We start from the raw sequence: 113,933 nt of genomic DNA, 5'->3' as shown, positions 1-113,933 counted from the left end.
CACGCGCGGCGCGCGCGGCTGAAACGCCGCGATCAGGTACGGCAGCAGATAGCTGGCGGGCGTCGTGCTTGCGCCGATTCGCAGCGTGCCGGCATCGAGCCCGCGCACCGCATCGCGAAACGCGCGTGCCTGCGCGAACGTGTCGCGCTGCGCCTTCGCGTACTGCGCAAGCTGCTCGCCGACCGGCGTCAGGCGGATGCCACGGCCGTCGCGCTGGTACAGCGGCTCGCCGAACTCGTCCTGCAGCAGGCGCAGTTGGCCCGACACGGCCGGCTGCGACAGATGCAGCGCCACGGCGGCGTGGCTGATGTTCAGATGTTCGGCGACAGCCGCGAACGTTATCAGTTGATCCGGGGTCATGAGAATGAATTATCGGCTTTCCGGATAGTTTACGTCACAAATCACTATTTTTCATATCGATATAACCAAATTAGGATTAGGGCATCGCAACATGCATCTACACGGTGCCGCCATGCCCACTGCTCCGACTCCCCCTGTCAGCCACGCCGCGCCGTCGATGCGCGGCCAGATGAACGGCGTGCTGTTCGTCGCGCTGTTCGCCGCCGCCGTCACCAGCCTGTCGCAACTGCCGGCGATCGCCGGGCTCGGCCTGTCGCCGCTGATCGTCGGCATCGTCGCGGGCGCGCTGTACGGCAACGCGCTGCGCGACGGCATGCCCGCCAGCTGGGCGGCCGGCGTCAACTTTTCCGCACGCAAGCTGCTGCGCATCGCGGTCGCGTTCTTCGGCTTGCGCGTGAGCCTGCAGGAAATCGCGCAGGTCGGCCTGCCGGGCCTGACGGTGTCGGTGCTGGTCGTCGTCAGCACGCTCGTGATCGGCACCTGGGTCGGCATGAAGGTCATGAAGCTCGATCGCGACGCGGCGCTGCTCACCGCCGCCGGCAGCGCGATCTGCGGCGCGGCCGCCGTGCTCGCATTCGAGTCGACGCTGCAGTCGAAGCCGCACCAGAGCGCGATGGCCGTGGGCAGCGTCGTGCTGTTCGGCACGCTGTCGATGTTCCTGTACCCGCTCGCGTATCACGCCGGTCTGCTCAACCTCGACCCGGCCGGCCTCGGCCTGTTCTTCGGCGGCACGATCCATGAAGTCGCGCAGGTGGTCGGCGCGGCGAGCGACATCAGCCCGGAAGTCACCCGCGTCGCGACGATCGTCAAGATGACCCGCGTGATGCTGCTCGTGCCGGTGCTGCTCACACTCGGCTGGTGGCTCGCCCGCTCCGCACGCTCGGCGCACGCCAGCGCCGACGGCGCGCAAGGCAAGCGCAAGGTGGCCGTGCCCTGGTTCGCGCTCGGCTTCCTCGGCTTCGTGATCGTCAACTCGTTGAACGTGCTGCCCGCCGATGTCACCCACACGCTGAACGTGCTCGACACCTTCGCGCTGACGATGGCGATGACCGCGCTCGGCATCGAGACCCGCGTGTCGCAGATCCGCGAAGCCGGCCCGCGCGCACTGATCACCGGCCTGATCCTGTACGTATGGTTGATCGCCGGCGGTTACGGGATCACCTGGGCCGTGCAGCACTGGCTTGGCTGAGCCGCACATCCACGCCGCGACACGCGCCGCGCCCGACGGGAAGGTCCCGCGGGCGCGGCGCAGTGCTATGCTTCGCGTCGTTTTCCTTCGTCCTCTTTATTACCCACTTTCAGCCGTGCTCTCGTTCCTGCTGAAGCTGCGCACTCGCGCCCAGACGCTGTTCCGCCTGTCGGACGCCCATACGATGCTGATCTGGTCGGCCGTCGTCGGCGTCGGCGGCGCCTTCGCCACCATGGCGTTCCGCGAAGGCATCGACCTGATGCAGCGCCTGATCTCGGGGCACAGCGGCAGCTTCGTGCAGATGGCGAAAAGCCTGCCGTGGTACGTGCGCTTCTGGATGCCGGCCGTGGGCGGCTTCCTCGCCGGCGGGGTGCTGCTGTTGGCGACGCGCGGCGATAAAAAATCCGGCAAGACCGACTACATGGAAGCCGTCGCGCTCGGCGACGGCATCGTGCCGGTACGGCAAAGCCTGTGGCGCAGCGTGTCGTCGCTGCTGACGATCGGCAGCGGCGGCTCGATCGGCCGCGAAGGCCCGATGGTGCAGCTCGCGGCGCTCGCCGCGTCGCTGGTCGGCCGCTTCGTGCACTTCGACCCGCCGCGCCTGCGCCTGCTCGTCGCGTGCGGCGCGGCGGCCGGGATCACGTCCGCGTACAACGCGCCGATCGCCGGCGCGTTCTTCGTGTCGGAAATCGTGCTCGGCACGATCGCGATGGAAAGCTTCGGGCCGATGGTCGTCGCGTCCGTGGTCGCCAACATCGTGATGCGGGAATTCGCCGGCTACCGGCCGCCGTACGAGATGCCGGTGTTCCCGGCCGTCACCGGCCCCGAGGTGCTGCTGTTCGTCGTGCTCGGCGCGCTGTGCGGCGTGCTCGCGCCGCAGTTCCTGCATCTGCTCGACGCGTCGAAGAACCAGTTCAAGCGGCTGCCCGTGCCGCTGCCGGTGCGGCTCGCGCTCGGCGGCCTCGTCGTCGGCGTGATCTCGGTGTGGATTCCGGATGTGTGGGGCAACGGCTACAGCGTCGTGAACCACATCCTGCATGCACCATGGACCTGGCAGGCGCTCGTCGCGGTGCTGGTGTTCAAGGTGATCGCGACCGCCGCGACGGCCGGCTCGGGCGCGGTCGGCGGCGTGTTCACGCCGACGCTGTTCGTCGGCGCCGTGTTCGGCTCGCTGTTCGGGCTCGCGATGAACATGCTGTGGCCCGGCCACACGTCCGCGTACTTCGCGTATGCGATGGTCGGGATGGGCGCGTTCATGGCCGGCGCCACGCAGGCGCCGCTGATGGCAATCCTGATGATCTTCGAGATGACGCTCAGCTACCAGGTCGTGCTGCCGCTGCTGGTGTCGTGCGTGTTCGCGTATTTCGTCGCGCGCGCGACCGGCACGACGTCGATGTACGAGATCACGCTGCGTCACCACCAGGACGCGCAGGAACGGCTGCGGCTGCGCACCACGCAGATGCGCGAGCTGATCCAGCCCGCCGAGACCGTCGTGCCGCTCACCGCGAGCGTCGCCGACATGACGCGCGTGTTTCTCGAGTATCCGGTGAAGTACCTGTACGTGACCGACGACACCGGGCGCTTCCGCGGCGCAGTCGCGCTGAAGGACATCACGTCCGACTTGCTCGACAAGCGCGACACGACCGACAAGACGGCCGCGCACTACACGCATACGCCGTTTCCGCTGCTCACGCCCGACATGCCACTCGCGACCGCACTCGAACGCTTCATGGCGTTCCAGGGCGAACGGCTGCCGGTGATCGAAAGCGAAGCCGAGCCGACGCTCGCGGGCGTCGTCTACAAGACGTCGCTGCTCGACGCGTACCGGCGGATGACGGGCGAGCGCTGACGCGCATGCGGTGCGCCGCCCGGTGCGCGGTGTCGCGTGCGCCGCCGCATCGCCTCGCTGGCCGCCGCGCGCCGGTCCCGACCGTTCAGTCCGGCGCGCGCCCGAGCACGACCCGTGCGAAGAACCCCGCGAGCACCGCTTCGGCCGCGTTGGCCGACACGTGCTGCGGATCGGCCGTGTAGTACGACTGCACGCCGTCACACAGGCACATCAGCCCGAACGCAAGCGTCTCGGCCGGCAGCAGCAGCGGCGTGCCCGCGCGCTCGGCGAAGCGCTGGATGAATTCGGCCATCTGCAGCCGCTTGCCGTGCAGGAACTGGTTGAAGCGCACGCGAAACTTCGCGTCGCGCGCCGCCTGCAGCTTCGCCTCGCCCCACAGCAGCGAATATTCGTCGTCGCGAAACAGCGTCCGGTAGTACGCGAGCGCCATCGACTCCATCTGCTCGCGCGGCCCGCCTTCCTCGAAGATCGCCTCGAAATCGGCCCGCACCGAATCATGGTCGCGCTCGAGCAAGTCGAGCAGCAGGTCCGACTTGCTGTGGAAATTCGAGTAGAACGCGCCGCGCGTGTAGCCCGCCGCGGCCGCGATGTCCTCGACGCTCGCCGCGACATAGCCTTTCTTCAGAAAAATCCTGTGCGCGGCATTCAGCAGACGTTCGCGCGTCTGGTCCCTGCTCTGCTCGCGAGTTAAGCGCTGTGGTTTCATGGCGCGCAGTCTAGCACCAACCTGCTTTCAGATTCATCTTTGCATTCAGATACAGGTGTGTATTAGAATTCGCCACAGTTTCCGAACGACCTCGTTCGACTGTCCGTGCGCGCCCGGCGGGCGCCACTCGAGGCAAGCGCCCGCCGCGCTTGCCGGCTTCGTTCCGCTCTCACCTCATCTGGGGGTTTCGTGAATCGCTCCGGTTCCCGCGCCGCGCTGCTGATCGGCGCAGCGCTCGTCCTCGCCGCCTGTCACCCGAAGGAAGCCGCGCCGCCCGCGCCGCGCCCGGTCGTCGCGCTGCCCGCGCACGCCGACGGCGCCGCGGCCGCCGCCACGCTGCCCGGCGAGATCCAGCCACGCTATGCGACGCCACTGTCGTTCCGCATCGCGGGCAAGATCGTCGAGCGCAAGGTGCGGCTCGGCGATACGGTCAAGGCCGGCCAGGTCGTCGCGCTGCTCGATCCGTCCGACGTCGAGAAGAACGCCGCGAGCGCGCAGGCGCAGCTCGATGCGGCGTCGCACAGCCTCGCGTTCGCGAAGCAGCAGCTCGACCGCGATCGCGCGCAGGCGCGCGAGAACCTGATCGCGACCGCGCAGCTCGAACAGACCGAAAACAGCTACACCTCGGCGCTCGCGCAGCGCGACCAGGCTCAGCAGCAGCTCGCGCTCGCGAAGAACCAGCTCCGCTATGCGACGCTCGTCGCCGATCACGCGGGCACCATCACCGCCGAACAGGCCGACACGGGCCAGAACGTGTCGGCCGGCCAGGCCGTCTACCAGCTCGCGTGGTCCGGCGACGTCGACGTCGTCAGCGACGTGCCCGAGGCCGCGCTCGCGTCGCTCGCGCCCGGTCACGCGGCGAGCGTCACGCTGCCGTCGCTGCCGGGCCGCGCGTTCGCGGCGAAGGTGCGCGAAATCGCGCCGGCCGCCGATCCGCAAAGCCGCACCTATCGCGTGAAGCTCACGCTCGCCGCACCCGACCCGGCCGTCCGCCTCGGCATGACCGCGAACGTCGCGTTCGACGGCATGGCGTCCGCGGGCAACGCGCCGAGCATCACGCTGCCCGCGACCGCACTGTTCCACGACGGCCCGCATCCGGCCGTATGGGTCGTGCGCACAAAGGACGACACGCTTGAGCTGCGCCGCGTCGACGTCGCGCGCTTCAACGAGCGCACCGTCACCGTGGCGCACGGGCTGCAGCCCGGCGAGCGCGTCGTGCTGCAGGGCGTGCATACGGTCAGCGCGGGCGAGAAGGTACGCGCGGTCGCGCCGCTGCATCCGGAGGACGTCGCGTCATGAGCGCTCCCCGCGAAGAAGGCCGGTTCAACCTGTCGGCATGGGCGCTGCGCCACCAGGCACTGGTCGTCTACCTGATCGCGCTCGCGACACTCGCGGGCATCCTCGCGTACACGCGGCTCGCACAATCCGAAGACCCGCCGTTCACGTTCCGCGTGATGGTGATCCGCACCTTCTGGCCCGGCGCGAGCGCGCGGCAGGTGCAGGAGCAGGTGACCGACCGGATCGGCCGCAAGCTGCAGGAAACGCCCGCGATCGACTTCCTGCGCAGCTATTCGCGCCCCGGCGAATCGCTGATCTTCTTCACGATGAAGGATTCGGCGCCCGTGAAGGACGTGCCCGAGACCTGGTACCAGATCCGCAAGAAGGTCGGCGACATCGGCTATACGCTGCCGCCCGGCGTGCAGGGCCCGTTCTTCAACGACGAGTTCGGCGACGTCTACACCAACATCTGGACGCTCGAAGGCGACGGCTTCACGCCTGCGCAGCTCCACGACTATGCGGACCAGTTGCGCACCGTGCTGCTGCGCGTGCCGGGCGTCGGCAAGGTCGACTACTTCGGCGACCCTGACCAGCGGATCTTCATCGAGGTGAACAACGCGCAGCTCACGCGCCTCGGCATCTCGCCGCAGCAGCTCGGGCAGGCGATCAACGCGCAGAACGACATCTCGTCGGCCGGCGTGCTGACGACCGCCGACGATCGCGTGTTCGTGCGGCCGAGCGGCCAGTTCGACAATGTCGCCGCGATCGCCGACACGCTGATCCGCATCAACGGCCGCACGTTCCGGCTCGGCGATCTCGCCACCGTGAAGCGCGGCTACGACGATCCGACCGTCACGCAGATGCGGACGGCCGGTCCTGGCGCGAGCGGCCATGCCGTGTTGGGCATCGGGGTGACGATGCAGCCGGGCGGCGACGTGATCCGCCTCGGCAAGGCACTCGATGCCGAATCGAAGCAGCTGCAGGCGCAATTGCCGGCCGGCCTCAAGCTGACTCTGGTGTCGAGCATGCCGCATGCGGTGTCGCATTCCGTCGACGATTTCCTCGAAGCCGTCGCCGAAGCCGTCGCGATCGTGCTGGTCGTGAGCCTCGTGTCGCTCGGCCTGCGCACCGGGATGGTCGTCGTGATCTCGATTCCGGTCGTGCTCGCCGTCACCGCCCTCTTCATGTACCTGTTCGACATCGGGCTGCACAAGGTGTCGCTCGGCACGCTGGTGCTCGCGCTCGGGCTGCTCGTCGACGACGCGATCATCGCGGTCGAGATGATGGCCGTGAAGCTCGAGCAGGGCTACAGCCGCGCACGCGCCGCCGCGTTCGCGTACACGAGCACCGCCTTTCCGATGCTGACGGGCACGCTCGTCACGGTGTCGGGCTTCCTGCCGATCGCGCTCGCGAAATCGAGCACCGGCGAGTACACGCGCTCGATCTTCGAGGTGTCGGCGATCGCGCTGATCGCGTCGTGGTTCGCGGCCGTCGTGCTGATCCCGCTGCTCGGCTATCACCTGCTGCCCGAGCGCAAGAAGCACGCGCACGAAGCGCACCTGCCGGACGATCACGAGCACGACATCTACGACACGCGTTTCTACCAGCGGCTGCGCGGCTGGATCGACTGGTGCATCGAGCGGCGCTTCGTCGTGCTGCTGATCACCGGCGCGCTGTTCGTCGTCGCGCTGATGGGCTTCTCGCTCGTGCCGCAGCAGTTCTTCCCGAGCTCCGATCGCCCCGAGCTGCTGGTCGACCTGCGGCTGCCCGAAGGCGCATCGTTCGCGGCGACGCTGCGCGAGACCGAACGCCTCGAGAAGGTGCTCGACAAGCGGCCCGAGATCGACCATTCGGTGAACTTCGTCGGCAGCGGCGCACCGCGCTTCTACCTGCCGCTCGACCAGCAGCTGCAATTGCCGAACTTCGCGCAGTTCGTCGTCACCGCGAAATCGGTCAAGGATCGCGAGAAGCTCGCGACCTGGCTCGAAACCACGCTGCGCGACACGTTCCCGGCCGTGCGCTGGCGCCTGTCGCGGCTCGAGAACGGGCCGCCCGTCGGCTACCCCGTGCAGTTCCGCGTGAGCGGCGACGATATCGCGACGGTGCGCTCGATCGCCGAGAAAGTCGCGGCGACGATGCGCGGCGACGCCCGCGCCGTGAACGTGCAGTTCGACTGGGACGAGCCGGCGGAGCGCTCGGTGCGCTTCGAACTCGACCAGAAGAAGGCGCGCGAGCTGAACGTCACGTCGCAGGACGTATCGAGCTTCCTCGCGATGACGCTGTCCGGCACGACCGTCACGCAGTATCGCGAACGCGACAAGCTGATCGCGGTCGACCTGCGCGCGCCGCGTCCCGATCGCGTCGACCCCGCGAAGCTCACGGGCCTCGCGATGCCCACCGCGAACGGCCCCGTGCCGCTCGGCTCGCTCGGCCGCTTCACGCCGACGCTCGAATACGGCGTCGTGTGGGAGCGCGATCGCCAGCCGACCATCACCGTGCAGTCCGACGTGCGCGCCGGCGCACAGGGCATCGACGTCACGCATGCGATCGACGGCAAGCTGAATGCGTTGCGCGCGCAACTGCCGGTCGGCTATCAGATCAACATCGGCGGGTCGGTCGAGGAGAGCGCGAAGGCGCAGACGTCGATCAACGCGCAGATGCCGCTGATGGCGATCGCCGTGTTCACGCTGCTGATGATCCAGCTGCAGAGCTTCTCGCGCGTGCTGATGGTCGTGCTGACCGCGCCGCTCGGGCTGATCGGCGTGGTCGGCACGCTGCTGCTGTTCGGCCAGCCGTTTGGCTTCGTCGCGATGCTCGGCGTGATCGCGATGTTCGGGATCATCATGCGCAACTCGGTGATTCTGGTCGACCAGATCGAGCAGGACATCGCGGCCGGCCACGGACGCTTCGACGCGATCGTCGGCGCGACCGTACGGCGCTTCCGCCCGATCACGCTGACGGCCGCGGCCGCCGTGCTCGCACTGATCCCGCTCTTGCGCTCGAACTTCTTCGGGCCGATGGCGACCGCGCTGATGGGCGGGATCACGAGCGCGACCGTGCTGACGCTGTTCTACCTGCCCGCGCTGTACGCCGCGTGGTTCCGCGTGAAGCGCGACGAACGCGACCCGCGCGACGGCCCGCCGCACGGCGGCACGCCTGCCGCACCGTCGGGAGCCTGATCATGGAACTGTCGATGAACCTGAAAACGAAGGCCGCGCGGGCGCTCGCGGCCGCGAGCCTCGCCGGCCCGCTCGCCGGCTGCGCGTGGTTCGCACCGAGCGGCGAGCCGCCCGCGATGCCGTCGCCCGCGCATTACGGCGCCGCGCCGCAAGTGCAGCAGACCGTCGCCGCGCAAGGCGTCGCGCAGCAATTCGAAGTCGGCGCGCAACCCGTGCCGGACTGGTGGACGCAGTACCGCTCCGATGCGCTGAACGCGCTCGTCGACGAAGGGCTGCGCAACAGCCCGACGCTCAGTGCGGCGTCGCATTCGCTGGATGCCGCGCGCGAACAGCTGCGCGGGCAGATCGGCAGCTCGATGCTGCCGTCGATCGACGCGGGCGGCCAGGCCACGCGCCAGCGTGCGCTCGGCGTGCCGATCCCCGCGCTCGGCGCGCCGACGCTGCTGTACGACACGTTCGTCGGGCAACTGCAGGCGAGCTATACGGTCGACCTGTTCGGCGTGTCGCGTTTCGCGAACCGCGCACTCGCGAAGCGCGTCGACGTCAGCGCGTTCCAGCTCGAATCGGCGCGCCGCGCGCTCGCCGCGAACATCGTCACCGCGTCGATTACGGTCTCGGTGCTCAACGCGCAGATCGCCACGACCGAACGGCTCGTCGCGCTCGCGAACGACCAGGCGCACGATGCGCAACGCCGCTACGCACTCGGCTCGGCGTCGCACAGCGACGCGCTGACCGCGCAGCAGAGCGCCGACACGTTCGCAGCAAGCCTGCCCGCGCTGCGCCAGCAGCGCGACTCGGCGCGCCATGCGCTGGCGGTGCTGGTCGGCCGCACGCCCGACCGGCCGCCCGCCGATCTCACGCTCGCCGACCTGCACCTGCCCGCGCAGGTGCCCGTGGTCGTGCCGTCGGACCTGCTGCAAAGCCGCCCCGACATCCAGGCCGCCGATGCGGGGCTGAAAGCGGCGGCGGCCGAAGTGGGCGTCGCGACCGCGCAGCTGTTCCCGCAACTGTCGCTGTCGGCGGCGATGGGTAAAGGCGGCTTCAGCTGGCCAACGATGCTGTCGGGCGCCGGCTCGATCTGGAACGTCGGCGCGTCGCTGAGCCAGCCGCTGTTCCACGGCGGCGCGCTGCTCGCGCAGCGGCGCGCGGCGAAGGCAACCTACGCGGCCGCAGTCGACCAGTACAAGCAGACCGTGCTGAGCGCGTTCCAGAACGTCGCCGATTCGCTTGCCGCGCTCGAGCACGATGCCCAGGCACTCGATGCGTCGTCCCGCGCCGCGCTGTCCGCGCGCGGCGCGTATGACGACGCGGCCGCCCGTGTGCGGCTCGGTGCATTGCCGCCGTCCGCCGCGCGCGCAAGCGAATTGCAATACCGCAACGCACGGCTCGACGAGATTCGCGCGACCGGCGCGCGCTTCGCGGATACCGCGCGGCTCTATCAGGCGATGGGTACGCCGCCGGCCGACGCGACCGGCAAGGCCGGGAAAGCCGGCACGGCCGGCAACGCGGATCAAGACGCCCCCGGCGCCCAGGCACGAGCGGCCACACCCGACGCGCCGCCGTCACCGCAATAACGCGCCCCTTCCTTCAGGTGCTCGGCGCGCGGAGCCCCCCGCGCGCCGATCTGCAATCTTCCGCTTGACCCTCACGTAGCGTAACGTTCGAGACTCCAGTGTGCGCACCGAACGGAGGACACCATGCGGCTGAAAGTGGGAGAACTGGCGAAACGCAGCGGACTGACCGTCCGCACGCTTCATCACTATCACGCGATCGGCCTCTTGACGCCTTCGGCGCGTGCCGACAACGGCTACCGGCTGTACGACCGCGACGACGTCGCCCGGCTCCACCAGATCCAGGCCCTGCGTCGCTTCGGACTGTCGCTCGCCGAAATCGGCGACTACCTGAACCAGCCCGGCACCCCGCTCGTCGAGCTCGTCGCGAAACAGATCGCGTCGCTCGACCACCAGCTCGCGCAAGCTGCGCAGCTGCGCGAGCGGCTCGTGCACCTGCACGCGCAGCTCGCCGCGGGCACCGAGCCGGAACTGGCCGATTGGCTCACCACACTGGAGTTGATGACCGTGTACGACAAATACTTTTCCGAGGAAGAACTCGCGCGCCTGCCGATGTACCAGAAGAGCCAGGCGGGCGACGCCGAATGGATCGCACTCGTCGACGACGTTCGCGCGCTGCACGACGCGGGCGTACCCGCCGAGGACGAACGCACCCGCGCGCTCGCCAGCCGCTGGATGACGCTGCTCGTGCGCGACACGAACAACGACCCGCGGCTGCTGGCGAAGCTGAACCTGATGCACGAACACGAACCGGCGATGCAGTCGAAGATCGGCATTTCGACCGCGCTGCGCGACTATGTGCTACGCGCGTCGTCGGAAACCAAGATGCGGATCTTCGAGAAGTATCTCGCGCCGGACGAGATTCGCTTCATGCGGGCGCACTACGGCGACCGTGCGATGGCATGGCCGCAACTGATGGGCGACGTGCGCGACGCGATCGATGCGGGCGTCGAACCTGCTTCGCCGGAAGGCCGCGCGCTCGCGCAGCGCTGGCTCGACCTGTTCTGCAGCTATGCCGGCCACGATCCGGCCACGCATGCGAAATTCCGCCACGCGATGATGAACGAGCCGGCGCTGACGCAGGATTCGTGGGTCGACGACACGCTGCTCGGCTTCGTGCGGGAGGCGATGGCGCAGCTTGCGCCAGCACGCTGATTCGCCGACGCCGCGCCCGGCGCGCGGGCCGCTTGCGTGCCGTACGCGTGCGTCGCCCGACCGAGGGTCGCCCATGCACCCACGACACGGCTATTCGTAGTTGTGCAGGCTGACTGCGCGCCAGTGCTTCGTCATGTAACGCAGGAACACGGGCCGAGCCTTCAGGTCCGCATTCGGCACGGGCGGCGCACCGCCGTCCATGACCTTGCCGTTGACAGTGACCCGCTCCTCGCCGCGCAGCACGTACTTCGCCCCCTGGTCGATCAGGAAGTACTTGACCTGGTCCGCACTGACGTCGCCGCGGCAGCCGATCTTGTACGCGAACAGGAACTGCTTGCGGCCGTTGCCGAGCAGGTCGGTCATTTCGATCGACGCCGGCACGACGTCGAGGATCACGTCGACTGGACATTCCTTCACGTAGTCGCGCACCGTCCAGTCGGGCTTGCCGTCGAGCGTCGCGGACACCTTGAGCTGAACGTCGTCGCCGGATTCGGTCCGGGCCAGCGTCACCGCATGCGCGCCGAGCGCATCGGCCCATGCGTAGTCGGCAGCCTGTGCCGGACCGGACAACGCAGCGGCAGCAACAGCGGCAACGAGAAGCAGCCTACGCAAAGGGAAGCGGATCTTCATCGACGATGGGCCTGGAATCGAACGCGCCATGATCGATAAAGCGGCCTGGCGATGCCAGCCACCTTCGCTCACCGGTCGCGCACCCCGAGCCCGAGGGCCTTCATCCGCCGGTACAGTGTGCGCTCGCTCATCCCGACGTGCTCGGCCAGCGCCTTGCGCGTGCCGTCGAACGTGCCCGCGATCCGCACGAGCTCCGCGTCCGACATGCCGCGCGCGTCCGCCGCGCGCGCCTGCGGCACCGCCGATGCCGCGACCAGCTCGGCCGGCAGATGCTCGACGCGAATCGTCCCGTCGTCCGCGAACAGGCACGCGCGTTCGAGCACGTTGCGCAGCTCGCGGATGTTACCGGGCCACGCATACGCATCGAGACACGCACGTGCGCGCTCGGTCAGCACGAACGGCCGCGCGAGCGCGTCGCCCGCGCCGGCACGTGCATTCGCGATTCGCCACAGGATCGATTCGGCCAGCAGCGCGACGTCGCCGCGCCGCTCGCGCAGCGCGGGCAGCGGAATCGGGAACGCGTTGATCCGGTAGTACAGATCCTGGCGGAACCGGCCGTCGTCGATCATCTCGCGCAGCGGTTTGTGGGTCGCCGCGACGAGCCGGAAATCCGCGCGCAGCGCCTCGACGCCGCCGACGCGCCGGAACGTCCCCGACTCGATCAGCCGCAGCAGCTTCACCTGCATCGGCAGCGGCACGTCACCGATCTCGTCGAGAAACAGTGTGCCGCCCTGCGCGGTCTCGACGAGGCCCGGCTTGCGCTGGTTCGCGCCGGTAAACGCGCCCTTCTCGTAGCCGAACAGCTCGCTCTCGAACAGCGTCTCGGCAATGCCCGAACAATCGACGACCACGAACGGCCCCATCGCGCGCTCGCTCGCCTCGTGCAACGCCCGCGCGAACAGTTCCTTGCCGGTGCCCGACTCGCCGAGCAACAGCACGGGCAGCATCGACGGCGCGACCCGCTGCAGCGCGCCGAGCGCCGCATTGAACGCGTCGGCGCCGCCAACGAGCCCTTCCGCGCTCGGTTGCGCGGACGCACTGCGTACCGTCGTCAGCCGCTCGACGTACGCGATCACGTTGCCGGACGCATCGAAGATCGGCCGCAGTTCGACGTCGACGTGCTCGGGGCCGCGCGGCGTATGGTGGATATGCAGCACGCGGTTCAGGCTGCGTGATTCGCGCGCCTGCTTCATCGGGCAATGCTCGCCCGCCTGGTCGCACGGCACGTCGTAGTGATGCGAGACCTGGAAGCAGTGCCGGCCCACGTGCTCGATGCCCGCCACGCCGAACTGGCGCCGATACGCATCGTTCGCCGCGAGGATGCGGTAGTCGGGATCGACGACGATCATCGGCTGCGGATCCTGTTCGAGATACGCGACGAGCGCGCGCACGTCGGGCATGACGTCGCGCGGCGACGCGGGAACGATCGGAATGGTGTCGTGCGGATTCATGCGGGGGCTCGATGACGGATGGCCGGACGAACTGCCAGGCTGACTGCCAATTCTGCCACGACACTGCCAAACATGGCAGTCCGGGGTGGCGACAACCGGTCGGCCGGACCCGCAGCGCACCGCGATCTCACCCAAAACCCGAACCGAATCAAGTACCTGCCAGATCGACTGGCGCTGTCGCACCGGCTGGCACGCTTCTTGATCGTCAGAACCCCGATTGCAGATGCAGAACCCGATCGAGGACATTCCCGTGAGCCATGCCCCCACGCTGTCGGTCGAAGGCTTTTTCGACCCGGCGACCCACACCGTCAGCTATCTGTTGCTCGATACCGCGAGCCGCGCGTGCGCGTTGATCGACAGCGTGCTCGACTACGACCCGAAATCCGGCCGCACGCACACCGCCAGCGCCGACCGGCTGATCGCGCGCGTCGCCGAACTCGGCGCGACCGTGCACTGGCTGCTGGAAACGCACGTGCACGCCGACCACCTGTCGGCCGCGCCGTACCTGAAGGCGCGCGTCGGTGGCCAGATCGCGATCGGCGCGCACGTGCGCCGCGTGCAGCACGTGTTCGGCACGCTGTTCAATGCCGGGCCCGGCTTCGCGGAGGACGGCAGCCAGTTCGATCGCCTCCTCGACGACGGCGACACGCTCGCGCTCGGCGCGCTGACGATCCGCGCGCTGCACACGCCGGGCCACACGCCCGCGTGCCTGACCTACTGCGTCGACGACGCGACGCAGCGGGCGGCGTTCGTCGGCGACACGCTGTTCATGCCTGACTACGGCACCGCCCGCTGCGACTTCCCCGGCGGCGACGCGCGCACGCTGTACCGCTCGATCGCGCGCGTGCTGGGCCTGCCGCCCGACACGCGCCTGTATCTGTGCCACGACTACCAGCCGGGCGGCCGCGACGTGCAGTTCGTGACGACCGTTGCCGAGCAGCGCCGCGCGAACGTACACGTGATGGACGGCGTGACCGAGGACGATTTCGTCGACATGCGCACCGCGCGCGACGCGACGCTCGACATGCCCGTGCTGATGCTGCCGTCCGTGCAGGTCAACATGCGCGCCGGCCACCTGCCCGAGCCCGAAAACAATGGCGTGCGCTACCTGAAGATCCCGCTCGACGCGATCTGAGCCGCCGCCCCGACCGGAGAACCCCCGACATGACCATCCGCACGCTGACCGACACGCTGTCGGTCTCGCCCCAGATCGCCGCGACCGACCTGCCCGCGCTGCACGCGGCGGGCATCCGCACGATCGTCTGCAACCGCCCGGACGGCGAAGGCCCCGACCAGCCGACCGTCGCCGAAATTCGCGCCGCCGCCGCGCCGCTCGGCATCGCCGTGCATTACCTGCCGGTCGATACCGGCAAGGTCACCGACGACCAGGCCGCCCAGTTCGGCGCGCTCGTCGCGTCGCTCGCCGGCCCGGTGCTCGCGTACTGCCGCAGCGGCACGCGGTCGGCGACGCTGTGGGCGTTGTCGCAAGCGGGCCGGCGCGCGCCGGCCGACCTCGTCGCGACGGCCGCCGCGGCTGGCTACGACCTCGGCGCGCTGGCGTCGCGCCTCGCGCAAGACGGCCGACAGGCCGCGCCGGCCGTCGACGCGCAGCACGACATCGTGATCGTCGGCGCGGGCGCGGCCGGCGTCGCGGTCGCGTCAAGCCTCCTCGCGCGCGACGCGTCGCTCGATATCGCGGTGATCGATCCGGCCGACACGCATTACTACCAGCCCGGCTGGACGATGGTCGGCGCGGGCGTGTTCCAGCCCGGCACGACCGCGCGCCGGATGGCCGACCTGCTGCCGCGCGGCGTGAAATGGATCCAGGCGGCCGTCGCCGGCTTCGAGCCCGACGCGCACGCGGTCGTGCTCGACGGCTGCCGGCGCATCGGCTACCGCAAGCTCGTCGTGTGCCCGGGGTTGAAGCTCGACTGGCACGCGATCGACGGCCTCGCCGAAACGCTCGGCCGCAACGGCGTCACGTCGAACTATCGCTACGATCTCGCACCGTACACGTGGGAGCTGGTGCAGGCGTTCCGCGGCGGCAATGCGCTGTTCACGCAGCCGCCGATGCCGATCAAGTGCGCTGGCGCGCCGCAAAAGGCGATGTACCTGTCGTGCGATCACTGGCGGCGCGCGGGCCGCCTCGGCGCCGCGAACGTCGAGTTCCTGAATGCGGGCGGCGCGCTGTTCGGTGTCGCCGACTACGTGCCCGCGCTGATGGAATACGTGAAAAGCTATGACATCGCGCTGTCGTTCGGCCACAACCTCGTCGCGATCGACGGGCCGGCGCGACGCGCGACGTTCCGGCGCGCGCTGCCCGACGGCGGCGCGGAAACCGTCGAGCGTCCGTTCGACATGATCCACGTCGTGCCGCCGCAGAAGGCGCCCGAGTTCGTACGCGCGAGCCCGCTCGCCGACGCGGCCGGCTGGATCGACGTCGATCCGGCGACGCTGCGGCACAAGCAGTTCGCGGACATCTTCGCGCTCGGCGACGTCACCAACACAACCAACGCGAAAACTGCCGCGGCTGCGCGCAAACAGGCGCCCGTCGTCGCGCACAACGTGCTCGTGTCGCTCGGCCGCGCGCACGGCGACGCCGCATACGACGGCTACGGTTCATGCCCGCTCACCGTCGAGCGCGGCAAGATCGTGCTCGCCGAATTCCTGTACGGCGGCAAGGTTGCGCCGACCTTTCCCGCGTGGCTGATCGACGGCAAGCGTCCGTCGCGGCTCGCGTGGCTGCTCAAGGAGCGCGTGCTGCCGCCGCTCTACTGGAAGGCCATGCTCAAGGGTCGCGAATGGCTCGCGAAGCCCGCGATCGCACGTTGACCGGAACCGGATGACACCATGCTGATTTCCCTCGTACTGGGCGGCTTCGTCGGCGCCGTGCTCGGCCTCACCGGCGCGGGCGGCGGGATTCTCGCGGTGCCCGCGCTCGTGGTCGGGATGGGCTGGCCGATGCAGCAGGCCACCCCCGTCGCGCTCGTCGCGGTGGCGGGCAGCGCCGCGCTCGGCGCACTCGAAGGCTTTCGTCGCGGGCTCGTGCGCTATCGCGCGGCGCTGCTGATGGCGGTGGCCGGCGTGCCGCTCACGACGCTCGGCGTGAAGCTCGCGCACGTGCTGCCGCAACGCGTGCTGCTGGCGCTGTTCGCGCTGACGATGCTGGTCGTCGCGAGCCGCCTGCTGCGGCAGGCGCTGCGCAGCGCGCCCGGCGATACCGACACGTCGCCGCTGTGCGTCGGCCGCATCAATCCCGATACGGGCCGGCTCGTGTGGTCCTGGCCGGTCGGGCTCGCGCTCGCGTCGACCGGCGCGGTGACGGGGCTGATGACGGGGCTGCTCGGTGTCGGCGGCGGCTTCGTGATCGTGCCGATGCTGCGCAAGTTCACCAACGTGTCGATGCACGGCGTGGTCGCGACGTCGCTGATGGTGATCGCGCTGGTCGGCACCGGCGGCGTGGTCGCGACGCTCGTGTCGGGCACGCGCGCACCGCTCGACATGATGCTGTGGTTCACGGTCGCGACCGCAATCGGGATGGCGGCGGGCCGCAGCGCGTCCCGGCACCTGTCCGCGCGGCACGTGCAGGCCGGCTTCGCGGCCGTGCTCGTCTGCGTGGCGCTCGGGTTGCTCGCGAAGGCGGCGTTCGGCGCGTAAGCCACGCGGCGCAGCGCAACGCAATCCACCAGACAAAACGCCCGGTCCGACTCGTCGTCGGCACCGGGCGTTGTTCATTGCGTTGGCAACCTGTGCGTCAGGACGTCGGGCCCTCAAGTCGCGAACGCGGCCATCCGCTTGCGCTCCTGACGCAGCATCACGAAGTTCGCGATCACGACGCCGGCCGTCACCGCGACGATGAACAGCGTCGCCAGCGCGTTCATCTCGGGGTTCAGGCCGAGACGTACGCGCGAGAACACCACGAGCGGCAGCGTCGTCGAGCCGGGGCCCGACAGGAACGCCGACAGCACGAGGTCGTCGATCGACAGCGTGAACGCCAGCAGCCAGCCCGCGATCAGCGCCTGCGAGATCAGCGGCAGCGTGATCGTGAAGAACACCTTCAGCGGTGTCGCACCCAGATCGAGCGCGGCTTCCTCGAGCGACGGGTTCAGTTCGCGCACGCGCGACTGCACGATGATCGCGACGTACGAGATGCACAGCATCACGTGGCCGAGCCAGATCGTGAACACGCCGCGCTCGGCCGGCCAGCCGATCCACTTCGCGAGTTCGATGAACAGCAGCAGCAGCGAGATCCCCTGGATCACCTCCGGAATCACCAGCGGCGCGTTGATCATCCCGCTGAACAGCGCGAAGCCGCGAAAGCGGCCCATCCGTGCGAGCACGAAGCCGGCCCACGTGCCGATGAACACCGACGCGAACGCGGTCAGCACGCCGATCTTCAGCGACAGCCACGCGGCCGTCAGCAGTTCGTCGTCCTCCACGAGCGCCGAGTACCAGCGGAACGAGAAGCCCGACCACACGGTGACGAGCTTCGACTCGTTGAACGAATAGACGATCAGGCTGATGATCGGGATGTACAGGAACGCGAAGCCGGCAAACAGCGCCGCGAACTGCAGGTAACGATTCGGCTTCATCGACGGCGGCCCTCCTGCTCCTTCGCCTGGAAGTGCTGGAACATCGCCATCGGCACGAGCAGCAGCAGCACCATCGCGCAGGTCACGGCCGACGCCATCGGCCAGTCTGCGTTGTTGAAGAACTCATTCCACATCACGCGGCCGATCATCAGCGTGTTCGCGCCGCCGAGCAGTTCCGGAATCACGTACTCGCCGACCGCCGGGATGAACACCAGCAGGCAGCCCGCGATGATGCCGTTCTTCGACAGCGGCAGCGTGATCTGCACGAATGCCCGCCACGGCTTCGCGCCGAGGTCGTACGCGGCTTCGAGCAGGCGCAGGTCCATCTTGACGAGGTGCGCGTACAGCGGCATCACGAGGAACGGCAGGTACGAATACACCATCCCGATGTAGACCGCGTAGTTCGTGCGGTACAGCTCGATCGGCGTGTGAGTCAGCCCGATCCACATCAGGAAGTTGTTCAAGAGCCCGTTGTTCTTCAGGATCCCGATCCACGCGTAGACGCGGATCAGGAACGACGTCCAGAACGGCAGCATCACGCCCATCATCAGCAGGTTGCGGGTCGCCGGGTTCGAACGCGCGATGTAATACGCCATCGGATAGCCGATCAGCAAGCACAGCAGCGTCGTGATCGCGGCGACCATCACCGAATTCACGTAGGTCGCGAAATACAGGCTGTCGGTGAGCAGGAACGCGTAGTGCGACAGGTTCAGCGCGATGTGCACCACGCCGTCCGCGTACGACGCGAGCTCCGTGTACGGCGGGATGCCGAGCTGCAGCTCCGCGAAGCTGATCTTCACGACCAGCACGAACGGCACGAGGAAGAACAGCACGAGCCACGTGTACGGCCCCGCGACGACCGCCGAGCCGCCGGTCAGGTTGAAGCGCCGCACGGGCCACGCGAGCAGGGACTTGAGCGTGCTCATGACGTCAGCACCACGCCTGCGGTCGCGCTCCAGCGCACGTAGATCTCGTCGCCGAGCGCCGGCGTGTCGAGCTCGGTGATCGCGAGGCTCGACACGTTCGCGATCACCGTCTTGCCCGCGTCGAGCTTCACGTGATACAGCGAATAGCCGCCCATGTAAGCGACGTTGCTGATCCTGCCGTGCGCCCAGTTGAACGCGCCTTCGGGCGGCTTGCGCGTGAGCGCGATCCGCTCGGGGCGCACCGACACCGTGACCGGCATCCCGAGCGGCCCCGTGATCCCGTGGCTCACGTACAGCCGGCTCGGCAACTCCGGCGATTCGATGTACACGTAGTCGGGTTCGTCCTCGACGGTGACGCCGTCGAACAGGTTGGTCGAGCCGATGAACTCGGCCGAGAAGCGGCTGTTCGGATATTCGTAGACTTCGTTCGGCGAGCCGATCTGCACGATCTGCCCTTCGCTCATCACGGCGAGCCGGTTCGCCATCGTCATCGCCTCTTCCTGGTCGTGCGTGACCATGATGCAGGTGACGCCGACCTTGTTCAGGATGTTGACGAGCTCGATCTGCGTGCGCTGGCGGATCTGCTTGTCGAGCGCCGACATCGGCTCGTCGAGCAGCAGCACCTTCGGGCGCTTGACCAGCGAACGGGCGAGCGCGACGCGCTGCTGCTGGCCGCCGGACAGCTGATGCGGCTTGCGCTTCGCGTACTTGCTCATCTGCACGAGTTCGAGCGCCGCGGCCACGCGCTCCTTCAGCTCGGCCTTCGGCGTGCCTTCCTGCTTCAGGCCGTATGCGACGTTCGATTCGACGGACATGTGCGGGAACAGCGCATACGACTGGAACATCATGTTCACGGGCCGCTTGTACGGCGGCATCTGTGCGAGGTCCTCGCCGTCGATCAGGATCTTGCCCGACGTGACCGTCTCGAGACCGGCAAGCATCCGCAGCAGCGTCGACTTGCCGGAGCCCGAACTGCCGAGCAGCGCGAACAGCTCGCCCTGGCGCACCGTCAGGTTCACGCTGCGCACCACTTCCGTCTCGCCGAATTTCTTGACGACGTCGATGATCTGGACAAAATTCTCGGCGCGCGCATCGGCGCCGGACGAAGGAACGAAGGACGGTGCGCCCGCGACCGGCGCACCCGACTGGCTATTCATGATGTGCTGCTTCTCTCCTGCGTTTGACGAACAAAGCCCCCGGGGGTACCAGGGGCTTCATGACTGCTGGGCAATGCCGGCTCGCGTCAGCGGCCCGATTTCAGCTCGGTCCACAGACGCGTCTGCAGACGCTGGATCTCAGGCGGCAGCGGCTTGAGCAGGAACAGCGTCTTCACGACGTCGGCCGGCGGGTAGACGGCCGGGTCGTTCGCGACGTCCGGCCGCACGTACTTGCGGGCCTCGGCGTTCGCGCTCGGGTAGTACACGGCGTTCGTGATCGCCGCGTGCACCTTCGGATCCTCGATGTAGTTGATCCACTGCAGCGCCGCGTCCTTGTTCTTCGCGTCCTTCGGGATCGCCATCACGTCGAACCACACCGGCGCGCCGCCCTTCGGAATGTAGTACTCGACCTTGTACGGCTTCTTCGCTTCGATCGCGCGATGCTTCGCGATCACGACGTCGCCCGACCAGCCGAACGCGAAGCAGATGTCGCCGCCGACCAGGTCGTTGATGTAGCCCGACGAGTTGAACTGCGTGATGTACGGGCGGATCTTCTTCAGCACGTCCATCGCGGCCTTGTAGTCGGCCGGGTTCGTGCTCATCGGATCCTTGCCGATGTAGTGCAGCGCCGCCGCGAACATCTGGTCCGGCGCGTCGAGCACCGACACGCCGCAGGTCTTCAGCTTCGAGAGGTTTTCCGGCTTGAACAGGATGTCCCAGTTGTCGAGCGGGACCTTGCCGAGCGCCTGTTGCGCCTTCGTCAGGTTGTACGCGAGGCCGGTCGTGCCGTACGCCCAGGGCACCGAGAACTTGTTGCCCGGGTCCGCACCGGCGACGAGCGCCATCAGTTGCGGATCGAGGTACTTGAGGTTCGGCAGCTTCGACTTGTCGAGCGGCGTGAAGATGCCGGCCGCGATCTGCTTGCCCGCGTAGTTGCTGGTCGGCACGACGATGTCGTAACCCGAGCTGCCCGTCAGCAGCTTCGCCTGCAGCGTATCGTCGCTGTCGTAGTTGTCGTAGCGGACCTTGACGCCCGCCTGCTTCTCGAAGTTCGGGATCGTGTCCTTCGCAATGTAGTCCGACCAGTTATAGACATTGAGCTGCGTATCCTTCGCTGCTGCCGCCGATGCACCCACGCACAGCGCGAGCGCTGCGAACCGGCCCACTACCTTTGCTTTCATCCCGTTCTCCCTCCGGCCGGACCGTGTGTCCGGCTGCCGTCTGCCTCGTCATGGCGGCACATTCTGGCGCGCCGCCCCTCGAAAACCCCGAAAACTACCATCATTCGCGCTGCGTCACAAAAAAATCATGGCGGTGTCGCGCAAACGGAACAGATTCCCGCGACAAGCCGCGCGGGCGGCCCGTGCGGCGGGGCGTTCCGGGGGAATTCTATCGGGTAATCGGCGGCTGTCCATCAGGAAAAGAAAGCGGCGCCGAAACCGTCCGAACGGGTGGCCATTGCCCCGCCGACATCGCGGCCGGGCCGCGTCACCCCGATGCATTAAAATGACGCCCTGACGATTCAAAGCGCAAACCTTTCCGATGGCCTCCAATCTCCACGACCTGCCCGACAGCCCCTGCATCGGCGTATGCTCGACCCTCTTCGACGAAGTCTGCAAGGGTTGCGGCCGCACGGCCGCCGAAGTGTCGAACTGGGTGTTCCTGAGCGACGACGAAAAACGCACGGTGTGGGAGCGCATCACGCGCGAAGGCACTGCGATGCGCTTTCAGTACGACAAGCTGTAAAGCCGCCGCACAAAAAAAGAGCGGCATGCCGACTGCCATGCCGCCAACCCCAACTCTGTTCTTTTCCGAGGGCGTCTAGAACTTCATCCCGACGCCCACGCCGACGATCAGCGGATCGATGTGCAGCGTGCCGATGCCCTTGTCGCCGAGCGTCGCATCGGTACTCATCCAGATCTTCTTCACGTCGACGTTCATGAACACCTTCTTCGTGAGCTGCACGTCGACGCCGAACTGCAGCGCCGGGCCGAAGCTGCTCTTGTTGATCGACACACCCTGGCCGCCGACGTTGAGCCCGTTGTTGTAGAAGTACGTGTAGTTCAGGCCCGCGCCGACGTACGGACGCACCTTGCCGGCATGGTTGAAGTGGTACTGCAGCAGCAGCGTCGGCGGCAGCACGCCCACGCCGCCGAGATTGCCGAGGCTCGACGTCATCTGGTGCCGCGACGTGGCGAGGATCAGCTCCACGCCCAGGTAGTCGCGGATCATGTAGGTGAAGTCGAGCTCCGGCACGATCGCGTTGTTCACGCCGGTATTGATCGCGCCGAGCGTGTCGCTCGCGCGCTCGTTCGGCTGGATGCTGATCGCGCGCAGGCGGACCAGTACGTCACCCTGGTTGATGCCGTCGCCCGGCGACGCCGCATGCGACAGCGAAGGCATCGCGACGAGGCTCGCCGCGACCGCGGCAGCGGTGACACAGGTTCGAATCGTTTTATGCATGGTACGGACCCTTGAAGAATGTATTCCATTCTGCCTATAGGGTCTTTCCGGCGTCTTGATATCCGTCAAGCCAGCGTAAACATCGGACGGTTTGCCGCAGGCTCCATCGCACGGCCCGTCAGCAGCAGGTCGAGCAGGTCGCGCACGCTGCGGATCGCATTGCCGAACGGCAGCGCTTCGCGGCCGCGGAAGAACAGCCCGTTCGCGACGTCGCCGCGCAGCGCGGCCGCGAGCCGCGTGTCGATGCAGAAATGGCCGAACTTCTCGATGCCGTCGCGCAGCCCGCAGACGCTCAGGCATTCGAGCGCGGTCGGGCAGCGCTGCTTGAACGCGCCGAGCTTGGTGCGGATGCGCGTTTCGTTGCGCAGGTAGCGATCGAGCCACGGCGTCTTCACCGCGCGCGCGGGCAGCCCCGTCACGCTGACGAATTCGACGATGTCGTCCGGCGCTGCGTCGACCAGCACGCGCTTGAAGTTCGGATGCGCGTCGCCTTCTTCCGTGACCGCGAACGGTGTCCCGACCTGCACGCCGTTCGCGCCGGCCGCGAGCGCCGCGCGCACCGTATCGTGACTGTTGATCCCGCCCGCGACGATCAGCGGAATCGCCTCGCGCGCGAGGCCGAGCGACGCCATCACCTGCGCGGTCTCGTCGAGCACGCGCGCGAAGTCGAAGCGCGCGTCGTGCATGTCGTCGATCTGCGTGACGCCGAGGTGCCCGCCCGCATGCGCCGGATGCTCGATCACGAGCGCATCGGGCAACCGCCCCTTCTTCATCCACTTCTTCAGCACCAGCGCGATCCCTCGGCTGTCCGACAGGATCGGGATCAGCGCGATGTCGCGGCCTTGCGTGAGGTCCGGCAGATCGAGCGGCAAACCGGCGCCCATCACGATCGCGTCCGCGCCCGCGTCGCACGCGACGCGCACGTAGTCCGCATGCGCGCTGACCGCCTTCATCACGTTGACCGCGATCATCCCGCGCCCTGCGCTGTAGGTCTTCGCGAGACGGATCTCGCGGGCCAGCGCGTCGAGGTTCGCGGCCTCGAGCGTCGCGCGGTCGGGTTGCGCGCGACAGCGTGCGAGCAGGTCCGCATGATGGTGGCGCAGGTCGATGCTCGCGATCGTGCCGAGCGCGCCTTCGCGCGCGACGCTGCCCGCGAGGCGGTGCGCGGAAATGCCGACGCCCATGCCGCCCTGCACCACGGGCAGCAAGGTGCGGCCGCGAATCGTGAGCGGCGGGAAGGAAGTGCGTACGGTCATCTGGAACCTCGTCGAAACATCGGAAATCGGAAATCGGAAACGCGATGATCGACGATCCACCGGCACGCACCTTGACGGCCGTCAATAAAAAAACGGCACGCGAGCGTGCCGTTGCGGGTCCTGCCGGGGGATGCACTCAGGCCGGATTCGACGGCTTGAGCTGCATCGACTTGTACTCGAGATACTCCTCGAGCCCGTACACGCCGTTCTCGCGGCCGTGGCCCGACTGCTTGTAGCCGCCGAACGGTGCGGCGCCGTTCCACGTGCCGCCGTTGATGTCGACCTGGCCCGTGCGGATGCGGCGCGCCACGCGCATCGCGCGTTCGTCGCTGCCCGCCCAGACCGCGCCGCCGAGCCCGTACGGCGAATCGTTCGCGATGCGCACGGCCTCGTCTTCGTCGCGATACGTGATGATCGACAGCACCGGCCCGAAGATTTCCTCCTGCGCGATCGCCGATTTCGGATCGACGCGACCGAACACGGTCGGCTTCACGAAGAAACCCTTCGCGAGCCCTTCCGGCAGGCCCGTGCCGCCCGTCACGAGCTCCGCGCCATCGTCGATGCCGCGCTGGATGTACGCCTGCACGCGCTGCTGCTGCACGGCCGATGCGAGTGCGCCCAGGCGCGTCGCCTCCTCGCGCGGATCGCCCGCGACGTACGCTTCGGCGGCCGCCTTCGCAATCTCGCGCGCCTCGTCGTAGCGTGCCTCCGGCACCAGCATCCGCGTGTGCGCCGAACAGGTCTGGCCCGCGTTCAGGTAGCACGCGTTGACCGTGCCCTTCACCGCCGCCGCGAAATCGGCATCGTCGAGGATCACCGACGCCGACTTGCCGCCCAGTTCGAGCGCGACGCGCTTGACGCCCGCGGCCGCGAGTTCGGCCACCCGCTTGCCGGCGCGCGTCGAGCCCGTAAACGACACCATGTCGACGTCCGGATCGGTGGCCAGCACCTCGCCGACGACCGGGCCGTAGCCGCACACGAGGTTGAACACGCCCGGCGGCAGGCCCGCTTCGTGGATCGCCTCGGCGAGCATGAACGCGTTGAGCGGTGCGACCTCGGACGGCTTCAGGACGACCGTGCAGCCGGCCGCGAGTGCCGGCGCGACCTTCAGCGTGACCTGGTTGAGCGGATAGTTCCACGGCGTGATCGCAGCGACGACGCCGACCGGCTCGCGCACCACCAGCGAGTTGCCGACCGTCGCCTCGAATTCGAACGATTCGGCGAGCTTCGCGTATGCCTTCCAGTTGTAGATCGGGCCGCCAACCTGGATCGCGCGTGACAGCTTGATCGGCATCCCGACCTCGCCGGTGATCGACTGCGCGAGTTCCTCGCTGCGCGCCTGCAGGCGCTCGACGATCTTGCGCAGGTAACCCGCGCGCGTCGCTGCCGGCGTCGCGGCCCAGGCGTCGAACGCGGCGCGCGCCGCGCGGATCGCGTCCTGCGCGTCGGACGCCACGCCCTCCGGAATCCGGCCGATCACGGCCTCGGTACCCGAGTCGATCACGTCGATCGTGCCCGTTCCGGCCGGTTTGCGCCATGCGCCGTCGATGTAGAACTGGTCGTAGATTTTCATCGCTTCCTGTCTCCCGGAAAACGGTCATTCTAACGAGTGTGGCGCGGCACCGCGATGCTGTCGAACGAGGCCGCACACTCCGCCGGACGGGCTGCGCAATCGCCCGCGCAACGGTGGCCGGCCGCCCGTTTTCCCCGGCTGCGGCATCCGCGCCACGCCGGCGCACCACGTGGCCCGCATCGTGCTATGTTTTTAGTATCGGCGCCGGCCGCTGCAGGCCGCGCCACCCGGAATCGATGCTTTCGTGAGCGCTGCCATGACCGACGCATCCCATATCCTCGGCTCGCAAGATCGCCTGGAGCTGCTGTGCTGGCTCACCTGCGGCAATCTTGGCGCGTTTTACCTCAACGAGTCCTGGCCGGACGCGTCATTCCAGGTGCAGGCCGCCCACCGCTGGCTCGACCGCCATCACCGGCAGTCCGACTGGCTCGCAATCGCGAAGCTGGCCGCGCTCGCGCAGGACATCGCGAAGCGGCACGCCGGCTTTGTCGACGCGTCCTGGGCGCGCGACGCGGTCGAGGAAATCGTCGATACCGACGACCTCGACTACCGGGCAAAACTCGTCCAATGGGTGTACGAAGACTGCTGCAAGGCGCTCGCCGACAAGCGGCTGGCCGACTGACCGCGCTCGCATGCACGCGCGCCGGTGCGCGCCGTCACGCTATCGGCAGCCGCTGCGTCGACTTCAACTGCCGCAGCGACAGGTTCGAGCGGATGCTCAGCACGCCCGGCAGTTTGCGCAGCACCCTTTCGACGAAGTGACTGTAGTCGTCGAGATCGGCTGCCACCACCTGCAGCAGAAAATCCGCTTCGCCGGTCGTGTTGTCGCACGCAAGCACGTTGGGGCTTGCCTGGATCAGGCGCTCGAACTCGGCCGTCACCTCCTCGCTGTGCTGCGTGCAAACAATCTGCACGAACGCCATCACGCCGAACCCGAGCTTTCTGCGGTCGAGCCGCGCGTGATAGCCCGCGATCAACCCCGCTTCCTCCAGCCGTCTGAGCCGACGCCAGCAGGACGTCTCGCTCAGCGAGAATGCTTCGGCGAGTCGAGCATTCGACACGCGCCCGTCCTGCTGGAGCATGTCGAGCATGCCGCGATCGATCCTGTCCAGTTGTTCCATGAAAGCTCCTTGCGGCAACCGCGCGATGGTCGCAAGGCTATCGCAAAAATACCCGTCTCTCAATCGTAAAACGAAAGATAAATCCACTCCTTTCGCGCTACATTGAAAGAGTCATTCGATTCAGGAGGAAATGGTGAAAGCAGTCGTCTATGAAGCATTCGGCGCCGCGCCGCGGTTGATGAACGTCGACGATCCGACACCGGCACCCGACGGCGTCGTGATCGAAGTCAAGGCAACCGGCGTGTGCCGCAGCGACTGGCACGGCTGGATGGGGCACGACCCGGACATCGTGCTGCCGCATGTGCCGGGCCACGAACTCGCAGGCGTCGTGGTCGCGGCAGGTGCGGCGGTCACGCGCTGGAAGGCCGGCGACCGCGTCACGGTGCCGTTCGTCGCCGGTTGCGGCCGCTGCCCGGAGTGCCACTCGGGCAACCAGCAGGTATGCGAGCAACAGTTTCAGCCCGGCTTCACGCACTGGGGTTCGTTCGCCCAATACGTCGGCATCCATCACGCGGACCTGAATCTCGTGCGACTGCCCGATGCGCTCGATTTCCCGACCGCGGCGAGCCTCGGATGCCGCTTCGTGACGTCGTTTCGCGCGGTCGTCGACCAGGGGCGCACGTCGGCCGGCCAGTGGGTCGCCGTGCACGGCTGCGGAGGCGTGGGTTTGTCGGCGATCATGATCGCGAATGCAATCGGTGCGAACGTCGTCGCGATCGACATTTCGGACTCGGCGCTCGCGCTTGCGCGATCGGTCGGTGCGGCGGCGACCGTCAATGCGTCACAAGTCGCTGACGTCGTCGATGCGGTGAAGGAGATCACACGCGGCGGCGCACACGTATCGCTCGATGCGCTTGGCCATCCGACCACCTGCTTCAACTCGATCAGCAATCTGCGCCGCCGCGGCAAGCATGTGCAGGTCGGGCTGATGCTCGGCGAGCATGCGACACCGGCCGTGCCGATGAGCAAAGTCATCGCGCACGAGCTGGAGATTCTCGGCAGCCACGGGATGCAGGCGCATCGTTACGACGCGATGCTCGATATGGTGCATGCCGGCACGCTCGCGCCGAGCCGGTTGATCGGCAAGGAAATCAGTCTCGGCCAGTCGATCGACGCACTGATGAACATGAACCGGTTCGAAGGCGCCGGCGTGACGGTCGTGACGGACTTTTCGGGCTGACGCGGACGGACGTTGCCGCCAGCGACGGCGGCAGCCTGCTTCTGCCGCCGCCGCACTTGGCCTTTTCTGCCGTTCGCGCACGCATTGATTCGACGCGCGCGAACGGTACGCGACGTCGGCTTACAACAGCGACTTCCCTTGCGCCAGCACCTTGTCGCAGATCTGCTTCGTGACCTGCTGCTTCAGGCCGCCGCCGCTCAGATCGAGCTTGCTGCCGTTGCCGGCGTCGAGGATCCCGCTTGCACCGCTCGTATAGCCGCTGTCGGACGACGCGTTGCCGCCGAGCTTGCCCAGCAGCGCGTCCTTCACCGACGACGCGCCGCCGGACGCACCGCCGAGATAGTTGTTCTGGATGCAGAACTGCAGCAGGCCCGCGACGTTGCCGGTGCTGCCCGGCAGCAGCGACGTACCGCCGCCGCCCGTCAGCGCGCCGCCGAGACCGCCCAGGTTGCCCAGCGCGCTGCCCGCGCTGCTGCCCGAATCGCCGCCGCCAACCTGCTTCAGCACATCGCCAAGTTGCGCATGGGCCACCGAAAACGGCGCGAGCAATCCGATCAGCGCGCCGGCAACGGTCGCGCGGTATAGACGTGCGTTCATGTGAAGCCTCCCAGTCGTGAGTGCATGAGTACATGCGATTCGCATCCAAGCATACTCAACCGACCTTGGCATGACAGCCTCCGGGCGCGCGCGAATCGTCAGACATCGTGATATTGCCGGCGATTTGACAATGCTTGACGGGGATGCACTGCGTACCGTCGCGGCACACGAACGCCTTACAATCCTGTTCCGATGGCGTCGGCCGGCCATTCCTCCCTGCACAAGGACGATCACGTGGCGCGCACCTACCGAATCCTGTTGACGACCGCCGTGTCGGCCATGCTGATGCTGTGCGCCGATGCGGCTCGCCCTGCAACTCCGTCAGCGGCGAGGTCCGCGGGCGAATGTCCGTCGCCGTCGTTCGCGCGCTACCCGGCGCGCGTCGGTCGCGCGCCACGTGTGCCGGCCACGGCGCCGCGCTTGAACAGCAAGGAGGCCCGCCTCTATCGCACCGTCATTCGCGACGAATTCACGCAGCCGGCCAATTTTGCCGGTCACTATCGCGTCGCGATCTGGGGGTGCGGCACGGACTGCCGCAATTTCGCGATCGTCGACAAGTACAGCGGCGCGACCTACACGATGCCACGCGTGCGGGCCATCTCGGGCGTGATGGGCAACGACGACGAGCGCGTCGATTTCCGCGCCGCCAGTTCACTGCTGATCGTCTCGGGCTGCTTCAACGACGACTGCGACGACAACAACGCGAAAGCGGCCCGGTTCTTCTATGAATGGACCGGCACACGGTTGCGTCCGGTCGGCCAATGCGCGCTGCGCATCGAGCCGATCCAGTAACGGCGAGCGCCCCCGGTCCGGATACGAAAAAGCCCGCCAGGCATCCACCTGGCGGGCTTCCGGTACATCGACATCAGGTCGGGGGGCATGAACGCCCGGGCAATTACTCCTGCCCCTGGCTCGTGAGGAAGTCCTCGTAATTCCCGCCGAAGTCGAACAGCGTGCCGTCCGTGCGCACTTCGATGATACGGTTCGCCAGCCCGCTCACGAACTCGCGGTCGTGGGATACGAAGATCAGCGTGCCTTCGAACTGCTCGAGCGCGATCTGCAGCGACTCGATCGACTCCATGTCCATGTGGTTGGTCGGCTCGTCCATCAGCAGCACGTTGTGGCGGCCGAGCATCAGCTTGCCCCAGATCATGCGGCCCTTCTCGCCGCCCGACAGCACCTTCACCGACTTCTTGATGTCGTCCGACGAGAACAGCAGGCGGCCCAGCGTGCCGCGCACCATCGTTTCATCATCGCCATCCTTGCGGTACTGGTCGATCCAGTCCATCAGCGTGATGTCGTTCGGGAACTCCTCGTACGTGTCCTGCGGCATGTAGCCGACATTCGCGTTCTCGGACCACTTCACCGTGCCGTGCTCGAGCTCGAGCGCGCCGAGCAGCGAACGCAGCAGCGTCGTCTTGCCCGCGCCGTTCTCGCCGATGATCGCGATCCGCTCGCCCGGCTGCACCGACAGGTTGAAGTTCTGGAAGATCGTGCGCTCGTACTTCTTCGTGATGTCTTCCGCGACCACCGCGACGTTGTGCAGCTTCTTCTCGAACTCGAAGCGGATGAACGGGTTCTGGCGCGACGACGGCTTGAATTCCTCGATCTTGATCTTGTCGATCTGCTTCGCGCGGCTCGTCGCCTGGCGGGCCTTCGACTTGTTCGCCGAGAAGCGGCGCACGAAGTCCTGCAGCTCGGCCACGCGTTCCTTCGCACGCGTATTCGCCGCGGCCTGGCGCTCGCGCGCCTGTGCCGATGCGAGCATGTAGTCGTCGTAGTTGCCCGGCCAGACCTTCAGCGTGCCGAAGTCCATGTCGGCCATGTGCGTGCACACCGAGTTCAGGAAGTGACGATCGTGCGAGATGATGATCATCGTCGAGTTGTACTCGTTGAGCGTTTGCTCGAGCCAACGGATCGAGTTGATGTCGAGGTTGTTGGTCGGTTCGTCGAGCAGCAGCACGTCCGGCTTCGAGAACAGCGCCTGTGCGAGCAGCACGCGCAGCTTCCAGCCCGGCGCGACGTCGGCCATCGTGCCGGTGTGGAACTTCTCCTCGATGCCGATGCCGAGCAGCAGCGCGCCCGCGCGCGCTTCGGCGTCGTAGCCGCCGTATTCGGCGAACTTGCCCTCGAGCTCGGCCGCGTGCATGTAGTCGTCGTCGGTGGCTTCCGGGTTCGCGTAGATCGCGTCGCGCTCGGTCATCGCGGCCCACATTTCGGTGTGGCCCATCATCACGACGTCGAGCACGCGCACGTCTTCATACGCGAACTGGTCCTGGCGCAGCTTGCCGAGACGCACGTTCGGCTCCAGCGCGACGTTGCCGGCGCTCGACTCGAGGTCGCCGCCGAGGATCTTCATGAAGGTCGATTTGCCACAGCCGTTCGCGCCGATCAGACCATAGCGGTTGCCCTCGCCGAATTTGACCGAGATATTCTCGAACAAGGGCTTCGGCCCGAATTGCATCGTGATGTTGGCAGTAGAAAGCACGGCAGGTCCCGTAAGAGAGAAATCGACGGAAAACCGTGTATTTTAGCAGGTGTCGGAGAAACTGCCGACCGCACTGTTCCGGCCCCGTCAACCGGGCCGCTGCGCGCGGCGCCGGCGCCCGCATCCGCGGCAATCTCACTTGCCGGCCTTCTCCGCCCCCTTCTGTGCCGCCGTGGCCTTCATTTGCCCGAACAGCTCCGAACACGGCACGTCCCGGTTGTTGCTCGGCGCAATCAGCGGGATCAGCGCCGCGAACGGGTTGATCAGCCCGAGCCCGACCATCGCGCCGGCACGCAGCGCGAGCGCACCGGCGTCGACGCCGACCTTCGGGTTCTTGAACGTGCCCTTCGCATACAGCGGCGAGCGCAGCGAGAAGACCCGGAAGCCCTTCGTGTGCGGATGGATCTTCAGGTCGAGCGACTCGTCGCGCAGGTTGATCGGGCCGTCGACGTTGATCAGCGCGTCGTCCGTATCGAGAGCGAACACCTTCGGATCGAGCATGCCGTCGGTCGCGACGAAATCGATCGCCGCGCAATTGATGTCCACGTCGCGGGTGCCGAACAGCTTCTCGTACACGACGTTCGCGACGTTCAGGCCCGCCGCCTCCATCAGCAGGAGGCTGATGCGGCCGTTCGTGATGAGCGCCTTCACTTCGCCGGTCGACGTCGCCGCGAGCGCGGCCGGCGAATTGCCGGTCGCCGACAGCGACGCGTCACCGTTGATCTCGCCGAGCGCAGTCTGCATCACCTTCTGCGTCGGGAACAGCTGCTTGAGCTTCAGGTGCCGCGCGGTCAGCGTGAAGCGGCCCTTCAGCGGCGTGCGGCTGCCGTCGAGATGCGCGTTCGTCGCGAGCGTGCCGCCCGCGACGCCGAACTGCAGCGGCTCGAGCGTCAGCACGCCGTCCTGCAGCAGGATGTGGGTGTACAGGTCGGTGATCGGCAGGTTCGCGCTCTTGATCAGCTTGCGGCCGGTGAACTTGACGTCCGCGTCGATCGCGCTCCAGCGCTCGGTGCGGAACGTCTCGACCGGCAGCACGCGGTCCGGCGGCTGGCGCGTCGTATCGCCGCGCTTGGCCTTGCTCCGGGCCGTGTCCGCGCCGATCACCGGCGCGAGGTCGGAGAACTGCAGCAGGTTCGACACGAGTTCGCCGGACAGCTTCGGGCGCGGCTCGCGCTGCGCCCAGGTGAGCGTGCCACCGAGATCGCTGCCGCCGACGCGGCCATTGAAGTTCTCGTAGCGGAACGTGCTCGCATGCGGCTTGAAGTTGCCGATCAGCCGCCCTTCGGTCGCATACGGCGGCGTATCGGGCAACGTGATGCCGGTGAGCTGGTAGAGATGCGACATCGACGTGCCCTGCAGCCACAGCCGCAGGTCGAGCGCCGCGAGATGCATCAGATCGGTCAGCGTGCCGACGAGCGCGAGCCGCGTATCGCCGGCCTTCACGTCAGCTTGCAGCGGGAACGGCTGCGTCGCCTTCTCGATCGCCAGCGCGCCGCCCACCTTGCCGGTGCCGCTGATCGGCACGTTCTTGTAGCGGCCGTCGACTTTCAGCCCGAACGCATAGGTCGGGCCGGACGGCTTCGCGGGCACCGCGGTGCCGCTTGCGCCGGCCGCCGGTGCGGCCGCCGATGCAGAGGAAACCGAAGCAACCGCGGAAGCGGAAGCCGCACCCGACGCAGCCACCGACGTCGACGCAGCGCTCGCCCCCTGCGCCTCCGATGCACCGGACGCGGCCTGCGCGCTCGCCGTCGCGCTCAATTGCGCGGCCCCGCGCTTGCCGACGCGCTGTGCAGACGCCGCGCGCGATGTCTGTTCCTGCTCCTTCAGCACGTCGCCCAGCGGAATCGGCTGCCCGAGCGTATCGATCGCGACCGTCAGATCGGCCTTCGTGATCGCATCGCGATACGTGACGGTGCCCTTCGCGAAACCGAAGCTGTCGAGCCGCACCTTCCACGGCGACGGCTGCGATGATTGCTTGAACTGGAAGGTCCACGTATTGCGGCCGTCGTCGAGCCGCTCGAGGTCGACCGCGGGATTGACGACGTCGATCGACGGAATGACGATCTCGTGCGCGAGGAGCGGCAGGATCGCGAGATCGAAGTGCGCGGCGTCGAGCGTGACGAACTTGGGCGCCTTCGCCCAGTCGGGATTGCCGATCTCGAGCTGCGTGGCAGAGAAGCTCGGCCAGGGCACCCATGCGCGCCAGCCGGTCTCGTTATCGGGGCGACGCCAGCCGACCTTGAGATCGCCGTTGATCGCGAACGGGCGGCCGAGTGCGGCACTCACCTGTTCGTTGACCCACGGTTTCGCGCGGTTCCAGTCGAACGTGAAGAGTAAGACGCCGGCTGCCGCGATGATGATTGCGACGATACCGACGATCCATACAGCCGATTTGCCGATGGCTCGGGTTAGCGTCATGGCGGTTCCGTTGTTGTTATGCAGCGTTGCCGCGCCATGCCGGGCCGCTTGCGTGAACGAACGGCACACGACAACCGCGGCTTTTCAATAGGTATTATGACGCACGCTACAGCAACGCTTCGGCGCCATTAACGCTTTTTTTCATTTGTGACATGACAGCCCCCACCGGCCTCATCGATGCGCAGCACATCACGCGCCGCGACACCAGCAGCGGCAAGACGCTGCTCGCCCCGACCGACTTCGGCCTCGCCGCGGGATCGCGAATTGCTATCACGGGACCGTCGGGTTCCGGCAAGAGCGTGTTGCTGCGCGCGCTCGCGCTGCTCGATCCGCTCGACGGCGGCCACATCCTGTGGCGCGGCAAGCGGATCAGGCGCGGCGCGATTCCGCGCTACCGGCGCAGCGTCGCATACGTGCGCCAGCGGCCCGCGCAGATGGACGGTACCGTCGAAGCGCAATTGCGCTATCCGTATTCGCTCGCGATCTATCGCGACGTGACGTTCGACCGCGCCCGCGCCGAAGCGCTCGCCGCGCGTGCCGGGCGCGGCGCCGATTTTCTCGACAAGCGCGCGAGCGAACTGTCGGGCGGCGAAGCGCAGATCGCCGCGCTGCTGCGCGTGCTGCAACTCGATCCCGACGTGCTGCTGCTCGACGAGCCGACGTCGGCGCTCGACCCCGACTCGACCCGCGCGATCGAAGCGCTCGTCGGTGCATGGTTCGACGCGGCGCCCGATGCGCGGGCGTACATGTGGATCTCGCACGATCCGGCGCAGGCCGCACGGATCAGTACCACGCGGCTCGTCATGCAGGCCGGCGTGCTGCACACCGCGAACCCGATGGAGGCTGCGCAATGAGCCCCGCACTGCAGGACCTGAGTCTGGTCGACGTCGGCATCGCCGCCGCGCTCGTCGCGGTCAATGGCGCGATCTCGGCAGCGCTGTCGCTCGGACTCGGGCGCAAGCTCGCGCTCGCGGCCGTGCGCACCGTCGTGCAGTTGCTCGCGATCGGCTACGTGCTCGGCTGGGTGTTCGGCCATCCGCACTGGACCGTCGTGTTGCCGCTCACCGCGCTGATGACGCTGATCGCCGGTTTCGCCGGCGCCGGACGCGGCAAACATGCGTACCGCGGGCAGCGCATCGACAGCATCGCGTCGATCTGGTTCAGCAGCTGGTTCGTCGCGGCCATCGGGCTGTTCGTCGTGATCCGCATTCATCCGTGGTACGCGCCGCAATATGCGATCCCGATCCTCGGGATGATTCTCGGCAATACGCTCACGGGCGTGTCGCTCGGCGTCGAACGGATGATGGAGGAACTGACCGCACGGCGCGACCGCGTCGAGACCGCGCTCGCGCTCGGCGCGACGCGCTGGGAAGCTGCGCAGGATGCCGCGCGCCAGGCCGTGCGCGCCGGCATGCTGCCGACGCTCAACCAGATGGCCGTGGTCGGCGTCGTGAGCCTGCCGGGGATGATGACGGGCCAGGTGCTGGCCGGCCAGTCGCCGCTGCAGGCCGTGCGCTACCAGATCGTGATCATGTTCCTGATCGCCGCGGCGTCCGCGCTCGGCACCGTCGGTGCGGTGCTGATGACGTATCGCCGGCTGTTCTCGCCCGATCACCGCTTTCTCGCATCGCGGCTCGAAGAACGCGCGCATTGACGCATGCCGCTTGCGTGCGGCGTGCGGCGTGCGGTCAGCGGGCAGCGCGGCGCCTGGCGAGTGCCTGCCGCAATGCGGCCGTGACGTCGGCGTCGGGCGCCAGCCCGTCGACCGACGCGACGAGCCGCACCGTGCGCGGCGTCGTCACATAGGCCTGCGCACCGACGTACCCGCCGCTGCCGGCCGAGCGCGTCGTGACGACCAGCGCCTGCGGCGCCCGCGCGCCGAGATCGACCGTCAACGCGTCGGTCACGGTGCCGTCACGTGCATGCAGTACACCCGTCACGTAGTCGTCGGTATCGAAGCCGGACGCGGCATGCACGGTCGAATACACGCGCACCGCATAGCTGCCGGTCGAGCACGGTTCCAGCGCGCCGCTCGATACGACGACGATCTGCTGCCGCGACGCCAGCGGGACCTTCTTCACGAAGCTGCAATCGTCGGCCGCGTGCGCGTGGGCGGCGACCAACGCAGCGGCGCACAGCAGCACGCGCATGCGATGTTTCATCGGAATGTCGTTCAAGGATGATCGAGGATGCCGCGGAGGATAGCGTGACATCCGCATGACGTCACGCGAGCGGCCGCGCGCCGGGCGAACGGCCAGGACACCGGCACACGCGCTGCGTGCTGAAAACAACGGAGCGGCACGAAGCCGCGCGCCACGAAACCGTCACGCGCGGCCATGCCCGGAGCGCCCGGACATGCCCAGGGATTGGTTGCGCACGCACCGGACGCATCGCCGGCCCGCGCGCCCCGCTCAGTGCTTGATCGACACCGTCACCTTCGTGCCGTCGCTCATCGTGACCGACTTCGAGCCGCCATTGGTCGAAATCGACACCCACTTGACCTGGCTCACCGACACGACGTCCGGGCACTGCAGCGACTTGCCGCCGGCGCTCACGTTGCGCACGCCTTTCGGCGCGGCCGCCTGGAAGCTCATCTGCACGTTCGCGATCCCCTTCGCGTCGACCGACGGCGCGAGCCGGACCTGGGTCTGGCGCACCATCGCGCCGTTCGCGTCGCGCGGCAGGTTGTCGGCGTTCGGGCAACCGTCCGGCATCGCGACCGCGCCGCTCGGCGGCACCGACTTCCAGTTGAAGTCGTCCGTTTCGCCCGAACGGATCTTGCGGGTCTCCTGCGCATTACCGAAGGTCTTCGAGTCGACCTTGACGGTGTATTCGAGCTGCCCTGTCCCGCCGCCCTTCAGGCTGCCCTTGACCGGCGGCGCCGCGAATACGCTCGCGCTGACGCACGCCGCCGCGAGCACGACCGACCACGATGCGGCGACTGACAAGCTGCGTTGGCTCATGCTGACCTCCTTGTAATGCGGCGGCACGCGCGTGCCGCGCGGTTTTCGATGCATGATGCGTTGCCAGTCTACCGCCAAGCGGGATGCAATGCGCCGCAAACGCATCGGGTGTTACCCCGCTTGCGTTCGCGACGCGGCATCCCGTACGCGCGCCGCCGGCTCTCAAGAAAACGCCGGGCCGCCCCAGGTTTTCCGCCCCGCAGGAAGTCCCCTTGCGGGATTGCCCCTCGGGGGCCTGGCGCGAAGCGAGAGGTTTGGGGGCACTCAGAAGCCGCTCAGCACCAGCTTGCCGATCGCACGCCCGGCCTCGAGCAACTGGTGCGCATGCCGCACGTTCGCGGCGTTGATCGCGCCGAGCTGCTCACCGAGCGTCGTGCGCAGCGTGCCGCCGTCGACCAGCCGGGCGACCTCGCTCAGGATCTTGTGCTGCTCGATCATGTCCGGTGTCTCGAACATCGCGCGCGTGAACATGAATTCCCAGTGAAACGCGGCGCTCTTCGCCTTCAGCCGCTCGACCGGAATCGGCTTCTCGTTCTCGACTATCGTGCAAATCCCGCCCTGCGGCCGGATTACCTCCGCCGCAGCGGGGAAATGACGATCCGTGTCGTTGAAGATCAGCACGTAGTCGACGTTCGGATGGTCGATTGCGCGCAGCTGCGCGGGCAGGTCGCCGAAATGGTCGACCACCTCGTCCGCGCCGAGCGAGCGCACCCAGTCGGACGACGCCGGCCGCGACGCGGTCGCGATCACGCGCAGCTTGCCGAGCGTCTTCGCGAGCTGGATCGCGATCGAGCCCACCCCGCCCGCGCCCCCGATGATCAGGACCGACTTGCCCGCGTCCGCGCCCTGCGGCGACACGCGCAGCCGGTCGAACAGCGCCTCCCAGGCGGTCAGCGCAGTCAGCGGCAACGCGGCCGACGCGGCGAAACCGAGCGTGCGCGGCTTGAGTGCGGCGATCCGCTCGTCGACCGCGTGGAATTCGCTGTTCGCGCCGGGCCGCGTGATGCTGCCCGCGTAGAACACCTCGTCGCCGGGCCGGAACAGCGTCACCTCGGCGCCGACCGCGACGACCGTGCCGGCCGCGTCCCAGCCGAGCACACGCGCGGTCGCCTCGACCTGCGGCTTCGGCGCGCGCACCTTGGTGTCGACCGGGTTCACGGAGATCGCCTCGACCTTCACGAGCAGGTCGCGCGGGCCCGGCACCGGTTGCGGCAGTTCCACGTCGAGCAGCGCCTGCGGGTCGTCGATCGGCAGGTAGCGGGTCAGTCCAACGGCTTTCATCACGAAACTCCATTCAGGGAAATCGGGCGGGCCACGACGCAGCCCCATGAACGCCATCGTAGGTCGCCCGATCCTTCGAGAAAACCGCTATATTTCCTGAAACATTTTCAGGAATTTCAGAAGAATGGTGTCCGATTCGATCCCGGCTCCCGACAAGCCGCTCGACCTGCTCGACGTCGGCCTGTTCGTGCGCGCCGCGCTGCTCGCGAACGTGACCGCGGCCGGGCGCGAGTTCGGCTTGTCGGCCGCGGTCGCGAGCGCGCGCATCGCGCAACTGGAACGCCAGCTCGGCGCGCGGTTGCTGCACCGCACCACGCGCCGCATCAGCCTCACGCAGGACGGCGAAGTCTTCATGGCTCGCGCCGAGGCACTGCTGTCGGCCGCCGAGGCCGCCCGCGCATCGGTCGGCCACGGCCGCAGCGAGCCGTACGGGCGGCTGAAGGTGTCGATGTCGTCGTCGTTCGGCCGCCAGCACGTCGCGCCCGTGATTCCCGCGTTCCTGCGCCGCTACCCATCCGTATCGCTCGACCTGCGGCTGTCCGACGAGATCGTCGACCTCGTCGACGACGGCTACGACGTCGCGATCCGCCTCGGCGCGCTCAAGGATTCGACGCTGGTCGCGCGCAAGCTCGCCGCGAACCGGCGCGTGCTGTGCTGTTCGCCCGCGTACCTCGCCGAACGCGGCACGCCGCGCCATCCGGCCGACCTCGCGCAGCACGAATGCGTGATCCTCGGCGACCAGCGCGACTGGTCGTTCGTCACGCCGCAAGGCCCGCTCACCGTGCGGGTCGGCGGCCGGCTCGTCGCGAGCAACGGCGAGGCGATCCGCGAAGCGCTCGTCGACGGCTTCGGTATCGCGATCAAGTCGACCTGGGACGTCGGCCCGCTGCTCGCGAGCGGCGCGCTCGTCACCGTGCTCGACGACTACCCGTTCGCGGACGACGTCGCGATCTGGGCCGTCTATCCGAGCCGCGCGCATGTGCCGCTGAAGACGCTCGCATTCATCGCGTTCCTGGCCGAGCACTTCGGCGATCCGCCTTACTGGGATCGCGCGGACGGGCAATAGCCGCCGGCGACCGCCCACCTGCCCACCTGCCCGGCAGCGATCCGGTCGTGATCGGATACCAACCAGCTACAATGACGCGTTCGCGACGCAGTGGCCCGAAGCCGGACGGGGCCCGCGTTCGCAGGCGGCCGCCCGCCGGCCGTGCACGCGTTTCATTCGCCTCCAATCATCCCGTCATGACCCAGAACCTCGTCATCCAGAGTCTCGCGCCGTTGTCGGACGCGCATCACAAACCGCTGCTCGCGCTGTCGCGCGGCACCCGCATCGTGCAGACGGACGATCACGCACTGCGCATCGAAAACGCGAACCCGGCGCAGCGTCTCGATATCGACGCGTACTGCGGCACGCACGCGCTCGACTTCGCGTTCGTCGACGCCGGGCGCACGCTCGGCGATTTCGGGCTCGTCGTGATGGACATGGACTCGACGCTGATCACGATTGAATGCATCGACGAGATCGCCGATTTCTGCGGACTGAAGACGCAGGTCGCCGAGATCACCGAAGCGTCGATGCGCGGCGAGATCCGCGACTTCAACGAAAGCCTCACGCGCCGCGTCGCACTGCTCGCGGGGCTCGACGCGCAGGCGCTCGAGCGCGTGTACGAGGAACGTCTGCAACTGTCGCCGGGGGCGGAGACGATGCTCGCCGGCGTGAAGGCCGCGGGGCTGAAGACGCTGCTCGTGTCGGGCGGCTTCACGTTCTTCACCGAGCGCCTGAAGGCGCGCCTCGGCCTCGACCATGCGCACGCGAACACGCTCGAGATCGTCGACGGCAAGCTGACCGGGAAGGTGCTCGGCGAAATCGTCAACGCGGACGTGAAGGCGCGCATGCTGCGCGATACCTGCGCATCGCTCGGCATCGAGCCGAGCCGCGCGATCGCGATGGGCGACGGGTCGAATGACCTGAAGATGATGGCCGAAGCCGGGTTGTCGGTGGCGTTCCACGCGAAGCCCGTCGTGCGCGATGCCGCCACCGTCGCGTTCGACCACGTCGGCCTCGACGGGCTGCTGCGGCTGTTCTGATCCGCGCAAGCCGCCAATGAAAAACGCCGGCGCGATGTTGCATCGCGCCGGCGTTTTGTTTTTCCGCGGGACGTTGTCGGCCTGCGATCAGCCGAGTGCGGCCTGCATCGCGCGCTCGAGGTCCGCGCGCAGGTCGGCTTCGTCCTCGAGGCCGACATAGAAACGCACCAGCGTGCCGCGCTGCGACCAGTCCGGACGCATCGACGCGACGTCGTAAGGCATCGCGAGGCTGCACGCGCCGCCCCAGCTCCAGCCGATCGCGAACAGTTCGAGCGATTCGACGAAGCGGTCGATCTGCTCGGCGCTGTAGCGCGCGTCGAACACCACCGAGAACAGCCCGCCCGCGCCCGTGAAGTCGCGCATGAACGACGCGTGGCCCGGGCAGTCGGCGAGCTGCGGATGCAGGACCGATGCAATCTCCGGCCGCGCCTTCAGCCATTGCGCGAGCGCGAGCGCGCTCTTGCTGTGCGCATCGAAGCGCACCTGCATGCTCGGCAGGCTGCGCAGCACGAGCGAGCAGTCGTCGACCGACACGCCGATCCCGCAGCGCATCCGCGCGAGCTTCAGTTGTGCGTGCAGTTCCGCGTTCGCGGTGATCGTCGCCCCCATCAGCACGTCGCTGCCGCCCGACTGGTACTTGGTCAGCGCCTGCACCGAGATGTCGACGCCATGCTCGAACGGCTTGAACGCGAGCCCGGCCGAATAGGTGTTGTCGATCGCGGTGACGATGCCGCGCGCCTTCGCGGCCGTGGTAAGCGCCTGCACGTCGGGCACTTCCATCGTCACCGAGCCCGGCGCCTCGATCCAGATCAGCCGCGTGTTCGGCTGGATCAGGTCGGCGATGCCGGCACCGATGAGCGGATCGTAGAAGCGCGCGGTGATGCCGAAATCCTTCGCGAGCCAGTTGCCGAAATCGGCGTTCGGTCCGTAGACGTTGTGCGGGATCAGCACGTCATCGCCCGCTTTCACGATGCCGAAGTACACGTTCATGATCGCCGCGAGGCCCGACGGCTGCAGCAGCGCGTGCGTGCCGCCCTCGATGTCGGCGAGCCGCTGCGCGAGCGCGAGCGACGTCGGCGTCGCATGCAGCCCGTAGCGCCACTGGTTATCGTTGTGCCAGACGAGCTCGCGCATCGTCGCGAGATCGGGGAACACGACCGTCGACGCGCGCGCGACCGGCGGCACGAACGAACGGAAGCCTTCCGGAATGACGTCGTCGGGTTGAACGATGCGGGTTTGGAGTGCGCGCTTCGGAGTGGATGCAGTCATGGCAGGAGGCCGGGAAAAAGGCCATTCGGTTGCGGAATATATCGCTAGATTAGCCAAAATCGGCGCGCTTGGCCCGGTACAATGCGCGCCGCACGCACCGAGCCAGCGCGCACTCAGTCGTCGGTACGCAGGTTGACGACCCCGCCGACCGTCTCGATTTCCTGCACGCGGCCGTTGCGTACCTGCAGCGCCGCGCGCTTGCCCTGTGACGGATGCAGCACGACGGGTTGCGGATCCGATTCGTCCGAGTTCATCCGGTCGGCCTTCAGGTCTCCGGCTGAATCGAAACGGCCGATCCACACGCCCGTGATGTTCGTGCCGTCGTTCGATTCCTCGATTTCGAGCGTGTCGCCGTCGCGATCGCCGGCGAGCAGGACCACTTCGCCCGTATCGGCGAACTGGTATTCGCCGTGCACGCCCGCTTCGTCCGTCTTCGGGCCGAGATGCACGACGATCGGCCGGTCGCCGAGCGTGCCTTCGTAGCGCGGCAGGCGGGCGAACTCCGGATTCGGCCGCAGTGGCCGTGCGGGTGCCGCTTCATCCTGCTGCGCACCCGACGCGGCGGCCTGCGCCGCGACCACGCCCGGCATCGCGAGGGCCGCCGCCAGCGCGCCGGCTAGCACCAGCGCCCGTTGCCATTCCGAATATCGACCCACCTTGTGTTGCTCCTTGCTTCAGATTCGCTCGTAAATCGCGGCGCAGCCCTGCTCGCCGCCGATGCACATCGTCACGCGTGCATCGCGACCGCCGATGCGCTGCAGCACGTCCAGCGCATCGACGATGAACCGGTCGCGACGCCGCGGAATCGACTGTTCGGTGTCGTGGCCGGTGTGCGTGCGCGTCGTCAGCCCTGCATCAGGCGTTCCACCGCATCGCGGTGCGGAATCGGCGCGACCGCGCCGTAGCCCGTCGTCGACAGCGCTGCCGCCGCATTTGCGTAACGCGCGGCCGCGAACGGATCGTCGCCCGCGACGATCCGCGCGACGAACGCACCGCCGAAGCAGTCGCCCGCGCCCGTCGCGTCGACGGCCTGGACCGTGAAGCCCGGTACGACGCGCCGTTCGTTCGGGGTCGCAACGTACGCGCCTTCCTTGCCGAGCTTCAGCGCGACGACCTGCGGCCCGTGCTCGAGCATCGCATCGACGATCGCGTCGCGATCGTTCGCGCCCGTGAGCGCCGTGACGTCGTCCCAGCTCGGCAGGCAGATGTCCGTCTGCCGCAGCGCCTCGCGCATCACCGCGCGGGCGCGCGGCAGCGGCCACAGCTTCAGGCGCAGGTTCGTGTCGAAGCTGACCTGCGCACCATGGCTGCGCGCATGGTCGATCGCCGCGAACGCGGCGTCGCACGCGGCCGTGCTGATCGCGAGGCTGATGCCCGACAGGTGCACGGCCTTCGCCGCGGCCAGCGCATCGAGCGGCAGGTCGGCCACCGCATAGCGGCTCGCCGCGGAGCCCGCGCGCAGATAGTCGAACTGGTGGCCATCAGCGCCGTGCGTGACGAAATACACGCCGGTCGGCGCCGTGCGGTCGATCCGCACATACGTCGTGTCGACGCGCTCCGCCGCCCACATGTCCGCCAGCAAGCGGCCGAACGGATCGTCGCCGATCGCCGACACGAAGCCCGTCGACGCACCCTGGCGCGCCGCGGCGATGCAGAAGTTCGACGTGTCGCCGCCAAAGCCCTGCAGGAATTCCGGACGGCCCGGCTGCGACTGGTTGAACTCGATCATCGCCTCGCCGAGCGCGAGGATCTGCGGAAACGCTGCGGTCATCGCTTACACCTCACCCCACAGGTCGTGGCCGTCCGCGCCCGTGATCTTCACCGACACGAAATCGCCCACCTTGTAGCGCTTCGACGCCTTCGTCGCCGGCTCGACATAGACGACGCCGTCGATCTCCGGCGCATCCGCCGCCGTGCGGCCGATGCCGCCTTCGTTGCTGACTTCGTCGATCAGCACCTTGAGGGTCTTGCCGACCTTGCGCTGGATGCGCCGGGCCGACACTTCCTCGGCGACTTCCATGAAGCGCGCACGGCGTTCTTCGCGAACCTCGTCCGGCAGCGCGCCGTCCAGTTCGTTCGCGGTCGCGCCTTCGACCGGCGAATAGGCGAAGCAGCCGACGCGATCGAGTTCCGCTTCGCGGATGAAGTCGAGCAGCGTTTCGAACTGCTCTTCCGTCTCGCCGGGGAAGCCGGCGATGAACGTGCTGCGGATCGTCAGGTCCGGGCAGATCTCGCGCCACTTCTGCACGCGCTCGAGCACCTTCTCGGCGTTGGCCGGGCGCTTCATGCGCTTGAGCACTTCCGGATGCGCGTGCTGGAACGGCACGTCGAGATACGGCAGCACGTGGCCCTTGAACGGGCCTTCGGCCATCAGCGGAATCACTTCGTCGACGCTCGGATACGGATACACGTAATGCAGGCGCACCCATGCGCCGTACTGCGCGGCGAGTTCGCCGAGCGCGGCGACCAGGTCGGTCATGCGCGTCTTGATCGGCTTGCCGTTCCAGAAGCCCGTGCGGTACTTCACGTCGACGCCGTATGCGCTCGTGTCCTGCGAGATCACGAGCAGTTCCTTCACGCCCGACTTGAACAGGTTCTCCGCCTCGAGCATCACTTCGGCGACCGGACGCGACACGAGATCGCCACGCATCGACGGGATGATGCAGAACGTGCAGCGATGGTTGCAGCCTTCGGAGATCTTCAGGTACGCGTAGTGGCGCGGCGTGAGCTTGATGCCGGCGGCCGGCACGAGGTCGACGAACGGGTCGTGCGGCTTCGGCAGGTGCGAATGCACGGCCTGCATCACTTCGCCCACCGCGTGCGGGCCGGTGACGGCGAGCACCTTCGGGTGGACTTCCTCGATCAGGTTCGAGCCGCTGGCGCTCGACTTCGCGCCCAGGCAGCCGGTGACGATCACCTTGCCGTTTTCGGTCAGCGCTTCGCCGATCGCGTCGAGGCTTTCCTGCACCGCTTCGTCGATGAAGCCGCAGGTGTTGACGACGACGAGGTCGGCGCCGTCGTAGGTGCCGGAGATTTCATAACCTTCGGCGCGCAGCTGGGTGATGATTTGTTCGGAATCGACGAGCGCTTTCGGGCACCCGAGCGAAACGAAGCCTACTTTGGGGGACTGGGACATCTGGAATGTGGGGGCGTGGCGGCAAAAGCGTGAGTTTACAGCTATTTATGGGTCAGCGAGGCAAAACCGGCGGTTGGGATGCCGCGAATCGCGGACCCGGTGCGCCGCTCGCACGGGCAGATCGCGTCGACAGTCGGACCCGATTCGACCCTTTCAGCACGACGCGACGAAATGACCGCCCCGATCAGCCCCCTCACCGCGCATGAATCGGTCAGGAGCCACGCTGCCGCTATGCGAAAATCGCAGCATCCGCCATCTTCAATGACCCAACGGGGCTTTCATGACCACCCACATCACGATCGAATTCACCGAGCACGCCGCAGAAGCCATCGGGGAGCAAACCAGCACCAGCTTTTCCTATGACCAGGGTGCCCACGTGCCGCAGCCGGGCGACTTCGTCGAACTCGAGTATTCGCGGCAGACGTTTCTCGTGATCGGCCGCGTGTTTTCGCTGAAGGCCAACTACTGCGCGGTGAAGCTCGTGCTCGACCTGCCTCCGGCGGACGACCATCAGGATTTCGATCCGGCACTTTGAACCAGGCGGGCGAGCCGTGCCGGCTTCGCGGCTACGTGCCGTCACGGCCCGGCGCAGCGGCGACCGCCCGCACCGGCACGAACGCGCGCCGTCAGGCGCGACACACCCTGGTGTTGATTCGCTGACTGTCCGGGATTCGATCGACCGGACCACGGTCATGCCCGCCCCGCGCAGGGGCACCGGCATTCGGTGCCGACGATCATGATCGACCGTCGGCGATATCGTGCGGCAGTCGGCCACCGGCCATCGTCGTGCCCGAGCACACGATCGGCCGCATCGCACCGCGCACGTCGCGGCGCCGACCGTCCGACGGCTCGCGCCGCCGCGGCCGGCCTGCCGCGAAAACCTTACTTCTTTTCCGGCTCCGGCGCGCCCGGTTGCTTGAACGGGAACGTGCTGAACATCGACTTCGCCTGGTTCTGCATCTGCTCCTGCATCTGCACGAACATGTTCTTCGACTGCTCGATGTAGCTCGTCATCATCCCTTGCATCATCGGCGCCTGCATGTTCATGAACTGCGACCAGACTTCCGGATTCATCGCGTTGCCTTCGTAGAGGTTCTTCCCCTGATCCGCGAGCTTGTTCTGGATATCGATGAACGCCTGGATGTTCTTTTCCAGGTACGTGCCCATCATCCCCTGCATCGCATGACCGTAGAAACGGATGATTTGCGACAGCATCGACGACGAGAACATCGGCACACCGCCGCTCTCCTCCTCGAGGATGATCTGCAGCAGGATGCTGCGCGTCAGGTCTTCGTTGGATTTCGCATCGACGACCTTGAAGTCCTCCTGTTCCAGCACGAGTTGCTTGACGTCGGTCAGCGTGATGTACGTGCTCGTCTCGGTATCGTAGAGCCGGCGGTTCGGGTACTTCTTGATGAGCCGCTCGGCCGTTTTCTTTGTAGTAGTCATGTAACGCCTTTCGGTGCAGCGTAGCGCAAGTGACAAATCCCCGCCGCCCGGTTCCGGGAGGCGGGGGCCTTCGGAAACGCCAGGCTGCGCGGCCACCCGGCCCGCGCAGCCCGCACGTTCAGCCCATGTGCAGGCCGCCGTTCAGCGAGAAGTCGGCGCCCGTCGCGAAGCCGGAGTCGTTCGACGCGAGCCACGCGACGATCGAACCGATTTCCTCCGGCCCGCCAAGGCGACGCACCGGAATCGTCGCGACGATCTTCTCGAGCACGTCCGGACGGATCGCCTTTACCATGTCGGTGCCGATGTAGCCGGGCGACACGGTGTTGACCGTCACGCCCTTCGTCGCGACTTCCTGTGCGAGCGACATCGTGAAACCGTGGATGCCGGCCTTCGCGGTCGAGTAGTTGGTCTGGCCGAATTGCCCCTTCTGGCCGTTCACCGACGAAATGTTGATGATCCGGCCCCAGCCGCGCTCGACCATCCCGTCGATCACCTGCTTCGTCACGTTGAACAGGCTCGTCAGGTTGGTGTCGATCACGGCCGTCCAGTCTTCGTGCGTCATCTTGCGGAACACGACGTCGCGCGTGATGCCCGCGTTGTTGACCAGCACGTCGATTTCGCCGACTTCGGCCTTGACCTTGTCGAACGCTTCCTTGGTCGAGTCCCAGTCGCCGACGTTGCCTTCCGACGCGATGAAATCGTACCCGAGCGCCTTCTGGTCCTCGAGCCATTTCACACGGCGCGGCGAGTTCGGGCCGCAACCCGCGACCACCTTGAAGCCGTCTTTCAACAGACGCTGGCAAATGCTGGTGCCGATGCCGCCCATCCCGCCCGTTACGTACGCAATTCGCTGAGACATGTATCTCACTCCATTTTTTGGTTTCGAGAGCTGCCGGAGGCCCCTCTGGCTTCACGTGGCGCCGGCCGAAGCCGCAATCGGCCGGCGCCCGGATTTGTTTGGCCGGTTACGGCCGGCCGGTCACGGACGCTCGACCGCGAGTGCCACGCCCATCCCGCCGCCGATGCACAGCGACGCCAGCCCGCGCTTCGCGTCGCGCTTGACCATCTCGTGCAGCAGCGTCACCAGGATCCGGCAGCCCGACGCGCCGATCGGGTGACCGATCGCGATCGCGCCGCCGTTCACGTTCACCTTCGACGTGTCCCAGCCCATCTGCTTGTGCACCGCCAGCGCCTGCGCCGCGAATGCCTCGTTGATTTCCATCAGGTCCAGGTCGCCCGGCGTCCAGCCCGCACGCTCCAGGCAACGGCGCGACGCCGGCACCGGGCCCATGCCCATCACGCTCGGATCCACGCCCGCGTTCGCGTACGCCTTGATCCGCGCCAGCGGCGTCAGGCCGAGTGCCGCCGCCTTCTGCGCCGACATCACCAGCACCGCCGCCGCGCCGTCGTTCAGCCCCGACGCATTCGCCGCCGTCACCGAACCGTCCTTCGAGAACGCCGGCTTCAGCCCGGCCAGCGATTCCGCCGTCACGCCGTGACGCACGAACTCGTCGGTCGCGAACTGCAGCGGCTCACCCTTGCGTTGCGGGATCGACACCGGAACGATCTCGTCGTTGAAGCGGCCGGCCTTCTGCGCGGCTTCCGCCTTGTTCTGCGACAGCGCCGCGAACGCGTCCTGCTCTTCGCGCGTGATCCCGTATTCCTTCGCGACGTTCTCCGCCGTGACGCCCATGTGGTACTGGTTGTACACGTCCCACAGGCCGTCGACGATCATCGTGTCGACCAGCTTCGCGTCGCCCATCCGGAACCCGTCGCGCGAGCCCGGCAGCACGTGCGGCGATGCGCTCATGTTCTCCTGGCCGCCCGCGATCACGATGTCCGCGTCGCCCGCGACAATCGCATTCGCCGCCAGCATCACGGCCTTCAGGCCCGAGCCGCACACCTTGTTGATCGTCATCCCCGGCACTGCCGTCGGCAGCCCGGCCTTGATCAGCGACTGGCGCGCCGGGTTCTGCCCGGAACCGGCCGTCAGCACCTGGCCCATGATCACTTCGCTGACCTGCTCGGGCTTCACGCCCGCACGCTCCAGCACTGCGCGGATCACCGTCGCGCCCAGCTCCGGTGCCGCAACCTTCGCGAGCGAGCCGCCGAATTTGCCGACCGCGGTCCGCGCGGCCGATACGATCACTACGTCCGTCATTTCCCTTTCCTCCAGGCCCGCACGACACGGCGCATCGCTACCGGCCCTGTTAAAAAAAACTGCGGTGCACCGGACAGCGTGCGCCGCTGTCCGGTTTTCGTCAATCGCGCTGCAACACGTAGCGGCCCGGCGCCGGCTCGATCACCGGGAACTGCGCGGAGCCGGGCTTGGCGGGCGGTTCCACCTTGCGGCCGCCGTACTGGTCGAGCCATTCGACCCAGGTCGTCCACCAGCTGCCCGGCTGCTCGGTCGCGCCGGCAAACCAGTCGTCCGCGGATTCGGGCAGGTCGCCGTCGTTGATCCAGTAGCTGCGCTTCTTCTTCGCCGGCGGATTGATCACGCCCGCGATGTGACCCGACGCGCCGAGCACGAACTTCAGCGGGCCCGTCAGGATCGACGTCGACTCATAGGCCGTCTGCCACGGCACGATGTGATCCTCGCGCGAACCGTAGATGAAGGTCGGCACGTCGATGCGCGACAGGTCGACGGATTCGCCGCACACGGTCAGCGCGCCCGGCACGCGGAGCTTGTTCTCGAGATAGGTATTGCGCAGGTACCACGCGTACATCGGGCCCGGCAGGCTCGTCGAGTCACTGTTCCAGTACAGCAGGTCGAACGCCGCGGGCGTACGGCCCTTCAGGTAGTTGTCGACGACGTAGTTCCACACGAGGTCGTTCGGCCGCAGGAACGAGAACGTGTTCGCGAACTCGACGCCGCGCATCAACCCCGGCGGCGTGCCGTTCTTGCCGCCGATGGTCTGCTCGCGCATCTGCACGTGCGCCTCGTCGACGAACACGTCGAGGATGCCGGTGTCGGTGAAATCGAGCATCGCGGTCAGCAGCGTCATCGACGCGACCGGATGTTCGCCGCGCGCGGCGAGCACCGCCAGCGCAGTCGCGAGCATCGTGCCGCCGACGCAGAAGCCGAGCGCATTGATCTGCTCGCGGCCGCTGACCTGCTGCACGGCGTCGATCGCCGCGAGCAGCCCTTCGTTCATGTAGTCGTCCCACGTCTTGTGCGCGACCGACGCATCGGCGTTGCGCCACGACACGAGGAACACCTGATGGCCGTTCGACAGCGCATGCGCGACGAGCGAGTTCTCGGGCTGCAGGTCGAGGATGTAGAACTTGTTGATGCACGGCGGCACGATCAGCAGCGGCCGCTCGAACACCTTGTCCGTCTTCGGCGTGTACTGGATCAGCTGGATCAGGTCGTTCTCGTAGACGACCGAGCCTTCGGTGCACCCGAGGTTCTTGCCGACCACGAATTGCGATTCATCGGTCTGCGAAATCTTGCCGCGCTGCAGGTCGCCGAGCAGGTTCATCATCCCCTGCCGCAGGCTTTCGCCCTGCGTTTCAAGGATCGACTTCTGCGCATCGGGGTTGAGCGCGAGGAAGTTGCTCGGCGCGGCGGCGGCCGTCCATTGCTGGACCGAGAAACGGATGCGCTCGCGCGTCTTCGGATCAGTCTCGAGCGCGTCGGCCAGTTCCTGCAGGTAGCGCGCGTTGAGCAGGTACCACGCAGCCGCGAACGCATGCGCAGGCGACGCCTTCCAGGCGTCCGCGCTGAAGCGGCGGTCCTTCAGTTCCGGCGACTCGAGCTTCGCGGCGGCGGCCTGCTGCATCAGCGTCACACAGTCGCGCGCATAGTCGGCCTGCAGTTTCTGGAGCCGCTCGGGCGGGATCGCGGCAACCGGCAACTTCAGCCCCGCGAACGGCGATGCCAGGCCGCCCAGCCCCCCCAGGTCGGGCATCGACGGCATCTGGAACGGAAACGACTTCGGGAACTGGAATGCGGCGAACGGGTTGGCCGTGGTCGCTGCCGTCGCGGCGCGGGCCGGATCAGCGAAACCGCGCCATGCGTTCAGCCACGCCTCGAACATCTGCTGCATCGGCTGTGCGGCCGGATCGAATCCGGTGCTGCCCGCGAAAGTGCCCGCCTGAGCGGACGTCGACGAATTTTTCGATGCTGTCATTACCTGCCTTACCGGTGATTCGTGAGCGTCAATCGTGAAATCCTGCTCGCGCGCGGCGTGCCGGTTGCGAGCCGGGCCGTCATGCTCTGGAGAGGCGTCTCCAGATTCTGCCGCAGTGCGGTATTTTTATCATTATCGTTTTCCCCATGTAAAGCGCCGCGTCAAACCGCTGAACATTTCTGCACGGAGATAATCCGCGCACCACAAGCGGGACAAGGCTTCCGGAGACACATAAAACATTTTGTTCGACTTGACTTCGCGATTATTCATTCGGTTGCCGATGCAACACCGCATTGCCGCGCCAATATCGAGATAACCCGATTTTGCGGTGCAACAAACCTTGCGCATGCACGCATGGTCAGTCGGCCAGCCAGATCGCCGCGGCCATGCGGCCGGTCACACGGTCGCGCCGGTACGAATAGAAGCGCGCGTGTTCGGCGACCGTGCACGCAGTCCCGCCGCTCACGTGGGCAACGCCGGCGCGGGCGAGGCGCAGGCGCGCAAGCGCAGGGAGATCGGCGAGAAACTTGCCGGGCACGCCATCGATCGCGACGAACGCTTGCTGCGTCTCATCATGCTCCGACTGCGGAGCCGTGTCGAGAAACGCGGCGCGCACGTCCGCGCCGACCTCGAACGCCTGCGGGCCGATCGCGGGCCCGAGATACGCATGGAGCTCATCCGTCGCGCCGCCGGCGAGCGCCGCGACGCGCGCTGCGGTCTGCTCGACGACACCGGCCGCGAGCCCGCGCCAGCCCGCATGCGCGGCGCCCACCGCGCGACCCTGTGCGTCGCACAGCAGCACCGGCAGGCAATCCGCGACCATCACGACACAGACCGCGCCCGCGCGGTCCGTCACGCTCGCGTCGGCCTGCACGGGCGCCGCGGCACCGGGCGCGGCCTCGATCACCTCGTCCGCGCGCACGACCTGCGCGCCGTGAACCTGGTCGAGCCACGCCGCGCGCGACTGGCCCGCGAGCGCGAGCAGGCGCGCGCGATTCGCGGCGACATGGGCCGGATCGTCACCGGTATGCAAGCCGAGATTCATGCCGCCCGGCAACGCGGCACCGTCCTGCCAGCGCCCGTACGGACCCTCGCTCACGCCGCCGTCACGCGTCGTGATCAGCGCCCGCACGCGCGGCGACACCCGCCAGTCGGGCCGTACGCAGTCCTGCCAGGTCATCGGCGCCAGGTTCGTCATCGGCACTCACTCCTCCTCATCGTCCATATACGGCTCATCGTCGTGATACTCGCCGCCAAAATCGTCATCGTCGTAGACACCGTCGTCGTCGAATTCCTCGTCGCCCTGCCCGAAGCCCAGCGCCGCAACCAGTGCGTTCATGTCGTCCGGCAGCGGGCAGCGCCACTGCATCGCCTTGCCCGTGACCGGATGCACGAGACCGAGCCGCCATGCGTGCAGCGCCTGCCGTGCAAACCCGTCCGGCAGCGGCGTGACCGAGCGCTTGCCGCGCGCGCGCCCGTAGACAGGATCGCCGAGCAGCGGGTGCCCGGCATGCGAGCAATGCACGCGGATCTGATGCGTGCGGCCGGTTTCGAGGTCGCACTGGATCGCCGAAACTGGCTGACGTTGCCACACGCATGTGTCAACCGTGCGGAAATGCGTGCGCGCGGGCTTGCCCGACGCGCCGGTGACGACGGCCATGCGCGTGCGCTCGCGCGGATCGCGGCCGATCGGCGCGTCGATCGTGCCTTCCTCGGGCATCGTGCCCCACACGAGCGCGAAATAGCGGCGCTTCACCGTGCGGGCCTGCAACTGGCGCACGAGATCCGTCTGCGCGGCCAAAGTGCGCGCGACCACCATCAGGCCGGACGTTTCCTTGTCGAGCCGGTGAACGATCCCGGCGCGCGGCAGGCCGGCCGCCGCGTCGCCGTAGCGATGCAGCAGCCCGTTGAGGATCGTGCCGCTCCAGTTGCCGGCGGCCGGGTGAACGACGAGGCCGGCCGGCTTGTTGATGACGACGAGCGCGTCGTCCTCGTAGATCACGTCGAGCGGCACGGGCTCCGGCGTAAACGCCAGCTGCTCCGGCAGCAGGTCGGGCACGAGCTCGATCCTGGCGCCGAGCGGCACCGGCTGGCGGATCTTCGCGGGCGCGCCGTCGACCAGCACGCGCTGCGCCTCGATCCAGCTCTGCAGGCGGCTGCGGGAGAATTCGGGGAACAGTTGGGCGAGCGCCTTGTCGAGGCGTTCACCCGCGAGCGACAGCGGCACTTCAACGATACGCGGCGCGTCATCGCCCGGCGCGGACGGCACGACAGGCGGCTGCAGCGCGTCTGCGGCCAGATCGTCGTCGAGGGAATCCCCCGACGCAGCGTCGGCGGGCCGATCGCTTGGGCTATAATCTTCGCGATTTGACTTGCCCCGCGGGGCATTCTGCGAACTTGAACGGGTCATTTAGACTGGGTCACCGAGACTTGAAGCTAGGACATGCGAGCATGATGAATTCGACCAAACGTACGGCCAGAACCGTCGCCGCCCGAGCTGCGGCGGTAGCGGCCGCGGCCCTCATCGCCGGCTGCCACGGCTTGCCGCAGAAGCAGGACGAGACGGCTACCTGGTCGAACAACAAATTATACTCAGAGGCCCAGGACGCACTGTCCGGCGGCGACTGGGGCAAGTGCGCGAAATATTTCGAATCGCTGCAAGGCCGCGATCCGTTCGGCCATTTCGCACAACAGGCGCAGATCAACGTCGCGTACTGCAACTGGAAGGACAACGAAGCGGCAGCCGCCGACCAGGCCGTCGACCGCTTCATCCAGCTGCACCCGGATCACCCGGATATCCCGTATGCGTACTACCTGAAGGGGATGATCCACTTCAACGACGATCTCGGCCTGTTCGGCCGCTTCTCCGGCCAGGACATGAGCGAGCGCGATCCGCAGGCCCTGCGCGAATCGTACGATGCGTTCAAGGTCGTCGTCGACCGCTATCCGAAGAGCAAGTACGCACCCGACGCCGCGGCCCGGATGCGCTACATCGTCAACGCGCTCGCATCGCACGAAGTGCACGCGGCCGACTACTACTATCGGCGCGGCGCCTATGTCGCGGCAATCAACCGCGCGCAGCTCGCGATCAAGGACTACAAGGGCGCGCCGGCGATCGAGGATGCGCTGCACATCATGATCCTGTCGTACGGCAAGCTGAATCAGCCGCAGCTCGCGGAAGACACGCAGCGCGTGCTCGCGGGGACGTTCCCGGACAGCCCGTACATCACCGGCCACTCGCGCCCCGGCGCGAAGAAGTCGTGGTGGCAGTTCTGAGCGACACTCGCCGCACCAACAAAAACCCGGCCATCGAGCCGGGTTTTTTGTTGGCGCCGCCCGCAGCAGGCGGCGGTGCGGTCACGCGCGCTTGTCCGCGCGCTGTTCGTCGAAGAAGTCCTGCACGACAGCGATCTCGCGGGTACGCTTGAACGGCGGCAGGCTCTGCCAGATCCGGCGACCGTAAGGCTTGTCGACGAGCCGCGTGTCGCAGATCATCAGCACGCCGCGATCCGTCTCCGCGCGAATCAGGCGGCCCGCGCCCTGCTTCAGCGTGATCACGGCCTGCGGCAGCTGGTGAACCGCGAACGGGCTCAAGCCCTTCTTGGTCAGCGCATCGAGCCGCGCGGCCAGCACCGGATCGTCGGGCGGCGCGAACGGCAGCTTGTCGATCACGACCAGCGACAACGCGTCGCCGCGCACGTCGACGCCTTCCCAGAAGCTCTGGCTGCCGACCAGGATCGCATTGCCGTAGGAACGGAAGCGATCGAGCAACTCGGTGCGGCTTGCGTCGCCCTGCACCAGCAGCGGCGTATTCCAGCCGCGTGACTCGATCACGTCGCGCAGCTTCGATGCGATCCGGTCGACCGCGCGCAGCGTCGTGCACAGCATGAACACGCCGCCGCCCGACGCCTCGATCGCCGGCAACGCCGCGTCGAACACGGCGTCGGTAAATGCCGGCGACGACGGCTGCGGCAGATTGCGCGGCACGTACAGCAGCCCCTGCGTCTGGTAGTCGAACGGGCTCGCGAGCGTCATCGAGCGCCGCGAGCTGAGGCCCATCTGGGCCGCGTAGTGCGTGAAGTCGCCGCGCACCGACAGCGTCGCCGACGTGAAGACCCACGCGCGCGGCACGCCGGCACGCTGCTTCGCGAAAATCGGCGCGACCGACAGCGGCGTCTCGTGCAGCTGGACGGTATGCGCGAACACTTCGACCCAGCGCACCTTCTCGTTCGGGTCGCCGTCGGCAGCCGCCTTGTCGCCGGCCGCCGCGGCATCGGCCTTCGCCGCCGCTTCGGCGGCGCCGGGCGCGACCCAGCCCGCCAGCAGGTCCTGCAGCTCGCGGGCGCGCCGCAGGCACGCGCCGAGCGACTCCGCCCGCTCGGCCTGGCTCGCGAGCGCCGATGCGAGCGCGTCGAGCGCCACCTCGAGCGCGTCGAGCGCGCCGAACATCGGGTGATCGTCGCCGAGCTGCGCGAGCGACATGCGCACGATCTGGTCGTTCGCGAACGCCAGGCGCAGGTCGCGCGCCGCGCGTTCGAGATCGCCGCCGAGCTTGACCCATTCGACCGCGTCGCGCGCATGGCTCAGGCCCTCGGCCACCGTGTCGCGCGCGAGCTCGAGGATCTGCGTGGTCGACAGCGTCTCGCCGAAAAACAGCGTGGCCGTCTCGGGCAGCTGATGCGCTTCGTCGAAGATCACCGTGTTCGCGTTCGGCAGCAGTTCGGCCATCCCCGTGTCGCGCAGCATGATGTCCGCGAAGAACAGGTGATGGTTGACGACGACGATGTCGGCCTGCTGCGCCTCGCGCCGCGCCTGCATCACGAAGCACTCCTTGTAATGCGGGCACTCCTGGCCGAGGCAGTTGTCGCGCGTCGACGTGACCATCGACCACACGGGCGCCGTCTCCGGCACGCTCGCGAGCTCGGCCTTGTCGCCGCTCTTCGTGACCTTCGCGAAACGAACGATTTCCTGCAGATAGGCGGTGTCCTGTCGCGACGGCAGGCGGCCGTTGTCGGCCGTGCGCTGCAGGTAGTAATGGCACAGGTAGTTCGAGCGGCCCTTGAGCATCGCGACCGTCACCGGCACCGCGAGCGCGTTGCGCACCGTCGGGATGTCGCGCTGGAACAGCTGGTCCTGCAGGTGCTTCGTGCCGGTCGACACGATCACCTTGCCGCCCCACAGCATCGCGGGCACCAGATACGCATAGGTCTTGCCGGTACCGGTGCCGGCCTCGACGATCAGCGTGTTGTCGCCGGTGTCGCCGTCGGTGTCGGCCGCCGCGCCGTCGGCGGCGGATTCGGCCGCCTTGTCGCCTTCGCCGAGGCGGCGCGCCGGCCGCTTGCGGGTCTCGAAGATCTCCGGCTCGGGCATCCGGCGCGCGGACGCCTCCATCGCGGACGCGACCGCACGCGCCATCTCGATCTGCGACAGACGGGGGTGATAGCCGTCGAGCGCGCGCGCAAGCAGTCCGCCTTCGCCGAAGATCGTGTCGAGTTCGTCGACACGCTTGCGGCTCAGCTCGAAGGTGCCTTCGGGCGCACGAACGCGCCCGGCGGACGACGCGTCACGCCGGGCATCGGGGTTGGCTTCAAGCGGTGAATTCAAGGCAAGCGTTCCTGTGTCCAGCGCCCGGGCGGCGCCGGCGCTTGCCAGGCCGCGCTCAGGCGCGCTTATCCGGTTCCAGCTGCGATTGCAGCAAAATGATTTTGTCCTTGGCCGCCAGCTTTTCCTTCTTCAGCCGGTGCAGCGTGATGTCGTCGATGTCGGAGTGTCCTTCCTTCAGCTCGATTTCCCGAGCGAGCTGCTGGTGCTGCTCCTGCAATGCAGCCAAACGGTTGTGCAATTCCTGCTGCTGTTCCGTGGGACGGTTTTGCATATGCGCCTCCTCATCGAAGCAGCGTGCCGGCTGGCGTGCCGGCACGCACGAGACTGACTCCGGATCAATCCAACACGTTACTGCCCCTGCTGTTGCTGCTGCTTGGCCTTCTCGGTCGCTTCCTGCTGACGCCGCTCGACATCGGCCTTGTGCTGTGCGGCTTCCTTCTGCTTCTGCTCGTAGCGCGCGGCGTTGTCCGACCGCTCCTGCGCCTTCTGCGCGCCCTGCTGGTGCGCCTGGTCGAGCTTGCGCTGGAAATCCGACTGCTTCTGGTCGTATGCCTGCTTGCTCGCGGCCCGCTGCGGCCCTTCCGCGCCGCGCTGTGCCCGCTTCAGTGCATTCTGCTCCTGCTTGTCGCGGAACGCAGCCGCATTCGCCGCGTCGCTCGCCGCGCGCTGCGGTGCTTCCGCCGCATTCTGCGCCTGCTTCAGCGCCTGCTGCTGGTCACGCTGCTGCGCCCGCACCGCGCGCTGTTCGTCGTCGAGCGCGAGCTGCTCCTGACTGATGCTCGCCCGCTCCTCGCGCATCAGGTCACGCGCCTTGCCGAGACAGTGATTGACGAAGAACTTGCTGTAGCAATCGTGCTCCGCCACGGCATAACGATAATCGTTTTCCGCGGAACGTTGATTGAGCACTTTTTGACGGGCGTCAAAATCCTGCGTGACGGTGGCTGCGACGGGCACGGCTGCGGCGGCATCCGGCGCGGTTGCGCCCGAGACCTGTGCGTACGCGACGGTAGACCCGACGGACAAAGCCGCGGCGAGCGCTGCGCCGAGCGCGACGAGAGAAATGCGGGAAGTTGGCAACGTCGTAGGAAAGCTGCGGGACATGTATCAAATTCTATCACCCCCGGCTGGGCGCTCTGCCATTTATGGCAAAATGCCCCGCTTCACTCACCCGCGGCATCTGGTCCGGCGGGCCCGTCTCGCAGCCCGCCGCGCGCGGCTGCCGGCCCGCGCCGCGATTTCAGCAGGCACATCATCCACGACATGACGGAAACCGTAGCACTCAAGATCGTACAGCGCATCGCCACCGAACTGTCCGTCCAGCCGCGCCAGGTCGCGGCGGCCGTGCAACTCCTCGACGAAGGCTCGACCGTTCCGTTCATTGCCCGGTACCGCAAGGAAGTGACCGGCAACCTGGACGACACGCAGCTGCGCCAGCTCGAGGAACGCCTCCTGTATCTGCGCGAGCTCGAGGATCGCCGTGCGACGATCCTGTCGAGCATCGACGAACAGGGCAAGCTGACCGACGAACTGCGCACCGCGATCGAGGCGGCCGACAGCAAGCAGGTGCTCGAAGACCTTTATCTGCCGTACAAGCCGAAACGCCGCACGCGCGCGCAGATCGCCCGCGAAGCCGGCCTCGAGCCGCTCGCGCAGGCATTGCTCGCGAATCCGCTGCTCGACCCGCAGACGGAAGCCGCCGCCTACGTCGATGCCGACAAGGGCGTCGCCGACGTGAAGGCCGCGCTCGACGGCGCGCGCGACATCCTGTCCGAACAATTCGGCGAAACGGCCGAACTGCTCGGCAAGCTGCGCGACTATCTGCACAGCCAGGGTGTCGTGTCGTCGGCCGTCGTCGAAGGCAAGGAAAACGAGGAAGGCGAGAAGTTCCGCGACTACTACGACTACGCGGAAACGATCCGGACCGTGCCGTCGCACCGCGCGCTCGCGCTGTTCCGCGGCCGCAATGCCGGCGTGCTGACCGTCAAGCTCGGCCTCGGCGAGGAACTCGACGCACAGGTCCCGCATCCCGGCGAAGCGATGATCGCGCGCCATTTCGGGATCGCGAACCAGAGCCGCCCGGCCGACAAATGGCTGTCCGACGTGTGCCGCTGGTGCTGGCGCGTGAAGGTGCAGCCGCACATCGAGAACGAACTGCTCACGCAACTGCGTGAAACGGCCGAAGCCGAGGCGATCCGCGTGTTCGCCCGCAACCTGAAGGACCTGCTGCTGGCGGCGCCGGCCGGCCCGAAGGCCGTGATCGGCCTCGACCCCGGCCTGCGCACGGGCGTGAAGGTCGCCGTCGTCGACCGCACCGGCAAGGTGCTGGCCACCGACACGATCTACCCGCACGAGCCGCGGCGCGACTGGGACGGCTCGCTCGCGAAGCTCGCGCGCATCGCCGCGCAGACGCAGGCCGAGTTGATCAGCATCGGCAACGGCACCGCATCGCGCGAGACCGACAAGCTCGCGAGCGAACTGATCTCGAAGCACCCCGAACTGCGGCTGCAGAAGATCGTCGTGTCGGAAGCCGGCGCGTCCGTCTACTCGGCGTCCGAGCTGGCCGCGAAGGAATTCCCGGAGCTCGACGTGTCGCTGCGCGGCGCGGTGTCGATCGCCCGCCGCCTGCAGGACCCGCTCGCCGAGCTCGTGAAGATCGAGCCGAAAGCGATCGGCGTCGGCCAGTACCAGCACGACGTGAACCAGCGCGAACTCGCCCGCTCGCTCGACGCGGTGGTCGAGGATTGCGTGAACGCGGTCGGCGTCGATGCGAACACCGCGTCGGTCGCGCTGCTCGCGCGCGTGTCGGGTCTGAACGCAACGCTCGCACGCAACATCGTCGACTACCGCGACGCGAACGGGCCGTTTCCGTCGCGCGACCACCTGCGCAAGGTCCCGCGCCTCGGCGACAAGACCTTCGAGCAGGCGGCCGGCTTCCTGCGCATCAACGGCGGCGAGAATCCGCTCGACCGCTCGTCGGTGCACCCGGAAGCCTATCCGGTCGTCGAACGGATCCTCGCGAAGATCAGCAAGCGGATCGACGACGTGCTCGGCAGCCGCGACGCGCTGTCCGGCCTGTCGCCGACGGAATTTGTTGACGAACGTTTCGGCCTGCCGACCGTGCGCGACATCCTGTCCGAACTCGAGAAGCCGGGCCGCGATCCGCGCCCCGAATTCAAGACCGCAACGTTCCGCGACGGTGTGGAGAAGGTGTCCGATCTGATGCCGGGGATGCTGCTCGAAGGGGTCGTGACGAACGTCGCCGCGTTCGGCGCGTTCGTGGATATCGGCGTGCACCAGGACGGCCTCGTCCACGTGTCGGCGATGTCGACGAAGTTCATCAAAGACCCGCACGAGGTCGTAAAGGCCGGACAGGTCGTGAAGGTCAAGGTGCTCGACGTCGATGTGAAGCGCCAGCGCATTGCGCTGACGATGCGCCTCGACGACGAAGCGGCAACGCCCGGCCTGGCGCCACGCGGCGGCCAGGATCGCGGCAATGCCGGCCGCGGCGCGGCCCGCCCGCAGCGTTCGCGTGAGCCGGAACCGGCCGGCGCGATGGCCGCGGCGTTCGCGAAGCTGAAGCGCTGAGCACGCCAAGGCTGTCGACGCACGAAAAAAAGCCCGCCGAAAGGCGGGCTTTTTCATTGCTTCGGCGCGCGCGCCGCCGGATCGGCATGGGCCGCCTCCGCGGCCCGCGCGGGCCGGTCAGATCTCGATCTTGGTACCGAGTTCGACGACGCGGTTCGCCGGGATCGAGAAGAAGTCGGTCGGCTTCGCCGCGTTCTGGTGCATCCACGCGAACACGCGTTCGCGCCAGATCGACATGCCGGGCAGATGCGTCGGCACGACCGTTTCGCGGGCGAGGAAGAACGACGTGTCCATCAGTTCGAACGTCATGTCGTGCGTGCGGCCGAATTCCTCGAGCACGGCCTTCACGTCGGGCGTCTCGTTGAAGCCGTACTCGGCCTTCACGATGTACAGGCCGCCGCCCGCATCGCGCGAACTCAGGCGCTTGTCGTCGCGCACATAAGGAATGTCGCGCGTGACGAACGTCAGGAAAATGGTCCGCTCGTGCAGCACCTTGTTGTGCTTCAGGTTGTGCAGCAGGCTGACGGGCACCAGCGTGTCGTTGCCGGTCAGGTAGATCGCAGTGCCCGACACGCGGTGCGGCGGATGCGCGAGCAGCCCCTGCAGGAACGGCTCGAGCGGGATACCATCGGCGGCCGTACGCTCCTTGACGATGTGGCGGCCCTTGTACCAGGTCATCAGCAGGAAGAACAGCAGCGCGCCGATGCCGAGCGGCAGCCAGCCGCCCTGCGCGACCTTCAGCAGGTTCGCGCCGAAAAAGCCCAGGTCGACCGCAAGGAACACCGCGATGATCGCGCCGACGAGCAGCCGGTTCCAGTTCCACACCTTCACCATCACGACGGCCGCGAGCACGGTCGTGATCACCATCGTGGCCGTCACCGCGATGCCGTACGCGGCCGCGAGGTTGTCGGAGCTCTTGAAGCCGATCACGATGCAGAGGATCACGAACAGCAGCAGCCAGTTCACGACCGGCACGTAGATCTGGCCGATCGCCAGCTCGGACGTATGCAGCACCTTCATGCGCGGCACGTAGCCGAGCTGGATCGCCTGCGACGTCAGCGAATACGCGCCCGAAATCACGGCCTGCGAAGCGATCACGGTGGCGACCGTCGACAGCACGACGAGCGGCAGCAGCCCCCAGTCCGGGGCGAGCAGGAAGAACGGGTTTTCGATCGCCTTCGGATTCTGGATCAGCAGCGCACCCTGGCCGAAGTAGTTCAGCACGAGCGACGGCATCACGAGCCCGTACGCGGCGATGCGGATCGGCTTCGCGCCGAAGTGGCCCATGTCCGCGTAGAGCGCTTCCGCACCGGTCAGCACCAGCACGACCGAGCCCAGCACGACGTAGGCCTGCAGCAGGTGGTCCGCCATGAACGACGCCGCGTAGTACGGATTGACCGCCGCGATGATGCCGGGCACGCGCAGGATGTGATACACGCCGAGCGCCGCGATCACGATGAACCACAGCACCATGATCGGCCCGAACAGCTTGCCGACCAGTGCCGTGCCATGGCGCTGGATCCAGAACAGCGCGATCAGGATGACGATCGTGATCGGCAGCACGAGATGGGACAGATGCGGTGTCGCGATCTCCAGTCCTTCGACCGCCGACATCACGGAGATCGCCGGCGTGATCACAGCATCGCCGTAGAACATGCACGCGCCGAAGATCCCGAGCGCCATCAGCGCGCCCGCGACGCGGGTTTTCGAGTCGAGCGGCCGCAGCGACAGTGCCATCAGCGCGAGCACGCCGCCCTCGCCGTTGTTGTCGGCCCGCATCACGAACAGCAGGTATTTGATGCCGACCACGAGGATGATCGCCCAGAACAGCAACGAGATCACCCCGAGAATCGAGCCTTCGGTCAGCGGGATGCCGTGTGCGGGGCTGAACGCCTCCTTCAGCGAATACAGCGGGCTCGTGCCGATGTCGCCGAACACGACGCCGATGGCCGCTATCGCAAGCGCCTGCATCGAGTGTTGGTGCGTCGAATGCGCATGGGCTGCGTCGGTCGCCTGGATCGTGTCGTTCATATGAAGCGTAATAATCGGGTCCGGTTCGGACAAAACGAGCGCTATTCTACTCGCGCCCCCCTGAAATACCGCCCTGTCTTGTTGCCCTTAAACCACGTGATCCACGCCGCGCATGCAATCCTGCGCAAGCTGTGGCAGGGCTGCCATCATAGCCGGGGCCGCGCCGTCTGCCTACCGCGCACGCCGATCGACGCGCGCGCCGGACCGGCGCCCGAATAAAAAACGGCGCCGCAAGCGGCGCCGTACAAGGCTTTCCTTCGATTGGCCGGACGCTTACGCGCCCGAACCGTCGCGCTGCGCGCGACCACGCTTGATCCACGCCTCGAGGTTGTGCGGACGAACCGTGTCCCACTCCTCGAACGGCTGATGAATCCACGGATTCGTCGGCAGATACTGCGTGTGATAGTCGGGCTTGACCTTCGAGCAACCCTTGTACCAGAGCACGGCCGAACGCACAGCCGTGACCGACGGATAGCGCTCCTTCAGGTGCTCCTGCACGCGCGCGAGCGTGACGCCCGAATCGACGAGATCGTCGACCAGCAGCACGTTGCCCGCGAGATTGCCGCGCGTCATCGTGATGTACTGCGCAATGTCGAGGTCGCCCTGCTCGGTGCCGGCCGCTTCGCGATACGAACTCGTCGCGAGGATCGCGAGCGGCACGTCGTAGATGCGCGACAGCTGGTCGCCGACGCGCAGGCCGCCGCGCGCGAGGCACAGGATCTGGTCGAACTTCCAGCCCGATTCATGCACCTGGAGCGCGAGCAGCTCGATCAGACGATGGTATTCGTCCCAGCCTACCCACAGGTTCTTGTCGTCGTTGCGCGGATCGGTCATCAAATCTGCCGCCGTCATCGTGATTTGCTGCGTCATGCTGAAAATTACACCTTGAACGGATGGCGGAGCAGGATCGTTTCATCGCGATCCGGACCCGTCGAAACCATGTCGACCGGCACGCCGGCCACTTCCTGGACACGGGTCAGGTATGCCTGCGCATTCGCCGGCAGTGCGTCCCACGTCTTGATGCCGACGGTGCTTTCCTTCCAGCCGGCGAACGTTTCGTACACGGGCTCGCAACGCGCCACGTCGGCAGCACCGCGCGGCAGGATGTCCGCGTCATTGCCGTCGATCTTGTAGCCGACGCACAGCTTGACTTCGTCGAGGCCGTCCAGCACGTCGAGCTTCGTCATGCACAGGCCCGACACGCCGTTGATCTGGATCGAACGACGCAGCGCCGCTGCGTCGAGCCAGCCGGTGCGGCGCGGACGGCCGGTGACCGAGCCGAACTCCTTGCCGACGTTCGCCAGCGTGACGCCGACCTGGTCCTGGCGCTGCGGGTTGTCCGCATCGTACAGCTCGCTCGGGAAGGGGCCCGAGCCGACGCGCGTGCAGTACGCCTTCGTGATGCCGAGGATGTAGTTCAGCTTCTGCGGACCGACGCCCGCGCCAGCCGATGCCGCACCGGCGACGCAATTGCTCGACGTGACGAACGGATAGGTGCCGTGGTCGATGTCGAGCAGCGTGCCTTGCGCGCCTTCGAACAGCAGGTTCTGACCGGCGTTGTTCGCGTCGTACAGGCGGCGCGACACGTCGGCCACCATCGGCTTCAGGCGATCGGCATAGCCGAGCATCGTGTCGAGCGTAGCCTGGAAATCGACGGCTGCGCCACCCAGGTACTGGGTCAGCACGAAGTTGTGGAAATCGAGATTTTCGCGCAGGCGGTCGGCGAAGGTCTTCGCGTCGAACAGGTCCTGCACGCGCAGCGCGCGGCGGCCGACCTTGTCTTCGTACGCGGGGCCGATGCCGCGGCCGGTCGTACCGATCTTGCCCGCGCCCTTGCGCGCTTCGCGCGCCTGGTCGATCGCGATGTGGTACGGCAGGATCAGCGTCGTGGCTTCGGAGATGAACAGGCGATCGCGCACGTTCACGCCGGCCTCTTCCAGCTCGCCGATTTCCTTGAACAGTGCCTCGGGGGACAGGACGACGCCGTTGCCGATGTAGCAGGCGACGCCTTCACGCATGATGCCCGACGGAATGAGGCGCAAGATGGTTTTCTTGCCGCCGATGATGAGGGTGTGGCCGGCGTTGTGACCGCCCTGGAAACGCACGACGCCCTGAGCGTGGTCCGTCAGCCAGTCGACGATCTTGCCCTTGCCTTCATCACCCCATTGCGTTCCCACGACGACGACATTGCGCCCGGGAGTCACGTTCACTGCGCTGGCAGACATGTTGATTCGTTAGCTGGTTAAAAACGTATTCTACCTATGTTCGCGGGCGATTCCGACTTTTTCCGTTTCGCTTCAACGATATGCACGCCGAACGACGGCCCGCGAACGCCTCTTTAACGGGGTTCGACCACCCATGCGCCGTCACGCTCGACGAGCGAACGGTCGCAGGCGAACTCGTCGAGTACGTGGTCGTGCCCCGGCAGTGCCTGGATCACCACTTCGCCCGCATCGCGCAGCGCCGCGACGGCCGCGCTCAGCGCGTCGTCCTGCGCCCACGGCGCGAGAATCGCGGTGCCGCGCGCCTCGACCGGCGAAATCCGCGCGAGCTCGCGCAGGTCGAGCGAGAAGCCCGTCGCCGGGCGGGCGCGACCGTAGGCCTGGCCCACGTGGTCGTAACGGCCGCCGCGCGCGATCGCGTTCGGCACGCCGTCGATGTACGCGGTAAACATCGCGCCGCTGTGGTACGCGTAGCCGCGCAGGTCGGCGAGATCGATCGCCACTTCGACACCCTTCGCCTGGGCCGCGAGCTGCGCGAGATCGTCGAGCGCACGCGTGATCTCGGGCAGCACCGGCAGTCGCGCGCGCGCTTCGTCGAGCACGCTCGCGTCGCCGTACAGATGCGGCAGCGCACGCAGCGCCGCGCGCGTGTCGGCGCCGAGGTCGTCGGTGAGTTCGGTCAAGAGCGGCACGTCCTTGCCCGACAGCGCGTCGTACAGCGCCTCGCCGCGCTCGGCCGCCTGCGCGTCGCGCGCGAGCAGCGCCGCGAGCACGCCCGCGTGGCACAGGTCCAGACGAATCCGCGACAACCCCGCGAGGTGCAGCGCGTCGACCATCAGCTGCTGGATCTCGAGATCGGCTTCCAGCCCGGCATGCCCGTAGATTTCGGCGCCGATCTGAATCTGTTCGCGCGTCGCGTGCAGGCCGCGCGGACGCGTATGCATCACATTGCCCGCATAGCAGAGGCGCGTCACGCCCTGGCGGTTCAGCAGGTGTGCGTCGATGCGTGCGACCTGCGGCGTGATGTCCGCACGCAGGCCGAGCGTGCGGCCCGACAGCTGGTCGACCAGCTTGAAGGTGCGCAGGCGCAAGTCGGTGCCGCCGCTCGTCAGCAGCGACTCGAGGTATTCGAGCAGCGGCGGCATCACCATTTCATAGCCGTACGAACGGAAGCGGTCGAGCAGCCTGCGACGCAGCTCCTCGATCTTGCGCGCTTCCGACGGCAGTACGTCGGCGATATTCTCGGGAAGTAACCAGGTCGACATCGGTACGGTCCTACGACGGGAAACAGGGCGCGCACGCGCGCCGCGAGATGAATCGGAAATCGGAATCAGGCGGAACGGACGGCAGATGCGCCGTCTGGATCGGGTCTCCGGTCAGGTGGCGAGCAGCAGGAGGACGAGCCCGAACGCCATCACGATGAGCCCGCCGATCCGGATATGATGCGGCGGCCGCTCCGCTATTCTACGAAACGTGTCGCGCCAGGCGACGGGAAACACGAAGGGGAACGCCCCTTCGATGATCAGCATCAGTGCTACCGCGAGCAACAACGAGCCAGCCAGATCCATGCGAGCGACAGCGCCGCTCGTCGCGGCGCCCCAAGGTCAATGTTTGCGGGGAGCAGGCGCCGCCGGTGCGGCACCGCCCGTCGGGCTGCGCATGAAACGGAAGAACTCGCTGTCGGGGTCGACGACGATGATGTCGTTGCGCTTGAACGTATTCCGGTAAGCCTGCAGGCTCGCGTAGAACTGGTAGAACTGCGGATCGCTGCCGAACGCGTCGGCGGCGATCGTCGCGGCCTTCGCATCGCCCTCGCCCTTGATCGTCTGCGCGGACTTGTACGCATTCGCGAGCACCGCCTGCTGTTCGCGTTCCGCGTCGGCCTTGATCTGCTCGACGTCGGACCCGCCCTCGGCCCGCACCCGTGCGGCCTGGTCGCGCAGCGCGGCAATCATCCGCTGATAGACGGCGTCCGTCTGCGCGGCCGGCAGGTCGACTCGCGTCAACTGGACATCGACCACGTCGACGCCGAAGCCGGATGCCTGCGCGCGCACCGCATCGCGAGCCGCCTTGGCGATCTCGCGCTGCCCGCCGAGCGCATCGTCGAGCGCGCGCTTGCCGAATGCATCGCCAAGTGCGCTCTTCAGCGCGCCGGCCAGGCGCTCGGTGGCGGCCGCCGGGTCGCCACCCAGCGCCGTGAAGTACTTCATCGGATCGTTGATCCGGTACTTGACCGCATAGGCGACGAGCAGGTCGTGCTTGTCTTCGGTCGCCAGTTGCAGTGCGTCCGACGACTCGAACGATTGCAGGCGCGTATCGATCAGCGTAGCCGTCTGGAGCGGCGGCGGCAGCTTGAAATGGATCCCGGGGCCCGCGAGTTCCGGCTGCGCACCGTCGCGCCCCGACAGCACGGCCGCATGGCGCGGATCAACGGTCAGGACGGTCGACGACGCCGCGAAGGCGACGATCACGATTGCGACGACGAGCGCAATGATTCGGTTCATGTTCTGCGCTCCCCGTTACTTCGTATCGTCTTCGCGCGAGCGGCTGCGGAACGCTTCGCGCGACCGCAGCACGTCGCTGCCCAGTGTCGGTGCCGCAGCGGCCGATGCCGTGCTCGCAGGTGCGCTCGCTGCCGCGGCGGGCGGGGCCGACGCCGCGTCGGGCGCGGATGCGCCAGCGGACGTCGCGACGTTTTGCCGCCCCTGCTCGACGAGCTTGTCGAGCGGCAGGTACACGACGTTGTTGCCACCCTTGTTGCCGACGTACACCTTCGTCGTGTTCGAATAGATTTCCTGCATCGTCTGAAGGTACATCCGCTCGCGGATCACCGCAGGCGCCTTCGAATACTGCGCATAGACCTGCTTGAAGCGATCGGCGTCGCCTTCGGCTTCGGTCACCACGCGATCGGCATACGCCTTCGCTTCGTCGACGAGCTTCGCGGCATCGCCCTGCGCCTTCGGCAGCAGGTCGTTCGCATAGGCCTGCGCGGCACGCTTCGCGGCCTCGCGTTCGTCACGCGCCTTCGCGACTTCGGCGTAGGCGGCCTGCGTCTGCTCGGGCGCCGCGACGCTCTGCATCGTGACCGCCGTCACCTCGAGCCCCGACTGGTAGCGGTCGAGATCCCGCTGGATCGCGGCGGACAGCTGCTCGCGCAGCGCGTCGCGATCCTGATTCAGCATGTCGGCCGCGCTGCGCGTGCCGACGATCGCGCGCACCGCGGCCTGCGCGGCCTGCGCCACGCTGCGCTCGGGATCGACACTGCGGAACAGGTAGTCGGTGGCGGAGCGGATCCGGTACTGGACGACGAAACGCACGTCGACGATGTCGGCGTCGCGCGTCAGCATCGCCGCTTCTTTCACGTTCGCGAGACGCACGACGTTGTTGCGGCCGATCTCGATGGAACGGACCTGCGACGTATCGACGATCTCGTGCGACGCGAACGGATACGGCGCGCGCCAGTGCACGCCCTGGCCGACCGTGCCCGACAGCTTGCCCAGCTGCAGCACGACGCCCGTCTGGCCGTCCTGCACGACGAACAGCCCGCTGCCCGCGTAGACCGCGACCAGCACGCCGATCACGATGCCGACGCCGACGCGCGCAGCCCGGCCGTTGTCGGGCCGGAAGCCGTTGCCGCCCTTGCCGCCGAACAGGCCGCTCAAGCGCCGGTTGAAGTTGCGCCACATCTCGTCGAGATCGGGCGGACCGTCACCGTCGCCGCCGGGCGGACGCTTCGATTCGTTCGCACGCGGACGGGATCCGTCGTTGCCCTTGGCGTCGCCGCGTCCCCAGCGGGGATCGTTGATCGACAGCAAGGCGCGCATCCGCCGCCAGGTACTCCGCTCGTTGTATTCGTTCACCAGAGTTTGTTCACCAGATTAGACGCCGGCGAGCCGGCCGGGACCGGTTAGCGCCCCTGTTCGGAAATCGTGTGGTCTTCGTGTGGTTCAGCGGGTGCACCGTCGAGCGCGTCGTTAATCAACGTCGCGCCGGAAAGGTGTTCCGCGGAGGCGATCTCGGCGATGGCGGCACGCAACGCGTCAAGACCCTGACCGGTGCGTGCGCTCAAAAAGACGCGCGAAATATTACCATACTCGTCCCGCTCGACCGCGTCGCCGCGGGCTGCCAGCTCGGGAACGGCATCGATCTTGTTGAACACCAGCACCTGCCGGATCGTGTCCGCGCCGATCTCGTGCAGCACACCGTTCACCTGTTCGATCTGCTCGAGCCGGACCGCACTCGACGCGTCGACCACGTGCAGCAGCAGATCCGCGTGAATCGTTTCCTCGAGGGTCGCGCGAAACGCAGCGACCAGCTGGTGAGGCAGCTCGCGGATGAACCCGACGGTATCCGACACGACGATCTGGCCGACCTCGTCGCCCAGGTACACGCGTCGCGACGTCGTATCGAGCGTGGCGAACAGCTGGTCGGCCGCATAGGCCTGCGCTTTCGTCAACGCATTGAACAGCGTCGACTTGCCCGCGTTCGTATAGCCGACGAGCGACACCGACATCGTGCCGCTGCGCGCGCGCTGGCGACGCTGCGTGCTGTGCTGCCGACGCAGTCGATCGAGCCGCGACTTCAGCATCTTGATGCGCTCGCCGATCAGCCGGCGGTCGGTTTCGAGCTGGGTTTCGCCGGGGCCGCGCAGGCCGATACCGCCCTTCTGCCGCTCCAGGTGGGTCCACGCGCGAATCAGTCGGGTCGACAGGTATTGCAGCTGCGCCAGCTCGACCTGCAGCTTGCCTTCGTGGCTGCGGGCGCGCTGCGCGAAGATGTCGAGGATGAGGCTCGTGCGATCGACCACCCGCCGGTTAAGTGCCTGCTCCAGATTGCGTTGCTGGGCGGGTGCCAGTGCGTGGTTGAAGATGACGATTTCGACGTTGTGCGCGTCGCAGGCGAGCCGCAGCTCTTCGGCTTTGCCGCTGCCGATGAACATCTTGGCATCGGGACTGGAGCGACGACCCGTGAGGGTGACGGCGGGATTTGCCCCCGCGCTGGAGGCAAGAAGACTGAGTTCTTCGAGACTGGCTTCGAAATCGGTCTTGCCGAAGTCGATGCCGACGAGCGCTGCGTTGATCAAATTTTCAGGTGTCAAGATAAGGCGGCTGGCATCGGTCGCTCGCGGCGACCGGATGCCGGCCGCTGCGATAGGTTAGGACGAGACTTCCGCGTCCGGGTGGAAATTCACCGGGCGCGCCGGCACGACCGTCGAGATGGCGTGCTTGTAGACCATCTGGGTCACCGTATTACGGAGCAACACGACGTACTGGTCGAACGATTCGATGTTCCCTTGGAGCTTGATGCCGTTGACGAGATAGATCGAAACGGGAACGTGCTCTTTGCGCAGTGCGTTCAAAAACGGGTCTTGTAACAATTGCCCTTTGTTGCTCATGGCGTACTCCATCTTTTTTTGCAGGTTGAACTGGATTGGCGACGAAGAAAAAGAGATCCGCCGCCAATCGCTACACTATAGCTGATTTTGCCTGCCCCGCCCGGGCGTGGGCCATGCGGCCTATCCCTTGCCGGACGTGCATGGCAGGCATCCTTCAGCCCTTGTCCGCGTACGGATTGTTCGACGAACGGAACTCTATTCGCAATGGAGTCCCGGTCAGGGAGAAAGTTTCGCGGAACCGGTTTTCGAGGTAGCGCTTGTAGGTTTCCGTCACCGCGTCGAGCGCGTTGCCGTGGATGACGATCAGCGGCGGATTCTGGCCGCCCTGGTGCGCGTAGCGCAGCTTCGGACGCACCGGGCCGCGACGGCGCGGCTGCTGGAACTCGACGGCTTCGATCAGCGCACGCGTGAGCTTCGGCGTCGGCAGTTTCGCCATCGCCGCCGCGTACGCGTCGTCGACCGAGCGCATCAGCGCGCCGATGCCCGTCTTCTTCGCGGCCGAAATGTAGTGCGATTTCGCGAAGTCGAGGAATTTCAGCTTGCGGGTCAAATCCGCTTTCGCGCGATCGCGTGCGTGGTCGTCGAGACCGTCCCACTTGTTGACGCCGATCACGAGCGCGCGGCCCTGCTCGACGACGAAGCCGGCGATGTGCGCGTCCTGGTCGGAAATGTCCTGCTGTGCATCCAGCAGAAGAATGACGACGTTCGCGTCGGAGATCGACTGCAGCGTCTTCACGACCGAGAACTTCTCGATCGCCTCGAACACCTTGCCGCGGCGCCGCAGGCCCGCGGTGTCGATCAGCGTGTATTTCTTGCCGTTACGCTCGAAGTCGACGTAGATCGAATCGCGCGTCGTGCCCGGCATGTCGAACGCGATCACGCGGTCCTCGCCGATCAGCGCGTTCACGAGCGTCGACTTGCCGACGTTCGGCCGGCCGACGATCGCGATCTTGATGCCGCGCGACGGATCATCCTCGTCCGCTTCCTCGGGCTGGCCCGCATACGCGACTTCCAGCGCCTCGTTGATCATGTCGGTCACGCCGTCGCCGTGCGCGGCCGAGATCGCGCGCGGATCGCCGAGCCCGAGCTCGTAGAAGTCCGTCGCGACCGCCGTGTACTTCATCCCCTCGGCCTTGTTGACGACCAGGAAGATCGGCCGGCCGGTCTTGCGCAGGTAGTCGGCGATCGACTTGTCCTGCGGCGCGAGCCCGTTGCGGCCGTCGACGATGAACACGACGACGTCGGCTTCCTCGACGGCCTGCCGCGTCTGGCGCGCCATCTCGTGGAGGATGCCGTCCTTCGCGACGGGTTCGAAGCCGCCGGTATCGACGACCAGGTACGGCCGTTCGCCGACGCGCCCTTCGCCGTAATGGCGATCGCGCGTCAGGCCCGGCAAGTCAGCGACCAGCGCATCGCGCGAGCGCGTGAGCCGGTTGAACAGCGTGGATTTCCCCACATTGGGGCGCCCAACGAGGGCAATGACCGGTTTCATCTGTGTTTTCTACGGTGATGCGCAGCAGCGGGAGGCCCGCTGCTGCGGGCGGCTGCGCTGAATGAAAATATCACGATTTCGCGCCGCGCCGGATGCGCGCGCCGGGCGCGCGTTGCGCGCCGTCGTCTTTCGTTTCGAACTGCCTTTCAAATACCGAGCGGCCGGGGACACCGGCCGCCTTCATGTTGCGCGACTGCGGCGCACGGGACAAGCCCGCCACGCCGCGATTGCGCTTGTTTCGCGCGCGTCAGCGCGGACGGAACCCGTACAGGCCGCCGTCCTTCGTCTGCACGACGAGCGTATTGCCCGCCAGGACCGGCGCCGCCGTAATCGCGCTGCCGTCGGTCTTCATCCGCGCAATGAAGCTGCCGTCCTCGCGCGACAGGAAGTGCACGAAGCCCTTGTAGTCGCCCATCACGACCGCATGGCCGAGCAGGTAAGGCACGCCGACGTCGCGGCTCTTCAGCTTGTCGTTGCGCCAGAGCTGGTTGCCGCTCGCCGCATCGTAGGCCGTCACGACCGACCAGTCGTCGCCGCCGGCGACGACCGAATCGTCCTGCGCGAGGCCGCTGCGGCTCGAGAACGCCTTTTCCCACAGCGGACGGCCCGAGTTCGCGTCGAAGCAGGCGAGCTGGCCCTGGAACGTGACCGCGCAGGCTTCGGCGCCCACGAGCGTCGGCGGACCGCTGACGTCGTTGATGCGCTCGACTTCGGTCACGCCCTTCGGGAACGACACGGGCGTCTGCCAGAACGGATCGCCCGACTGCAGGTTGATCGCGACGAGGCCGCCACCCGGGAAGCCCGCCAGCACGGCCGCATCGCCCGCGAACGTCATGCCGGCCGACACGCGCAGGTTCAGCGGCACCGCGCGGTTGCGGTAGTTCCACTTCTGCTCGCCCGTCTGCGCGTTGAACGCGATCACCTGGCCGTCGATCGTGCGTACGACCACGAGGCCGTTGCCCACCAGCGGCGGCGAGAAGATTTCGCCCTGCACGGTCGTCTTCCACAGCTGTTTGCCGTCGGGACCGAGCACGAACACGCCACCCTTCAGCGCGCCGACCGCGGTCAGGTTGCCGTCGCTGCCGACACCGGCCGACAGATCCGAACCGACCTTCGAGCGCCACAGCGTCTGGCCCGTCTTCGCGTCGATCTTCTCGACCGAACCGTTCTCGCCCGCCGCGTAGACGGCGTCTCCCACGGCCACCGGCGAGAACAGATAGCGCCCGCCCTTGCCGACGCTCGCCTTCCAGACCTGTTGCACGTCCATGACGGGCTTGAACTCGGTGAGCGGCGTCGGCACGCGACGCGCGTCCTTCGACGACGAGCAGGCCGCCAATGCCAGGACAGCCGCCGCGCAGGCTACGGGCACAGCGTAACGTTTCAGCAAATTCATCGGTTAGCGAAGCAGAGTTAAGAGGTTGAGGGGACCGGGATTAGCCGCCAAGCGCGTCCAGCTTGAACTGGACGAGCTGACGTGCGGACTGGTCGTCCTTCGACAGGCCGTCGAGCGCGAGCTTGTACGCGGCGCGCGCATCGTCGGTCTTGCCTTGCGCGGCAAACAGATCGCCGCGGCGATCGGCCACGAGGCCCTTGAATGCATCGACCGGCGTGCCGGACAGCAGCGAGAGGCCGGCGTCGTACGCCTTCTCGTCGAGCAGCAGCGACGCGAGACGCAGCTTCGCGATCTGCTTGTACTCGTCGTCCTTGGCGTGATCGGCGGCCCATTGCAGCTGCGCCTTCGCGCCTGCGGTGTCGCCGGCCGCGTACAGCGTCTTCGCGGCCGACAGCGCCGTCATCTGCGCATACGGCGTGCTGCCGAACTTGCCTTCCATGTCGGCGGCCGCGCGGGCCATCGTCGCCTTGTCGTTCGCGGCGGCAGCCTTCTGGACCTGCTCGTACAACCCGGACGCCTCGGCAGCCTGACGGCGCTGCCAATAGTTCCAGCCGTTGAAACCGGCCGCGACGACCAGCGCCGCGAGCACGATCCACGTGGTGAGGTTGCCCCAGCGGGCCCACCACGCCTTGAGACTTTCAATCGATTCTTGTTCGTCGTGATAACTCATCGGCGAGCGGTTCCTTCCTTTTCAGGCTTTTCTTGTCGGCGAATGCCAGCGCGATCAGTCGTCGCCGTCTTCGGCGGATGCAACCATCGCATTGATTAGGAATTCGGTCAAGCTTTCGACCGGTACGGTCTGCTGAACGTTCTTTTCCCCCTCCTCGCCCGCACCGCGCAGCGCTTTCACGCCCACCGTGCCGTTCGCGACCTCTTCTTCGCCGAAGATCACCGCGAACGCGGCGCCGCTCGCATCGGCCCGCTTCATCTGCGACTTGAAGCTTGCCGTCGCGCCGTCGGCGCTGCAGTGGAAGATCACGTCGAGGCCCGTGTCACGCAGGCGCTCGGCCGCGATGAATGCCTGTTCGCGCGCAGTCTCGCCCTGGTGCACGACGTACACGTCGACGCCTTCCTGCTCCGGCACCAGATCCTCTTCCTTCAGCAGCTCGAGAATCCGCTCGATGCCCATCGCCCAGCCGCATGCGGCGGTCGGCTTGCCGCCGAGCTGTTCGATCAGCGGATCGTAGCGGCCGCCGGCCGCGACCGTGCCCTGCGCGCCGAGCTTGTCGGTCACCCACTCGAACACGGTCAGGTTGTAGTAGTCGAGGCCGCGCACGAGACGCGGGTTGATCTTGAACGGGATGTTGTTCGCGAGCAGCAGGCGTTGCAGCCCCTCGAAGTGCGCGCGCGATTCGTCGCCGAGGAAGTCGATCAGCTTCGGCGCGTTCTGCGCAATTTCCTGCAGCGCGGGGTTCTTCGTGTCGAGCACGCGCAGCGGGTTCGTATACAGGCGACGCTTCGCGTCCTCGTCGAGCACGTCCGCGAACTGCTCGAGGTACTTGATCAGTTCGACGCGGTGCGCGGCGCGCTCTTCGGCGAGGCCGAGCGAGTTGATCTCGAGCTTGATGCCGGTCAGGCCGAGGTCGTCCCACAGGCGCTGGCACATCATGATGATCTCGGCATCCGCGTCCGGGCCCGCAAAGCCGAGCGCTTCGACACCGACCTGGTGGAACTGGCGGTAGCGGCCGCGCTGCGGACGCTCGTGACGGAACATCGGGCCGATGTACCACAGGCGCTTCGGGCCGTCGTACAGCATGTTGTGCTCGATCGACGCGCGCACGACGGCCGCGGTGTTTTCCGGGCGCATCGTCAGGTTTTCGCCGTTCAGCGCGTCGGTGAAGCTGTACATCTCCTTCTCGACGATGTCGGTGACTTCGCCGATGCCGCGCGTGAAGAGCTGCGTGTGTTCGACGATCGGCGTGCGGATGTTCTGGTAGCCGTACGCGCGCAGCAGCGATTTCACGGTAGCTTCGAAGAATTCCCACAGGCCGGCATCCTGCGGAAGGATGTCGTTCATGCCCTTGACGCCGGTGAGCTTCTCGATCTTGCGTTTCTGTTCAGTCATCGTTCGTATGTGTGGACGAATTAGTTCGTGGCCTCAGCGCGGCCGTAGTTGCGTGCGACGTAGTCGCTGACGATCTGCTGGAATTCCTCGGCGATCCGCTCGCCGCGCAGCGTCTTGACCTTCTCGCCGTCGATGAAGACGGGCGCGGCCGGGTTCTCGCCCGAACCCGGCAGGCTGATGCCGATGTTCGCGTGCTTCGACTCGCCCGGGCCGTTGACGATGCAGCCCATCACCGCGACGTTCATCTTCTCGACGCCCGGATATTCCTTGCGCCAGACCGGCATCTGCTCGCGCAGGTAGGTCTGGATCTGCATCGCGAGTTCCTGGAACAGCGTGCTCGTCGTGCGGCCGCAGCCCGGGCACGCGATCACCATCGGTGCGAACGAGCGCAGGCCCATCGTCTGCAGGATTTCCTGGCCGACGATCACTTCGCCCGTGCGCGGCGCGCCCGGTTCCGGCGTCAGCGAAATGCGGATCGTGTCGCCGATCCCTTCCTGCAGCAGCACGCCGAGCGCGGCCGTCGACGCAACGATGCCCTTCGAGCCCATGCCGGCCTCGGTCAGCCCGAGGTGCAGCGCGAAGCCGCAGCGGCGACCGAGCTCGCGGTACACGGCGATCAGGTCCTGCACGCCGCTGACCTTGCACGACAGCACGATGCGATCACGGCCGAGGCCGAGTTCGACCGCACGTTCGGCCGAGCCGATCGCCGACTGGATCAGCGCTTCGTACATCACGCTCTGCGCATCCCACGGCTGCGAACGCGCGCCGTTCTCGTCCATCATGCGCGCGAGCAGGTCCTGGTCGAGACTGCCCCAGTTCACGCCGATCCGCACCGCCTTGTCGTACTTGGCCGCGGCCTCGATCATCAGCGCGAACTGCGTATCGCGCTTCGCGCCCTGGCCGACGTTGCCGGGGTTGATCCGGTACTTCGACAGCGCCTCCGCGCAGCCCGGGTAATCGCGCAGCAGCAGGTGGCCGTTGTAGTGGAAATCGCCGACGAGCGGCACGGTCACGCCCATCCGGTCGAGCTGCTCGCGGATCGCCGGCACGGCGGCCGCGGCCTCGGGCGTGTTGACCGTGATGCGCACCAGTTCGGAGCCCGCATTCGCGAGTTCCTTGATCTGGATCGCCGTGCCGATCGCGTCGGCCGTGTCGGTGTTCGTCATCGACTGCACGCGCACCGGCGCGGCGCCGCCGATCGTCACGAGCTGCCCGCCCCAGCGGACATCCACCGCATGCGATACGCGGCGCGGCTGATGCCCGCCGAACACCGGCTCGGTTGAACAAATCTGACTGCTGCGTGGGGATTGAGCTTCGGATTGCATCGATAGATCCATTTACGCGGAATGCGCCGCGATGCGGCGCATGAATTGAAAAAGCGCCGTGTCCTCACGGCCTGTCGACGACAGGCCCTCGCCACGGCGCTTGACGTCAGGGCAACGTGAACCGCGCCACGTTACCCCGCGCTGCCGAATATTTTGCCGGATCGACAGGTTTTCCGTCGAACGCGACCGTATCGAGGCCGGCCTTGTTGCCGATCGTGACCTTGAACGGCCCGTCGCCGGCGACCTGCTTCGTCTCGCCGGCCCGCACCAGCGCCGAGAACAGCTCCTTGCCGTTCTTGTCGCGCACGCTGAACCAGCAATCCTGCTTGACCTTCAGTTCGACCATCGACTGGCCTGCCGCCACCACGACGCTCGCGGGCTGGGCCGGCGCGGCCGAGCTCGCGGCAGCCGGCGCGACGACGGGTTGCGATGCGGGTGCCGCGGCCGTCGGGGCCGGAGCCGGTGCAGCCGACGCAACCGCCTGCGGTGCCGCGGCGGACGCCGCAACCTGAGCCGGAGCGTCGTTACCGACTGCCGTCGACGCGCCGCTCGCGGCTGCCGCTTCGACGGAAGACGCCACCGGTGCGCTGGCAGCCGACGCATGCGCGGTGTCGCCACCCTTGAAACGCGCGAGCCAGCTCGACGAATCGCCGCCAGTGTGCCACATGAGTACCGCGATCACCGCGACAACGAGGATCGCCGTCCCCCACAGCCACGGGTGATGGCGCGACGAGCCGCCGAGCGGAATCGACACGCGGCCGCGCGGCAGATCCGTTCCCGACGCAGCGGGCATCGACAGGTCGACTTCCGGCACCCCGCGCTCGCGGCGCAGTGCCTGCGCGAACGGCTCCGGATCGACGCCGAGCATCTTCGCATAGCTGCGTACGACGCCGAGCGCGAACGTCACGCCGGGCAAATGGCTGATGTCGCCCGCCTCGAGCGCACGCAGCTTCTGCGGGGCGACCTTGAGCCGCGCCGACACGTCGTCGACCGTCCAGCCTTTCGCTTCCCGGAGCTGCGCCAACCGGCTGCCGACGGCCGCCAGCGTTTCAAGTCCCGCCGGTGCCGGCTTCGCGGCATTGGTCTCTGCGCCGTGTGGCGGCTGCGGCTCACTCATCCTTGTCCTCGCGTCGATTCTTCTTCACCGGCGGGCGCCGCCGGCTCCCGCCGGCCGGCACCCGCACCTGTTCATACCATGCGCGGCGCCGAGGCGCCGCGACCGATCGCTATTCGCGTGTTGTACCGCCAAATGGTTCGGGCATCCCCGGCCAGGCACCCCGTCAAACCGCCCGAACTTCGATGATTTTTGCTGCTGCGCCCGTTCGCTCCGCCAGGCGCGTGCGGTCCTTCACGGCGCCGGCCAGCTGGCCGCACGCTGCGTCGATGTCGTCGCCGCGCGTCTTGCGCACGGTCGTGACGACTCCCGCGTCGATGAGGACCTGTGCAAAGCGCTTGATCTGCTCCGGCTTCGAGCGGATGAGGCCCGATTCCGGAAACGGATTGAACGGGATCAGATTGAACTTGCACGGCACGTCGCGCGTGACGGCCAGCAGTTCGCGCGCATGCGCTTCGGTGTCGTTGACGCCGTCGAGCATGCAGTATTCGAAAGTAATGAAGTCGCGCGGTGCGACTTTCAGGTAGCGCTGGCACGCGGCCATCAGCTCGCGAAGCGGATGCTTCTTGTTGAGCGGCACCAGCTCGTCGCGCAGCGCATCGTTCGGCGCGTGCAGCGAAACGGCGAGCGCGACCGGCAGTTCGGCGCCGAGGCGGTCCATCATCGGCACCACGCCGGACGTCGACAACGTGACGCGGCGGCGCGACAGGCCGTATGCGTTGTCGTCGAGCATCAGCCGCATCGCGGGCACGACCGCGCTGTAATTCAGCAGCGGCTCGCCCATGCCCATCATCACCACGTTGGTGACGACCCGTTCGGCCTTGCCGTTCGGACCGGGCGCGCGACCGAGCGACGCACGCAGGGCAAATTCGGCCATCCGGAGCTGGCCGATGATTTCGGCTGTCGACAGGTTGCGGGAAAAGCCCTGCTTGCCCGTCGAACAGAAGCGGCAGTTGACCGCGCACCCGGCCTGCGACGACACGCACAGCGTGCCGCGCGTCTCTTCCGGGATGAACACGGTTTCGACCGCATTGCCGTTTCCGACGTCGATCAGCCACTTGCGCGTGCCGTCGGTGGAAACGTGATCGCTGACGATATCGGGCATCACGATCGACGCACGGCCCTTGAGCTTTTCTCTCAGGGACTTCGCGAGATCGGTCATGCCGTCGAAATCGCCGGCGTTGTATTGGTGGATCCAGCGCTGCAACTGCTTGGCGCGGAACGGCTTCTCGCCGAGGCTGCCGCAGTACGCGACAAGACCCTCGGCATCGAAGTCGAGAAGATTGACGGAAGTTTCGCTCGTCATGATGTGCTGCCTTGCCGCTTGCGCTGAATCCTGCCTACTTGCTGTCAGCCAGGGCTTAACGCGAGTAAACGTTCATTTCCGGGAAGAAGAACGCGACTTCGACCGCAGCCGTTTCGGCAGCGTCCGAGCCGTGCACGGCGTTCGCGTCGATGCTGTCTGCGAAGTCGGCGCGGATCGTGCCCTTTTCTGCCTTCTTCGGATCCGTTGCGCCCATCAGGTCGCGGTTCTTCAGGATCGCGCCTTCACCTTCCAGAACCTGGATCATCACCGGGCCCGAGATCATGAAATCGACGAGGTCCTTGAAGAACGGACGCGCTGCGTGAACCGCGTAGAACTTCTCTGCGTCAGCACGCGACAGGTGCGCCATGCGCGATGCGACGATCTTCAGGCCGGCGCCTTCGAAACGGCTGTAGATCTGGCCGATCACGTTCTTTGCCACCGCATCCGGCTTGATGATCGACAGGGTGCGCTCGATTGCCATAAAAACTCCAAAAAATTAAGAAGTTACAGGTTCAAATGAATCCGCTATTGTAGCACGATCCCGTGTATCATTGCGATTGAACCCTTACACGCATGAAAGGTTCAGAATCCATATGTTTTGTGCCGCCTGGCCATTGAAACCTCGCGACACGGAACGTATCTTAGCCATAGCTGCTCCGGTTTGCTGCGCCGCACACCGCGTGCGCCGAACCGGCCCCGGACGCCCACGCGTTCCATGTTAGGAGAAACCATGAACGACTATCCGTACAATTTCGGCCGCGGCGGCTCCGTCAGCACCGCGGAGGTTCGCAATCGCGTGCTGCGGAACACGTACTGGCTGCTCGCGCTGTCGATGGTGCCGACGGTGCTGGGGGCATGGGTCGGCGTCGCGACGGGCTTCTCGCTGTTCGCGGCCACGAGCCCGATGATGAGCCTGCTCGCGTTCTTCGCGATCGCGTTCGGCTTCATGTTCGCGATCGAGCGGACGAAGAACAGCGCGGCCGGCGTATTCGTGCTGCTCGGCTTCACGTTCTTCATGGGCCTGATGCTGTCGCGCCTGCTGAGCTTCATCCTCGGCTTCTCGAACGGCCCGTCGCTGATCATGCTCGCGTTCGGCGGCACCGGCATCATCTTCGCCGCGATGGCGACGATCGCCACCGTCAGCAAGCGTGACTTCTCGGGGCTCGGCAAGTGGCTGTTCATGGGCGTGATCGTGATCCTGCTCGCGTCGGTCGCGAACATCTTCCTGCAGCTGCCGGCGCTGATGCTCACCGTATCGGTGCTCGCGATCGCGATCTTCTCGGCCTACATGCTGTTCGACGTCCAGCGCGTCGTGAACGGCGGCGAGACGAACTACATCTCGGCCACCCTCGCGATCTACCTCGACCTGTACAACGTGTTCACGAACCTGCTCGCGCTGCTCGGCATCTTCGGCGGCAACCGCAACTGACGTTCGCCGAACACCATGAAAAAACCGGCCCGCGGGCCGGTTTTTTACGTCCGCCGCCCGGCTCAGTCGCGCTCGAACAGCGCGATCGATTCGACGTGCGAGGTATTCGGGAACATGTTCACGACCCCGGCGCCCTTCAGCCGGTAGCCGGCCTCGTGCACGAGCAGGCCCGCGTCGCGCGCGAGCGTCGACGGGTTGCACGACACGTAGACGATCCGCTTCGGCAGCGGGCCTTCGCCGCTCTGCGCGATCTCGGCCAGCGCCTTCGACACCGCGAGCGCGCCTTCGCGCGGCGGATCGACCAGGAACTTGTCGAATGCGCCGAGCGCGCGGAGGTCGTCGCCCGTCACTTCGAACAGGTTCCGGCATGCGAACGTCGTATGCCCGTCGACATCATTCTCGCGCGCGTTCGCGAGCGCGCGCGTCGTCAGCGTTTCACTGCCTTCGATGCCCATCACCTCGCGCGACAGCCGCGCGAGCGGCAGCGTGAAGTTGCCGATCCCGCAGAACAGGTCGAGCACGCGATCGTCGCGCGACGGCGCGAGCAGGCGCAGTGCGCGGCCCACCAGCACGCGGTTGATCTGATGGTTGACCTGCGTGAAGTCGGTCGGCTTGAACGGCATGCGGATACCGAATTCCGGCAGCGTATAGTCGAGCGACACGTCGAGCGGATAGAACGGCGCCACCGTATCCGGGCCCTTCGGCTGCAGCCAGAACTGCACCTGGTGCTCGTCCGCGAACGCGCGCAGCAGCGCCTCGTCGTCCGCATTGATCGGCTCCAGCACGCGCAGCACCAGCGCCGTGACTTCCGAACCGACCGCGAGCTCGATCTGCGGCATGCGGTCGCGGATCGACAGCCCCTCGACCAGCCGGCGCAGCGGCACGAGCATCGCCGACACGTGCGGCGGCAGCACCTCGCAGCTCGTCATGTCGGCGACGTAGCTGCTCTTCTTCTCGTGGAACCCGACCAGCACGCCGCCCTTCTTCGCGACGTTGCGCACGGTCAGGCGCGCACGGTAGCGGTAGCCCCACGACGGGCCGTGGATCGGCGCGAACATCGTCTCGGCGCGCAGCTTCGACAGGTGCCACAGGTTGTCCTCGAGCACGCGCTGCTTGATCGCCACCTGCGCGCGCATGTCGAGGTGCTGCATCGAGCAGCCGCCGCAGGTGCCGAAGAATTTGCATTTCGGCTCCGTGCGCAGCACGCTCGGGCGCAGAATGTCGACAACGGTCGCCTGCTCGTAGCTCGGCTTGCGGCGGTAGCTCGAATACGTCACGCGCTCGCCGGGCAGCGCGCCCTCGACGAAGATGACCTTGCCGGGCGTGCCGTCCTCGGTCACCGTGCGGCCGACACCGCGCGCTTCCATGTCGAGCGATTCGATCTCGAGAACCGGGGCAGGCCCGGGCGCGACGGGCGCATTTTTCGATTTGCGCACAGAAGTGGGGACGGCTTCGGACACCAGCTTTTCCTGACAAAACGTTGAAGAAGGCGAGATTGTAGACGACGAAAGCCCGCATCGCCTGCTTTGCGTAGCGCCAGCGCCGATACTGTTGCGTATGCCGCCCCGCTGACGCAAGTATGGCGCACCGACACGCGCCCGATCGCCCAGCCGCCGGGCGCCTCATACGACCGGCCCGAGGCGCACGCCCTGCTCGCTGGAGATCCGACCATGAGACTGATCGACTGGAACATTCAATGGGGTCGGGACGCGGATGGCGTCGTCGACCTCCCGCGCACCGTCGCCGCCGCCCGTCGGCTCGGCGACTTCGACGTGCTGTGCCTGCAGGAAGTCACCCGCGGCTTCGGCACACTGCCCGGCGGGCCCGGCCCCGACCAGTTCGCCGAACTCGCGGCGTTGCTGCCCGGTTATACGATCGTCGAAGCAATCGGCGCCGACCTGCCCGCGCTCGAACCCGGCGCTGCGCGCCGCCAGTTCGGCAATGCGATCGCGACCCGGCTGCCGGTCGGGCGCGCGCTGCGCCAGTTGCTGCCGTGGCCGGCCGACGCCAGCGCACCGTCGATGCCGCGCGTCGCGCTCGACGTCGAACTGGAGACGCCGTCAGGCCCACTGCGAGTCGTCACGACGCACCTCGAATACTATTCGGCGCGCCAGCGACTCGCGCAGGTCGACGCGTTGCGCGACCGGCACCGCCAAGCCTGCGCCCACGCGGATCGGCCCGCGCTGGCGGAAAATGCCGCGGGGCCGTTCGCCGCGACCAGCCAGCCGCGCGACGCGATCGTCTGCGGCGATTTCAACAGCGCGTTCGGCAGCGACGCGTACCGCCGCATCCTGGAACCGATCGCCGACGCGCCGCCGTTCGTCGACGCGTGGGTCGCACGGCACCCGGGCCGCACGCCGCCGCCGACCGCCGGCGTCTACGACACGGTGCAATGGTCGGAGGGGCCGCTCGTGTGCGACTTCGCGTTCGTGACCGATACGCTGCTGCCGCGCGTCACGCGTTGCGAAATCGACGGCGACGTGCGCGCGTCGGATCACCAGCCGGTGCTGCTCGAACTCGCGTGATCGCGCGACCTGCGGCGAGGCCCGGCCGCGCTACGCGTCGAAACCGGCCAGGTATTCGGCCCAGTGCGACGCAGGCTCCTGCGCAAGCGAGTTCTTCACGAGCAGGATCTCGTCCGCGTACTCGCCCTGGGTCAGGCCGCCGCGCATCAGCTGGAACCGGCAATACAGCAGATACGTATTGACGACGTCGGTCTCGCAGTAGTTGCGGATCTCTTCGATGCGCCCGTCCTGGAATGCCGGCCACACCTGGCTGCCGTCCATCCCGAGCTTGCCCGGAAAGCCGCACAGCTTGGCGAGCGCGTCGAGCGGCGCATTCGCGCGCGCCTGATACATCGCGAGCACATCCATCAAGTCGGTATGCCGCGAGTGATAGCGCGAGATGTAGTTATTCCACTTGAAGTCGCGGTCGTCCTCGCCCAGATCCCAGTAGCGGGTCGCGGGAATCCCGTGCACGAGCGCGCGGTAATGAAGCACCGGCAGATCGAAGCCGCCGCCGTTCCACGACACGAGCTGCGGCGTGTATTTCTCGATCACGCGGTAGAACGACTGCACCAGCGCCGCCTCGTTGTCCTGCGGCGTGCCGAGCGAGCGCACGCGGAAACCGTTGTGGTCGCGGAACACGCAGGAGATCGCTGCGATGCGCTGCAGGTGATGCGGCAGGAAATCGCTGCCGGTCTTCTCGCGGCGCGCGGCGAACGCATGTTCGGCCACCGCGGCATCGTCCAGCGTCGCGGGCAGGTCTTCCAGACGGCGAATGCCGTCGACATCGGGAATGGTCTCGATGTCAAAAACGAGAATCGGAGTCATCAGTTACAGAACGGCGTCCTTGCGCACGCCATTGGAGGCGAAGAACCGCTTGAGGCGCACCAGCGCTTCCTGCTGGATCTGCCGCACGCGCTCGCGCGTGAGCCCCATCTCGTCGGCCAGCTCCTCGAGCGTGGCCGGTTCGATGTGATTCAGGCCGAAGCGGCGCTCGATCACGTGCCGGTGCTTGTCGGACAGCCGCGACAGCCACGCGCGCGTGAGCGTCTCGAGCTCGCGGTGCTGCACCTCGGCGTCGGGCGACTGGCTCTGGTCGTCGGGCAGCAGGTCGAGCAGGCTGCTCGCGGGATCGAGGTCGAGCGGCGCGTCGAGCGATGCAGTGTGCTCGTTGAGCGCGAGGATATCGGTGACTTCCTCGGCGGTCTTGCCGGTGAGATAGGCGATGTCGTCGATGCTGGCTTCGCGGCGCTCGGCCGCCTCACCCGTCGACATCGAATTTTTTTCGAGGTGGCGCTTCGCGCGCAGCACCTGGTTCAGTTCGCGGATCACGTGCACCGGCAAGCGCACGGTGCGGGCCTGATTCATGATCGCGCGCTCGATGCTCTGCCGGATCCACCAGGTCGCGTAGGTCGAGAAGCGAAAGCCGCGCGTCGGGTCGAATTTCTCGATCGCGTGCATCAGGCCGAGGTTGCCTTCCTCGATCAGGTCGAGCAGCGGCACGCCGCGATTCAGGTAACCCTTCGCGATGCTGACGACGAGTCGCAGGTTGCGCTCGATCATCACCTGCCGTGCCTCGAATTCGCCGGCCTTCGCAAGACGGGAATAACGCTGCTCCTCTTCCACCGTCAGGAGCGGCTTCACGCTGATGCGGTTCAGGTAATGCTGGATCGTGTCGGCCGTGAGTTCGGCCTGCAGCATTGCGCGGAAATCGTCGACGTCGGGTGCCGCCTCCGTACGACCTTCGCGCTCGTCGTCGCCGTCCGCTTCGGCGTCGCGTGCCTCGAGATCACGTTCGTTTTCCGCGACGTCGTCTTCGTCGTCCGTCGAAGCGCCAGCTCGCCCCACCGATGCTTGCGTGGCACGACTGATCTTCTCAGACTCGGCTTGCGGCTCGTGGCGCTTCGATTTCGGCATGGTCGTCTCGGTTATTGAGGCGGCAAATACTTCAGCGGATCGACAGGTTTACCCTGCCGGCGAACCTCGAAATGCAGCATCACGCGGTCGGCATCGCTATTACCCATCTCGGCGATCTTCTGCCCCTTCGTTACCGCGTCCCCCTCTTTTACCATCAAAGCGCGATTGTGTGCATACGCCGTGAGGTAAGTTGCATCGTGTTTGATGATAATGAGGTTGCCGTAGCCGCGCAGGCCGTTGCCCGAGTAGACGACGCGACCATCGGCCGCCGCCTTCACGGCCTCGCCCGACGTACCGCCGATATTGACGCCCTTGTTCTTGGCATCGTCGAAACCGTTCAGCACCGGGCCGCGCACGGGCCATGCAAACGTCACGGGGCCGCTCGGCGCCGCGGCCGTATCGCTCGATGCAGCGGCAGCCGGCGGCGTGATCGCGGACGAGCCGGCGGCCGGCGTTGCGGGACCGCTGCTGAGCGGCGCGGTCGCGACGGCTGCGCCGCCGATCGGCGCGGCAACCTGCGTGCCGGCAACCGCGGCGCCGGCCGTCGGCGCAACACGCAGCAACTGGTCGACTTCGATCTGGTTCGGGTTCGCCAGGTTGTTCCACGCGGCGATATCGCGATAGTTCTGCCCGTTCTCGAGCGCAATCCGGTACAGCGTATCGCCCGGTTTCACCCGGTAAAAGCCGGGCGGCGGCGGGCCGAGCGGCACCGCCGGCTGCGCGGCAGCGGTCGTGCCGAGCGTACCGGAGCGGTCGACGACGGGCGCGTTATCGAGCCGCGTCGCACAAGCGGCCAGCAGCGTGGAGAACGCGGCCACACAGATCGCGCGCTGGGCGAAGGTGAGCGGTTTCCTGGTTCGGTTGTTTTGCATCGCGCGCAACATACTCATCGGTTTCAAATCACTCCGGATTTTAAAGGGACAAAGAAAACGCGATCAAGCCGCGACTCTCGCCATTGCGCGTGCGCAACGCGCTCGACGAGCGTGAGCACCTGGGGCTGCCCGCTCTGCGCGCCGACCGGCGCGACGAGCCGCCCGCCGATCGCGAGCTGCTCGAGCAGCGCCTGCGGCACGTCGAGCCCCGCCGCCGCGATCACGATCGCGTCGAACGGGGCCGCGGACGGCAGGCCGACACGCCCGTCGCCGTAATGCAGACGGATGTTCGGCACGCGCAGCGGCCGCAGGTTCAGCTTCGCGCGCTCATAGAGCGGCTTGATGCGTTCAATCGAATACACGTCACGCGCCACGTGGCTCAGCACGGTGGCCTGATAGCCGCAACCCGTGCCGATCTCGAGGACGCGCTCGAGCGTGCGGCCGGCCATCGCGAGCTCGATCATGCGCGCGACGACCGACGGCTTTGAAATCGTTTGCTGGTGGCCGATCGGCAACGCGGAATCCTCATAGGCCTGCGTCGCGAGACCCGGATCCACGAACATGTGGCGTGGCACCGCGGCCATCGCGTCCAGCACGCGCGGGTCGGTCACGCCGTTCGCGCGCAGGCGTTCGACCATGCGTTCGCGCACACGTTCCGAGGTAAGCGCGAACGCACCGGCCGGTGCGACGCTCGGCACGGCCGGCTTCGGCATCGCGGGCTTCAGCACGGTCGGCTTCGGTGCGGTCGCCGGTTTCGCGGCGGCCGTGCCGGGCAGCGCCCGGGCGACGCCCGGCTTCACCGCCACCGGCTTCAGCACGGCGGCGGGCTTGTCGACGGCCTTCGGCACCGCGCTCGCCGCATGGCGTTCGCCGGCCCGGCCCTCCGATTTGCGTGGCGCTCGCTTGAGATCCTCGAGCGCGAGCGGGAACCGCTTCGCGCGCTCGCCGCTCATGAAGCCCGCCCTCCTGCGCGCGCCCATTCGCGCGTTGCAGGCAGCATTTGCGTATGCGTGAGATCGAGCTGGAGCGGCGTGATCGACACGAAACCGTTTGCGACCGCGTGGAAATCGGTGCCTTCGCTCGCATCCAGCGCCGCGCCGGCGGCACCGATCCAGTAGACCGGCTCGCCGCGCGGGTCGGTCTGGCGAATCACCGGCTGGGACGGGTGACGCTTGCCGAGGCGCGTGACCTGCCAGCCTTTCAGTTCGTCGTACGGCAGATTCGGAATATTGACGTTCAGCAACGGCTGACCGGGCAGCGGATGGGCGAGATAGTGCTCGACGATTTCCGCGGCGACGCGCGCCGCGTCCGCCAGATGGGCCCAGCCCTTGTCGGCCAGCGAGAACGCGATGGCCGGCACGCCGAACATGATGCCTTCGGTCGCGGCTGCAACTGTCCCTGAATAGAGCGTGTCTTCGCCCATGTTCTGGCCGTTGTTGATCCCCGACACGACGAGATCGGGCCTCGCGTCGACCATACCCGTCAACGCGACGTGCACCGAATCGGTCGGCGTGCCGTTCACGTAGAAGAAACCCGTATTCGTCGCGCGCTGCACCGACAGCGGCCGCGACAGCGTCAGGGAATTCGATGCGCCGCTGCAGTTCTGCTCGGGCGCGATCACCGTGAGGTCGGCCAGCGGCTGCAGCGCGTCGCTGAGCGCGGCGAGACCGGGGGCGAGATAGCCGTCGTCGTTGCTGAGTAGGATTCGCATCCGGCGATTGTAACCGAGGAAAGATGGCGCGAGAGCGACAGTCAGGCGGCTGCGGACGGGCGTGTACGGGCCGGCGTGCACGGTGCGCCGCCGCATTGCGCGGCGGCGTTCTGCGCGCTCAGGAAAACGCCGGACTGCCCCTGGATTTCTGCCCCGCAGGAAATCCCGTCGAGAGATGTCCCCGCGGGGGCGCTCAAATCGCGCCGGCGTCGCGCAGCGCGGCGATCGCCTGCGCGTCGTAGCCGAGGCCGCGCAGCACCTCGTCCGTATGCTCGCCGAGCTCGGGCCCGAGCCAGCGCGTTTCGCCCGGCGTGTCGGACAGCTTCGGCGTGATGTTCGGCAGCGGAATGTCGGTGCCGTCGGCCAGCTTGAACCGCTGGATCATCTGCCGCGCAATGAACTGCGGATCGGTGAACATGTCGGCGGCGCTGTAGATGCGCCCGGCCGGCACGTCGGCCGCGTTGAGCACGACCAGCGCCTCGTCGATCGTGCGCGGCGCGAGCCACGCGGCGATCGCATCGTCGATTTCCTGCGTGCGCGGCACGCGCCCGTCGTTCTGTGCGAGCGCGGGATCGTCGGCGAGGTCGTCGCGCTCGATCGCCTTCATCAGCCGCTTGAAGATCGGGTCGCTGTTGCCGCCGATCACGATGCTGCCGTCGCGGCACGCGTAGGTGTTCGACGGCACGATGCCCGGCAGCGACGCGCCGGTACGCTCGCGCACCATCCCGTACACGCCGTACTCGGGCACCACGCTTTCCATCATGTTGAACACGGCTTCATACAGCGCAACGTCGACCACCTGCCCCATGCCTCCGTTCACCTTGCGATGGTGGAGCGCCATCAGCGCGCCGATCACGCCGTGCAGCGCGGCGATCGAGTCGCCGATCGAGATGCCGATGCGCGGCGGCGGCAGATCCGGATAGCCGGTGATGTGGCGCAATCCGCCCATCGATTCGGCGATCGCACCGAAGCCGGGCCGGTCGCGGTACGGGCCCGTCTGCCCGTAGCCGGACAGGCGCACCATCACGAGACCGGGGTTGTCGGCCGACAGCACGTCGTAGCCGAGGCCGAGCTTCTCGAGCAGGCCGGGCCGGAAGTTTTCGATCACGATGTCGGCCTCGCGCGCGAGCTGCCGCGCGATCGACTTGCCGGCGTCCGACTTCAGGTTGAGGGTGACCGATTTCTTGTTGCGCGCCTGGACCGACCACCACAACGACGTACCGCCCTGCTCCGGGTGCAGCTTGCGCCACTTGCGCAGCGGGTCGCCGCCGTTCGGATCCTCGATCTTGATCACTTCCGCGCCGAATTCGGCAAACAGCCGCGACGCGAACGGCCCCGCGATCAGCGTCCCGAATTCGAGCACTTTGACGCCCGCGAGCGGGCCCTGGCTGGTGCTCATGTGTCTCCCTGGCATGAGGAACGGCGCCGCCGGCCGGCGGCGCCAGGCTTACATCGTGCGGCGGTCGAGCATCGCGCGGGCGATCGTGCCCGCATCGACGTATTCGAGCTCGCCGCCCACCGGCACGCCGCGCGCGAGGCGCGTGACCGCGAGCCCGCGCGCCTTCAGCGTCTGGCCGAGGTAATGCGCAGTGGCCTCGCCCTCGTTCGTGAAGTTGGTCGCGAGCACGACCTCCTTGACGATCCCGTCGGACGCACGCCGCACGAGGCGGTCGAAATGGATTTCCTTCGGGCCGATTCCGTCAAGCGGGCTCAGTCGCCCCATCAGCACGAAATACAGCCCGCGGTAGGTCATCGTCTGCTCGAGCATGATCTGGTCGGCAGGCGTCTCGACGACGCACAGCAGCGTCGGATCACGCTCCTCGTCGCTGCAGACCTCGCAGATCTGCGCTTCGGTGAACGTGTTGCACTTCTCGCAATGCTGCAGGTGCTCGGTCGCGAACAGCAGCGACCGGCCGAGCCGCTCCGCGCCCTCCCGATCGTGCTGCATCAGGTGGTACGCCATGCGCTGCGCGGATTTCGGCCCGACGCCGGGCAATACGCGCAGCGCTTCGACGAGTGCGGACAGGGCGGACGGCTGTTTCATACGGCGGCAAACAATGGCACGGACGCCGCGTTCAGAACGGCAGCTTGAAGCCCGGGGGCAGCGGCAGACCCGACGTCATGCCGCTCATCTTTTCCTGCGACGTCGCTTCGGCCTTGCGCACGGCGTCGTTGAACGCAGCGGCGACGAGATCCTCGAGCATGTCCTTGTCGTCCGCGAGCAGGCTCGGGTCGATCGCGACGCGGCGCACTTCGTTGCGGCAGGTCATCGTCACCTTGACGAGGCCGGCGCCCGACTGCCCTTCGACTTCGATCAGCGCAAGCTGCTCCTGCATCTTCTTCATGTTTTCCTGCATTTGCTGCGCTTGCTTCATCAGTCCGGCGAGGTTGCCTTTCAACATGGGAATACTCCTTCTTGATCGTGTGAAAACCGGCACGCGGCGCGTGCCGGTCAATGTGTGCGGGCGTGATTGTGCCTGTCGCTGTGCGATTCGTTCAATGCAGCGTCGATGGCGTGCCGTCCGGCGCCGCATCGGCGAGTGGCCGCACCGAGCCTTCGACGATACGCGCGCCGAAGTCACGCACGAGTTGCTGGACGAACGGATCGCCATGGATGTCCTGCTCGGCCTCGCGCTGGCGTGCCGCGCGCGCGGCCGCATCGAGCGCCGCAGCGGTACGCCGCGCGGGCCCGACCTCGACCGCGACCTCGACAGGCTTGCCGAGCGCGTCGGCCAGCGCGGCCTTCAGCTTCGCGACCTGTGCGGCGTCCGCATACTGCGGCACCGGCACGGAAAGTTTCAACGTCGTCGCGTCGACGGCCGTCAGCTCGCTGTTGAACGCGAGCTGATACGCGACGCCCTTGAGCGGCAGCCGCGCGGCCAGCGCCGGCCATTCGCCGTCGAAGCCGAGCGGATCGAGCGCGATCGCGGGCGGCAGCGGGCGCGTGTCGACCGGTGCGGACGGACGGGCCTCGGCCGGCTTCGGCGCGATGCGCACGTCGTCGGGGCCGCTGTCGAACACGGGCACGAAGCCGTCGTCGGCCGCGCCGCCGAACATCTCGTCGGCGCTGAGCGGCACGTATTCGTCCGGCGGAATGTCTTCCCACGGCGGCGGGGCCTGGCGCGTGTCGGCAGCTTGCGGCGCGCGGGCCGCCGCGCGCGGCGTCGGCACCTGCACGGCCGGACGCGACGCAGCAGGTTGCTCGGCGGCCGGCTGAGGCGCCGCCGGTTTCGGCGCGGCACCCGCCCGCGAACGGTCGGACGACACGCGCATGCCGGCATTGCGCAGCACGTCGAGTGCGGCGGCCGCACCACCACGTGCAGCCGGACGGGCGGCAGGCGCAGCACGCGGCGCAGGTTCAACTGGCGGCGCGGGTGCTTCGTCACGCTGCACGACGGCAGGCAGTTCGGGTTCCTTGCGAATGGCCGGCGGCGCATCGCTCGCCGCTGCCGCTTGCGGTGCCGCTTCCGGTTGCGGTTGCGGCGCCGGTGCGACCGGTGCTGCAGCCTGCGCCGAAACCGGCTTCACGGCGGACTGGCCGGCGGCATCGCCGGACCGGGCCGGCGGCGGACGCACAGCGGACGCGGCCGGCGCGGCAGCCGCTTGCGGGCGTGCCGCCTCCGGGGGGGCGGCATCGGCGCTCGTATGAGGGCTCGCTGGCGGCTCCGTCGTCCTGGTCGCCTACTCCGTAGACACACCTATCTGCGCGACACGGGCGCTCGCCGGGCGGGGGATCTTGATCATGCGTCGAGCGGAATTGCTGTGGTACTACAATGTAAGGCGCGTCATGGCTGTTCCCGGACCTGTGGGAGGAATTCGACGCGCCCAATCACCGCGCCCAGGGCGGCGACTTGATGGTGGTGTCCATTCGCCGGGTGTATGGCGACGACAAACCCCTGCACGTCGAGACCCCCCGCGGCTGGGCGAATCGGGAAGGGCGGGTGATCACGCTGGTGGACGATCTCGATGCGGCCGCACGCTTCGCGGACTGCCACTACCGGGGGCCGTTCGCGCGGATCGAAAACCACTACTTCGTGAATCGCGGGTTCGTCGACGAAGGCCAGCTACTGCGCGACGCACATCGCCTCGCGGGCGTTCCGGGCGTGATCGTGCAGGGCCGCTACGACGTCGCGACGCCTGCACGCACCGCGTGGGATCTCGCGCAAGCATGGCCCGACGCGACGTTCGAGATCGTGGCGGACGCCGGCCACGCGTACAACGAACCGGGCATCCTGAAAGCGCTGCTCGCCGCGACGGACCGGTTCGCCGCGTAAGCAACCCTACGCAACACGACGCACCGCATCTCGCTGCAACCGGTCCTGCCGGCCGGCACGCGCCGCCCGCTCACAGCGCGGCTTCCACGATCGTCCGGCCGCGGATTGCCCGTTCGACGAGCTGTTCGTCGCCGACCTTGCGGATCGCATCGTCAAGCAATCCTTCCGGCTGTTCGGTCGCCACCTTCAGCAGGCCCGACAGGACGCGCGCGTCGAGCACCACCAGCGTCTCCATCGAATCGGCGCGGCTCACGAGCACGCGGCGAAGCGCCGGGCCCGCGCCGAAGCTCGCGCAAAGCGCAATCGTCTCGTTGCCTAGCGTGTAGTCTAAGTGCTTGATCATGTCTGCCGCCGTTGCAAGGGGATGGCGACGCGCCGAGCATGCCCGACACGGCCGATTCGGTCACTTCGTTCGCGGAATAGGCGATCGCCTGGTCGGTCAGCGACAGCGCATCGCGCATGCTGCCCTGCGCGGCACGCGCGAGCAGGCGCAGCGCCTGCTGCTCGAACGAGATCTGCTCCTCGCCGAGGATGCGCTCGAGGTGCGACACGATATGCCCGGCCGGCATCTGCTTCAGGTTGAATTGCAGGCAGCGCGACAGGACGGTAACGGGAATCTTCTGCGGATCGGTCGTCGCGAGGATGAACTTGACGTGCGACGGCGGCTCTTCGAGCGTCTTCAGCATCGCGTTGAACGCGTGGTTCGTCAGCATGTGCACTTCGTCGATCATGTAGACCTTGAAGCGCGCATCGACGGGCGCGTACACCGCACGCTCGAGCAGCGCGGCCATCTCGTCGACGCCGCGGTTGCTCGCGGCATCCATCTCGACGTAGTCGACGAAGCGGCCTTCGTCGATCTCGCGACACGCGCGGCACACGCCGCACGGCTGCGAGGTGACGCCGGTTTCACAGTTGAGTGCCTTGGCGAAGATCCGCGACAGCGTCGTCTTGCCGACGCCGCGGGTTCCGGTAAACAGATAGGCGTGATGGAGACGCCCACCGTCGAGCGCGTGCGTGAGCGCCCTGACGACGTGCTCCTGGCCGACGAGCGAAGCGAAATCCTTCGGACGCCACTTGCGTGCGAGAACTTGATAGGTCATCGGGAAATTGTATCAGTAACGCTGCGTCGCGCCGACACGCGAAACGGTGCGGAAGACGGGCAAAGCGCGGGAAAAACGGAGAATGACGCGGAAATAAAAAACGCCCGGCGAACGGGGCGAGAGGAAAGGTGACGAGCCCAACCCTCGGCACTGGCAGAAAACGATTGTGGCTGCTTCGTTCCCGACCTGACCAGGTTCACCGCCCCACCATGCGAGGAGGCCCGTCACGGCATATTCTATCACCGCTTCCGGCCGAATGCGACCGTTTGTTCGCAACAATGCGAATGATCACGCAAACCGGCGCGCGTGCGGGCACCCGGATCCGGCGCGGACACGCAGATCCATGCGGTCACTCTTGTATTTTGCGCGCCGGCCTCCACCTTCGGAACACAACGGTCGAACGGCGCGTCGTACCCCTACTCGCGAAGCGGCTACTATCGCCGCCCGCAGCAGATAGCAATTTAGGCTAATATGACGCCCGAACGACCCGCGAGCCGCGCCATGCAGCGCTTACGCCCTTCTTTCCGGAGAGCGGAGCTACCTGCCGCAGCGGCCGGCAGCCAACAGGCCGCCGGAGCGCCGCAACGCGCCTAGCAGGCAGTCCCCGAACCGTAAGAGGTATTGACCCAATGAGCGAACAGATCAAACACATCAGCGACGCATCGTTCGAACAGGACGTCGTCAAATCCGACAAGCCCGTGCTCGTCGACTTCTGGGCCGAATGGTGCGGCCCGTGCAAGATGATCGCCCCGATCCTCGACGAAGTCGCGAAGGACTACGGCGACAAGCTGCAGATCGCCAAGATCAACGTCGACGACAACCAGGCAACGCCTGCGAAGTTCGGCGTGCGCGGCATCCCGACGCTGATCCTGTTCAAGAACGGCGCGGCCGCCGCGCAGAAGGTCGGCGCGCTGTCGAAGTCGCAGCTCACCGCATTCCTGGACAGCCACCTGTAATACCGGCAGTTCCGCGGACGTGTTGTCAACCGACAACACGTCCGCCGTCAAGCCGCCGATCGGCCGCTCAGGCACGAATCGGCGTATGCTAGAATCAAAAAACGTCTACAAGACGCATTAAGTCTCAGAGCGCTTCCGCTCGCCCTCCTCCCTTATTTCTTTTCGTCGCTTCTCCTCCCTGGCGGGTTCTCCGTATGCATTTATCCGAGCTCAAGTCTCTGCACGTGTCCGAACTGATCGAAATGGCCAATGGCCTGGAGATCGAAAACGCGAACCGCCTGCGCAAGCAGGAGTTGATGTTTGCCATTCTAAAAAAGCGCGCCAAGACGGGAGAGACGATCTTCGGCGACGGCACGCTCGAAGTGCTGCCGGACGGTTTCGGCTTCCTGCGCTCGCCGGAAATGTCGTACCTCGCGAGCACCGACGACATCTATATCAGCCCGTCGCAAATCCGCCGCTTCAACCTGCACACCGGCGACACGATCGAAGGTGAAGTCCGCACGCCGAAGGACGGCGAGCGCTACTTCGCGCTGGTAAAGGTCGACAAAGTCAACGGGCAGCCGCCCGAGGCCTCGAAACACAAGATCATGTTCGAGAACCTCACGCCGCTGCACCCGAACAAGCCGCTGTCGCTCGAACGCGAAATGCGCGGCGAAGAGAACGTCACGGGCCGCATCATCGACATGATCGCGCCGATCGGCAAGGGCCAGCGCGGCCTGCTGGTCGCGTCGCCGAAGTCGGGCAAGACCGTGATGCTCCAGCACATCGCACACGCGATCAAGCAGAACCACCCGGACGTGATCCTGTTCGTGCTGCTGATCGACGAACGCCCTGAAGAAGTGACCGAAATGCAGCGCTCGGTCGCCGGCGAAGTGATCGCATCGACGTTCGACGAACCGGCAACCCGCCACGTCCAGGTCGCCGAAATGGTGATCGAGAAGGCCAAGCGCCTCGTCGAAATGAAGCACGACGTCGTGATTCTGCTCGACTCGATCACGCGTCTCGCACGCGCGTACAACACCGTGATCCCGGCGTCGGGCAAGGTGCTGACGGGTGGTGTCGACGCGAACGCACTGCAGCGTCCGAAGCGCTTCTTCGGCGCGGCGCGCAACATCGAGGAAGGCGGCTCGCTGACGATCATCGGCACCGCGCTGATCGAAACCGGCAGCCGCATGGACGACGTGATCTACGAAGAGTTCAAGGGCACCGGCAACATGGAAGTGCACCTCGAGCGCCGCCTCGCGGAAAAGCGCGTCTACCCGTCGATCAACCTGAACAAGTCGGGCACGCGTCGCGAAGAAATGCTGATCAAGCCCGAGATCCTTCAAAAGATCTGGGTGCTGCGCAAGTTCATCCACGACATGGACGAAGTCGAGGCCATGGAATTCCTGCTCGACAAGATCCGCCAGACGAAGAGCAACTCCGAGTTCTTCGACCTGATGCGCCGCGGCGGCTGATCGCCCTCGCCCCGCAACGAACGGCCGCCCGCGCGTTTCGCCCGGCGGCCGTTTTTTTCGGCTCCAACATGAACGTGAACGTACAGGTTGATCTATAATCACGCCATCATCCCGACCGAATCCCCGCCACCCCGATGCCGAACGATGCCTCCCACTCGCTGCTGACCGTGAGCGATGCCGCGGCGCGGCTCGGCGTCACGCCGCGCACGCTCAAGTATTACGAAGAGCGCGGGCTCGTCACGCCGTCGCGCAGCGGCGGCCGCTATCGCCTCTACGACGAAGCCGATCTCGAACGCTTCGCGCGCATCCTGCGGCTGCGCGCGCTCGGCTTCTCGCTGCACGGCATCACCGAAATGCTCAAGCGCCCGCTGGAACAAACGGGCGACGGCCGGCGCCGCTATTCGGACGCGTCGTTGCGCGACATCCGCACGGGTCTCGCCGAACAGATCGACACACTCGACCAGCGGATCGCGGCCGTCCAGCGCGAGTTGAAGGAAGCCGTCGCGCTGCGCAAGGAACTGCAGCACGACATCGACTACATCGAACGGCGCCTCGCCGGCGAAAACCCCGACGTACTGATCGCGCAGCGACAGGCCGAAGCCGGCACGCGACGCACCCGCAAGGATCGGGAATGAACGCCGAGCCCGGCCGCTCGCCGCTGTGGAGTCGCGCGAACCTGCGCGCGGACCTGTTCCCGTGGGCGCTCGCGCTCGTCACCGGCCTCGACTACTTCGACAACGCGGCCTTCTCGTTCTTCGCGAGCTACATCGCGGGCGGCATCAACGCATCGCCCGACGAGCTCGTGTGGTCGTCGAGCGCGTATGCGGTCACGGCCGTGCTCGGCATCCTGCAGCAGCAATGGTGGGTCGACCGGCTCGGGCATCGCCGCTACGTGGCCGGCTGCATGCTGATGTTCTCGTTCGGCGCGATCGCGGCCGCGCTCGCCGACACATCGCTCGAGCTTGCGTTCGCGCGCGGCTTCCAGAGCTACTTCATCGGCCCGATGATGGGCGCGTGCCGGATCCTGATCCAGATCAGCTTCAAGCCGCAGGAGCGCCCGCCCGCCACGCGCGCGTTCCTGATCATGATCCTGCTCGGCAGCGCGCTCGCGCCGATCGCCGGCGGGCTGCTCGTCGCGCATTCGACGTGGCGTGCACTGTTCGCGTGCACGGCGCCCGCCGGCATCGCGTTCGCGATCCTTGCGCTCCTCACGCTGCCCGATTCAGGCAGGACGCCCGACGACGAACGCGGCTCCGGACATTTCTGGCCGTACGTCGTGTTCGCGCTCGCACAAGGCGCGCTGCAGATCGTGTTGCAGCAGGTGCACTACCAGCTCTACAGCGGCTCGCCGATGCTGATCCTGCTGACGATCGCGGGCCTGGGCGCACTCGCATGGTTCGCGTATCACCAATGGAACCATCCAACGCCGCTCGTGCGGCTGCATGCGTTTCGCGAGCGCACGTTCCAGGTCGGACTGCTGCTGTACATGTTCTATTACTACGAGTCGACGGGCTTCAGCTACCTGACCTCCCGATTGCTCGAAGGCGGGCTCGGCTATCCGGTCGAGAATGCCGGGCGCCTGGTCGGCACGATGTCGCTGATCTCGGCCACCGCGCTGTTCGCGTACCTGCGCTATGCGAAGCTCGTCACGCACAAGAAATGGTTTGTCGTGCCGGGGTTCGCGATCGCGATCGTCGCCGCGCTGTGGATGACGCGAATGACGCCGCAGGTCGGCGAGGCCGCGCTGATCGTCCCGCTGCTGCTGCGCGGGCTGCTGCTGCTGTTCATCGTGCTGCCGGTCGCGAACCTGACGTTCCGCATCTTCGCGATCGACGAATACACGCATGGCTATCGGCTGAAGAACATCGTGCGGCAACTGACGATTTCGTTCGCGACCTCGTCGGTGATCATCGTCGAGCAGCACCGCCTGGCCTTACACCAGACCCGGCTCGTCGAGCGCGCGAACGTGTTCGATCCGCTGTTCCAGCAGACCGTCGACGCCCTCACGCGCAGCTATGCGGCAACCGGCCATGCGCTGAGCGAGGCGCACGGCCTCGCGATCGCATCGATCGCGCGGATGGTCGCGCAACAGGCGTCGTTCCTTGCATCGCTCGACGGCTTCTATTTCCTCGCGGGCGTCGCGCTCGTCGGCGGCCTCTTTGCGGCATGGCAAAAAGAGATCGATTGAGTTAAAAGACAGGCTTTGGATTTTCGTGCGCCGCCCTCCATGTTCTCGAAACTGACCCGCTGGTTCGATGACCGCCGCCGCGACCGCGCGCTGCGCAGCCATCCGATTCCCGACGCGCTGTGGCAGGACACCGTCGAGCGCCTGCCGTTCCTCGACGCGCTGACGCCCGGTGACCTGGGCCGGCTGCGCGAGCTGACGAGCCTGTTCATCGCGAAGAAATCGTTTTCGACCGCGCACGGGCTCGAGCTAACCGACGCGATGATCGTCGCGATCGCCGCGCAGGCGTGCCTGCCCGTGCTGAATCTCGATTTGTCGCTGTACGACGGCTGGGTCGGCGTCGTCGTGTATCCGGGTGAATTCGTGATCCGCAAGACCGTACAGGACGAGGACGGCGTCGTCCATGAAGTCGAGCAGGATGCGAGCGGCGAAGCGTGGGAAGGCGGCCCGGTGATCCTGTCGTGGGAAGATGCGCAGATGACGGACGGCCGCGACGCGTACAACGTCGTGATCCACGAGTTCGCGCACAAGATCGACATGGTCAACGGCGAGGCCGACGGGTACCCGCCCCTCTTTCGCCGCTGGCACGCGCCGCACCTCGACGCGCAGGCGTGGGCGGACGTGTTCGAGCATGCGTACGACCAGTTCTGCGCGCGGGTCGACGCAGTGCCGGACCGCGCGTGGGCGCGCTTCGAGCGCGACTCGCTGATCGATCCCTATGCAGCCGATCATCCGTCGGAATTCTTCGCGGTGTGCAGCGAGGCGCTGTTCGTGCGGCCGCGCGCGTTCGAGTGCGAATTTCCGGAACTCTACCGGCTGCTGGCCCGCTACTACCGGCAGGATCCGGCCGGCACCGGCGCCCTCGACGCACGATGAAAATTAATCGTCAACCGTCTGATTTTCTGGCATAATCGCCGCTTTTCGACCTTAGGCAAGTGGCTCGCGCCGGGCTTGACGTCGGCTGTACGCGCAGATTGCGCGATCCAGCACGGCAAGCGGCGGGTTGGCTACCGCTCTCACCAAGGAAAGACCATGAAAGAAGGCATCCACCCGAACTACCGCGAAGTCGTCTTCCAAGACATGTCGAACGGCTTCAAGTTCATCACGCGCTCGACGATCCAGACGCGTGAAAACATCGAACTCGACGGCAAGACCTACCCGCTCGCCAAGATCGAAGTGTCGTCGGAATCGCACTCGTTCTACACGGGTCAGCAAAAGATCATGGACACGGCAGGCCGTGTCGAGAAGTTCAAGAACAAGTTCGGCGTACGCGCCAGCGGCAAGGCGAAGTAAGCTTCGCACCGATCCGGTGGCTGCAACGCACCGGTACCGCACGAAAGGGCAGCCCAGGCTGCCCTTTTTTGTCGCCGCTCGCCGGACAGCCGGCCGGCGCCCGGGCAATCGTCTGACGCGCAAAGGCCGGCGCGTCTACAATGCCGGATGCTCGAAACCGGCTCGTGCGCGCACGACCGCGCCGGCCGCCCGCTCATAACAAATCGCTCATCTGCATGAAGCCTGTCGTCCGTCTCACCGCCTCCGCCACGCGCGCGCTGCCGCGCTGGCTGCTGCTCACGCTCTGCCTCGTCTACGCGGCGTTCGGCCTGTTCGGTCGCGACCCGTGGAAGAACGAGGACGCGGCGGGCTTCGGCGTGATGTGGACGATGGCCACCGGCGGCTGGCACGACTGGCTGCTGCCGAACCTCGTCGGCAAGTTCATCACGACCGACGGGCCACTCGGCTACTGGCTCGGCGCGCTGTCGATTCGCGCGCTGGCGCCGTGGGTCGACGCGAGCAACGCGTCGCGCGTCGACACGGGCGTGCTGTTCTGCGTCGCGTGCGCGTTCGTCTGGTACGCCGCCTACCTGCTCGGCCGGCGCGCCGAGGTCCAGCCGTTCAAATACGCGTTCGGCGGCGAGCCGGAGCCGCGCGACTACGGCCGCACGCTCGCCGACGGCGCGCTGCTGATCCTCGTCGCGTGCTTCGGGCTCGCGGAGCGCGGCCACGAAACGACGCCGCAACTCGCGCAGTTCGCGTGGATCGCGATGCTCGTGTACGGCATCGTGCGCGGCATCGACAAGCCGACGCAGGGCGCGCTGTGGTGGGGTGTCGCGATCGGCCTCGTCGCGCTGTCCGGCAACCCGGTGCTCGTCGTCGCGCTGCTCGCCGGCACAGCCGCGCTGTGGCTCGTCACGCCGGAGATGCGCAACCTGCGCCTGCCGCTGATCGGCGTGCCGCTCGCGGCCGCGATCTTCGCGCTGTGGCCGCTCGCCGCATTCACCGCGGCGCCCGACGACGCCGCGTGGTTCTTCAACCAGTGGATCCACGGCAGCCTGATGCGCTTCTCGGGCCCGCCGACCGCGGTGCTCGGCTATGCGGCAAAGAACCTGCCGCTGTTCACGTGGCCCGCGTGGCCGCTCGCGATCTGGGCCTGGTGGAGCTGGGCCGGCATGCGCCGCCGCGCGCACATCGCGATTCCGCTGTCGGTCGTCGTGCCGCTCGTCGCGCTCGTGATCCTGCAGAGCCAGCAGTCGAACCGCATGTACATGCTGCTGCTGCCGCCGCTCGCGGTGCTCGCGACCTTTGCACTGCCGACCCTCAAGCGCGGCGCGATCAACGCGTTCGACTGGTTCGCCGTGCTGAGCTTCACGATCCTCGGCACCTTCGTGTGGCTCGTGTGGCTCGCATCGCTCACGGGCTTCCCGCACCCGCTCGCGCGTAACCTCGCGCGCCTCGTGCCCGGCTACGAGCCCCATTTCAAGATCCTGTCGTTCATCTGCGCGGTGATCGTCACCGGGTGCTGGTGCCTGCTCGCGCGCTGGCGCATCTCGCGCCAGCCGAAGGTGCTGTGGCGCAGCGTCGTGCTGTCGGGCGCGGGCACCACGCTGATGTGGGTGCTGCTGATGACGCTGTGGCTGCCGATCGTCAACTACGGCCGGACCTACAGCGACGTCGCGCAACAGATCGCCTCGCACCTGCCGAAGGACTACGAGTGCATCGCCCCGGTGCGCCTCGGCGACGCGCAGATCGCAACCTTCGCGTACTTCGGCGACATGCACTTCGAGTTCTCGGGCGACTGCGACGTGATCCTGCGTCAGGATCGCGCGGACTTCGGCGAGCCGAGCGCGATGTCGCAATACGTGTGGCGCCTCGTGTGGGAGGGCCGCCGCGTCGCCGACCGCGACGAGCGCTTCCGCCTGTACGAGCGCATCGAACGGCCGACGGCGCCCGTCAAGCGGCGCGGACCGCGCCACCGGACGGTCGATTGACGATGTTCGCCGACATCCGCCGGATCGTCGGTCTCGCGTGGCCGGTGCTCGTCGGCCAGCTCGCGATCATCGCGTTCGGCGTGATCGACACGGCGATGGTCGGCCGTTACTCGGCCATCGACCTGGCTGCGCTCGGGCTCGGCTCGTCGATCTACGTGTCGATCTACATCGGGATGACGGGCATCCTGTCGGCGCTGCAGCCGATCACCGGCCAGCTGTACGGCGCGCGGCGCTATGCGGAGATCGGCGAGGAAGTCCGCCAGGCACTGTGGCTCGCGCTGCTGCTCGCGGTGCCCGGCTTCCTGCTGCTGCATTTTCCCGAACCGCTGCTGCATATCGCCCACGCCCCGCCCGCGCTGCACGACCGCACCGTCGACTACCTGCGGATCCTGTCGTACGGCCTGCCGGCGAGCCTCGTGTTCCGGATCTACAACGCGCTGACCAACGCGGCCGGCAAGCCGCGCCTCGCGATGATCCTGCAGATCGGCGCGCTGCTGCTCAAGTTTCCGCTCAACGTGTGGTTCATCTTCGGCGGGTTCGGCGTGCCGGCCCTCGGCGGCCCCGGCTGCGGGCTCGCAAGCACGTTGATCAACTGGGCGCTCGCGCTGATCGGCTTCACGCTGCTCGCGAAGCTCGACGTGTTCGCGCCGCTTTCGATCTTCTCGCGGTTTTGCTGGCCCGTGTGGGCACGCCAGAAGGCGATCCTGAAGCTCGGCGTGCCGATGGGCCTGTCGTATCTGATCGAGGTCACGTCGTACACGTGCATGGCGCTCTTCATCGCGCAGTTCGGCACGACGACGCTGGCCGGCCACCAGATCGCCGGCAACATCGGCGCGGTGCTGTACATGACGCCGTTGTCGATCGGCGTCGCGGCGTCGACGCTGGTCGCGCGCGCACTCGGCGCCGGCCGCCCCGACGAGGCGCGCCTGCTCGGCCGGCACAGCGTGGTGCTCGCGTGCGGGATCGCCGCCGCGTACGGCGTGCTCGTATTCACGCTGCGCCCGCTGATCGTCAGCGGCTACACGCCGAACCCGGCCGTGGCCGCCGCCGCGCTGCCGCTGGTCGCGATCGTCACCTGCTACCACTTCTTCGACGCGCTGCAGATCACGTCCGCGTTCGTGCTGCGCGCCTACAAGGTCGCGGTCGTACCGACCGTGATCTATGCGGTGGCGCTCTGGGGCGTCGGGCTCGGCGGCGGCTACGCGCTCGGCTTCGACGTCGGCGGCATCGCACCCGCATGGCTGACGGGTGCGCGCGGCTTCTGGTTCGCGAACACGATCAGCCTGATGCTCGCGGGCGCGGGACTCGCGCTCTACCTGCGCCACGTCAGCCGAGCACAGCCGTCGGTAAGCGCATGACGCACTGCCAGCGGCCTACGCGTCCTCCAGCACGTCGGCCGCGTGATACGACGACCGCACGAGCGGGCCGGCGACGACTTCCCTGAAACCGAGCGCAAGCCCCTCGTCGCGCCACGCGGCGAATGCGTCCGGGCTCACGTAGCGCCGCACCGGCAGATGATGCGCGGACGGCGCCAGATACTGGCCCAGCGTCAGCACGTCGACCTCGTGCGCACGCAGGTCGCGCAGCGTGTCCCGCACCTCGTCGTCGCGCTCGCCGAGCCCGAGCATCAATCCCGATTTCGTCACGAGCGTCGGCCGCGCACCCTTCGCCTGCGCGAGCAGTTCGAGCGAGCCGCGATAGTCTGCGCCCGGCCGCGCCGCCCGGTACAGCGACGGCACCGTCTCGATGTTGTGATTGAACACGTCCGGCCACGCCGACGACAACGCATCGAGCGCACGGGCGACGCGGCCGCGGAAATCCGGCGTCAGCACCTCGACGCCGATGCCCGGCACGCTCGCGCGCACTGCCGCGATGCAGGCGGCGAAATGCGCGGCGCCGCCGTCGCGCAGGTCGTCGCGGTCGACCGACGTGATCACGACGTAGCGCAGCCCGAGCGCCGCGACCGCGGCGGCGAGCCGCGCGGGCTCGTCGGGATCGAGCGGCTCGGGACGGCCGTGCGCGACATCGCAGAACGGGCAGCGCCGCGTGCACAGTCCGCCCATGATCATGAAGGTCGCGGTGCGTTGCGCGAAGCATTCGCCGATGTTCGGGCACATGGCCTCCTCGCAGACGGAATGCAGCCGGTGAGCCCGCAGCACGGCCGCCATGTCGGCGACCGCCCCGCTCATCATCGGCGGCGCCCGCAGCCACGGCGGCTTCGGCAGCGCCGCGCCGGCCGCGGGCTCGACGCGCACCGGAATGCGCGCGAGCTTGTCGCGGCTCCGCGCGCCCGGCTGGCCGAGCGCGGTGAGGCTGGGTCGTTCGAGCGCGGCGGCCATCGTCAGTCTCCGAGAAACGCGACGATCAGGCGGTTCACGTCGGCAGCCGCCTCCATCTGCACCATGTGGCCGCTGCCGGCGATCACCTCGGCACGCACGCCGTCCGGCAAGCCCTGCGCATGCTGCGCGGGAATCACCTGGTCGCGCTCGCCCCAGATCACGAGCGTGCGCGGCGCGAGCGACGCGACGCGCTCGCGGAACACGCGCCGCTGGGTCGCACCGTCGAACGCGGCGTTCGCGATCTTCTCCAGCGCGGCCTGCACGCCTTCGAGCCGCTTGTACTTGACGAGATCCTCGACCAGTTGCCGCGTGACGAGCGCATTGTCCGCGAACAGCGCGCCGAGGTGCGGCTTCAGCGTGTTGCGGCTGTTGCCGGCGACGAAACCGTCGATGTAGCCGCGGTTGATGTCGGCGCCGAGCCCGGCGCTCGCGATCAGCGTCAGCGACGCCACGCGTTGCGGCGCACGCTCGGCCGCCGTCATCGCGACCGCGCCGCCCATCGAATGGCCGATCAGGTGCGCGCGCTCGATATGCTGCGCGTCGAGCAGCGCGAGCACCGCGTCGGCCAGTTCGTCGAGGCTGCCGGTATCGACCGCCTTGCCCGATTCGCCGTGCCCGGGCAAATCGAGCGCCCACACCGGCCGGTGCGCGGCGAGCTCCGCGTGGTTGAACAGCCAGTTGTTCAGGTCGCCGCCGAAACCGTGGATCAGCACGGCGGGCGTGCCCTCGCCATCGCCCAGCTTCAGGAAACGGACCGTGCGTCCGCCGATCTGCGCCTTCTCGGGCTGCGGGCCCGCCGCGTCGTCGGCGGCCGCGCTCGGCGTGAAATCGCGCTGGAATTCGGCGATCGCCGCATCGATGTCGGCATCGCTCGCCTCGGCCGCCGCCACCACGCCGAGCAGTGCACCGACCGGCAGCGTCTCGCCTTCCTGCGCGACCTGCCGGCGCAGCATGCCGTCGAACGCGCACTCGACGCCCGACGAGATCTTGTCGGTCTCGACGTCGAGCACTTCGTCGCCCTTCGTCACGCGCTCGCCGAGCGCCTTCAGCCAGCCGTTGACCTGCCCCTGCTCCATCGACAGCCCCCACTTGGGCATCGTGATCATGTGAATCGACATCGTGTCAGCTCCTCGTCTTGAGTACCGCCTGCGCGATCGCGTCGGCGGACGGGATATACAGGTCTTCCAGCACGCCGGCGAACGGCGCGGGCGTATGCGGCGCGGTCACGAGCTCGATCGGCGCCTTCAGCGAATGGAACGCGCGCTGCGCGACGAGCGCGGCGATGTCGGTTGCGATCGAGCAGCGCGGGTTCGCTTCGTCGACGACCACGACGCGCCCGGTGCGCTCCGCGCTTTCGAGGATCGTTTCCTCGTCGAGCGGTGACGTCGTGCGCAGGTCGATCACGTCGACGTGGATGCCGTCCTTCGCGAGCTTCGCGGCCGCGTCGGTCGCGAGATGCACCATCCGGCCGTACGTGACGATCGTCGCGTCATCGCCTTCGCGCACGACATTCGCCTCGCCGAACGGAATCGCATAGGATTCCTCAGGCACGTCGCCTTCGCGCGTGTAGAGCAGCTTGTGTTCGAGGAAGATCACGGGATCGTTGTCGCGGATCGCCTGGATCAGCAGCCCCTTCGCGTCGTACGGCGTCGCCGGGCACACGACCTTCAGCCCCGGGATATGCGTGAACAGCGACGTGAGCATCTGCGAATGCTGCGCGGCCGCGCGCAGGCCGGCGCCGTACATCGCACGGATCACGACCGGCGTCACGGCCTTGCCGCCGAACATGTAGCGGAATTTCGCGGCCTGGTTGAAGATCTGGTCGAAGCACACGCCCATGAAATCGATGAACATCAGCTCCGCGACGGGCCGCATCCCGCACGCGGCCGCGCCGACTGCCGCGCCGATGTAGCCACCCTCCGACAGCGGCGTATCGAGCACGCGGCCCGGAAACTTGTGGAACAGCCCCTTCGTCACGCCCAGCACGCCGCCCCACGCGTCGTCCTCGCCCGGCGCGCCTGCGCCGCCCGCATTGTCCTCGCCCATCACGATCACGCTGTCGTCGCGCGCCATTTCCTGCGCGAGCGCCTCGTTGATCGCCTGCGAATACGTAATCTTCCTTGCCATGTCTGTCTCCTGGTATGTTCGGTTCGCCGTGCCGGCGGCTATCTCAGATCGCGCTCACGGGTACGACACGTACACGTCGGTCAGCAGGTCGGCCGCGTCGGGCAGCGGCGCGGCCTTCGCCTGCGCGACCGCGTCGTCGATCAGCGCCTTCACCTGCGCGTCGACCGCACGCAGATCTTCGGTCGTCAGCGCCTCGGCGCGCACGACGCGCGTTTCGAAATGCTTCAGGCAGTCCTTCTCGTCGCGCAGCTTCTGCACCTCGCCGGGCGCGCGGTAGGTCTGCGCATCGCCTTCGAAGTGGCCGAAATAGCGCGTGAACTTCACTTCGACGAGCGTCGGACCGCCGCCGTTGCGCGCGCGTGCGACCGCTTCGCCAAGCGCTTCGTGCACCGCGAAGAAGTCGAAGCCGTCGACGATCACGCCCGGCATCCCGAAGCCGTTCGCGCGATCGGCGATGTTGTCGGTCGCGACTGACCAGCTCGACGACGTCGCCTCCGCATAGCCGTTGTTTTCGGCCACGAATATCGCCGGCAGCCGCCACACCGACGCGAGGTTCATCGATTCGAAGATCACGCCCTGGTTCGACGCGCCGTCGCCGAAGAAGCACACGCCGACGCCGCCGGTCTTCTTGTGCTTCGCCGCGAGTGCCGCGCCGCACACGAGCGGGCCGCCCGCGCCGACGATCCCGTTCGCGCCGAGCATCCCCATCGACAGGTCGGCGATGTGCATCGAGCCGCCCTTGCCGTGGCAGACGCCTGTCTTCTTGCCGTAGATCTCTGCCATCATCCCGTGCACGTCGACGCCCTTCGCGATGCAGTGGCCGTGCCCGCGGTGCGTGGTGGCGACGTAGTCGTCGAGGCCGAGGTGCAGCATCGTGCCGACCGCGGATGCCTCCTCGCCCGCGTACAGGTGAACGAAGCCGGGGATTTCGCCGGTCGCGAACTCGACGTGCAGGCGTTCCTCGAATTCGCGGATCGTGCGCATCAGCCGGTAGGCGTCCAGCAGCTTGTCCCTGCTGAGCTGTGTCGAAACGGTCATGTGTGTCTCCTGGGTAGGTCTGACTGCGAATGCCGCCGTGGCAAGGCCCGGCGACGGATTGCACGACGGCCCGCGGCCGTCAGTGAAACGTGAAGCACCCGTCGACGCGCGTGGCCCACCTGCGCGCGATGCCACGCGTGCCACCGATCAGGATGACGAACGATTTGTCGGGACGGGCTGTCATGGCCAAGTCTCCTTGTCGAGGGTCCGGAATCGGATCGGGTGTCGTCGAGAAGCCGCAATCAGAAACGCCACGCGCCGGCGTCGCGCAGCAGCTGCCGCGACGACGCATAACGCAGCGTGCGGCCGACATCGACCGTCAGCGGCCCGCGCCAGTCGAGCGCGATCTCGTAGCGCTCGCCACGCGCGACCTCGATCTCGCGCTCGCCGTCGAACGCAAGCGTGCCGTGCTCGAACGGGATCGTCTGCCATGCGTCTGGTTCGAGCCGCTCGCAACTGCGCATCAGCACGCGATCGACCCGGCCCGGCGCGATCGGCGCGACGAGCGGTGTGCCGGCCGTCTTGCCGTCGGCGGCAAAGCGCATCGCGAGCCCGTGCGGCGCGCTGCGCTCGAGCGGCGCCCACGCGCCGCCAAGGGCGGACAGACCAATGCCGTCCGGTTCCGCGAAAGTCAGGTAGAGCGTGTCGATGTCGTCGGGGCCCGAGATCGCGCGCGCGCCGATGAAACGCTGGCGAGCGGCGCACACATCGACGAGCGCGATCTCCTCGCGCCCCGCGTTTGCGCCCGCCACGCAGCGCACGACGAGCCGCTTGTTGCGCGTGAACGCGACCTCGGCCGGCACGGCGCCGGTCGCGGCAAGCCCTGCCGCGACGCCCGCGACGGTCGCCTCGCGATGTTCGGGAAACGCGTTGTTGGTGCCGGTGGACAGCGCGACGAGCGGCGTCGCGCCGCAATGCGCGGCGACCGCGCGGTGGGTGCCGTCGCCGCCGAGCACGACGATCAGCGCGACTTCCATCCGGCGCATGTAGGCGGCGCCGGCCTGCGTGTCGGCGACGGTATCGGAGATCGGCAGGTCGACGAATTCGACTTCGGGCCAGCGTTCGTGCGGCGCGACCGCGCGATGCGTATCGAGCGCACGCATCAGCAGCGTCGCGATGCCCGTCTTGTCGCGCAAGGTCAGAACGCGCTCGACGCCCATCGCGCCGAGGCCGGCGAGCAGGCGCACGACCATGTTGGCCTTTTCCGCCGTCGGGAACACCGATGCATGCGTCGTCAGACGGCGAATGTCGCGCCCCGATGCGGGGTTCGCGATCACGCCGATGGTCACGGGCGTCGTCACGGGCTTGTCTCCATCCAGTGGACCGGCGCTCGCGCATTGGCTCGCGCGCCGGTCCTGCATGTGTCGTCCGCCGTCATCGAGGGCAGCGGATCGTCGTCGCCGACGCAACCGCGCCGGACTTGCCCGTGATATCTGCAAGCGGCGTGCCATGGTCGGTGCGACAACCGCGAAACCCGCGTCCAGACTGGCTCGGCGGGTACGAATGGATGCAACACCGTTCGCCGTGACGACCCGGTGCCCCGCGAAACGGCCGGTGCGTCTCACCTCGTCGATCACCCGGCGCAGCGGTTTCGGCGGCCCGGCCAGCGCCACGGTTTGGCCGCCGAGCCATGCGCGTCGCGGCATGGCGCGCGCCGCCGTGCTCCGGACCACCGTCGCGCACGGTGTGTCCGTGCGTCTCAGCCGCGCGAGACCGGCTGAGATGCCGGTGAGACGAACGTCTCATGCATGCCGCGTGCTGCGATGCAATGTGATCCGCCGAAGCGGATGTGCTACAAGAACATCGAATCCCCCGCCGTATGGAACCGGAGCCGACCATGCCCTACGCCGTCCCCCAGGCCCAGCACGCCGACCGTGTGCTCGGCGCGCTCGCCGGACGCCTGCCCGCGCCGGCCGATTCCGCGCGTCTCGTGTCGTCGTGGCAACGCTCGCTCGAGCGCTACGCGCTCGACCCCGCTTCGTCGATCGGCCCGCGCGTGCTGACCGCGGCCGAACTGCGCGAGGTGCGCGACAAGGAGGAGGCCTTCCTGCGCGCGTCCGGCCAGTGCCTGACGCGCCTGCACGACATGATTCGCGTCGCCGACTATTGCGTGATGCTGACCGACGCGCACGGCGTGACGATCGACTACCGGATCGACCGCGAGCGCCGCAACGACTTCCGTCATGCCGGACTGCACATCGGCTCGTGCTGGTCGGAAAGCGAGGAAGGCACCTGCGGCGTCGCGAGCGTGCTGACCGATCTCGCGCCGATCACCGTGCACAAGACCGATCACTTTCGTGCGGCGTTCACCACCCTCACCTGCAGCGCGGCCCCGATCTTCGCGCCGGGCGGCGAACTGATCGGCGTGCTCGATGCGTCCGCCGTCCAGTCGCCCGACGGCCGCGACAGCCAGCGCCTCGTGTACCAGCTCGTGCGGCAGAGCGCGGCGTTGATCGAGGACGGCTATTTCGTGCACAGCACCGCGCAGTACTGGATATTGTTCGGGCATCCGAATCGTCACTACGTCGAGGCACAGCCCGAGTGGCTGATCGCGTTCGACGAATGCGGCAACATCGTCGCCGCGAACCGGCACGCACGCGACGCGCTGCCGGCACTGCGTGAACCGCGCCATATCGACGAGATCTTCGATGCGACCGAGATGCCGCTGCGCGACGCCGCGCGGCTCGATGCGATCGTCGCGCTGCGGCTGCGCGCGACCGGTGCGCCGCTTTATGCGCGACTGCGCGCGCCGCTCCGGCGTGCCGGCCGCGAAACCGGTACGGCATCACGCCGCCCGGGCACCACGCAGCGCCACGTCGGCGCGCTGACACCGTTCCTGCAGAGCAGCGACACGCGCATCGCGCAGCAGGCCGAACTCGCGTTGCGCGTCGCGAGCAAGCGGCTACCGATCCTGGTGCTCGGCGAAACCGGCGCAGGCAAGGAAGTGTTCGCCCGCGCAATCCACGACGCCGGTGCGCGGCGTGCACGGTCGTTCGTTGCGGTCAACTGCGGCGCACTGCCCGAGGCGCTGATCGAGAGCGAACTGTTCGGCTACGCGGCCGGCGCGTTCACCGGCGCGCGCAAGCATGGCGCGCGCGGCAAGATCGCGCTTGCCGACGGCGGCACGCTGTTCCTCGACGAAATCGGCGACATGCCGCTCACGCTTCAGACGCGCCTGTTGCGCGTGCTCGCCGACGGCGAAGTCGTGCCGCTCGGCAGCGATACGCCGGTGCGCGTCGATCTCGACGTGATTTGCGCGACCCACCGCGATCTTGCGCAGATGGTGGCCGACGGCACGTTCCGCGAGGATCTGTATTACCGGCTGAGCGGCGCGACGTTCGAGCTGCCGCCGCTGCGCGAGCGTGCGGACGTGCGCGACGTGATCGTCGCGGTGTTCGCCGAAGAGGCGCAGGCGACCGGCCACGTGCTCACGCTCGACGCGACGCTCGCCGAGCAGCTCGCGGCGTATCCGTGGCCCGGCAACGTGCGACAACTGCGCAACGCGCTGCGCTATGCGTGCGCGGTGTGCGACGCCGCCCGCGTGACGCGGCGCGACCTGCCGGCTGATCTCGCCGCGCAGCTCGGCGCGCAGCTCGGCGCCGGTCCCGCCGGCGCGCTGCCGGACGACGAACGCGGCCGCATCGTCGCGGCGCTGACAGCACATCGCTGGCGGCCCGATGCGGCCGCGCAGGCGCTCGGCATCTCGCGCGCGACGCTGTATCGACGGATCGCGAAGCACCGGATCGTCGCCCCCCACCGCATCTGATGCACCGGCGCGCTCCGCGTCACGCGGCGTGCGCAGCCGCTTCGGTTGTGCCGCCGTCCCGAGCGGCCGCCTCGTCGCGTCGCGCGAACACTTCCTGCGCGGCGAACAACGCGTTGAGCGCGGCCGGAAACCCCGCGTAGACGGCCATCTGCATGAATACCTCGACGATCTCGTCGCGCGTGCAGCCGACGTTCAGCGCGGCCTCGACATGCACCTTCAGTTGCGGCTGCGCGTTGCCAAGCGCCGCCAGCGCGGCAATCGTCGCGATCTCGCGCGATTTCAGGTCGAGCTGCGACCGGCTGTAGATGTCGCCGAAGCCGAATTCGACGAGCAGCCGCCCGAAGTCCGGTGCAATCGGCGCAAGCGCCGCGATCACGCGTTCGCCCACTTCGCCGTCGATTTCCTTGAGTTTGTTCCAGCCGCGTGCATAGCGATCTTCAACGAGTCGTTCCATGGTGTCCGTCCTGTTCCGAGGATGATTGAGAAGGTTGCGCCCGTCGTTCCGTCTCGCGTTCCTGCGTCTCGTAGTACGCGATCTTGTCGCCGATCGCGTCGAGGCTCGCCTGCAGCTCCGCGATATGCGCCCGCACCCCGTCGCGATGCGCGACCAGCAGCCGCCGGCGCGCACCGAACGTCGACTCGCCTTGCGCGCGCAACGCCGCGAACTGCTGCATCTGCGCGATCGGCATGCCGGTCGCCTTCAGGCGCATCACGAATGCGAGCCAGTCAAGGTCGGCCGGCGCATAGAGCCGGTGCCCGGCCGCCGTGCGCGAAATCGCGCGCAGCAGGCCGGCCTGCTCGTAGTACCGCAACGTATGCGTGGACACGCCCGTCAGTTCGGCGACTTGCCCGATCGTCAGCGGACCGGCTGCGGAAGATTTCGATACGGTTTTCGACATGGCAGGAACAAGGTTAGGAGTTAGAGTTCACTCTAAGTCAAGCATTGTGGAATGGCCAGGAACGCGCATCTGCAGTCACCGTCGCGGACACCGTAAAGAATGGTCAAAACCGCCGCCCGGCGCGGCTTTCCTTCTTTACAGCGACGCAAGCCTTCAGCAAGATTCCGTCGGCCTGTCTTAAAAAGGGCACGCATTTGTCCTATGCTTAACGGCGACGCCCGGCCGGGTCTCGCCCCGATGTCCGTTGCAACAGCCATTCATCCGTCAGAACCAGGGAGCCTTTGCCATGCTGAAAAAGCTGCTGATGCTGTTCGTCGCGCTATCGCTGTCGCTCGCCGCCGGCCTTGCCGCGGCCGTCGAAGTCAACACGGCCGACCAGGCCGCGCTCGAATCGGTGAAGGGCCTCGGGCCCGTGAAGTCGAAGGCGATCATCGACGAACGCACCAGGAACGGCCCGTTCAAGGACGCGGACGATCTCGCGAACCGCGTGAAGGGCCTCGGCACGAAGTCGGTCGGGCATCTGGAGGAAAATGGCCTGACGATCGGCGGCTCGTCGACGCCGCCGAAGGGCGTGAAGCTGTCGAAGCCGGCCGCGACGACGTCGGCCACGACGTCGGCGGGCACCGCCTCGACGTCGACGGCCGCAACGGCCGGCACGACGGCGACGGCACCGGCCGCGAGCGCCCCGGAAGCGGCGGCCAAGCCGGCCAAGAGCAAGCGTGCATCGAAGAAGGACAAGGCGGCCGCAGCCGCGGCGGCATCGGCCGACGCGGGCGCGAGCGCGCCGGTCGCAGCGTCGTCCGCAAAGGCGACGAAGGGTTCGAAGAAGAAGAGCAAGCAGGACAAGGCAGCCTCCGCCGCCGCGGCGTCGGGCGCCTGATGTGCGCCGCGCGCGCGACGGCGTGCGCGCGGCATTCGATCAACGGGCGCCGTCATCGCGGCGCCCTTTTCAGTGAAGGTGAAGAACCATGGGTCTCCTCGACATCGTTGGCGGTCTGATCGGCGGCCAGGCCGGCGGCAACTCGCAAAGCGCACTCATCACGACCGCGCTCGAATTCATCAACAACCAGCCGGGCGGCCTGAACGGGCTGATCGAGAAGTTCAAGGCCGGCGGCGCCGGCGACGTGATCGGCTCGTGGGTCGGCAACGGCGAAAACCAGCCGATCTCGCCGGACACGCTGCAGAACGTGCTCGGCTCGGACGCGATCGGCGCGCTGGCAAGCAAGTTCGGCGTCGATCCGTCGATGGCATCGACCGTCCTGGCGCAAGTCCTGCCGCACGTCGTCAACCACGCGACGCCGGACGGCACGGTGCCGGCCGACGGCCAGGCGCAAGTCGACACGTCGAGCCTGCTCGGTTCGCTTTCGCAACTCGCCGGCATGTTCGGCGGCAACAAGCAGGGCTGAAGCCCCGCAGCGCCTGACGGTCCGAGCGGCCGTTTCGGCCGCCCCATATGCAAACACCCCGCCTGAGCGGGGTGTTTGTTTTTGCGCGCCCGGCGCGAACCGGGCGGGCGGCCGATCACCGGCGATCAGTGCACGACGCGGTCGAACACGAACTTGCCGTCGTTGACGTCGACCGGGATCACGTCCTTCGGGCCGAAGCGACCCGCGAGGATCAGCTTCGCGACCGGGTTCTCGATCTCCTGCTGGATCGCGCGCTTCAGCGGCCGCGCGCCGAACACCGGATCGTAGCCGACCTTCGCGATCTGTTCGAGCGCCGCGGGCGACACGTCGAGTGCCATGTCGAGCTTCGCGAGCCGGTCGTGCAGGCGTGCGAGCTGGATCTTCGCGATCGACTCGATGTTGCTGCGGTCGAGCGCATGGAACACGACGACGTCGTCGATCCGGTTCAGGAACTCGGGACGGAAGTGCTGCTTCACCTCGAGCCACACGGCGTCCTTGATCTCTTCCTGCGGCGAACCCGTCATGGCCTGGATCACCTGCGAGCCGAGGTTCGACGTCATCACGATCACCGTGTTCTTGAAGTCGACCGTACGCCCCTGCCCGTCTGTCATGCGGCCGTCGTCGAGCACCTGCAGCAGCACGTTGAACACGTCCGGATGCGCCTTCTCGATCTCGTCGAGCAGGATCACGCTGTACGGCTTGCGGCGCACGGCTTCGGTCAGGTAGCCGCCTTCCTCGTAGCCGACATAGCCCGGCGGCGCGCCGATCAGCCGCGCGACGCTGTGCTTCTCCATGAACTCGCTCATGTCGATGCGGATCAGGTGCTCTTCCGAATCGAACAGGAACGACGCCAGCGCCTTGCACAGCTCGGTCTTGCCGACACCCGTCGGGCCGAGGAACAGGAACGAGCCGTACGGACGGTTCGGATCGGCGAGACCCGCGCGCGAACGACGGATCGCGTCGGCGACCGCGCTGATTGCCTCGTGCTGGCCGACCACGCGCTCGTGCAGCTTTTCCTCGATATGCAGCAGCTTCTCGCGTTCGCCCTGCATCATCCGCGACACCGGAATCCCGGTTGCGCGCGACACGACTTCCGCGATTTCCTCCGCACCGACCTGCGTGCGCAGCAGACGCGGACGCGTCGGGTTGTGCTGCTCCTGCTCTTCCGCCTGCGTGACCTGCTTCAGTTGCGACTCGAGTTGCGGCAGCTTGCCGTACTGCAGCTCGGCGACCTTCTCCAGCTTGCCTTCACGCTGCAGACGCGCGATGTCGGCACGCACCTTCTCGATCTCTTCCTTGAGCTGCGCGCTGCCCTGCACCGCGGCCTTCTCGGCGGTCCAGATCTCCTCGAGGTCCGCATATTCGCGGCCGAGGCGCTCGATCTCTTCCTCGATCAGCTGCAGGCGCTTCTGCGACGCTTCGTCCTGCTCCTTCTTCACGGCTTCGCGCTCGATCTTCAGCTGGATCAGCCGGCGGTCGAGCTTGTCCATCTCTTCGGGCTTCGAATCGATTTCCATCTTGATCTTCGACGCAGCCTCGTCGATCAGGTCGATTGCCTTGTCCGGCAGGAAGCGGTCCGTGATGTAGCGGTGCGACAGCTCGGCCGCGGCGACGATCGCCGGGTCGGTGATGTCGACGCCGTGGTGCAGTTCGTACTTTTCCTGCAGCCCGCGCAGGATCGCGATCGTCGCCTCGACGCTCGGCTCGTCGACGAGCACCTTCTGGAAGCGGCGCTCGAGCGCGGCGTCCTTCTCGATGTACTTGCGGTATTCGTCGAGCGTGGTCGCGCCGATGCAGTGCAGCTCGCCGCGCGACAGCGCCGGCTTCAGCATGTTGCCTGCATCCATCGCGCCTTCGGCCTTGCCGGCGCCGACCATCGTGTGGATCTCGTCGATGAACACGATCGTGCGGCCTTCGTCCTTCGCGATGTCGTTGAGCACGGCCTTCAGGCGCTCCTCGAACTCGCCGCGATACTTCGCGCCGGCGAGCAGCGCAGCCATGTCGAGCGACAGCACGCGCTTGCCCTTCAGCGTCTCCGGCACTTCGCCGTTGACGATCCGCTGCGCGAGCCCTTCGACGATCGCGGTCTTGCCGACCCCCGGCTCGCCAATCAGCACCGGGTTGTTCTTGGTACGACGCTGCAGGATCTGGATCGAGCGGCGGATTTCGTCGTCGCGGCCGATCACCGGATCGAGCTTGCCCGCGCGGGCGCGCTCGGTCAGGTCGACCGTGTACTTCTTCAGCGCCTCGCGCTGGCTTTCCGCGTCCTGGCTGTGCACCTGCGAGCCGCCGCGCACCGCGGCGATCGCGGCTTCGAGCGCCTTGCGCGTGAGGCCGTGCTGGCGGGCGAGCTTGCCGGCTTCGCCCTTGTCGTCGGACACGGCGAGCAGGAACATCTCGCTCGCGATGAACGTGTCGTTGAGCTTCTGCGCTTCCTTGTCGGCCTGGTTCAGCAGCCCGGCCAACTCACGGCCGATCTGGATCTCGCCGCCCGTGCCCGTCACTTGCGGCAGGCGCGAGATTGCCTCGTTCAGCGCGCCTTGCAGCGCCTGCACGTGAACGCCCGCGCGCGACATCAGCGAGCGGGCGGAGCCGTCCTGCTGCGCGACCAGCGCCGCCAGCACGTGAACGGGTTCGATGTATTGATTGTCGCGGCCTGCCGCGAGGCTTTGCGCGTCCGCGAGTGCTTCCTGGAACTTGGTGGTGAGCTTGTCGATTCTCATTTAGTCGAGACCTCCAATTTTCGATTAACACCAAGATGAGGATGGTTATGCGGGTTTCAAGCGAAATTCGGGTTGATTCAGCGCAAAAATTGTTGGGTGACGATGCAGCGGCCCGCGGGCGAACTGCAGCCGACTGACGGGGCGCGACGCCCGCGCGTCAGCCGGCCTTGGACGGCGCTTCGGCAGACACCGGCACGTGGTCCGATGACGGCTCGGCACGCACGAGCGCAATCGGCCGAATGCCCAGCAGCGCGGCGAGCGGCGACGCGGGTACGGCCAGCTCGCCGATCGTGTGGCGGTCGAGTTCGGCGAAGAACGCATCGCGCGCGGCCACCAGCACGCCCTTCAGACGGCACTGCGGCTCGATCACGCAGCCGCGCGACTCGGCGCCGTCGGCCGCAAAGCAGCCGACCAGCGCGAAATCGTTCTCGGTCGCGCGCACCACCTGGCCGACCGTCAGCGTCAGCGATTCGGGAAACAGCCGCAACCCGCCGTTGCGGCCGCGAACCGTGTCGACCCAGCCGAGCTCGCCGAGCTGCTGCACGACTTTCATCAGATGGTTCTTCGAGATGCCGTAGGCGTCCGAGATCTCCTGGATCGTCGCGAGCCCCTCGCCGCGCACGGCGAGGTAAAGCATGACGCGCAGCGAATAGTCGGTGTAGTCGGTGAGTCTCATAAGCAAATACGGGAATAATCGATCGCGCCCCGATTACGCGAACCGGGTCGATCGGAACGCACGCCGGGCCGGCTGTCGACGCCGCTTGACGGCACCGGGTTGCCGGGACGGCCTGCGCGCAATAAGATGCATGACATCTACACATTTTTCAGGCATTGGTGGACGCTATTTTGCGTCAAAATCCTGTCGGCGTCCTGCGCGTTGCCCGTGTTGCCGTTCAGCCGATGCGTCGCCAACGCCGCGCCAGCGCCCCGACTTTCCCGGCCCTTTTTGCCATGACTGCCCTGCCTGCCTC

General features: G+C 67.2%; 101 protein-coding genes, 1 other RNA gene and 3 pseudogenes (2 of these 105 cut by a window edge). 35 read left to right on the top strand and 70 right to left on the bottom strand.

Translation table 11 applies throughout. The features are described from left to right. A protein-coding gene (locus tag GEM_RS08345; protein WP_014896971.1) for a LysR family transcriptional regulator crosses the window boundary here: on the bottom strand, nt 1-360 show its start. It extends 534 nt beyond the left edge of the window; 360 of the gene's 894 nt are visible here — the first part of the coding sequence; the start codon lies at nt 358-360; the stop codon falls past the left edge of the window. Nucleotides 361-472: 112 nt separating this feature from the next. On the opposite strand from GEM_RS08345, the gene GEM_RS08340 reads away from it, so the two are divergent. Both GEM_RS08340 and GEM_RS08335 read left to right on the top strand, forming a co-directional pair. Then, nucleotides 473-1,549, top strand: a complete 1,077-nt coding sequence (locus GEM_RS08340) for a YeiH family protein (protein ID WP_051137969.1) — start codon at nt 473-475, stop codon at nt 1,547-1,549. A gap of 115 nt (nt 1,550-1,664) precedes the next feature. Further along, nucleotides 1,665-3,398, top strand: a complete 1,734-nt coding sequence (locus tag GEM_RS08335; protein ID WP_014896969.1) for a ClcB-like voltage-gated chloride channel protein — start codon at nt 1,665-1,667, stop codon at nt 3,396-3,398. Between the two features lie 85 nt (nt 3,399-3,483). On the opposite strand, the gene GEM_RS08330 is transcribed toward GEM_RS08335, so the two are convergent. Then, complete coding sequence (locus GEM_RS08330) at nt 3,484-4,104, bottom strand: TetR/AcrR family transcriptional regulator (protein WP_014896968.1); 621 nt, start codon at nt 4,102-4,104, stop codon at nt 3,484-3,486. A gap of 189 nt (nt 4,105-4,293) precedes the next feature. Here GEM_RS08330 and GEM_RS08325 point away from each other — a divergent pair, with 189 nt between their 5' ends. The 4 genes from GEM_RS08325 to GEM_RS08310 all read left to right on the top strand — a co-directional run bounded on the left by GEM_RS08325 (nt 4,294) and on the right by GEM_RS08310 (nt 11,287). Then, a complete protein-coding gene (locus GEM_RS08325; protein WP_014896967.1) occupies nt 4,294-5,403 on the top strand; it encodes an efflux RND transporter periplasmic adaptor subunit in 1,110 nt (369 codons plus the stop codon). Beyond that, a complete protein-coding gene (locus tag GEM_RS08320) occupies nt 5,400-8,561 on the top strand; it encodes an efflux RND transporter permease subunit (protein WP_014896966.1) in 3,162 nt (1,053 codons plus the stop codon). Before GEM_RS08325 ends, GEM_RS08320 begins: the two co-directional genes overlap by 4 nt. 2 nt (nt 8,562-8,563) lie before the next feature. After that, nucleotides 8,564-10,135 (top strand): efflux transporter outer membrane subunit, encoded by a 1,572-nt coding sequence (locus tag GEM_RS08315; protein WP_014896965.1) that lies wholly within the window; start codon nt 8,564-8,566, stop codon nt 10,133-10,135. 123 nt (nt 10,136-10,258) lie between these two features. After that, nucleotides 10,259-11,287, top strand: coding sequence for a MerR family transcriptional regulator (locus GEM_RS08310; RefSeq protein ID WP_014896964.1), 1,029 nt, complete (start codon nt 10,259-10,261; stop codon nt 11,285-11,287). Nucleotides 11,288-11,377: 90 nt separating this feature from the next. On the opposite strand, the gene GEM_RS08305 is transcribed toward GEM_RS08310, so the two are convergent. Beyond that, a complete protein-coding gene (locus GEM_RS08305) occupies nt 11,378-11,917 on the bottom strand; it encodes a M949_RS01915 family surface polysaccharide biosynthesis protein (RefSeq protein WP_014896963.1) in 540 nt (179 codons plus the stop codon). Between the two features lie 68 nt (nt 11,918-11,985). After that, nucleotides 11,986-13,368, bottom strand: a complete 1,383-nt coding sequence (locus GEM_RS08300; RefSeq protein ID WP_014896962.1) for a sigma-54 interaction domain-containing protein — start codon at nt 13,366-13,368, stop codon at nt 11,986-11,988. Between the two features lie 223 nt (nt 13,369-13,591). Between GEM_RS08300 and GEM_RS08295 the strand changes: the two genes are divergently transcribed. Genes GEM_RS08295 through GEM_RS08285 form a run of 3 tightly spaced genes read left to right on the top strand, consistent with a single transcriptional unit; the run spans nt 13,592 to nt 17,025 of the window. Continuing rightward, nucleotides 13,592-14,503: an MBL fold metallo-hydrolase gene (locus GEM_RS08295; protein ID WP_014896961.1), complete on the top strand. Its 912-nt coding sequence runs from the start codon at nt 13,592-13,594 to the stop codon at nt 14,501-14,503. Nucleotides 14,504-14,532: 29 nt separating this feature from the next. Further along, nucleotides 14,533-16,200: a bifunctional protein tyrosine phosphatase family protein/NAD(P)/FAD-dependent oxidoreductase gene (locus GEM_RS08290; RefSeq protein ID WP_014896960.1), complete on the top strand. Its 1,668-nt coding sequence runs from the start codon at nt 14,533-14,535 to the stop codon at nt 16,198-16,200. Between the two features lie 18 nt (nt 16,201-16,218). After that, nucleotides 16,219-17,025, top strand: coding sequence for a sulfite exporter TauE/SafE family protein (locus GEM_RS08285; RefSeq protein ID WP_014896959.1), 807 nt, complete (start codon nt 16,219-16,221; stop codon nt 17,023-17,025). 113 nt (nt 17,026-17,138) lie between these two features. Here the strand turns inward: GEM_RS08285 and GEM_RS08280 are convergent, their stop codons facing one another. The 4 genes from GEM_RS08280 to GEM_RS08265 all read right to left on the bottom strand — a co-directional run bounded on the left by GEM_RS08280 (nt 17,139) and on the right by GEM_RS08265 (nt 21,224). Continuing rightward, a complete protein-coding gene (locus GEM_RS08280; protein ID WP_014896958.1) occupies nt 17,139-17,960 on the bottom strand; it encodes an ABC transporter permease subunit in 822 nt (273 codons plus the stop codon). Continuing rightward, nucleotides 17,957-18,886, bottom strand: coding sequence for an ABC transporter permease subunit (locus GEM_RS08275; protein WP_014896957.1), 930 nt, complete (start codon nt 18,884-18,886; stop codon nt 17,957-17,959). Before GEM_RS08275 ends, GEM_RS08280 begins: the two co-directional genes overlap by 4 nt. Beyond that, complete coding sequence (locus GEM_RS08270; RefSeq protein ID WP_014896956.1) at nt 18,883-20,043, bottom strand: ABC transporter ATP-binding protein; 1,161 nt, start codon at nt 20,041-20,043, stop codon at nt 18,883-18,885. The genes GEM_RS08275 and GEM_RS08270 overlap by 4 nt, the downstream gene beginning before the upstream one ends. Before the next feature lie 86 nt (nt 20,044-20,129). Next, nucleotides 20,130-21,224 carry a polyamine ABC transporter substrate-binding protein gene (locus GEM_RS08265; protein WP_014896955.1) on the bottom strand — a complete coding sequence of 365 codons (1,095 nt, stop codon included), beginning with the start codon at nt 21,222-21,224 and terminating at the stop codon, nt 20,130-20,132. A gap of 361 nt (nt 21,225-21,585) precedes the next feature. Between GEM_RS08265 and GEM_RS08260 the strand changes: the two genes are divergently transcribed. Next, entirely contained in the window at nt 21,586-21,789 is a 204-nt protein-coding gene (locus GEM_RS08260; protein WP_014896954.1) for a DUF1289 domain-containing protein, read from the top strand. Between the two features lie 75 nt (nt 21,790-21,864). Here the strand turns inward: GEM_RS08260 and GEM_RS08255 are convergent, their stop codons facing one another. From GEM_RS08255 to GEM_RS08245, 3 genes are all read right to left on the bottom strand, one after another. Further along, entirely contained in the window at nt 21,865-22,506 is a 642-nt protein-coding gene (locus tag GEM_RS08255) for an OmpW/AlkL family protein (protein WP_014896953.1), read from the bottom strand. 65 nt (nt 22,507-22,571) lie between these two features. Next, nucleotides 22,572-23,762 (bottom strand): NAD(P)H-dependent flavin oxidoreductase, encoded by a 1,191-nt coding sequence (locus tag GEM_RS08250; RefSeq protein ID WP_014896952.1) that lies wholly within the window; start codon nt 23,760-23,762, stop codon nt 22,572-22,574. Between the two features lie 136 nt (nt 23,763-23,898). Then, nucleotides 23,899-25,335 (bottom strand): aldehyde dehydrogenase family protein, encoded by a 1,437-nt coding sequence (locus GEM_RS08245; RefSeq protein ID WP_014896951.1) that lies wholly within the window; start codon nt 25,333-25,335, stop codon nt 23,899-23,901. Between the two features lie 256 nt (nt 25,336-25,591). Between GEM_RS08245 and GEM_RS08240 the strand changes: the two genes are divergently transcribed. Beyond that, complete coding sequence (locus GEM_RS08240; RefSeq protein WP_014896950.1) at nt 25,592-25,957, top strand: hypothetical protein; 366 nt, start codon at nt 25,592-25,594, stop codon at nt 25,955-25,957. Between the two features lie 34 nt (nt 25,958-25,991). Here GEM_RS08240 and GEM_RS08235 read toward each other — a convergent pair whose 3' ends face one another. Next, nucleotides 25,992-26,456, bottom strand: coding sequence for an Lrp/AsnC family transcriptional regulator (locus GEM_RS08235; RefSeq protein ID WP_014896949.1), 465 nt, complete (start codon nt 26,454-26,456; stop codon nt 25,992-25,994). A gap of 133 nt (nt 26,457-26,589) precedes the next feature. Between GEM_RS08235 and GEM_RS08230 the strand changes: the two genes are divergently transcribed. Continuing rightward, complete coding sequence (locus tag GEM_RS08230; protein ID WP_041490637.1) at nt 26,590-27,636, top strand: zinc-dependent alcohol dehydrogenase family protein; 1,047 nt, start codon at nt 26,590-26,592, stop codon at nt 27,634-27,636. 120 nt (nt 27,637-27,756) lie between these two features. On the opposite strand, the gene GEM_RS08225 is transcribed toward GEM_RS08230, so the two are convergent. Beyond that, a complete protein-coding gene (locus GEM_RS08225; RefSeq protein ID WP_014896947.1) occupies nt 27,757-28,233 on the bottom strand; it encodes a DUF2501 domain-containing protein in 477 nt (158 codons plus the stop codon). Nucleotides 28,234-28,467: 234 nt separating this feature from the next. Between GEM_RS08225 and GEM_RS08220 the strand changes: the two genes are divergently transcribed. Continuing rightward, complete coding sequence (locus GEM_RS08220; protein WP_041490636.1) at nt 28,468-29,025, top strand: hypothetical protein; 558 nt, start codon at nt 28,468-28,470, stop codon at nt 29,023-29,025. Nucleotides 29,026-29,128: 103 nt separating this feature from the next. Here the strand turns inward: GEM_RS08220 and GEM_RS08215 are convergent, their stop codons facing one another. Then, on the bottom strand, nt 29,129-30,721 hold the full coding sequence (locus tag GEM_RS08215; protein ID WP_014896945.1) for an ABC-F family ATPase: 1,593 nt from the start codon (nt 30,719-30,721) through the stop codon (nt 29,129-29,131). A 135-nt stretch (nt 30,722-30,856) separates the two neighbouring features. Then, nucleotides 30,857-33,139, bottom strand: a complete 2,283-nt coding sequence (locus tag GEM_RS08210) for an AsmA family protein (RefSeq protein ID WP_014896944.1) — start codon at nt 33,137-33,139, stop codon at nt 30,857-30,859. A gap of 152 nt (nt 33,140-33,291) precedes the next feature. On the opposite strand from GEM_RS08210, the gene GEM_RS08205 reads away from it, so the two are divergent. Both GEM_RS08205 and GEM_RS08200 read left to right on the top strand, forming a co-directional pair. Continuing rightward, a complete protein-coding gene (locus GEM_RS08205; protein WP_014896943.1) occupies nt 33,292-33,993 on the top strand; it encodes an ABC transporter ATP-binding protein in 702 nt (233 codons plus the stop codon). After that, entirely contained in the window at nt 33,990-34,793 is an 804-nt protein-coding gene (locus tag GEM_RS08200) for an ABC transporter permease (RefSeq protein WP_014896942.1), read from the top strand. Before GEM_RS08205 ends, GEM_RS08200 begins: the two co-directional genes overlap by 4 nt. A 34-nt stretch (nt 34,794-34,827) precedes the next feature. Here the strand turns inward: GEM_RS08200 and GEM_RS08195 are convergent, their stop codons facing one another. The 3 genes from GEM_RS08195 to GEM_RS08185 form a co-directional block, all read right to left on the bottom strand. After that, complete coding sequence (locus GEM_RS08195) at nt 34,828-35,301, bottom strand: PliI family lysozyme inhibitor of I-type lysozyme (protein ID WP_014896941.1); 474 nt, start codon at nt 35,299-35,301, stop codon at nt 34,828-34,830. 249 nt (nt 35,302-35,550) lie between these two features. Then, nucleotides 35,551-36,102, bottom strand: a complete 552-nt coding sequence (locus GEM_RS08190; RefSeq protein ID WP_014896940.1) for a DUF6013 family protein — start codon at nt 36,100-36,102, stop codon at nt 35,551-35,553. A gap of 264 nt (nt 36,103-36,366) precedes the next feature. After that, nucleotides 36,367-37,383, bottom strand: coding sequence for a zinc-binding alcohol dehydrogenase family protein (locus GEM_RS08185; protein WP_014896939.1), 1,017 nt, complete (start codon nt 37,381-37,383; stop codon nt 36,367-36,369). 124 nt (nt 37,384-37,507) lie between these two features. Between GEM_RS08185 and GEM_RS08180 the strand changes: the two genes are divergently transcribed. Together GEM_RS08180 and serB are read left to right on the top strand one after the other, a co-directional pair. Continuing rightward, entirely contained in the window at nt 37,508-38,449 is a 942-nt protein-coding gene (locus GEM_RS08180) for a LysR family transcriptional regulator (RefSeq protein WP_014896938.1), read from the top strand. A 176-nt stretch (nt 38,450-38,625) separates the two neighbouring features. After that, nucleotides 38,626-39,471, top strand: coding sequence for a phosphoserine phosphatase SerB (gene serB, locus GEM_RS08175; protein ID WP_014896937.1), 846 nt, complete (start codon nt 38,626-38,628; stop codon nt 39,469-39,471). A gap of 87 nt (nt 39,472-39,558) precedes the next feature. Here serB and GEM_RS08170 read toward each other — a convergent pair whose 3' ends face one another. The 4 genes from GEM_RS08170 to rimO all read right to left on the bottom strand — a co-directional run bounded on the left by GEM_RS08170 (nt 39,559) and on the right by rimO (nt 43,876). Next, on the bottom strand, nt 39,559-40,740 hold the full coding sequence (locus GEM_RS08170) for a cystathionine beta-lyase (protein WP_014896936.1): 1,182 nt from the start codon (nt 40,738-40,740) through the stop codon (nt 39,559-39,561). Nucleotides 40,741-40,853: 113 nt separating this feature from the next. Beyond that, nucleotides 40,854-41,396 carry a hypothetical protein gene (locus tag GEM_RS08165; RefSeq protein ID WP_014896935.1) on the bottom strand — a complete coding sequence of 181 codons (543 nt, stop codon included), beginning with the start codon at nt 41,394-41,396 and terminating at the stop codon, nt 40,854-40,856. Nucleotides 41,397-41,584: 188 nt separating this feature from the next. Further along, the gene (locus GEM_RS08160; protein ID WP_014896934.1) at nt 41,585-42,511 is read right to left on the bottom strand and encodes a sugar kinase; all 927 of its coding nucleotides are present in this window, start codon (nt 42,509-42,511) and stop codon (nt 41,585-41,587) included. A 3-nt stretch (nt 42,512-42,514) separates the two neighbouring features. After that, entirely contained in the window at nt 42,515-43,876 is a 1,362-nt protein-coding gene (rimO, locus tag GEM_RS08155) for a 30S ribosomal protein S12 methylthiotransferase RimO (RefSeq protein ID WP_014896933.1), read from the bottom strand. Between the two features lie 280 nt (nt 43,877-44,156). Between rimO and GEM_RS08150 the strand changes: the two genes are divergently transcribed. Further along, nucleotides 44,157-44,411, top strand: coding sequence for a hypothetical protein (locus GEM_RS08150; protein WP_014896932.1), 255 nt, complete (start codon nt 44,157-44,159; stop codon nt 44,409-44,411). Nucleotides 44,412-44,758: 347 nt separating this feature from the next. Here GEM_RS08150 and phaR read toward each other — a convergent pair whose 3' ends face one another. From phaR to GEM_RS08120, 6 genes are all read right to left on the bottom strand, one after another. Beyond that, complete coding sequence (gene phaR / locus GEM_RS08145; protein ID WP_014896931.1) at nt 44,759-45,325, bottom strand: polyhydroxyalkanoate synthesis repressor PhaR; 567 nt, start codon at nt 45,323-45,325, stop codon at nt 44,759-44,761. A 118-nt stretch (nt 45,326-45,443) separates the two neighbouring features. After that, nucleotides 45,444-46,184 (bottom strand): 3-ketoacyl-ACP reductase, encoded by a 741-nt coding sequence (locus GEM_RS08140; RefSeq protein WP_014896930.1) that lies wholly within the window; start codon nt 46,182-46,184, stop codon nt 45,444-45,446. Between the two features lie 120 nt (nt 46,185-46,304). Then, entirely contained in the window at nt 46,305-47,486 is a 1,182-nt protein-coding gene (locus GEM_RS08135) for an acetyl-CoA C-acetyltransferase (RefSeq protein ID WP_014896929.1), read from the bottom strand. Nucleotides 47,487-47,586: 100 nt separating this feature from the next. Beyond that, nucleotides 47,587-49,461: a class I poly(R)-hydroxyalkanoic acid synthase gene (phaC, locus tag GEM_RS08130; RefSeq protein ID WP_014896928.1), complete on the bottom strand. Its 1,875-nt coding sequence runs from the start codon at nt 49,459-49,461 to the stop codon at nt 47,587-47,589. Nucleotides 49,462-49,819: 358 nt separating this feature from the next. Further along, complete coding sequence (gene pgeF / locus GEM_RS08125; protein WP_014896927.1) at nt 49,820-50,659, bottom strand: peptidoglycan editing factor PgeF; 840 nt, start codon at nt 50,657-50,659, stop codon at nt 49,820-49,822. A gap of 6 nt (nt 50,660-50,665) precedes the next feature. Beyond that, nucleotides 50,666-51,871 (bottom strand): RluA family pseudouridine synthase, encoded by a 1,206-nt coding sequence (locus tag GEM_RS08120; RefSeq protein WP_014896926.1) that lies wholly within the window; start codon nt 51,869-51,871, stop codon nt 50,666-50,668. Nucleotides 51,872-51,912: 41 nt separating this feature from the next. On the opposite strand from GEM_RS08120, the gene GEM_RS08115 reads away from it, so the two are divergent. Beyond that, nucleotides 51,913-52,737 carry an outer membrane protein assembly factor BamD gene (locus GEM_RS08115; protein WP_014896925.1) on the top strand — a complete coding sequence of 275 codons (825 nt, stop codon included), beginning with the start codon at nt 51,913-51,915 and terminating at the stop codon, nt 52,735-52,737. 81 nt (nt 52,738-52,818) lie between these two features. On the opposite strand, the gene GEM_RS08110 is transcribed toward GEM_RS08115, so the two are convergent. The 3 genes from GEM_RS08110 to GEM_RS08100 form a co-directional block, all read right to left on the bottom strand. Further along, nucleotides 52,819-55,065, bottom strand: a complete 2,247-nt coding sequence (locus GEM_RS08110) for an ATP-dependent DNA helicase (RefSeq protein ID WP_014896924.1) — start codon at nt 55,063-55,065, stop codon at nt 52,819-52,821. A 55-nt stretch (nt 55,066-55,120) separates the two neighbouring features. Continuing rightward, complete coding sequence (locus GEM_RS08105; RefSeq protein WP_006755091.1) at nt 55,121-55,336, bottom strand: YdcH family protein; 216 nt, start codon at nt 55,334-55,336, stop codon at nt 55,121-55,123. A gap of 77 nt (nt 55,337-55,413) precedes the next feature. Beyond that, nucleotides 55,414-56,166 (bottom strand): hypothetical protein, encoded by a 753-nt coding sequence (locus tag GEM_RS08100; RefSeq protein ID WP_014896923.1) that lies wholly within the window; start codon nt 56,164-56,166, stop codon nt 55,414-55,416. A gap of 159 nt (nt 56,167-56,325) precedes the next feature. Between GEM_RS08100 and GEM_RS08095 the strand changes: the two genes are divergently transcribed. Beyond that, the gene (locus GEM_RS08095) at nt 56,326-58,650 is read left to right on the top strand and encodes a Tex family protein (RefSeq protein ID WP_014896922.1); all 2,325 of its coding nucleotides are present in this window, start codon (nt 56,326-56,328) and stop codon (nt 58,648-58,650) included. Nucleotides 58,651-58,767: 117 nt separating this feature from the next. Here GEM_RS08095 and GEM_RS08090 read toward each other — a convergent pair whose 3' ends face one another. The 17 genes from GEM_RS08090 to ndk form a co-directional block, all read right to left on the bottom strand. Further along, the gene (locus tag GEM_RS08090; RefSeq protein WP_014896921.1) at nt 58,768-60,681 is read right to left on the bottom strand and encodes a potassium transporter Kup; all 1,914 of its coding nucleotides are present in this window, start codon (nt 60,679-60,681) and stop codon (nt 58,768-58,770) included. Nucleotides 60,682-60,954: 273 nt separating this feature from the next. After that, complete coding sequence (locus tag GEM_RS08085; RefSeq protein ID WP_014896920.1) at nt 60,955-61,551, bottom strand: phosphoribosyltransferase; 597 nt, start codon at nt 61,549-61,551, stop codon at nt 60,955-60,957. An 8-nt stretch (nt 61,552-61,559) separates the two neighbouring features. Next, the gene (locus GEM_RS08080) at nt 61,560-62,906 is read right to left on the bottom strand and encodes an adenylosuccinate synthase (protein WP_014896919.1); all 1,347 of its coding nucleotides are present in this window, start codon (nt 62,904-62,906) and stop codon (nt 61,560-61,562) included. 113 nt (nt 62,907-63,019) lie between these two features. Continuing rightward, nucleotides 63,020-64,168, bottom strand: a complete 1,149-nt coding sequence (locus GEM_RS08075; protein WP_014896918.1) for an ATP phosphoribosyltransferase regulatory subunit — start codon at nt 64,166-64,168, stop codon at nt 63,020-63,022. A 111-nt stretch (nt 64,169-64,279) separates the two neighbouring features. Then, nucleotides 64,280-64,471, bottom strand: coding sequence for a DUF2065 domain-containing protein (locus tag GEM_RS08070; protein WP_014896917.1), 192 nt, complete (start codon nt 64,469-64,471; stop codon nt 64,280-64,282). 36 nt (nt 64,472-64,507) lie between these two features. Then, the gene (gene hflC, locus GEM_RS08065; RefSeq protein ID WP_014896916.1) at nt 64,508-65,407 is read right to left on the bottom strand and encodes a protease modulator HflC; all 900 of its coding nucleotides are present in this window, start codon (nt 65,405-65,407) and stop codon (nt 64,508-64,510) included. Between the two features lie 15 nt (nt 65,408-65,422). Continuing rightward, on the bottom strand, nt 65,423-66,763 hold the full coding sequence (gene hflK / locus GEM_RS08060) for an FtsH protease activity modulator HflK (RefSeq protein ID WP_041490484.1): 1,341 nt from the start codon (nt 66,761-66,763) through the stop codon (nt 65,423-65,425). 47 nt (nt 66,764-66,810) lie between these two features. Next, nucleotides 66,811-67,986 carry a GTPase HflX gene (hflX, locus tag GEM_RS08055; protein WP_014896914.1) on the bottom strand — a complete coding sequence of 392 codons (1,176 nt, stop codon included), beginning with the start codon at nt 67,984-67,986 and terminating at the stop codon, nt 66,811-66,813. Between the two features lie 72 nt (nt 67,987-68,058). Beyond that, complete coding sequence (gene hfq, locus GEM_RS08050) at nt 68,059-68,298, bottom strand: RNA chaperone Hfq (RefSeq protein WP_014896913.1); 240 nt, start codon at nt 68,296-68,298, stop codon at nt 68,059-68,061. Nucleotides 68,299-68,452: 154 nt separating this feature from the next. Further along, complete coding sequence (gene der, locus GEM_RS08045) at nt 68,453-69,790, bottom strand: ribosome biogenesis GTPase Der (protein WP_014896912.1); 1,338 nt, start codon at nt 69,788-69,790, stop codon at nt 68,453-68,455. A 247-nt stretch (nt 69,791-70,037) separates the two neighbouring features. After that, on the bottom strand, nt 70,038-71,183 hold the full coding sequence (gene bamB, locus GEM_RS08040) for an outer membrane protein assembly factor BamB (RefSeq protein WP_014896911.1): 1,146 nt from the start codon (nt 71,181-71,183) through the stop codon (nt 70,038-70,040). Nucleotides 71,184-71,223: 40 nt separating this feature from the next. Next, nucleotides 71,224-71,853, bottom strand: coding sequence for a tetratricopeptide repeat protein (locus GEM_RS08035; protein ID WP_014896910.1), 630 nt, complete (start codon nt 71,851-71,853; stop codon nt 71,224-71,226). Nucleotides 71,854-71,907: 54 nt separating this feature from the next. Further along, nucleotides 71,908-73,248, bottom strand: coding sequence for a histidine--tRNA ligase (gene hisS, locus GEM_RS08030; protein WP_014896909.1), 1,341 nt, complete (start codon nt 73,246-73,248; stop codon nt 71,908-71,910). A gap of 20 nt (nt 73,249-73,268) precedes the next feature. Beyond that, nucleotides 73,269-74,573, bottom strand: coding sequence for a flavodoxin-dependent (E)-4-hydroxy-3-methylbut-2-enyl-diphosphate synthase (gene ispG / locus GEM_RS08025; protein ID WP_014896908.1), 1,305 nt, complete (start codon nt 74,571-74,573; stop codon nt 73,269-73,271). A gap of 106 nt (nt 74,574-74,679) precedes the next feature. Next, nucleotides 74,680-75,690, bottom strand: a complete 1,011-nt coding sequence (locus GEM_RS08020) for a helix-turn-helix domain-containing protein (RefSeq protein WP_014896907.1) — start codon at nt 75,688-75,690, stop codon at nt 74,680-74,682. A gap of 163 nt (nt 75,691-75,853) precedes the next feature. Beyond that, complete coding sequence (rlmN, locus tag GEM_RS08015; protein ID WP_014896906.1) at nt 75,854-76,993, bottom strand: 23S rRNA (adenine(2503)-C(2))-methyltransferase RlmN; 1,140 nt, start codon at nt 76,991-76,993, stop codon at nt 75,854-75,856. A gap of 55 nt (nt 76,994-77,048) precedes the next feature. Continuing rightward, on the bottom strand, nt 77,049-77,474 hold the full coding sequence (gene ndk / locus GEM_RS08010; RefSeq protein ID WP_011352265.1) for a nucleoside-diphosphate kinase: 426 nt from the start codon (nt 77,472-77,474) through the stop codon (nt 77,049-77,051). 249 nt (nt 77,475-77,723) lie between these two features. Between ndk and GEM_RS08005 the strand changes: the two genes are divergently transcribed. Continuing rightward, a complete protein-coding gene (locus GEM_RS08005) occupies nt 77,724-78,422 on the top strand; it encodes a Bax inhibitor-1/YccA family protein (protein WP_006761414.1) in 699 nt (232 codons plus the stop codon). A gap of 62 nt (nt 78,423-78,484) precedes the next feature. On the opposite strand, the gene rlmD is transcribed toward GEM_RS08005, so the two are convergent. Continuing rightward, the gene (gene rlmD / locus GEM_RS08000; protein ID WP_014896905.1) at nt 78,485-79,882 is read right to left on the bottom strand and encodes a 23S rRNA (uracil(1939)-C(5))-methyltransferase RlmD; all 1,398 of its coding nucleotides are present in this window, start codon (nt 79,880-79,882) and stop codon (nt 78,485-78,487) included. Between the two features lie 210 nt (nt 79,883-80,092). On the opposite strand from rlmD, the gene GEM_RS07995 reads away from it, so the two are divergent. Further along, entirely contained in the window at nt 80,093-80,947 is an 855-nt protein-coding gene (locus GEM_RS07995) for an endonuclease/exonuclease/phosphatase family protein (RefSeq protein ID WP_014896904.1), read from the top strand. Nucleotides 80,948-80,977: 30 nt separating this feature from the next. On the opposite strand, the gene GEM_RS07990 is transcribed toward GEM_RS07995, so the two are convergent. From GEM_RS07990 to GEM_RS07950, 9 genes and pseudogenes are all read right to left on the bottom strand, one after another. Continuing rightward, the gene (locus tag GEM_RS07990; protein ID WP_014896903.1) at nt 80,978-81,754 is read right to left on the bottom strand and encodes a 3'-5' exonuclease; all 777 of its coding nucleotides are present in this window, start codon (nt 81,752-81,754) and stop codon (nt 80,978-80,980) included. A 3-nt stretch (nt 81,755-81,757) separates the two neighbouring features. Further along, a complete protein-coding gene (rpoS, locus tag GEM_RS07985) occupies nt 81,758-82,843 on the bottom strand; it encodes an RNA polymerase sigma factor RpoS (protein ID WP_014896902.1) in 1,086 nt (361 codons plus the stop codon). Between the two features lie 11 nt (nt 82,844-82,854). Beyond that, nucleotides 82,855-83,733: a peptidoglycan DD-metalloendopeptidase family protein gene (locus tag GEM_RS07980; RefSeq protein ID WP_014896901.1), complete on the bottom strand. Its 879-nt coding sequence runs from the start codon at nt 83,731-83,733 to the stop codon at nt 82,855-82,857. Nucleotides 83,734-83,738: 5 nt separating this feature from the next. Continuing rightward, entirely contained in the window at nt 83,739-84,668 is a 930-nt protein-coding gene (locus GEM_RS07975; RefSeq protein ID WP_014896900.1) for a protein-L-isoaspartate(D-aspartate) O-methyltransferase, read from the bottom strand. Further along, nucleotides 84,665-85,426 (bottom strand): 5'/3'-nucleotidase SurE, encoded by a 762-nt coding sequence (gene surE, locus GEM_RS07970; protein ID WP_041490480.1) that lies wholly within the window; start codon nt 85,424-85,426, stop codon nt 84,665-84,667. Before surE ends, GEM_RS07975 begins: the two co-directional genes overlap by 4 nt. Before the next feature lie 193 nt (nt 85,427-85,619). Then, nucleotides 85,620-86,825: a CaiB/BaiF CoA transferase family protein gene (locus tag GEM_RS07965; protein WP_014896898.1), complete on the bottom strand. Its 1,206-nt coding sequence runs from the start codon at nt 86,823-86,825 to the stop codon at nt 85,620-85,622. Between the two features lie 48 nt (nt 86,826-86,873). Next, nucleotides 86,874-87,470 (bottom strand): recombination mediator RecR, encoded by a 597-nt coding sequence (gene recR / locus GEM_RS07960; RefSeq protein WP_014896897.1) that lies wholly within the window; start codon nt 87,468-87,470, stop codon nt 86,874-86,876. Nucleotides 87,471-87,501: 31 nt separating this feature from the next. Next, nucleotides 87,502-87,828, bottom strand: a complete 327-nt coding sequence (locus GEM_RS07955; protein WP_014896896.1) for a YbaB/EbfC family nucleoid-associated protein — start codon at nt 87,826-87,828, stop codon at nt 87,502-87,504. A 94-nt stretch (nt 87,829-87,922) separates the two neighbouring features. Continuing rightward, nucleotides 87,923-89,065: pseudogene (locus tag GEM_RS07950) on the bottom strand (DNA polymerase III subunit gamma/tau C-terminal domain-containing protein); the annotation flags it as partial. A gap of 10 nt (nt 89,066-89,075) precedes the next feature. Between GEM_RS07950 and GEM_RS07945 the strand changes: the two are divergent. After that, nucleotides 89,076-89,700 (top strand): annotated as a pseudogene (locus GEM_RS07945) (prolyl aminopeptidase); the annotation flags it as partial. 70 nt (nt 89,701-89,770) lie between these two features. Here GEM_RS07945 and GEM_RS31160 read toward each other — a convergent pair. The 3 genes and pseudogenes from GEM_RS31160 to ffs form a co-directional block, all read right to left on the bottom strand. Then, the gene (locus GEM_RS31160; RefSeq protein WP_041490479.1) at nt 89,771-90,043 is read right to left on the bottom strand and encodes a hypothetical protein; all 273 of its coding nucleotides are present in this window, start codon (nt 90,041-90,043) and stop codon (nt 89,771-89,773) included. A 28-nt stretch (nt 90,044-90,071) separates the two neighbouring features. After that, a pseudogene (gene dnaX, locus GEM_RS07935) lies at nt 90,072-90,800 on the bottom strand (DNA polymerase III subunit gamma/tau); the annotation flags it as partial. A gap of 127 nt (nt 90,801-90,927) precedes the next feature. Next, nucleotides 90,928-91,026, bottom strand: an RNA gene (gene ffs / locus GEM_RS29680) — signal recognition particle sRNA small type. A gap of 403 nt (nt 91,027-91,429) precedes the next feature. On the opposite strand from ffs, the gene trxA reads away from it, so the two are divergent. The 8 genes from trxA (at nt 91,430) to GEM_RS07895 (ending at nt 100,022) form a co-directional block, all read left to right on the top strand. Then, a complete protein-coding gene (gene trxA / locus GEM_RS07930) occupies nt 91,430-91,756 on the top strand; it encodes a thioredoxin TrxA (protein WP_006402348.1) in 327 nt (108 codons plus the stop codon). Between the two features lie 194 nt (nt 91,757-91,950). Beyond that, nucleotides 91,951-93,213, top strand: a complete 1,263-nt coding sequence (gene rho, locus GEM_RS07925) for a transcription termination factor Rho (RefSeq protein ID WP_006478662.1) — start codon at nt 91,951-91,953, stop codon at nt 93,211-93,213. Nucleotides 93,214-93,347: 134 nt separating this feature from the next. Beyond that, a complete protein-coding gene (locus tag GEM_RS07920; protein WP_014896892.1) occupies nt 93,348-93,848 on the top strand; it encodes a MerR family transcriptional regulator in 501 nt (166 codons plus the stop codon). Beyond that, nucleotides 93,845-95,401, top strand: coding sequence for an MFS transporter (locus tag GEM_RS07915; RefSeq protein WP_014896891.1), 1,557 nt, complete (start codon nt 93,845-93,847; stop codon nt 95,399-95,401). The genes GEM_RS07920 and GEM_RS07915 overlap by 4 nt, the downstream gene beginning before the upstream one ends. Before the next feature lie 39 nt (nt 95,402-95,440). Then, nucleotides 95,441-96,274: a zinc-dependent peptidase gene (locus tag GEM_RS07910; RefSeq protein WP_014896890.1), complete on the top strand. Its 834-nt coding sequence runs from the start codon at nt 95,441-95,443 to the stop codon at nt 96,272-96,274. 156 nt (nt 96,275-96,430) lie between these two features. Then, nucleotides 96,431-96,691 (top strand): type B 50S ribosomal protein L31, encoded by a 261-nt coding sequence (locus GEM_RS07905; protein WP_006753671.1) that lies wholly within the window; start codon nt 96,431-96,433, stop codon nt 96,689-96,691. Between the two features lie 140 nt (nt 96,692-96,831). Then, nucleotides 96,832-98,664: an ArnT family glycosyltransferase gene (locus tag GEM_RS07900; RefSeq protein WP_085963759.1), complete on the top strand. Its 1,833-nt coding sequence runs from the start codon at nt 96,832-96,834 to the stop codon at nt 98,662-98,664. Between the two features lie 2 nt (nt 98,665-98,666). Further along, entirely contained in the window at nt 98,667-100,022 is a 1,356-nt protein-coding gene (locus GEM_RS07895) for an MATE family efflux transporter (RefSeq protein WP_014896888.1), read from the top strand. Nucleotides 100,023-100,037: 15 nt separating this feature from the next. Here the strand turns inward: GEM_RS07895 and lipA are convergent, their stop codons facing one another. The 5 genes from lipA to GEM_RS07870 all read right to left on the bottom strand — a co-directional run bounded on the left by lipA (nt 100,038) and on the right by GEM_RS07870 (nt 105,469). Next, nucleotides 100,038-101,003 (bottom strand): lipoyl synthase, encoded by a 966-nt coding sequence (lipA, locus tag GEM_RS07890; protein WP_014896887.1) that lies wholly within the window; start codon nt 101,001-101,003, stop codon nt 100,038-100,040. A gap of 2 nt (nt 101,004-101,005) precedes the next feature. Next, nucleotides 101,006-102,121, bottom strand: coding sequence for an acetoin dehydrogenase dihydrolipoyllysine-residue acetyltransferase subunit (locus GEM_RS07885; protein WP_014896886.1), 1,116 nt, complete (start codon nt 102,119-102,121; stop codon nt 101,006-101,008). Between the two features lie 4 nt (nt 102,122-102,125). Then, a complete protein-coding gene (locus tag GEM_RS07880) occupies nt 102,126-103,130 on the bottom strand; it encodes an alpha-ketoacid dehydrogenase subunit beta (RefSeq protein ID WP_014896885.1) in 1,005 nt (334 codons plus the stop codon). 54 nt (nt 103,131-103,184) lie between these two features. Continuing rightward, a complete protein-coding gene (locus GEM_RS07875; RefSeq protein ID WP_014896884.1) occupies nt 103,185-104,168 on the bottom strand; it encodes a thiamine pyrophosphate-dependent dehydrogenase E1 component subunit alpha in 984 nt (327 codons plus the stop codon). A gap of 242 nt (nt 104,169-104,410) precedes the next feature. Beyond that, nucleotides 104,411-105,469, bottom strand: a complete 1,059-nt coding sequence (locus GEM_RS07870) for an ATP-NAD kinase family protein (RefSeq protein WP_041490633.1) — start codon at nt 105,467-105,469, stop codon at nt 104,411-104,413. Between the two features lie 536 nt (nt 105,470-106,005). On the opposite strand from GEM_RS07870, the gene GEM_RS07865 reads away from it, so the two are divergent. Beyond that, nucleotides 106,006-107,934, top strand: a complete 1,929-nt coding sequence (locus GEM_RS07865) for a sigma-54-dependent Fis family transcriptional regulator (RefSeq protein ID WP_014896881.1) — start codon at nt 106,006-106,008, stop codon at nt 107,932-107,934. A gap of 19 nt (nt 107,935-107,953) precedes the next feature. Here GEM_RS07865 and GEM_RS07860 read toward each other — a convergent pair whose 3' ends face one another. Both GEM_RS07860 and GEM_RS07855 read right to left on the bottom strand, forming a co-directional pair. Then, complete coding sequence (locus tag GEM_RS07860) at nt 107,954-108,388, bottom strand: carboxymuconolactone decarboxylase family protein (protein WP_014896880.1); 435 nt, start codon at nt 108,386-108,388, stop codon at nt 107,954-107,956. Beyond that, entirely contained in the window at nt 108,372-108,833 is a 462-nt protein-coding gene (locus GEM_RS07855) for a MerR family transcriptional regulator (RefSeq protein ID WP_014896879.1), read from the bottom strand. The genes GEM_RS07860 and GEM_RS07855 overlap by 17 nt, the downstream gene beginning before the upstream one ends. Before the next feature lie 286 nt (nt 108,834-109,119). Here GEM_RS07855 and GEM_RS07850 point away from each other — a divergent pair, with 286 nt between their 5' ends. Together GEM_RS07850 and GEM_RS07845 are read left to right on the top strand one after the other, a co-directional pair. Further along, on the top strand, nt 109,120-109,713 hold the full coding sequence (locus GEM_RS07850; protein ID WP_014896878.1) for a ComEA family DNA-binding protein: 594 nt from the start codon (nt 109,120-109,122) through the stop codon (nt 109,711-109,713). Between the two features lie 88 nt (nt 109,714-109,801). Beyond that, complete coding sequence (locus tag GEM_RS07845) at nt 109,802-110,239, top strand: YidB family protein (protein ID WP_014896877.1); 438 nt, start codon at nt 109,802-109,804, stop codon at nt 110,237-110,239. Nucleotides 110,240-110,364: 125 nt separating this feature from the next. On the opposite strand, the gene clpB is transcribed toward GEM_RS07845, so the two are convergent. Continuing rightward, complete coding sequence (gene clpB / locus GEM_RS07840; RefSeq protein WP_014896876.1) at nt 110,365-112,962, bottom strand: ATP-dependent chaperone ClpB; 2,598 nt, start codon at nt 112,960-112,962, stop codon at nt 110,365-110,367. A 157-nt stretch (nt 112,963-113,119) separates the two neighbouring features. Further along, on the bottom strand, nt 113,120-113,638 hold the full coding sequence (locus tag GEM_RS07835) for an Rrf2 family transcriptional regulator (RefSeq protein WP_014896875.1): 519 nt from the start codon (nt 113,636-113,638) through the stop codon (nt 113,120-113,122). 275 nt (nt 113,639-113,913) lie between these two features. Here GEM_RS07835 and GEM_RS07830 point away from each other — a divergent pair, with 275 nt between their 5' ends. Beyond that, nucleotides 113,914-113,933: the 5' end (the start) of a group III truncated hemoglobin gene (locus GEM_RS07830; RefSeq protein WP_014896874.1), read on the top strand. 541 nt of this gene lie beyond the right edge of the window; only the first 20 of its 561 coding nucleotides appear in the window; its start codon is at nt 113,914-113,916; the stop codon falls past the right edge of the window.

It is taken from the genome of Burkholderia cepacia GG4, assembly GCF_000292915.1.
Classification (GTDB): Bacteria; Pseudomonadota; Gammaproteobacteria; order Burkholderiales; family Burkholderiaceae; genus Burkholderia; species Burkholderia cepacia_D.
The sequence above is the reverse complement of the archived record's forward strand: the minus strand, read 5'-3'. Positions and strand labels throughout refer to the sequence as shown.

What these genes read in the sequence shown, in the direction of transcription:
- GEM_RS08340 (WP_051137969.1), top strand. Translation starts at nt 473, where the DNA reads ATGCCCACTGCTCCGACTCCCCCTGTCAGCCACGCCGCGCCGTCGATG.
- GEM_RS08330 (WP_014896968.1), bottom strand. Translation starts at nt 4,104, where the DNA reads ATGAAACCACAGCGCTTAACTCGCGAGCAGAGCAGGGACCAGACGCGC.
- GEM_RS08320 (WP_014896966.1), top strand. Translation starts at nt 5,400, where the DNA reads ATGAGCGCTCCCCGCGAAGAAGGCCGGTTCAACCTGTCGGCATGGGCG.
- GEM_RS08315 (WP_014896965.1), top strand. Translation starts at nt 8,564, where the DNA reads ATGGAACTGTCGATGAACCTGAAAACGAAGGCCGCGCGGGCGCTCGCG.
- GEM_RS08310 (WP_014896964.1), top strand. Translation starts at nt 10,259, where the DNA reads ATGCGGCTGAAAGTGGGAGAACTGGCGAAACGCAGCGGACTGACCGTC.
- GEM_RS08305 (WP_014896963.1), bottom strand. Translation starts at nt 11,917, where the DNA reads ATGAAGATCCGCTTCCCTTTGCGTAGGCTGCTTCTCGTTGCCGCTGTT.
- GEM_RS08300 (WP_014896962.1), bottom strand. Translation starts at nt 13,368, where the DNA reads ATGAATCCGCACGACACCATTCCGATCGTTCCCGCGTCGCCGCGCGAC.
- GEM_RS08295 (WP_014896961.1), top strand. Translation starts at nt 13,592, where the DNA reads ATGCAGAACCCGATCGAGGACATTCCCGTGAGCCATGCCCCCACGCTG.
- GEM_RS08290 (WP_014896960.1), top strand. Translation starts at nt 14,533, where the DNA reads ATGACCATCCGCACGCTGACCGACACGCTGTCGGTCTCGCCCCAGATC.
- GEM_RS08285 (WP_014896959.1), top strand. Translation starts at nt 16,219, where the DNA reads ATGCTGATTTCCCTCGTACTGGGCGGCTTCGTCGGCGCCGTGCTCGGC.
- GEM_RS08280 (WP_014896958.1), bottom strand. Translation starts at nt 17,960, where the DNA reads ATGAAGCCGAATCGTTACCTGCAGTTCGCGGCGCTGTTTGCCGGCTTC.
- GEM_RS08275 (WP_014896957.1), bottom strand. Translation starts at nt 18,886, where the DNA reads ATGAGCACGCTCAAGTCCCTGCTCGCGTGGCCCGTGCGGCGCTTCAAC.
- GEM_RS08270 (WP_014896956.1), bottom strand. Translation starts at nt 20,043, where the DNA reads ATGAATAGCCAGTCGGGTGCGCCGGTCGCGGGCGCACCGTCCTTCGTT.
- GEM_RS08265 (WP_014896955.1), bottom strand. Translation starts at nt 21,224, where the DNA reads ATGAAAGCAAAGGTAGTGGGCCGGTTCGCAGCGCTCGCGCTGTGCGTG.
- GEM_RS08260 (WP_014896954.1), top strand. Translation starts at nt 21,586, where the DNA reads ATGGCCTCCAATCTCCACGACCTGCCCGACAGCCCCTGCATCGGCGTA.
- GEM_RS08255 (WP_014896953.1), bottom strand. Translation starts at nt 22,506, where the DNA reads ATGCATAAAACGATTCGAACCTGTGTCACCGCTGCCGCGGTCGCGGCG.
- GEM_RS08250 (WP_014896952.1), bottom strand. Translation starts at nt 23,762, where the DNA reads ATGACCGTACGCACTTCCTTCCCGCCGCTCACGATTCGCGGCCGCACC.
- GEM_RS08245 (WP_014896951.1), bottom strand. Translation starts at nt 25,335, where the DNA reads ATGAAAATCTACGACCAGTTCTACATCGACGGCGCATGGCGCAAACCG.
- GEM_RS08240 (WP_014896950.1), top strand. Translation starts at nt 25,592, where the DNA reads ATGACCGACGCATCCCATATCCTCGGCTCGCAAGATCGCCTGGAGCTG.
- GEM_RS08235 (WP_014896949.1), bottom strand. Translation starts at nt 26,456, where the DNA reads ATGGAACAACTGGACAGGATCGATCGCGGCATGCTCGACATGCTCCAG.
- GEM_RS08225 (WP_014896947.1), bottom strand. Translation starts at nt 28,233, where the DNA reads ATGAACGCACGTCTATACCGCGCGACCGTTGCCGGCGCGCTGATCGGA.
- GEM_RS08210 (WP_014896944.1), bottom strand. Translation starts at nt 33,139, where the DNA reads ATGACGCTAACCCGAGCCATCGGCAAATCGGCTGTATGGATCGTCGGT.
- GEM_RS08205 (WP_014896943.1), top strand. Translation starts at nt 33,292, where the DNA reads ATGACAGCCCCCACCGGCCTCATCGATGCGCAGCACATCACGCGCCGC.
- GEM_RS08200 (WP_014896942.1), top strand. Translation starts at nt 33,990, where the DNA reads ATGAGCCCCGCACTGCAGGACCTGAGTCTGGTCGACGTCGGCATCGCC.
- GEM_RS08195 (WP_014896941.1), bottom strand. Translation starts at nt 35,301, where the DNA reads ATGAAACATCGCATGCGCGTGCTGCTGTGCGCCGCTGCGTTGGTCGCC.
- GEM_RS08190 (WP_014896940.1), bottom strand. Translation starts at nt 36,102, where the DNA reads ATGAGCCAACGCAGCTTGTCAGTCGCCGCATCGTGGTCGGTCGTGCTC.
- GEM_RS08185 (WP_014896939.1), bottom strand. Translation starts at nt 37,383, where the DNA reads ATGAAAGCCGTTGGACTGACCCGCTACCTGCCGATCGACGACCCGCAG.
- GEM_RS08180 (WP_014896938.1), top strand. Translation starts at nt 37,508, where the DNA reads ATGGTGTCCGATTCGATCCCGGCTCCCGACAAGCCGCTCGACCTGCTC.
- serB (WP_014896937.1), top strand. Translation starts at nt 38,626, where the DNA reads ATGACCCAGAACCTCGTCATCCAGAGTCTCGCGCCGTTGTCGGACGCG.
- GEM_RS08170 (WP_014896936.1), bottom strand. Translation starts at nt 40,740, where the DNA reads ATGACTGCATCCACTCCGAAGCGCGCACTCCAAACCCGCATCGTTCAA.
- GEM_RS08160 (WP_014896934.1), bottom strand. Translation starts at nt 42,511, where the DNA reads ATGACCGCAGCGTTTCCGCAGATCCTCGCGCTCGGCGAGGCGATGATC.
- rimO (WP_014896933.1), bottom strand. Translation starts at nt 43,876, where the DNA reads ATGTCCCAGTCCCCCAAAGTAGGCTTCGTTTCGCTCGGGTGCCCGAAA.
- GEM_RS08150 (WP_014896932.1), top strand. Translation starts at nt 44,157, where the DNA reads ATGACCACCCACATCACGATCGAATTCACCGAGCACGCCGCAGAAGCC.
- phaR (WP_014896931.1), bottom strand. Translation starts at nt 45,325, where the DNA reads ATGACTACTACAAAGAAAACGGCCGAGCGGCTCATCAAGAAGTACCCG.
- GEM_RS08140 (WP_014896930.1), bottom strand. Translation starts at nt 46,184, where the DNA reads ATGTCTCAGCGAATTGCGTACGTAACGGGCGGGATGGGCGGCATCGGC.
- GEM_RS08135 (WP_014896929.1), bottom strand. Translation starts at nt 47,486, where the DNA reads ATGACGGACGTAGTGATCGTATCGGCCGCGCGGACCGCGGTCGGCAAA.
- phaC (WP_014896928.1), bottom strand. Translation starts at nt 49,461, where the DNA reads ATGACAGCATCGAAAAATTCGTCGACGTCCGCTCAGGCGGGCACTTTC.
- pgeF (WP_014896927.1), bottom strand. Translation starts at nt 50,659, where the DNA reads ATGACGAACCTGGCGCCGATGACCTGGCAGGACTGCGTACGGCCCGAC.
- GEM_RS08120 (WP_014896926.1), bottom strand. Translation starts at nt 51,871, where the DNA reads ATGACCCGTTCAAGTTCGCAGAATGCCCCGCGGGGCAAGTCAAATCGC.
- GEM_RS08115 (WP_014896925.1), top strand. Translation starts at nt 51,913, where the DNA reads ATGATGAATTCGACCAAACGTACGGCCAGAACCGTCGCCGCCCGAGCT.
- GEM_RS08105 (WP_006755091.1), bottom strand. Translation starts at nt 55,336, where the DNA reads ATGCAAAACCGTCCCACGGAACAGCAGCAGGAATTGCACAACCGTTTG.
- GEM_RS08100 (WP_014896923.1), bottom strand. Translation starts at nt 56,166, where the DNA reads ATGTCCCGCAGCTTTCCTACGACGTTGCCAACTTCCCGCATTTCTCTC.
- GEM_RS08095 (WP_014896922.1), top strand. Translation starts at nt 56,326, where the DNA reads ATGACGGAAACCGTAGCACTCAAGATCGTACAGCGCATCGCCACCGAA.
- GEM_RS08090 (WP_014896921.1), bottom strand. Translation starts at nt 60,681, where the DNA reads ATGAACGACACGATCCAGGCGACCGACGCAGCCCATGCGCATTCGACG.
- GEM_RS08085 (WP_014896920.1), bottom strand. Translation starts at nt 61,551, where the DNA reads ATGACGCAGCAAATCACGATGACGGCGGCAGATTTGATGACCGATCCG.
- GEM_RS08080 (WP_014896919.1), bottom strand. Translation starts at nt 62,906, where the DNA reads ATGTCTGCCAGCGCAGTGAACGTGACTCCCGGGCGCAATGTCGTCGTC.
- GEM_RS08075 (WP_014896918.1), bottom strand. Translation starts at nt 64,168, where the DNA reads ATGTCGACCTGGTTACTTCCCGAGAATATCGCCGACGTACTGCCGTCG.
- GEM_RS08070 (WP_014896917.1), bottom strand. Translation starts at nt 64,471, where the DNA reads ATGGATCTGGCTGGCTCGTTGTTGCTCGCGGTAGCACTGATGCTGATC.
- hflC (WP_014896916.1), bottom strand. Translation starts at nt 65,407, where the DNA reads ATGAACCGAATCATTGCGCTCGTCGTCGCAATCGTGATCGTCGCCTTC.
- hfq (WP_014896913.1), bottom strand. Translation starts at nt 68,298, where the DNA reads ATGAGCAACAAAGGGCAATTGTTACAAGACCCGTTTTTGAACGCACTG.
- der (WP_014896912.1), bottom strand. Translation starts at nt 69,790, where the DNA reads ATGAAACCGGTCATTGCCCTCGTTGGGCGCCCCAATGTGGGGAAATCC.
- bamB (WP_014896911.1), bottom strand. Translation starts at nt 71,183, where the DNA reads ATGAATTTGCTGAAACGTTACGCTGTGCCCGTAGCCTGCGCGGCGGCT.
- GEM_RS08035 (WP_014896910.1), bottom strand. Translation starts at nt 71,853, where the DNA reads ATGAGTTATCACGACGAACAAGAATCGATTGAAAGTCTCAAGGCGTGG.
- hisS (WP_014896909.1), bottom strand. Translation starts at nt 73,248, where the DNA reads ATGACTGAACAGAAACGCAAGATCGAGAAGCTCACCGGCGTCAAGGGC.
- ispG (WP_014896908.1), bottom strand. Translation starts at nt 74,573, where the DNA reads ATGCAATCCGAAGCTCAATCCCCACGCAGCAGTCAGATTTGTTCAACC.
- GEM_RS08020 (WP_014896907.1), bottom strand. Translation starts at nt 75,690, where the DNA reads ATGAGTGAGCCGCAGCCGCCACACGGCGCAGAGACCAATGCCGCGAAG.
- rlmN (WP_014896906.1), bottom strand. Translation starts at nt 76,993, where the DNA reads ATGACGAGCGAAACTTCCGTCAATCTTCTCGACTTCGATGCCGAGGGT.
- ndk (WP_011352265.1), bottom strand. Translation starts at nt 77,474, where the DNA reads ATGGCAATCGAGCGCACCCTGTCGATCATCAAGCCGGATGCGGTGGCA.
- GEM_RS08005 (WP_006761414.1), top strand. Translation starts at nt 77,724, where the DNA reads ATGAACGACTATCCGTACAATTTCGGCCGCGGCGGCTCCGTCAGCACC.
- GEM_RS07995 (WP_014896904.1), top strand. Translation starts at nt 80,093, where the DNA reads ATGAGACTGATCGACTGGAACATTCAATGGGGTCGGGACGCGGATGGC.
- GEM_RS07990 (WP_014896903.1), bottom strand. Translation starts at nt 81,754, where the DNA reads ATGACTCCGATTCTCGTTTTTGACATCGAGACCATTCCCGATGTCGAC.
- rpoS (WP_014896902.1), bottom strand. Translation starts at nt 82,843, where the DNA reads ATGCCGAAATCGAAGCGCCACGAGCCGCAAGCCGAGTCTGAGAAGATC.
- GEM_RS07980 (WP_014896901.1), bottom strand. Translation starts at nt 83,733, where the DNA reads ATGAGTATGTTGCGCGCGATGCAAAACAACCGAACCAGGAAACCGCTC.
- GEM_RS07975 (WP_014896900.1), bottom strand. Translation starts at nt 84,668, where the DNA reads ATGAGCGGCGAGCGCGCGAAGCGGTTCCCGCTCGCGCTCGAGGATCTC.
- surE (WP_041490480.1), bottom strand. Translation starts at nt 85,426, where the DNA reads ATGCGAATCCTACTCAGCAACGACGACGGCTATCTCGCCCCCGGTCTC.
- GEM_RS07965 (WP_014896898.1), bottom strand. Translation starts at nt 86,825, where the DNA reads ATGAGCACCAGCCAGGGCCCGCTCGCGGGCGTCAAAGTGCTCGAATTC.
- recR (WP_014896897.1), bottom strand. Translation starts at nt 87,470, where the DNA reads ATGAAACAGCCGTCCGCCCTGTCCGCACTCGTCGAAGCGCTGCGCGTA.
- GEM_RS07955 (WP_014896896.1), bottom strand. Translation starts at nt 87,828, where the DNA reads ATGTTGAAAGGCAACCTCGCCGGACTGATGAAGCAAGCGCAGCAAATG.
- GEM_RS31160 (WP_041490479.1), bottom strand. Translation starts at nt 90,043, where the DNA reads ATGATCAAGCACTTAGACTACACGCTAGGCAACGAGACGATTGCGCTT.
- trxA (WP_006402348.1), top strand. Translation starts at nt 91,430, where the DNA reads ATGAGCGAACAGATCAAACACATCAGCGACGCATCGTTCGAACAGGAC.
- rho (WP_006478662.1), top strand. Translation starts at nt 91,951, where the DNA reads ATGCATTTATCCGAGCTCAAGTCTCTGCACGTGTCCGAACTGATCGAA.
- GEM_RS07920 (WP_014896892.1), top strand. Translation starts at nt 93,348, where the DNA reads ATGCCGAACGATGCCTCCCACTCGCTGCTGACCGTGAGCGATGCCGCG.
- GEM_RS07915 (WP_014896891.1), top strand. Translation starts at nt 93,845, where the DNA reads ATGAACGCCGAGCCCGGCCGCTCGCCGCTGTGGAGTCGCGCGAACCTG.
- GEM_RS07910 (WP_014896890.1), top strand. Translation starts at nt 95,441, where the DNA reads ATGTTCTCGAAACTGACCCGCTGGTTCGATGACCGCCGCCGCGACCGC.
- GEM_RS07905 (WP_006753671.1), top strand. Translation starts at nt 96,431, where the DNA reads ATGAAAGAAGGCATCCACCCGAACTACCGCGAAGTCGTCTTCCAAGAC.
- GEM_RS07900 (WP_085963759.1), top strand. Translation starts at nt 96,832, where the DNA reads ATGCCGGATGCTCGAAACCGGCTCGTGCGCGCACGACCGCGCCGGCCG.
- GEM_RS07895 (WP_014896888.1), top strand. Translation starts at nt 98,667, where the DNA reads ATGTTCGCCGACATCCGCCGGATCGTCGGTCTCGCGTGGCCGGTGCTC.
- lipA (WP_014896887.1), bottom strand. Translation starts at nt 101,003, where the DNA reads ATGGCCGCCGCGCTCGAACGACCCAGCCTCACCGCGCTCGGCCAGCCG.
- GEM_RS07885 (WP_014896886.1), bottom strand. Translation starts at nt 102,121, where the DNA reads ATGTCGATTCACATGATCACGATGCCCAAGTGGGGGCTGTCGATGGAG.
- GEM_RS07880 (WP_014896885.1), bottom strand. Translation starts at nt 103,130, where the DNA reads ATGGCAAGGAAGATTACGTATTCGCAGGCGATCAACGAGGCGCTCGCG.
- GEM_RS07875 (WP_014896884.1), bottom strand. Translation starts at nt 104,168, where the DNA reads ATGACCGTTTCGACACAGCTCAGCAGGGACAAGCTGCTGGACGCCTAC.
- GEM_RS07865 (WP_014896881.1), top strand. Translation starts at nt 106,006, where the DNA reads ATGCCCTACGCCGTCCCCCAGGCCCAGCACGCCGACCGTGTGCTCGGC.
- GEM_RS07860 (WP_014896880.1), bottom strand. Translation starts at nt 108,388, where the DNA reads ATGGAACGACTCGTTGAAGATCGCTATGCACGCGGCTGGAACAAACTC.
- GEM_RS07855 (WP_014896879.1), bottom strand. Translation starts at nt 108,833, where the DNA reads ATGTCGAAAACCGTATCGAAATCTTCCGCAGCCGGTCCGCTGACGATC.
- GEM_RS07850 (WP_014896878.1), top strand. Translation starts at nt 109,120, where the DNA reads ATGCTGAAAAAGCTGCTGATGCTGTTCGTCGCGCTATCGCTGTCGCTC.
- GEM_RS07845 (WP_014896877.1), top strand. Translation starts at nt 109,802, where the DNA reads ATGGGTCTCCTCGACATCGTTGGCGGTCTGATCGGCGGCCAGGCCGGC.
- clpB (WP_014896876.1), bottom strand. Translation starts at nt 112,962, where the DNA reads ATGAGAATCGACAAGCTCACCACCAAGTTCCAGGAAGCACTCGCGGAC.
- GEM_RS07835 (WP_014896875.1), bottom strand. Translation starts at nt 113,638, where the DNA reads ATGAGACTCACCGACTACACCGACTATTCGCTGCGCGTCATGCTTTAC.